The following is a 112,721-nucleotide window of genomic DNA, read 5'->3' as shown; positions in this document are numbered from 1 at the left end:
GAAGGCGCCAGGCTGGTCGTCAGCGACATCGACGAGAGCCTCGCCGGCAATACGGCGGCGGAGATCGTCAAGGCGGGCGGCGAGGCATTGGCGCTACGCCATGACGTCTCGAAGTCGGACGATTGGTCCGCCGTCATGGCGGGGGTCGAGCAAAGGTTCGGACGGCTCGACGTGCTGGTCAACAATGCCGGCATTGCCATCGCCAAGAACATCGAGGACACGTCGCTTGAAGAGTGGCGGCGCACCATGGCGGTCAATCTCGACGGCGTGTTCCTCGGCTGCCAGGAGGGAGTCAAGCTGATGAAGAAATCCGGCGGCGGATCGATCATCAATCTCTCCTCAATAGACGGCATCATCGGCGAGGCGGACCTAGCCGCCTACTGCGCCTCCAAGGGCGGCGTGCGCACCTTGACCAAGGCGGTCGCCGTGCATTGTGCCGAGCAGCGCTACGGCATCCGCTGCAATTCCATCCATCCCGGCTACATCTGGACGCCGCAGACCGAGAACTATCTGCGCGATCTCGGCACGCTCGATCAGGAGAAGGCGAAGGCGCTGTCGCGTCATCCGATCGGTTTCCTCGGCGAGCCGAACGACATCGCCTGGATGGTCCTTTACCTCGCTTCGGACGAATCGAAATTCGTCACCGGCTCCGAAATGGTCGTCGATGGAGGCTATCTTGCAGTGTGAAGACGGAGCACGTCAGCAATGACCAATCTCACCGGCCGCAGCGCCATCGTCACCGGCGGCTTTTCCGGCATGGGCTTTGCGATAGCAACGGCGCTCGCCAAGGCCGGCGCCAATGTCGCCGTCGGATCCTATGTCGCGCCGCCGCAGGCGGGCAGGGTGGACGCCGCTTATTATCCCGGCGCCGACGAGATCGAACGCGTGAAGTCGTCGCTTGCCGCGCATGGCACCAAGGTCCATGCCGCGCATCTCGACGTACGTGACAGTGACCTCACCAACCTCTTCTTCGCCGAAGCCCAGGCGGCCGTTGGTCCCGCCGACATCCTGGTCAACGCCGCCGGCACCACCGCCGAACAGCCGGTCTGCGGCCATTCCGACGAGCTCTGGGACAAGATCGTCGACACCAACCTCACCGGGGCGTTCCGTACGACCCGTGCGGTCCTGCCCGGCATGATCGAACGCGGCTGGGGCCGCATCGTCAATATCGGCTCGACGGCGGCTTCCGTCGGCTGGAAGGACAATCCAGCTTACTGCGCCTCCAAGGCCGGCCTGCTCGGCCTGACGCGCTGCGTGGCGCTCGAAGGCGCAGCGCACGGCGTCACCTGCGTCATGATCAGCCCGACCTGGGTCGAGACCGAGCTGATGCGCCGCAACGTCGCGCAAGTGGTCGAGCGCGAGGGCAAGGGCCGCAGCGCCGAGGAGCTGATGGACGAGTTCAGGAAGGGCAACCCCCAGGGGCGGATGATGCAGCCGGAAGAGATCGCGGCGCTCGCCGTCTTCCTCTGCTCGGACCTCGCCAAGGGGATCACCATGGAAAATATCCAGATCACCGGCGGAGCTTTATGGTGAAACCCGCGCCGGCAAGGAGAGCCTGCAACCGCTCGCTGCCGGCGATGCCTTCCAAAACGTCACGCCGCCTGCAGCTGAAGCCTTTTCAGCTTCGACACCATGGCCGCGCCGAGCATCTTTTCCGAATACTCGACGAGCAGCGCCCGCGCCTCCAGATGCGAAATGGCCTCGTCGGAATGGCCGCGCCGCAGCCAGAAGCCGTCGAGCATCGCCGCGAAGCCGCGCACGAAATGGTCGATCTCCTCTCTCGACCACAGCGGCGAAAGCGCCGAGCCGATATTCGACCGCAAGCGTTTGTAGAACAGCTCCTGCAGCCGAGCGTAACGCGGATTGTGCGCGGCTTCCGCATAGAACGACACCCAGGCATTGGCCATGCTGCGCTCGAACTTTTCTTCCGGAAAATTGCCGTCGACGATCGCCGTCAGGCGCTCCCATCGTGTTTCGGCCTGGCGCAGATTGATCACCACCGCGTCCATCAGGACGCGGTTGGCGTAGCGCACCATCTCGAACAGCACCTGGTCCTTGTCCTTGAAATAATAGGTCAGGATACCCTGCGACATGCCGGCCTCGTGGCAGATGCGGGTCGTCGTCAGGCCCTTCAGCCCGTCGCGCAGGAAGATGCGGTGCGCCGCCTCGATCAGCTCGACCCGCCTGATGTCCTCGATGCGGGTGCGTTGTTTCTTCGTCCTGGTCGCCATGGCTTTCGTATACCCGACGAAAATTTTGTACGCTCTAACAAATTTTTGTATTGTCATATGATTTTGGCAGGCCTACGCTGCGAAAGCAAGCAGATGCCTGACGGACGATCGATGACGTCGCACACAAAAACGATGCGGGCCGCGGTCCTAGGAAGCTACGGCGAGCCGCTCGAGATCACCAGTGTGCCGCGTCCCGTCGCCGGCCCCGGTCAGATATTGGTGCGGCTGCAGGCTTGCGGCGTCTGCCACACCGACGTGCATATCTGGCGCGGTGAGAGCGTTCCGCCGCACGCGCCTTCCCCCTTTGTCATGGGTCATGAGGGCATCGGTCGCGTCGAGGCGATCGGCGAGGGCGTCGGCGGCTGGTCGCTCGGCGATCGTGCCGGCGTGCCCTGGATCCACGACACCTGCCGCCGTTGCGACGAATGCCTGGATGGCCACGAGTCCTTTTGCCAGCACCATCGCGCGCATGGTCTGAACGTGCCCGGCGCCTTTGCCGAGTATGTCGTCTGCGACGCGAGCTTCGCGGTGGCGCTTCCCGAAACCATCGATCCGGTGACCACCGCGCCGGTGATGTGCGCCGGCATCACCGCTTACGGCGCTGTGAAACGGGCGGCGCTGAAAGCCGGCGAAAAATGCATCGTCTTCGGCTGCGGCGGCCTCGGCCTCTATGCCGTGCAGATCGCCAGCCGGCTCGGCGTCAGCGTGCTCGCCGTCGACCGCGACCCGGCGAAGCTGGAGATCGCCCGCCGCTACGGTGCGGCGGCAGCCGAAATCGCCGACTCGGGCTTGCCCTCGCGGCTGGCGGCGAAGGGCGAAAAATATCACGCCTGCATCAATTTCGCGCCGACCACCGCCACCTGGGACGCGATGGTCGCGGGCATCCGGCCGCGCGGCAGGATCATCGCCGCGGCCATGGTCTTCCAGCCGGTGCCGCTCGTCCAGGAATGGCTGACGGCCACCGGCGTCCTCATCACCGGCACCAGCGTCGGCACAAGGCAGGAGATGCGCGAGCTGGTCGCCATGCACGCGGATAAGCCGCTTGAGACGACGGTCGAAGTCATCGGGCTGGAAGACGTGTCGGCAGCACTTGTCGCTCTCGAACGAGCCCAGTCGAAAGGGAGGTACGTCATCAGCTTTGCGCGGTAACGGAATTTTCCGGCGGCCAGGGAGTGGCGCGGAAAGAGGCTAGCGGCAGCCTCGCCATTGAGGATGGAAATTCATCTCGAACCATAACAACCAGACAAGGGGAAACATCATGCCGAATACGATCAACAGAGTGAGATGTGCAGGAATTGGCCTGGCGCTGATGCTTGCCGCCAGCGCGCCGGTCGCCGCCGCCGATCTCGGCGCCAAGGACGAGCCGATCAAACTTGCGATGCTGGAATGGACCGGTGCGCATGTCTCCACCCACATCGCCGGACAGCTTCTCGAGAAGCTCGGTTACAAGGTCGAATACGTCACCGCCGGCAACTTCCCGCAGTTCTCCGGTCTCGCCGACGGCTCGCTCAGCGCCTCGGTGGAAGTGTGGATGAACAATGTCGGCGACATCTATCCGAAGACCCTGGCCGCCAAGCAGATCGAAGACATTGGCAAGCTCGATCTGAAGACGCGCGAAGGCTGGATCTACCCGAAATTCATGGAGACGGTCTGCCCCGGCCTGCCCGACTGGACGGCGCTCAACAAGCCGGACTGCGTCAAGGCGCTGTCGACGCCGGAAACCGCGCCCAATGCGCGCTTCCTTGACTACCCCGCCGACTGGGGTTCGCGCGCAGCAACGATCATCGCCGATAACAATATGCCCTACACGGCCGTGCCGTCCGGCTCCGAGGGCGCGCTGGTGGCCGAACTCGAGGCGGCAGAGGCCGCCAAGACGCCGCTGGTGATGATGTTCTGGGGGCCGCATTACGCGCTGGCCGAGAATGATGTAGGTTGGGTGACGATGCCGCCCTGCAAGGAGCAGACCAACGAGCACTGCATCACCCCGCCCGATGTCGACAAGATCGTCTGGTCGGGCTTCGGCGCCAAATGGCCGGCGGCCTACGCCTTCCTCAAGGCCTTCAAGATGGACGCCGGCGAGCAGGAGAAGATGATGCTTGCCGTCGACAAGAAGGGCGAGGACCTCGACGCCGTGGTCAAGGCTTGGATCGACAAGAACGAGGCGGTTTGGAAGCCCTGGGTCGACGGCGCCAAGGGCTGATCGACCCGATGCCTCGAAAAGGCTGAAAGGCAATCGATGCCCGGCTTCCGCGGAGCGCGGAGCCGGGCAAGCAAGTCGCATGGATGGCTCCGATGACCGCCGCCTCACGCCCGATAAAGCTTGCGTGCCGCAATGTCTGGAAGGTCTACGGCCGGCGTCCGGACTATTATTTCGACTCGCGCGGCTATGTCATCGACCCCGATGCGCTGGCCGAGCGTCTGCGTGCCGAAGCGCATCTGCCGGCCGTGGTCGATGCCAGCTTCGAGGTGGCAACCGGCGAGATTTTCGTCATCATGGGCCTTTCCGGCTCCGGCAAGTCCACCTTGGTCCGCTGCCTGTCGCGTCTGGTCGAGCCGAGCGCCGGCGAGATACTGCTCGACGGCAGGAACCTGCTCGCCGCCAGCGGTAAGGAACTCATCGAGCTGCGCCGTCACGCCATGGGCATGGTGTTCCAGAATTTCGGCCTGCTGCCGCATCTCACCGTCCTCGACAATGTCGCCTTCCCGCTGAAGATCCAGGGCAAGCCGGCGAAGGAGCGTGAGGCCCGCGCCCGCGAGATGATCGCGCTGGTCGGGCTCGAAGGCCGCGAGGCGTCCTTCCCGCACCAGCTCTCCGGCGGCCAGCAGCAGCGCGTCGGCATCGCCCGGTCGCTCGCGGTGGGCCCGGAGCTCTGGTTCCTCGACGAGCCGTTCTCGGCGCTCGATCCGCTGATCCGCAAGCAGATGCAGGACGAGTTCCTGCGGCTGCAGCGCATGCTGAAGAAGACTATCATCTTCATCACGCACGATATCGCCGAGGCCTTCCGCCTGGCCGACCGGCTGGCGATCATGCGGGCGGGCAAGATCGTGCAGATCGGCCGCCCCGCCGACATCGTGCTCAACCCGGCCGACGACTATGTCGCGCAGTTCACCGAGGACATGCCTCTGCTGCGCGTGATCACCGCCGGCGACATCGCCACGCCGGCCAATGGCGCGGCGCTGCCGGAGCGCAGCGTCGCCGCCGACACCAGCCTCGAAGCGTTGATCCCCCAGCTCGCCTCCGGTGTCGGCGGGTTCGCCGTTACCGGCGACGGCGACAACCCGCCGGCGGTGCTCAACGCCGGCGCGGTGCTTGCGGTGCTGGAGCGCGAACAGGCGAGGCGAAAAAGCTCATGACGGCGCCGGCCGCGATCGCACCATCCGCGCAAAGGTTCGCCATCGCGCCGGCCCTTGTTCCCTGGTGTGGTCTGGGCGTGCTGACGGCGCTTTGCCTGCTTCTGAAAACCGAGCTTCCCTGGTTGGTCAATTTCCCCAAGGAATGGACGCTGCCGCTGGCTTCCTACATCAACGCCGTAGCCGACGTGGTCGTCGCCGTCATCCAGCCGGGGTTCCGGGCGCTCTCCGCCTTGCTCGATGCGCCGATGCGCGGCGCGCGGCTGGCGCTCGCCTGGCTGCCCTGGCCGGCCGTGATGCTGGCGGTCGCCGCCCTTGCGTTGAAGTCGAGCGGCGAGCGGCTGGCGATCTTCGCGCTCGCCACGCTCGCCTATATCCTGCTCGCCGGCTACTGGCCGCAGAGCATGAACACGCTTGCGCTGGTGCTCCTGGCGGTGCCGATCTCGACCGTGCTCGGCTTCCTGCTTGGCGTTCTGGGTTACGCTCGCCCGCGCTGGCGTCCGGTGCTCAACGGCGCGCTCGACCTGATGCAGACGGTGCCGGCCTTCGCCTATCTCATCCCGCTGCTCTTGCTGTTCGGCTTCGGTCCTGTGGTCGGGCTGATTGCCTCGGCGATCTATGCGACGCCGCCGATGGTCCGCAACACCATGCTCGGCTTGGAGCGTGTGCCGGCGGCGATCAGTGAGGCCGGCTTGATGAGCGGGTGCACGCGCCGCCAGCAATTCTGGCAGGTAGAGGTGCCGACGGCGCTGCCGCAGCTTCTCGTCGGGTTCAACCAGACGACGATGGCGGCGCTGTCGATGGTGATTGTCGCCGCCATCATCGGCGGCTTCGAGGATATCGGCTGGGAAGTGCTGTCCTCGATGCGTAAGGCCGAGTTCGGCCAGAGCATCCTGTCCGGCCTGGTGATCGCACTGCTCGCCATCCTCATCGACCGCCTCACCATCGGCTTCGCCAAGGCGCCGGACACCGGACCGACGCGCGCCATGCGCTGGATGACGCCCCGCCGGCTGGCGCTGTCGCTGGCGATCGCGCTGGCTCTCGCCGTCGTCATCCGGCTGGCCGCGCCCGACGCAACGCTTCTGCCGGAAACCGGGCTTCGCGAGCAGATGGGCGCCGTAAACCAATGGCTTCTTGGTCTGGTGCGTGACTATGCCTGGTTCTTCAACGGCGTGCGCAACGCGGTGCTCTACTGCCTGCTTCTGCCGATGCGCGTCGGCATTTCCGGCTCGGCGACACCGGCAATGTGGGGTTTCTCGCTGCCGCCATCGGCGCTGGCCGTCTATGTCGTCCTGGTGCTGGCCTTGGCCGTTCTGGCTGCGCGCCGACTTGGCTGGCGCGCGGCGGTCGCCATCCTGGCCGCCGGCCTCGTTCTCTACACCGGCTTTCTCGACCTGCCCTGGCCCGTCTTCATCCTTGCCGTCGCCCTGCTTGCCGGCCAGGTGGGCGGGTCGCGGCTCGGCCTCTTCGCGGTTGCGGGCTTCGGGCTGATCCTGGTCAACGGCCTTTGGCCGCAGCTGGTGCAGTCGCTCTATCTCTGCACGCTGGCGGTTCTGCTTTGCCTTCTGGTCGGCGGCGCGCTAGGTGTGTGGGCCGCGCATAGTGAGCGGGTCTCCCGCGCACTGAAGCCGATCTGCGACGCGCTGCAGACCATGCCGCAATTCGTCTTCCTCATCCCGGCGCTGATGTTCTTCAAGGTCGGCGAGTTCACGGCGCTGATCGCCATCACGCTCTACGCCATCGTGCCGCCGATCCGTTATGTCGAGCATGGCTTGAGGCATGTGCGCGCCGACGTCGTCGAGGCGGTCGAGCAGATGGGCGCGACGCCGCTGCAGACGCTGCTGCAGGCCAAGCTGCCGCTCGCTTTGCCGGTCGTCATGCTCGGCCTCAACCAGACCATCATGGCGGCGCTGTCGATGCTGGCCATCGCCGCCCTTGTCGGCACGCGCGATCTTGGCCAGGCGGTCTATGTCGCGCTCGGCAAGGCCGATGCCGGCATGGGCCTGATCGCCGGTCTGTCGATCGCCTTCCTGGCGATCCTGGCCGACCGGTTGATCCAGGCAGCCGTCGCGCGCTCCGCGGCTGCCTCCCGCTGATCAGACCGGCGCCGGCACGCGGCCATGGGCAGGCCTCTCGTCCTCGGCCGGAACGGCTACCCTGCGGCGCCGGAAAGCCGGCAGCGGGGTCAGCCTGAACAGGCCGTAATAAACGATGAAGGACGCCATGAAGTAGGGGCCGAGCATCTCGACCTCGAAGAAGGAGCGGATCAGCATCAGTCCGATCGCGCCGGCAAGCACCACCGAATCGGCGCTCCAGTCGCCGAACACCACCTTCGACACATGGCCGTAGAAAGCGCGCAGGATGACAAGCGCCAGCAGGGTGACGCCGATGAAGCCGATTTCCACCAGCGTCTCGATATAGGTGTTGTGGAAGTGGAAGCCTGAGCGGGTCGAGATATAGAATTCCGCCCACAGCCGCTCCGGATCGGCAAAACCCTGCACCCAGTAGGCGGCGTAGCCATAGCCGAGCAGCGGATGCTGCTGCGCCGCCTCCCAGCCCTGCTCCCACAGATAGGTGCGGCCGGTGAGCGTCGAATCCTTGCCGAAGATGCCGAGCACGACATCCAGCAGGCCCAGGTTGAGCGCTGCCACGACGGACATCACCAGCGCGCCGGCGCCGATAACGAACAGCACGCGGCGATACCGCAGCGCCAGCACCTTGCTCATGGTGAGCAGCGACACGACGCCGATCACGGCAGGCAGCGAAGCCACGGAAGTGGCCGAATGGGCGATTGCCAGCATGTAGACCGACAAAAGCATGATCGGCGCGGTCCAGGCGAAGCCAAGCCAGTTGCGCCGATAGAAGACCAGGAAGGCAAGGCAAAGGAAGATGCCCAGCGAGGCGAAGAAGCCGACCTGGTTCTTGGAACCAAAGGCGCCGACGAAATTGACTGTGCCGTCCATGATGTCGAGCGCATAACCGCCGACTTTCATTGAATAGAGCAGAACGAGGAAGATACCGATCAGGGAGCCTACTACCAGCGTGCGCACGCTGATGGTGCGCGCCGCGACATAGGCGCAGACGATATGCGAGGAATATTGCACCGCCGCGCGCGCGCTGGTGCCCGCCGCCTGGGACCAGAACACCGAGAGGCAGACATAGACCGCAAGTGTGATGGGCAGCCAGGCGGTGGAAAGCCTCCAGGTGAAGCGCCGGTAGTCGACGAACAGCAGCGGCAGCCAGACGGCATAATAGGCGAGGATCAGGATCTGGCCGAAATTGGGCGAATAGGCGAAGGCGATCACGGAAACCACGACCGCGAAGGCGCCGTAGGTCTCGTTGCGATCGGGATCGATCAGAATGGATTTCGGAATCTTCATACCGGATTTTGTCCGTTGAGTCCTTCTTGAGTGAGTCGCGCTAAGCCACGGCTCGCGCGCGCTGCATCTGCCGCAGCAGGAAGCGCCGCACCGGCTCGTCAAAGACGCGCGTGGCGATGTCCGCGATGACGACGACCGAGGCTGCCATGACGATACCGAACCAGGGATGGTGCGCGAACGGATCGATCGAGAGAGCCTTGCCGGCTCCGGCGATGATCATCAGCATCGGCGTGTGAATGATGTAGATCGGGTAGGATATCCGCCCGAGCCAGCCATAGAAGCCGGACAGAAGCGGCGCGGTCGGCGCCACCGCGCCGGTCGCCACCATGATCGGAAAGACGATGGCGATTGCGGCAAGATCGTAGACGACGCGCGCGCCGCCGGCCGGTGCGACGGCGAAGACGGCAAGGGTGAGCAGGATCGCGCCTTCGACCCACAAGCCGCGCCGCAGGAAGCCGAGACTGCCTTGCCAGCGCGCCATGGAGCGGCAAAGCAGCACTCCGAGGAAGAACGAGAAGGTGACGCGCGGCAGCCCGCTGACGATGGTCTTGCCGGTCATGCCGAAATCCAGCGTGCCGGCGAAAACCGAGGCGACAACCAGCAGGACGAGGCTGACGACGACGATTCCCCTCAGCACGCGCCGCGACAAAAGGACGAACAGCGCGACATAGGCGATGTTGACGACGAGCTCGAAGAACAGCGACCACGAAGCGGGGTTGAGCGGGAAGATCGTGTGGTAGGCATCGCTGACCAGCGGGATGAAGAGCATGCCTGTCGTCAGCTGCAGGCCGATCTCGGACAGCGGCATGTATTCGGCCGGCATCAGCCTGTTCTTGACCAGCAGATAGAAGAAGCCGAGCAGCGTGCCGGCGAGATAAAGCGGATAAAGCCGGATCAGGCGGATGGCCACGAACGAGCCGAAGCCCATGCCGTTCTCGATCTTGCGGTCATAGGCATGCGCTATGACGAAGCCGCTCAGCAGGAAGAAAAGATCGACCGCGAGATAGCTCGACGGCAGCACCTTGCCGTCGGCCAGGAACGGCGAGAAGTGATAGAGCATGACGCTGATCGCCGCCACGCCGCGGATGGCGTCGAGGTTCAGATACACGTGACGCGGGGCTGCGGGCTGCATGTTATGCCTTCAAGCGGTCCAAAACAGATCGCCCGCCCGCGCTATGCGCGAACGAGCCTGACATGTTCCTCCCGCCTCCGTTCCTCGATTCGCCGCGGGCAAGCCCGGGCCGGCGACGCTACTGGCTGGCCGTCGGCGCGAGCTTCACCTTGATCACGTCGCCCGGCAGCACCGGCGTGTCTTCCTTGGCTTCGATCTCGCTCGTCTTGCCGTCGGCAACCCGCACCAGCGAATAGAGCAGGGCCGGTTCCTGACTTCCGGTGAGGGCGGCAGTCGTTGCCGGATCCGACGCCTGGGCGATCAAGCCCTTCTGCATGCCGACCCTCAAGGCTGCCTCGTTGAGGTTCGCCTCCGTTTGCTGCCGATCGGCAGTGAGGCTCGAACTCAGTGTGTTACGGGCATCGATGGCGTCCTGCTCTGCCTTGCTGATCGACTGCTTGGCGGTGAGGATAGCCGTCTCATAGTCCAGGATCTTGCCCTGCAGGTCGGTGACCGTCTGCTGCGAGGAAAGCAATCGCGCATTGGCAATCAGGCCTTTCTGCGCCAGCGGACCGATGCTGTTTGCCTGCTGCTCCGCCAGGTCGACCTGTTTCTGCTGGTTGGCGATCTTCTTTTGCAGCGATTCGATTTCCGACTGCAGAACACCCTTCAACTGGTCGAGCGCATCAAGCTTCAGCTTCAGCGACTTCTGGTCGGAAACCAGGATCGCTGTTTCGTCCGCGACGATGGTCGGCAATCTCGGATCCCCCTGGATTTCCTGAGGCACCTCGAAGGTCGTTTTCCCGGCCAGGTCGGCGTCGATGCGGGCTCGCTTGACCATCAGCCGCAAGCGCTGGTCGTCATAGATGTCATAGCTGCCCTTGGCGGTGATCAGATCCTTTTCCAGCTGAGGACCGTAGTCGGCACTGCGCCTTATGCCGCCGGCGATGCTGACTGCCTTGAGCACCGTCAGATCGGGCACGAAGGGAAACTGGCCGGGGTTCTGGACTTCGCCCGAAATGTAGAATGGCCGGAACTGCGCCATCTCGACCGAGGCTTCCGGTTTGTCGGGCAGCGCTAGCTTACGCTGCAGCGCAAGCCCGATCGACGAAGCGATCTCCGCCGTCGTCTTGCCGGCGGCCTGCATGTCGCCGACGAACGGCACCGAGAGCGTCCCGCCCGGACCGATCGAATACTGGCCGTTGATGGCCGACCAGTCGCGGAACGTGCCGTCGACCGTCTGCCATTCGGCGACGCGGATGTTGAGCTTGTCCAGGGGGCCGAGCTGGTAGTCGCCGGCGGCAGCCAGTTGCGGCATGGCAAGCGAGGCTACAAGCAAAGCGCCCGCGAAGCGGGCTGATATCCTTGGCATGAGACTGCAGGCGAAAGACAGTCCGAAGAGGTCTTTTGTCAAATGAACGTTTCCGATCCGCTTTGGCCCCATCCGCCCGAATGAGATCACTTGCCGGATGCCTGCCCCGGTTGCGGCGGGGCAGGCCGGTAGGTCAATAGCTGCCGCGCGACATCCACACGGCGGGAACTGTCTTGAAGATGATGCGAATGTCCTCGAACAACGACCAGTTCTCGACATAGTGGCGATCGAAGGCGACCCGCGTGTCATAGGATACGTCGTTGCGGCCGCTCACCTGCCACAGCCCGGTGAGACCCGGACGTGACTTGAGATAATAGACGGCAGCGCTGCCATAGATTTCCAGCTCGTCGCGCACGACGGGGCGCGGGCCGACAAGGCTCATGTCACCCTGCAAGATGTTGAGGATCTGCGGCAGCTCGTCGAGGCTGAGCTTGCGAAGCACCGCGCCGACGCGGGTGACGCGCGGATCGTTCTTCAGCTTGCGCGTCGCGATCCATTCGGCGTTGGCTTCCGGATTGGCCGCCAGATAGGCGGCAAGCACCCGCTCGCCGTCCGGCACCATGGTGCGGAACTTGAGGCAGGAGAAAATCCTGCCGCCCCGGCCGATTCGCTTGTGGCCGTAGAAGATCGGACCGTTGTCCGAAAGCTTGACCAGCAAGGCGACCATCAGGAAAAGCGGGCTGAGCAGAACCAGCCCGGACAGGGAACCGACGATATCGAAGCTGCGTTTGAGCAGACCGCCGATGGGGGGTGGAAAATCAACGCCGACCTGCGCAAAACCCGCATTAGCCGACTTGGCGACATCCCTCATGCAGAAGCTCCATACGTTGAACGGATGGTTTACGGCAAGATATCAAAAAAATGCTGCAGCGCAACACACAATTTCCCATCGCGATGAAATGTTCACGTCATGAATTGACCAAATATTAAACCCGGCTTGCCCAAATTTTCGCCTTTGTGGCGTGTTTGTGACAAGGTGAGGGAAAACCAGGAAAATGTAGTCTACCTTTTGGGCCTTTTTTGGACAGCGCGTTCTTTGCTGCAGAAGAAACGCGGTTGCATGCCGTCGGAAGCACTCGCAGCGGTAAGTTATGCAGATAAAATACTATTCAAAGGCGCGGGTTTTACTGAGGCGAAATGAGCGGCATTGAATAGCCGGTCAAGCCGCAGTGTGCGACGCAGCATGGCAGAGTCGATCTCGTAAAATCATTGGAAACCATACCTGCCGGGCCTTGCTCCGGTCAGCCCGCCTTAATAGAGTCGCAAATTGTTCCTGTCATAGTCTGCATGGGTAAGGAAGGCCGGAAGCAACCGGCCGGATTGGGCAGCCAGAAAGAGCTCTTTGGCGCAACGGGGAGTTACGCGGGTGGGTAAGTCGCAGCTTCTGCATGCTCGTCCCGGTTGAGAGGCCGGCGACCATGTCTCTGCCAAAATTCATCATAGGCATGATGTTCGCGCTGGCGATCGTCATCGGATGGTCTTATTTCGACGGCGCATCGCTGGGCATCATCGTCCTTCGTACCATCGTCTGTGCCGTCATTATCCAGTCGGGTTATTTCCTTCTGGTCTTTGCCATGATTGGCAGGGCCACGCCGACATCGGCCGGCAAGGTCCGCGAAGCCGACCGCGGAGCAATCCTGAACAAGGTCGCCGACGGCGAAAAGCTAAGCGCCAGACGCAGCCTCCACTGATCGTTCGATTGGGACTGGGACCAGTTCCGGCTCGGTCGATGGCGAGGCTTCGCGCTCAGCCTGCTCGCCCGACAGCATCCTGGCAAGCCGGCTGCCGGCTTTTGCCTTCAGCCGCCGATATTGTCCGACCTCGACGATGCGCCCGTTCTCGATGGCCACGACCCAATCGGCGAAGGCGATCATCGACGGCCGGTGCGCGATGGTCAAAATCGTCATCCGGCCGCGCAGCGCCTCGATCGATTGCGCGATCAGCGACTGGTTCTGCCAGTCGAGCGCGCTTGTCGCCTCGTCGAGGATGAGCAGCGACGGCTTGCGCAGCAGCGCCCGCGCCAGAGCGATGCGCTGCCGCTCGCCGCCGGAAAGCCGGATGCCGCGATCGCCCACCACCGTATCGAGGCGCGACGCCAGCCGTTCCACGAAATCGGCCGCATGGGCGTTGCGCAACGCCGCCCATAGCTCCTCGTCGCTGGCCTCAGGCGCGGCAAGACGAAGATTGGCGGCGATCGTGTCGTGCAGCAGGAAAACATCCTGCGGCACATAGGCGACCTGATCGCGCCATGCCCTGCGATTCTGCGCGGTGATCTCCACGCCGTCGGCCAGGAGTCGGCCGCTTGTGGGTTCGAGCAGGCCGAGCAGCATGTCGGCGATCGTGCTCTTGCCGGAACCGGAAGGGCCGATCAGCGCCGTCACCTTGCCGGCAGGCAGGCCGAAGCTGATATCGCTGACCACCGGTCTTGCGTCACCCTCGCCATAGGCGAACGATACCTCGCGGATGTTGAGGCCGGTCTCGAGCGACAGTCTCGCGCCTCGTTCGGCCACGCTTGGGGTCGGCTCGCGCTCGGCGTCGAAGCGGGCCTGAAGGGCCTGCATCGATGCATAGGCCGGCAGGTTGATCAGCACCTGTTGGGTTTGAAGCTGCATGTCCATGAAGCGCGGCGCGACCCGCATGAAGACCAGGAGCAGCACGACGATCTCGGCAAGCGACAGGTGGAAGCGGACCAGCGCGATATAGATGAAGAGGCTGAGCCCGATCACGCTCGCCATCTGGAACAGGGCGGTGCCGAGCGAAGAGTTACGGACGAACGCGATGTTGTCGGCCTTCATCCTGTCCAGCGTCGCGCCGAGCTCGGCAAAGTAGCTCGCCTCGACATTGAGGCTCTTGGCGACCTTGATGCCGCCGAGGAACTCGGAGACCGTGCGATACTGGTCCTGGCGGTTGCCGGTCAGCGTGCGGCCATAGGCGCTGGCGCGTGCCCGGAACGGCTGCAGCGCAACCAGCAGCACTAGGCCGATGAGGATGGCGAAGGACGTCATCACCCGCGAGATGAACAGCGAGACCACGAGATAACCGGTGAGAAGCAATGTGGCTTGCGTGAGCATCAGCAGCGAGAAGGCAGCCACCTGCACCCGGTCGACGTCGCCGTTCAGCGCGTGGTCGAGATCGGAGCTGCGGATACGGGTGAAAACGCCCCAGCGCGCCCGGCCGATGCTTTCGAACAGGTTCATGCGCACGCGGTTGACGAAATCGTAGAGCAGCCGCGCCATGTAGACCGACTTGAAGCGGTTGAACGTCGCCTGCAGCGCCACCAGCACGACAAGCATTGAGAGCACCGTCGCCAGCGACAGCGTTCCGCCGGGCACCAGCCAGTGCAAAGCTTCCGGCACTCGTACAGCGTAATCCTGATCGGCCTTGCCGATCAGGCGCAGCAGCGGCACGAGCAGCAGGATCGAGACGCCTTCCGTCAGGCTGCCCAGGATCAGGAAGATCAGCGCCGTCGCCGTGCGCCGCCCGCCGACATGCGCCATCATGGCGCCGAAGCTGGCGACATCCCGGAAAAGCGACAGGCGAAGTTTCGAGGACCAGCCCATGTCCCGGCTCACCTTATCCCGGACGCCAGGTCGGTTTCGATCGCGGCGACCGCTTCGTCGATCCGGTCGAGTCCGGCCGGCACTTCCAGCCGGCTTACGCCGACCCGCCCGGCGACCTGTGCGCACTGGCGCAGATGCAGGGCGGCGAAATCGCCTGGCAATGCCTGCCGGCCGAACCGCGTGACGTAGGAGAATTTGATGATCGCCGGCAGCGCGGCCGCGCCAGAGAGCGGGGAGATCGCCGCCATTGCGCCCCGCTCGAGCACATAGATGCGCGATACCGGCGCCGCCTGGGGCGTAAATCCGTCATGCAGCCGATGCTGCGCCTTGTCGATCTGCGGATGCACCTGCGGGCGCACCTCCGCCCGTTCGAGGCGAATGGCGCCGGCCGCGTCCGCCGCAAGCTTGAGCAGCGGGAACCCGGGCAGGATCATCGGCCGGTCCGGGTCGGACAAATCCAGCGCCACGACATCGTCGGTGAGGAGCCGATGGCCGGCGCGGATCATCGCCCCCGCCGTCGTCGATTTGCCGGCGCCCTTGTCGCCCATGAAGATCACGCTTTTGCCGTCGACTTCAATGGCGCTGGCATGCAGGACGAGCAGCCCTCGCTGATGCAGGGCGAGCGCCATCACCGGCCCGAGCAGCGGAAAGGCGAGCAGCGGATCGTCGGCCCCTGGCGCCGGATCGACGGCGATGCGGTTGGCGTCGCTGATCATGAACGTGCCGACCGCCTGCCAGTAAAGATACTGGCGCGTCGGCTCGAAACGGAAGGCAGTGGCGCGCTGGGATGCCCGGCTGGGAAAATCGACCGGCCCGACCGCGATCTCCAGATCCGGCGTCGCCGGAGCCGTCGGCTCCAGCTCCGGCAAGGCCACTTCGGAGCCGACCACCAGCCCGTAGGCCTTGTAGAAACGGCGGACACGCCCGCTCGCAGCCGCCATTTGCGGCTCGGGCCGCGCAAGGGAAGCGACCGGAAGGCTCATGCGGGGCTTCCCTCAACTTGCCGCAGCCACAGCGACAGCGAAACAGCACGCCAGACATGCTGGACGTCCGGCAGGGTCGCCCGCTCGGGCTGGCGCAGCATCCGGTCATAGACCGCCGCCACTGCAGGCAGGTTGACATAGGGCGCGATCCGCTCGCTGTCCGATGTAAGCAGCCTGTCCAGAAGCTCGCGGTGGTTGCCGAGCATGCCATTGACCAGGTTGGCGGTGAAATCGATCTTGTCGCGCCGCCATTGCACCGCCGGCGGCAGAACGCCCTGCATGGCCCGGCGCAGCACATGGCGGCCAAACCCGTCCTTGAGCTTTTCCTCGCCGGGCAGCGCCAGGCAGAATTCGACGAGCGGCTTGTCCCAGAACGGATAGCGCGGCTCGACGCCGAAATTGGCGGCGGCCTTGTCGAGCACTTCGAAAGCGTGCGGCACCAGCCCTGTCGACAGAAGCCAGCGATGCGTCAGCGCTTCGCTGGCGCTGACGGCGGCGGGCATGTAGCCGCTGCGATGAAAGCGCTCGGCAAGATCGGTCCGCCCGGCAAGGTCCGGATTGACCAGACCCGCCCAGGCGGCCCGTGGCGCCTGCGCCGGCCTGCGCCGCACCTTGCGGACAAGGCGTTTGGCCACCGACCTCATCCTGGCGATCCGCCAGGCCGGGCCATAGATGGTCAGGAACTTGAAATAGAGGGGAAGCATGCCATCGCCATAAGTGTTGGCCGCGCTGCGCAACTCGCGCCAAAGCTCCAGCCACCTGCCGGCATTGGCGAGCTCGTGAAGGTGTCCGTGGCCGTGCGAGACGACCTCGTCGCCGCCATGCCCGTCGAGAAGCACCTTGACGCCCTTTGCGCCCGCCGTCCGGTAAAGGTCGCGCGTCAAGGACAGGCCGGGCGCCAGGAACGTGCCTTCCTGTTCCTCCAGGATGCGCTCGAATTCGGCGAAGGGCGCGTAATTGCCGACGGCAATCAGCGTGGCGTCGAGCGGATTGCCGTCGAGCACCGCATCGATGAACGGCTTCTCGTCCATGGAGGAGCCCTTGTCGAACACCAGCGAGAAAGTCTTGAGCTTTGGGTTGCGTGTCGCCGCTGCCCTGAGGCTTGCGAGGCAGGTGATCGAGGATGAATCGAGGCCGCCGCTCAGCATGGCGCCGACAGCCGGCGTGCCACGCATCCGGTTCTCCGCCGATTGCGCAAACAGATGCCTGAATTCTTCGGCCGCGTCGGCGCGCGGCGGTCGCTGTGACGGCTCGATCTGCCAGTAGCGCCGCAGCGCAATCCCGTGGCCCGCCACCATCATGCTGTGTCGCGCCGGCAAGCGGAAGATTTCGGCGTAGGGCGTGGCCTGTAGATCATCCGGCAGGCCGGCGAGAAAACCGGAAATCTGATGCTCGCTGAGGCGTCTGCTGACGCCGTCCAGCGCCAGGATCGGCCCCATCTCCGAGGCGAAAGCAAAGCGCCTTCCGGTCGAATGATAGTAGAAGGGTTTGACGCCGAAATGGTCGCGCGCGCAAAACAACGCCTGGCGCTCGCGGTCCCATATCGCGAAGGCGAAGTCGCCTTGCAGGTAGGTCGGGCAGGCCTCGCCCCATTTCAGGTAGGCGCGCATGATAAGCATCGCATCGGCAATTGGCCGGTCGTGCAGGCCGAGCCGCGCCAGAAGCTCGTCGCGATTGTCCAGCCGGCAATCGGCGGTGATGGCGAGCTTGCCGCCGGCCATCGCCAGCGGACCGGGCCCGTCCTCGCCGGTCGTGTCGAGCCAGGCGTGGCCGAGCGCCACGCTGCCTTCCGTCCGCCATGAGCTGCCGTCGCGAGCACGATGGCGCATGCGCGAAAGCATCTGCTGGATATCGCCGGCCGCGGCGGGCCTGCCGTTGTCGATATGCATGATGCCGGCCACGCCGCTCATCGGTCACGACCCATGGTCGACAAGGTGAGTAAATCCGTTGATCGAGCCGCCAAGCACGATGTGGTTGCCGCTCATCAACCAGGCATGTGCCCTGAGCTCGCTGCCCGTCCCCTTTTCGATGCCGATGCTGATCTTCGAGGCGTTGCCCTGGCGCGCGAGCAGATATTGCCCGGCCAGCGCCTGGGTGAGGCAGCTTGCGCCAGGCACCAGCCGCGCGGCGGCGGCAACGCCCCAGGCGACGCGCCGCAGGTCGGCGATGCCGGCGTCGCGCCTTGCATCAAGCCGCGTGACCAGGCCGCGGACGCGGTTGTAGGAGGAAAACGTCAGCGCGAGCCGCACCACGCTCACCACCGCCAGGCAGCGCGCCAGAAACAGCATCTCCCGGCCGCTCAGCGAGCGGAGCCTAGACCAGTTCCTCACTGTGGAGCCTCGCAAGCCCTGCTTCAGTCAGCCCCTTCAGCAAGCCTTCGACGTCGGCCTTGCAGCGCTCGGCATCGACATTGTAGCGCGCAAGCACGGCGCCGCGGATATCGAGGACCGATCGCGGCTCCTGGATTTGCTCCCAGATGAAGGCGCCGACGCTGTTCAGGCTGTAATAGACATTGGATTTGAGGTGGAGCAGCGCCAATCCGGCGCCGAATTCACAAGCCACCGCCTCGCCGGTCGCGACCACGCGGTCATGGTCCGAAGGGTTCCAGTGCATGCTAAAACCTCGTTGCTGGCCCACCGCGCCCGTTGGACCTTGGCCAGGGATCGGTTGCCTGCGATCCTCGGCGGGAAGCCGGGGGACAAAAGCCCCCCGGCTCATCTAGTAGTGGTATCCGGAGCCCCAACTTAGACTCCCGGATGCCTGTTAGCTTAAGAGAAAGTCAGATCGCCGACCGGCGTGTGTGCGGGAAAGCCCACGTCGAGCGCCGTCGTGCCAGCGCCACCCTGCGTGATGGTTTCAATCGAACCATGAACCGTCAAGCTGGGGGTTTCGTACTCATGCTTCTCAACATTCTGTTCCATTTTAGTCTCCAATTAAGGACTGGAAGCGGCCGCAGAATGCCGCCAGCATATCGCTATGCTGCAATGCGATTGCTGCATGGCAGCATTCATGAGTCAAGCGTGCTTTACCAGGCATTAATCAATTCTTGGTTGCGCTTGCCTTCCCTGGTGATCAAGCCACAGGCACTGTCATCGTAACCCTCAACTGCCGGGAAATTCAACCGCGCGTCCTCGCCGGTTGGATAAGCGATTGATTCACATGGAATAATTTTTTGGACGACAAATGCGTTCCGCAAGGGTGAGGAATTTGCTGCAAAAAGTCACCGCGTTTCGGCTCGCAGCATCTTTGCCGGAGCGTGTCTTCAAAAGTGATTGAGTGTGTATGGCGTTTAACGCTTAAGTTGTGGATTTGAGCCGGGTTTGGCCGCCTCTTGGACGGTCGTGTCAATTTTCCCCGTGTTTTTCTTCGCAAGTGCGGTATAGATCGCTCGGGCGGCTTTTTTGCGGAGAGCGACATCGGGCATGGCAATGCAGGATGGCTCGTATGAAAGGCTGCGTGCTGCCGGCTGTGCCGATGAAGTCGCCTATGTGCAGGCCTGTCTGAGGCTGTTTTTCGCGCCCGGTGTCGACGCCGCCGACGGCCAGGCCGATATGCCCGCGCCGACAATCTCGGCGGCTCATGTCGCCGACATCGCAAGACTGAACAAGGTCGCCATATTCATGCTCAAGGCGCTCCCGCGTGCTCCTGCCGGCGCGGCGCTTCCTGGTTTGCCTGCCTGGCTCGACGGCTATCGGCGGCGCACCATGTCGATGAATGCCGCTTGCATTAGCGATTCGGTGGCCATCGATCGCGTGCTTCGCGACCGGCGGGTCGATTTCGTCTTCCTCAAGGGACCGCTCCAGCAGCACAGGCTCTATGGCGACCACTTCATGAAGCCTTCCGGCGATGTCGACATACTGGTTTCGCCGGCGAGCTTCGCCGAGGCGCGCGCGGCGTTGCGGACCATCGGCTACGAGGTTGCCGGCAAGTCGCGCTCGGTCTGGTGGGTGCGCTTCCTCGGCGAGCAGCATATGGTTCGCGAGGGCGGCACGAGAGCGTCGACGGTCGATCTCCATCATCGGCTGCAGCAGCCGGGTTCGCCGAGCCCGCGCGACATAGACGGCTTCCTGCGCCGCAAGCGCGAAGTCGAGGTGGCCGGCGCGGTCATGCCGATCATCTCGGCAGCCGACACCTTGCTTTTGTCGTCGATCAGCGTCGCCAAGGCCATTTTCAACCGCGAGCCTTGCGCCGGCTATGTCTGCGATGTTCGGGCCAGCGCCAGCCGGCTGAGTGAGGCCGAGCAACAGACGGTGCTCGATCATGCCGCCGAGCAGGGTCTTGCGGACACGCTGCTTCTGGGGCTGCGCGCCGCCGACGTGCTGCTTGGTGCCAGCGGCACGCTGCTGTCGGATCGCGCCGCCCGCATCCTGGCGCATATCGGCAACGCCGACCTCCTCCATATGGTGATCGCGCCCTGGCTCGCGTCGCTGCGCTGGCCGCAGCGCCGCCATGTTCTGTGGGAACTGTGCGGTCACGAGCCCGTCCGTTACCTGGCGGAGGCCGGCTGGGCGGCCTCCGCCGACCTCAGCCGGCGCATCTTCGAGCGGCCGGTCGCCGTCGCGCCGGCGCCGGACGGCACGATCAAGATCTCGGGCGGGACAGCCACTCATGCAAGCGAAAGGTAAACCCATGCCCGCGACGACGCCTGTGACGAGCCCGAAGGTTTGCGTCATCATTGCCGCACGCAATGCGGCGCGGACGATTCGCGTCGCCATCGCCTCGGCGCTGCGCGAGGCGGAAGTCGCCGAAGTCGTCGTGGTCGACGACGCTTCCACCGACAACACCCGCGATGTGGCTTTGGCCGCCGACGACGGCAGCGGCCGGCTTGCCGTCATCCGCCTCGACGTCAATCGCGGTCCTTCCTCCGCGCGCAACGTCGCCATCCAGGCCTCCAGCTCGCCCTTCATCAGCATCCTCGACGCCGACGATTTCTTCCTCGAAGGCCGCTTTCGCCGGCTTTTCGCCGCCGCCGACTGGGACTTCGCCGCCGACAACATCATGCTGATCCGCGACGACGCCGCGACCGACCTCGCCAGGGTCGCCGCGCCGCCTTTCGCCGCCGATCCGGAATTCCTCGATTTCGAGCGCTTCATCGACGGCAACATCTCGCGGCGCCGCGTCCTGCGCGGCGAGCTCGGCTTCCTCAAGCCGGTGATCAGCCGGGCTTTCCTCGAACGGCACGGGCTGGCTTACGATGAAAACCTGCGTCTTGGCGAAGACTACGAGCTCTATGCGCGCGCTGTCGCCCGCGGGGCTCGGTTCAAGATCATCAAGTCCTGCGGCTATGGCGCGATCGTGCGCGCCGATTCGCTGAGCGGCCGCCACAGGACGCAGGATCTGAAGCGCCTTGCCGATGCCGATCTGGCGTTGCTTCAGATCGACAACCTTCCCGAACGCTCGAAGGCGGCGTTGCGGCGCCACGAGCGTCATGTCCGAGACAAATACCGGCTGCGCAATTTCCTCGACGTGAAGGCCGAACGCGGCCTGGCGTCGGCCGCGGCTTACGCCTTCGCCAGCCAGGCGAATCTGATCCCGATCGTTCGCGGCGTCGCCACCGACAAGCTCGACGCGCTGTTCCGCCGCACCGGCATCGCCGCGAAGCAGCAAATGCCGCCGATGCGCTTCCTGATGGCGGCAAGCAGCGCCGCAAACGAATGATCCCGTATCGTCCCGGGAGCCGACGGCCCTCAAAAAATCCGCATTCGGAAAACTATGATGTTGCCTAGTCGCCGCGGGGGTGGCAGTCTATGTTGCAATGCAGCAATTTCGAAAGGCCGGCAAGATGGCTTCGATTTTTGGCTTCAGATCCCGGGATCCGGCTCGCGACCGGCAGACCGATCTCCAGCGTTTCGACCGGTTGGCGAAGCTGTTCGACCAGATCGCGGCCGAGATCGAGACGGAGAAAACGGGTCTGGAGAATCGTTACAGGTCGACGGCAGCCAACGCGGCCTTTCTGGTCGAGGCGATGGAGAATGGTTCGGCATCGGCCAGCAAGGGATCGGATGTCAGCGTGATGACCAACTCGATCCTGAACTGCGAGCGGCGCATTGCGGAACTGGCTCGCCAGAAGGGTCTGATGAAGGAACTGCGCCGTTCGCTCGACGCGATTGTCGAGGACGGTTCCGATCGGTCTGCCGGACAATCCGCGGCAAAAGGCTGACGGCGCCTTCAGGTGCCGCCATAGGTACGAGACACTAGAGGAGTTCAAGAGGGCGCAGGATCAGAATCGGCTCGCTCACGCGCGCCAAGGATGACTTTGGGTTGGGCGGACAACACAAAGGTGAGTTTGTTATGAACGCAGATCCCAGCAACACCTCCAACGAGGCGGCTTGCGCGTTGGCGCATATGCCACGGAATGGATTGAATAGCCTTCGGCTCGGTGTGTTCGGCGTCCTGTTTGCAATCGCGGCGACCCTGCATCCCGCCCATGCGCAAGGGACCCAACCAGAGCTGAAAAGCGCACCGTCCTTCGTCGACGATTTCTCCAATTTCAACCAGTCCCGCTGGTTCGTCTCGGACGGCTGGACCAATGGCGCCCATCAGAACTGCACCTGGTCGAAGGATCTCGTGCGGCTTTCCGATGGCGTGCTGTCGCTGAGCTTCGAAAAGCGCAAGCTGAAGGACCGCGAGTTCGCCTGCGCCGAGATCCAGACCAAGCAGCGCTACGGCTACGGCGTCTACGAGGCGCGGATGAAGACCGGCACCGGCTCCGGCCTCAACGCCGCCTTCTTCTCCTATATCGGCCCGCAGGACAAACAGCCCTGGGACGAGATCGACTTCGAGGTCCTCACCAAGGACCCGTCGAAAGTGCAGGTCAACAGCTACATCCAGGGCAAGCCGAAGAACGGCAAGCTGGTCGACGTCGAGGGTGGTGCCGACAAGGGCTTCAACGACTACGGCTTCGTCTGGGAGAAGGACCGGCTGCGCTGGTATGTCAACGGCAAGCTTGTCCACGAGGTGACCAACCCCGATGAATTGCCGACGCACTCGCAGAAAATCTTCTTCAGCCTCTGGGGCAGCGACAAGCTGACCAACTGGATGGGCGCCTTCGTCGATCCCGGCAGCAAGGTCACTATGGAGGTCAAGCGCGTCGCCTTCACCGCTCTAGGCCAGCCATGCCAGTTCCCGGAATCGCTGGCATGTAGCATAAGCAACAGCAACTAGGGGCATGATCCCGAGCCGAGGGACCGCGTTAGCGAAAAGTGGAAAACTGGTTTTTCGGGTAAGATCATGCCGAACCAGCCAGGCCGCGGGCCCTGGGGGACATCTGAACCGGCCGGGCCGCTTTGTGCCCGGCCTTTGACAGGAATAGAACCAAATGAATTTGACGGTGTTTGGGATTGGCTATGTCGGTCTCGTCCAGGCGGCGGTGCTTGCCGAGGTCGGCCACGAAGTGGTGTGCGTCGATGTCGACGAGAAGAAGGTGGAGCGCCTGAACCAGGGCTTGATCCCGATTTTCGAACCGGGCCTCGAAAGCCTCGTCAAGGAAAACCACGCAGCCGGTCGCATCCGCTTCACCACGGATGCGGCGGCGGCGGTCAGGCATGGCCAGATCCAGATGATAGCGGTCGGCACGCCGCCCGGCGAGGATGGCTCGGCCGATTTGAAATATGTGCTGGCCGTCGCCGAGACCATCGGTCGTGAGATGGAAAGCGCCAAGATTGTCGTCGGCAAGTCGACCGTACCGGTCGGCACTTGCGAAAAGGTGAAGGCCAGGATCGCCGAAACGCTGAAGAAGCGCGGCCGCGAGGACCTCGCCTTCGACGTCGCCTCGAATCCCGAATTCCTTAAGGAGGGCTCGGCGGTCGCCGATTGCATGAAGCCGGACCGCATCATTGTCGGCACCTCCAGCGAGGACACCGAGATGGTGATGCGCGAGCTCTACGCGCCGTTCAACCGCAACCACGAGAAGATGATCGTGATGGATGTGCGCAGCGCCGAATTCACCAAATACGCCGCCAACTGCATGCTGGCGACCAAGATCAGCTTCATGAACGAGATGGCCAATCTCGCCGAACAGTTGGGGGCCGACATCGAGGAGGTGCGCAAGGGCATCGGCTCCGATCCGCGCATCGGCTATCACTTCATCTATCCCGGCCTCGGCTATGGCGGCTCGTGCTTCCCGAAGGACGTGCGCGCGCTGATCAAGACCGCCGAGGGCGTCAAGTTCGACGCCAAGCTGCTGCGCGCCGTCGAGGAGCGCAACAATGCGCAAAAGTCGGTGCTGTTCGACAAGGTCAACCACTATTTCAAGGGGGCGCTCAGGGGCAAGACGTTCGCCGTCTGGGGGCTGGCCTTCAAGCCCAACACCGACGACATGCGCGAGGCGCCGTCACGCACGCTGATGGAAGCGCTCTGGGCGGCCGGAGCCAAGGTGCAGGCCTATGATCCCGAGGCGATGCAGGAGTGCCAGGCCATCTACGGCCTGCGCGACGATCTTCTGCTCTGCGGCACCAAGGAGGCGGCGCTGCGCGGCGCCGACGCGCTTTTGATCTGCACGGAATGGAAGAGCTTCCGCGCGCCGTCCTTCGACGCGCTCAAGGATGCGCTGAGGACGCCGGCCATCTTCGACGGCCGCAACCTCTACGATCCCAAGGTGATCGCGCGCTATGGCATCGAATATTTCTCGATCGGCAGGATGGCGGCATGACGGCTGATCGCCTCAAGGACAATGGCCGTCGCCATGGCTGCGGAACCGCGCCGGCGAACGCGGCATCGGCAACAGTATGAGGTCACCAATGGCTGCCAGGCAGAAACCGACGGTCACCGTCATCGTCCCCACCTTCAATCGCGAAAAATTCCTGCCCGAAGCCATCGACAGCCTGCTCCGGCAGACCGTGGCTCCGGACCAGATCCTGATCGTGGACGACGGCTCGACGGACGGCACTGGCACGGTGGCGAGCTCGTTTCCAGCGCCGGTGGAATATTACCGGAAGGAGAATGGCGGCAAGTCGACCGCGCTGAATTTCGCCCTGAAGCACTGCAAGGGGGATTTCGTCTGGATATTCGACGACGACGATGTCGCGCATCCGACGGCGCTTGAGCGGTTTCTCGCTGCGTTCGAGCGGGAGCCGGAAGCCGATTTCGCTTTCGGCGAATATGCGCGTTTCCAGCGGTCAGCTCAGATCGAAGAGCAGAACTACGAGATCGTCGCCTTCGGCCATGTCAGCCAGGATAATTTCTTCCCGTCCCATCTCGAATATTGCCACGTCCATCAGCCGGGTCTCCTGGTGCGCCGCGAATGCTATGAGGAGGTAGGAGGCTTCAACGAGACGCTGGTCCGGTCACAGGACTATGAGATGATGCTCAGGCTCGCGCGCCGGTTCAAGGGCGTCAGGGTCGACGGCCTCATGTTCTTCCAGCGCCAGCACGACATGGTTCGCGGCAGCACCAAGGTCGTCATTTCCTATGCCAATAGGATAAAGGCATGGGGCTCGTACGACCGGGCGATCATGGAAGAGATCTACAGGTCGGTCGATCTGCACGAGTATCTCGATCGCTCGGAACAGGCCTTGCCGAGGACGGCCGATCTCGAGATGCAGGCACTGCTGCAGCGTTCGAGCATCATGGCGAGGAAGGGGTTGTGGCATCACGCGGCCGAGGACATCCGTCGTTACGCCCTGCTTGCCGAACGGGCCGGAAAAACCTCGCTCAGCGACAAGGAGCGCGCCATCGTGCGGCGTACGTTCGAAGCCTACGACACGGGGCTGTCATCCGCCCCGGCCGACGAATTCGTCTCGGCGGTGAAGGCATGGAAGTCGGGACCGCTGAAGGCCGACATCGTCCGGGAATACATGCATTCATTCCCCCACTATCTGGCGCGGGACCTGAAGGCGGGAAAGGTGATCCCGGCATCGAAGTTGTTGCGGGAGTATTCGACATTGTCGTTCTCGGCCTTGGTCAGCCGCTTGTGCCAGGCAATGACGTCGAAGCTTCCATCGGCGCGTAGCGCAAGCTGACGAGCCCTGGGTTGCGCATGCTCGCCCGCCGGGCCGGATTAGGAGCCGAATGATGAAAGTGCTTTTTGCAAGCGGCAACGGATATATTCCCGAGTTCACCGGCGGCGTGCAGTCCAACACCCACCATCTGGTCGAACAGCTGATCGAGCACGGCCACCAGGCTTCGGTCCTCGCCTCGCTGTTCGGCGATGGCATGTTCGGCCTCAAGGCGCGCGCCAAGATGAAGCTGTTGCGGCAGCCCGCGGTGGTCGACAATTTTCCCGGCTATCCGGTGATGCGGGCCTGGTTCCCCTGGGAGGCTGCCGGCTTCGCCGTCGAGAAAGCCAAGCCTGACGTCGCCGTCGTGCAGTGCCACAAATCCGTCCCGCTCGGAAAGGCGCTTCTCGCCGAAGGGGTGCCGCTGGTCGTCTACCTTCACAACGTCGAATTCCACGAGCTCGCCGGCGATCCGCGCGACCTCAATTCGGCGCTCTACATCGCCAATTCGGAATTCACGGCGCGCACCTACAAGGAAAAGTTCGGCATCGATTCCATCGTGCTGCCGCCGACCATCAACGACGCGCTTTACTGCACCCATACGACCGGCGAATTCGTCACCATGATCAATCCCTATGAGGAGAAGGGTTTCGATCTTGCCGTTGAAATCGCGGCCGCGTGCCCGGAGATTCCGTTCCTGTTCGTGGAAAGCTGGAAGCTCGACGACGACCATCGCGCCCGCGTTGAGAAGACCCTCGCGCCGCTCGAGAACGTCAAGCTCGAAAACCGCACCAACGACATGAAGACGGTCTATGGCCGCACCAGGATCCTGCTTGCGCCGAGCAAGTGGGAGGAAGCCTGGGGCCGCGTCGCGTCCGAGGCGCATTGCAGCGGCATCCCGGTCGTCGGATCGCGGCGTGGCGGCTTGCCTGAAGCCATCGGTCCCGGTGGCGTGGTGCTCGACTATGACGCGCCGCTCGCCGACTGGACCGCGGCGGTGAGGCGCCTGTGGAACGATCGGCCCGAATACGACCGGCTTTCGGCCGCGGCTCTCGCCTTCTCCAAACGCCCGGAACTCGATCCCGCGCGGCAATTGGTGGTGTTCCTCCAGTTGCTCGAAAGAGCGGCCCGGGAGGGCGTTCGCCGCGCTGCCTAGCTTGCCGAGCCGGGACATGGAGCCGATTTGCTGCGGTGCACCTAAAATGTTGCGATGCAGCAATTCCTATATTAGTACTGGGTTACGCCGACAGGAGTCAAAGTCATGCCGCATGTGTCAGGCCTTGCCGACGTTTCCAGCCTGATCCGGGCGAGAACATCCTGCCGATGAGGATTTGTTTCGTCGTCGACAAATTTCCCACTCTGTCCGAGACTTTCGTGCTCGATCAGATTGCCGGATGCCTTGAAAGAGGGATCGGAGTCAGCGTCGTCTGCAACGAGATGGCCTTTGGCAAGGACAGCAATGTCGACGATGCACGTTGGCGCTCATTGCCTGGGCCGGTCGTTTCCTGGTGGGGCGGCCTCAGTCGCTACCGTTCGCTGCTGATGAAATGGTCGGGCAGGTTTTGGGACAAGCTCTCGACCGCTATCGACCTGGCCAACGCACGCAAGCTGCGAAACGTCGATGTTATCGTGGCGCATTTTGGCCATAACGGCCTGCGCGTCGCCCGCATCATGAAGCGGCGCCAGATTTCCGCGCCTTTGGTGACCATATTCCACGGCACCGATGTCGGCAGACCGATGCACGACAACACACTCGGCTACTACAGGCCGGTTTTCGAGAAAGGGGCTCTCCAGCTGCCTGTTAATGCGTTCTTCCGTCAGGCCCTGATCGATGCCGGCGCCGAGCCGACGCGGGTCGCGGTCCACCATATGGGCATTCGCCCCGGCGAGATCGAATATCGCTGGCGCTCCTGGCAGGGACGTACGCTGTCTTTCATCTCGGTATGCCGGCTGACCGAGAAGAAGGGGACCGAATATGCGCTTCGCGCGCTCGCCGGCCTGCCACATCGCGACTGGATCTATTCGGTGATCGGCGGCGGAGAATTGTTGGAGCAGTTGAAGCGCACCGCCATCGATCTCGGTATTGCCGACAGGGTGAGTTTCCTCGGACCGCGTCCGCACGGCGAGGTGAAGCAGCGCCTGCGTGACGCCGACGTCTTTCTGCTGCCAAGCGTCGCCGGCCGGGACGGCGATCTGGAAGGAATACCGGTTGCGCTCATGGAGGCGATGGCCGGCGGCCTGATCGCTGTGAGCACATATCATTCGGGGATTCCCGAGCTGATCGAGGATCACAAGACTGGCTTCCTCGTGCCCGAACGGGACGTCGCCGCGCTTGCCGTCAAGCTCGCCTGGATCGCCGAGAATCCTGACCTGTGCGAGCCGATAGCGCTTGCCGCCAGAAGCAAGGTCGAGGCGGATTTCAATGCCGATATCTTGAATGAACGCTTTGCGCGGATCGTCGCGCGGCTGGGGGAGACCGGATCCGTCACATGAATGCCAATCCGCCGCCCCCTCAATTTGGTCGCGTTGCCTTGCGCGGTGGGCTGGTCACGGCTGGCGCCCAAGGCTTCAAGATAGCGATCCAGTTCCTGTCGGTCGTCATCCTTGCCCGGCTGCTTGTTCCCGAGGATTTCGGCCTTGTGGCTTCCGTGGGACCGATCGTGGCCTTTGTCGGCCTGCTCCAGGATCTCGGCCTCCAGCAGGCGGTCATCCAGCGCAAGGAGATCGATCAACGGCAGCTCAACCAGGTCTTCTGGCTGAGCGCGGTTGTCGGCCTTTGCGCCGGCGCGGTCGTGGCTTGCATGGCCCCCGCCATTGCCGCCTTCTACGGCGACCAGCGAATGTGGGGAATAACACTTGCTTCCGCCGTGCCGCTGCTTTTTGGCAGTCTGGCCGCTGTGCCGCTTGCCTTGATGAACCGCCATCTGCAATTCGGCCAGCTCGCGCTCAACGACACAATCACCGCGGCCGTCGGGCTGCTCGTCACCGCAACCGCGGCCTATTGGGGGCTTGGCTATTGGTCGCTGGTTCTGGGGCCGGCTGTTTCAGCCGTCGTAGCGCTGGCTGCCGGCTGGTTGGTGACGCGCTGGACGCCGTCCTGGCCGAATCTGAAGATCGACGGCGACATATTCAGGTTCGGCGCCAACCTCACGGGCTTCAACCTTGTCAATTTTCTCTCCCGCAACCTCGACAACATCCTCATCGGAAAATATTCCGGCGCGGTCGAGCTGGGCTACTATGATCGTGCCTACAAGCTGTTGCTCTTTCCGCTGCAGAACATCAACCAGCCGCTGACGCGTATCATGGTGCCGCTGCTCAGCCGCATCCATGAAGACAAGCAGCGGTTTCGAGACATCTATGTCCGGACAAACTGGCTGCTGGCCGTCATCACCATGCCCGGCATTGCGACGCTGACACTGACTTCGGAGCAGGTGGTCAGGCTTCTCTTCGGCGAGCGTTGGATGGCTGTGGCGCCGATTTTCGCCTGGCTGGGCATCGCCGGCCTGATGCAGTCCGTATCGAGCACCACCGGGTGGATATTCATCTGCCAGGGCAAGACCAAGACGATGTTCCATTGGGGCATCTATTCGTCGCTGACGACCGTCGCCTCCTTCATCGTCGGCCTGCACTGGGGCGCCATCGGAGTCGCAGCTGCCTATGCGATCAGCGGCTATGTGCTACGTGTCCCGGTGCTTGCCGCCCTGATTCATCGTGTCGGCCCGGTGACCGCCGGCGATTTCCTGGGCATACAGGGGCTCTTCATCGTCTCGTCCCTGCTTGCCTGGCTCTCGTATTTGTCGCTGCCGGCGTTGCTGACCAGCCAGTCGGACCTGCTCACGATCCTTGTGGCGATTGCCCTAAATTACGGCTTCGCCCTGGTCCTCATGCTTGCTGTTCCGCAGTCGCGCAGGGCGTTGCTCGCCACTCTTGCCAACGTCGCCGGCAACATTGGGTGAGCGGCTACCTATCAAGGACGACAACGGCTCGGTTGCCGACATTGCCGACGCATGCTCATCCAGCACGGCCTCGAGACTTGCCCGGCGATAGTGGTCAAGGCCACCGATGAATCTGCCGAGTTTTTCGGCCGCTTCCGAGGGCGTCACGGTATCGATGTCGAGCAGAAGGTCGGCGACGCCGATATGCTTGGCGACTTCCTTGGTTTTGAATTCATAGGCGATCGGCAGCACCGGCGTGCCGACGCAAAGCGACATGATCATCATATGCATGCGCGTCGCGACGACGAAGTCGCAATCCTTCACCAGCGCCATCAGCTGGTCGGGCGTATGGAATTTGGCGTCGACATTGACGTGTTGGGCGACTTCCGGGTCGAGTTCGGCCACGATCGCCCGAGCAGTTTTGGCGTCGTCATGGGCATATTCCGGCACGCCCTGGCAGGTTGAAACGAAGGTCACCTTCTTGGCGTGGTCCCTGACAAGAATCGTGGCGATCTCGCGGATCGAATCGAGATAGCGGCGCATGCCATCCTCACCGTCGCTGACAAAGCTCCAGTGACGGACGGAAATAGCGACGCGGCCCGTCGGCGCCGGTGCGCTGCCGAGATGTTTCTTGATCCGGTCGGTATCAGCCAGGGCAAAGACGGAATCGGCGACCACATGGCATTTGCCCGGGTCCTTCACCAGATCCAGTATGTGGTTTCTGGATCGCTCGTCGCGCAGCAGGATGAGCGGAGCCCGATCGAAGATCGGACCTAGCTCCTGGCGATTGTAGCTTTTCTTGAACGGGCCGAGCGATTGCGTGAAGAAGATCGGGTCCTTGCCCAGGATTGCATCGATTCGGAATTGATTGAGCCGCTTTTCGAGATCGTAGTTCTCGACGAGATAGGTTCCGCCTGTCGTCACCACCAGGTCGGCGCTCGCATAGGCTTCAAGGCCGCGGCGGTCGTCCTGGCTGAAGAAAACGCTGCTGGCCGCGCCGCTTTGCGCGAAGCGATGCAAGGCGCGCCAGACTGCCCGGTTGTAGAGCGACTTGAGCCGGCCCTTTATCCCGCCGCCGCGCCGATCCTTGAACAGGGATTCCGACAAGAGCTTGTGAAATTCGAGGTCCGGGTAATCTTTCTTCGGGTAAAGCCTGGCCGCGACGTCTGGCTGACTGTCGAAAACCAGGAACCGCACATCGCTGCCGACGACTGATCTGAGAATATGGCGGATGGCCAAAAGGATCGCGGCATCGCCCGTGTTCAGACACACCGTGTTTTCGATCACGACTTTCATGGGGAAACCTCGTTTCGCGTCCGTGGCAAGGCCAGCGGCGGTTAAAACGGCATGTCTTGCCGAAGTGCTGCCACGCGATCCGCGTCGCGATCCTGGCGTGCTGAACCACGCCGGTAACCAACGTCGAACCCAGATCGACCCCAAGCAGCATTAAGAGTAGCGTATCATTTTTGCAGTGCAACAAAAAATGTGCGGGCGTCTGCTACGCCGCACCAAAATTGTTGCGATGCAGCAAAAGCTGTACTAGCATCCCCGATGGGTGGGCCGAACATCGGTCGAGTTTCATGCTGCATGTCTTGTACCTTGTGCATGACGTATCCGACCCGGCAGTGCGCCGCAGGGTCCAGATGCTCAAGGCAGGCGGCGCCAGGGTCACCCTGGCGGGCTTCCGCCGCACCACCAGTCCGGTCGCCGAGATCGAGGGTATCAAGCCTGTCGACCTTGGCGCGACGCGCGACGGCCGATTCGCGCAGCGCCTCGGGGCGGTCGCCAAGGCGGCCATGTCGATCGGCGCGAAGCTGGGCGACATGCCCAGGCCCGATCTCATCATCGCCCGCAACCTCGAAATGCTGGCGCTTGCCCGCCGCGCCAACGCAGCCCTCGGGGCGAACGTGCCCATCGTCTATGAATGCCTCGATATCCATCGCCTGGTGCTGCGCGACGATTTTGTCGGCCGGACATTGCGCGGCGCCGAGCGTCATCTCGCCCGCGACGTGAAGCTTCTGGTGACCAGCTCGCCGGCCTTCATCGCCAATTATTTCGAGCCCTTCGGACAGATCGGCGCGCCCGTCGAGCTGATCGAGAACAAATATTTCGAGGCGGCATCCGTTGTCGCGGCGCATTCGTTCGAGGACGACGGCCCGGCGACGCCGCCCTGGCGCATCGGCTGGTTCGGCGCGCTGCGCTGCCGCCGCTCACTGGAACTGCTGGCCGACTTCACCCGCCGGCAGGCGGGGCGTTTCGAGGTCGTGCTCAGAGGCCGTCCTGCACTGTCCGAGTTTCCGGATTTTCATGGCTTCGTCGAGGCCGAGCCCTGGCTTTCGTTCGAGGGGCCTTACCGCAATCCGGAGGATATGGCTGCGATCTACGGGCAAGTGCATTTTTCCTGGGCGATCGATTTCTTCGAAGCTGGCCAGAATTCCGAATGGCTGCTTCCCAACCGCCTTTATGAGGGCTGCCGCTTCGGCGCTGTGCCGATCTCGATGGCTGGCACCGAGACAGGCCGATTCCTCAAGGGGCAGGACATCGGCGTGCTTCTGTCCGAGGCGACGGCCGAAGGTCTTGAGGCGATGCTCGGCCGAATGGATCAGGACAGATACCGCGCCCTGAAGTCGCGGGTGTTGGCGCGCAATCCTCGGACCTGGAGCTACGACCGCAGCGACTGTGCGGCCTTCGTCGAAAAGCTGCGCGGCCTCACCGCCATGCCTTCGGCCTTTGCGGCGGCGGCATGATGGCAAAGGACGCGCAAAGACCGATGACGCACGCCACTCCATCGATCCTCATCGTCATTCCCTGCCTCAACGAGGCGGCCCATATCGGCGGCCTGCTCGACCAGTTGCGGGCTGCTGCGTCCCGGCTCGGCGGCCGCATCGTCGTCGCGGACGGCGGCAGCACCGACGGCACGCAGGCCATCGTCGAAAACATCGCGGCCGCGGATCCCCGGGTCGTCCTGCTCACCAATCCGAAGCGCCTGCAAAGCGCCGCCATCAATCTGGCGGTGGCGACCCTCGGTGAAGGCGTAGACTATCTCATCCGCATCGACGCGCATGGCGGTTATCCGGACGATTACTGCGACCGGCTGGTCGAGGAAGCCGTTGCCACCGGTGCCGATTCGGTCGTCGTCTCGATGCTGACCGCCGGCACCGGCGCGGTGCAGAAGGCGGTCGCGGCGGCGCAGAATTCCAAGCTCGGCACCGGCGGCTCGAAGCACCGGCACATGTCGGAGGGTGAATGGGTCGACCACGGACACCACGCGCTGGTGCGCGTCGCCGCCTTCAGCCATGTCGGCGGCTATGACGAGAGCTTCAGCCACAACGAGGACGCCGAGTTCGACTGCCGCCTGCGCCAGGCCGGCTACCGCATCTGGATGAGCGGCAGGACACAGATGGTCTATTATCCGCGCTCGACGCTGAAGAGCCTCTATTTCCAGTATCTCGGCTATGGCCGCGGTCGCGCCAGGAATGTGCTCAAGCACCGCATGGTGCCAAAGGTCCGGCAGATGATCCCGCTGTTGGTGGCGCCCGTGGTGCTGTTGGCCTTGTTCTCGTTCGTCCACTGGCTGGCGGCGGTGCCGTTCCTTTTGTGGGTGGCCGTCTGCCTCGGCTACGGCCTGGCGACAGCGGTGCGCCAGCGCAACGCCAGCATCGCGTTGGCCGGAGTTTCTGCCATGGTCATGCATTTCGGCTGGTCCGTCGGCTTCTGGCAGCAGCTTTTGACGGCGCGCTCGCAGCGCAAGGTGGCGTGATGGCCGGTCGCTCGATCGACATCTGCATCTGCACCTTCCGCCGGCCGGAACTGGCCGACACGCTGCGCTCTGTCGCCGCCCTGGAGAAGCCTGAAGGTTTGGAGGTCGGCATCGTTGTTGCCGACAACGACGATGAACCAAGCGCCCAGAAGCTGGTGAAGGCGCTGGCCGAGCAATTGAAGCTCCCGGTTCGCTATCGCCACGCGCCGGCGCGCAACATCTCGATTGCCCGCAACGCCTGCCTCGACGCCAGCGTGTCGGACTTCGTCGCCTTTATCGACGATGACGAGACGGCGTCGCCCCGCTGGCTGGTCGAGTTGATGGCGACGGCCGATGCCACCGGCGTCGCGGCAGTGCTTGGGCCGGTGCGGGCGCATTATCGCCAGGACGCGCCGGACTGGATGCAAAAGGGCGATTTCCACTCGACCTTGCCGGTCTGGGTGCGCGGCGAGATCCGCACGGGTTACACCTGCAATGTCCTGCTCAGAACGACCGACGCAAGCCTGCGCGGCCGGCGCTTCAGCCTGGCGCGCGGCCAGACCGGCGGCGAGGACACCGAGTTCTTCGATGCCATGGTCAAAGCCGGCGGCCGCATCGCCTTCGCGCCGCAAGCCTTCGTCGACGAGGTCGTGCCGCGCGCCAGGGCCGCGTTCGACTGGCTGCGCCGCCGCCGTTTCCGCTTCGGCCAGACGCACGGCCACCTGATCGGGCGCGGCGCCGGCGGCATCCGCCGCGCCGGCCAGGTCGGGCTGGCTTCGGCCAAGGCCGCTTACTGCTTCGGGATGGCGATTTTGACCGCGATCAGCCCGGTGCGACGGAACCGCAGCGTGCTGCGCGGCATTATGCACGTTGGTGTCGTCTCCGGTTTGGTCGGCGTCCGTGAAATCCGCCAGTACGGCCTCACTTCGCCAGAACAAGGGAACAAGCGTGCAGCCTGACGTAAGCTTCGTCATCGCCGCCTATAATGCGGAGGCCACTCTCGACCGCGCCATCTCCGGCGCGATCGCCCAGCTTGGCGTCACCGTCGAGGTCATCGTCGTCGATGACCAGTCGCAAGACGGTACGCTGGATGTGGCGCGCGCTTACCCGGGAGACATCGTCAAGGTGGTGGCGCTGCCGCAGAATCGCGGCCCGGGCGGCGCCAGGAATGCAGGCCTCGACCTTGCGCGCGGCCGCTGGGTGGCCGTGCTGGATTCCGACGACGCCGTTCTCCCTGGCCGAATGGCGGCGATGATCGCGCGGGCGGAAGCGGTCGGCGCCGAAATCGCCGTCGACAATGTCCAGGTCGTGCGCGAGGACGGCACGCCCGACGACACCATGTTCCCGGCCGGCTATCTGGAAACGCTCCGCGAAATCTCCCTGGCTGATTACATCGCCGGCAATCTGGTCTTCGAATCGCGCTTCAATCTCGGCTATCTCAAGCCGGTCTTCCAGCGCCGCTTCCTCAACGACAACAGGTTGCGTTACGACGAGAAACTGCGCATCGGCGAGGACTACATTCTGCTTGCAAGCGCATTGGCCAGCCGCGGCCGCTGTGTGGTCGAGCCAACCGTCGGTTATGTCTACCATATCCGCACCGGCTCGATCTCGCGGGTGCTCGAATTGCACCACGTCGAGGCGATGACGCGCGCCGACGCGGCCTTCGCGACGGCATATCCCATGGACAGCACCGCAAAGGCGGCCTTCGCCCGGCGTGGCCGCAGCCTGCGCAAGGCCGCGTCGTTCCTGTCCCTGGTCCAGCACATCAAGGCGCGCGCGCCGCTCAAGGCAATCGGCGCGGCGCTTAGAGATCCGGCCGCGATCGGGCATATGTCGATGCCGATCGCGGTCCGGCTGAGAAGGGTTGCGGCGCAGGTTCGCCGTAGGGGCGGGGAGATGAAGCATGCGGGCGATTTGATAGCCGGCGACAGGTAGAAATCTTTTTCTCTCAGAAGGAAGACCAGATGCAGAAAGTCAGGAAGGCAGTTATCCCGGTGGCGGGGCTCGGAACGCGGTTCCTGCCGGCAACCAAGTCCATGCCGAAGGAGATGCTTCCCGTCGTCGACAAGCCCGTCGTGCAATATGCCGTCGACGAGGCGTTCGAGGCCGGCATCGAGCACATCGTCTTCGTCACCGGCCGCAACAAGGCGGTTATCGAGGACTATTTCGACCTGCATCCTGAACTGATCGGCACGCTGGAGCAGACCGGCAAGAAGGCACAGCTCGAATCGCTGGAAAGCTTGCTGCCCGTGGCCGGCGCCACCTCCTTCATCCGCCAGCAGTCGCCGCAGGGCCTCGGCCATGCCGTCTGGTGTGCGCGCGACGTGATCGGCAACGAGCCTTTCGCGCTGCTGCTTCCCGACATGGTGTCCTTCGGCGCGCGCGGCTGCCTTGCCGAGACCGTCGATCTTTATCAGCGGACCGGCAGCAATGTGATCGCTGTCGAGCGCTGCGACCCGGCCGAAACCAGCAAATACGGCATTGTCGGCCGTGGCGACGAGGTCGGTTCCGGCTTCAAGGTCACTGAGATGGTCGAAAAGCCTGCGCCCGCCAAGGCGCCGTCGAATTTCTATATCAACGGCCGCTACGTTCTGCAGCCGGAGATCTTTGCCCTGCTCGGCAACCAGCAACGCGGCGCCGGCAACGAAATCCAGCTCACCGACGCCATGGTGCGCCTCGCCCAGAGTCAGCCCTTCTACGCCCAGCCTTTCGACGGCCGCATGTTCGACTGCGGCTCCAAGGAAGGCTTCATCGAGGCCACCATCGCCTTCGCCCTGGCGCGCGACGACATGAAAGGCCCTGTCTTCGACATGTTGCAGCAATTCGTCCGGTCGCATGAGCGCCGGGAAGTAGCCGCATAATGCCCATCTTTTGGGTGCATATGCGAACTCGCGATGGCGCGACAGCCACTCAGGCGCCCGGACCTTCAGGTCCGGCGCATCCTGGCAACAACGTTGCGCGGTCTTTTCTGGTCACGACGCCGATCTACCAAGGCCGATAGCGCCTGCAACCTGGAATTGGACCGAACATGAACTATGCCAACTTCCCTCTCGACAAGAGGATGCCGTTGCCCAGTGCCGATCCGGAAAAGGGTGAAGACTTCATCGATGTCGAGCGTCTGCTTGGCATGGCCGCCCGTCAGGCCAAGGTGGTGGCGATCTGCGCCGCCATCGGCCTGGTCCTGGGCGTGATCTATCTGCAAACCACGCCCAAGCAGTATATGTCCGTGGCGAGCGTCCTGATCGACGAGGGCGTGAACAAGGTCATGGACGACATCTCGGCTGCCAGCGCCACGCAGCAGACCGACGCGACGATCCTCAGCCAGATCGAGATCCTCAACTCGGCGCGGCTGGCGTCGGAGGTGGTCGACAAGTTGAAGCTCGACCAGAACCCGGACTTCATGAGCCCGCCCCAATCGGCTTTGGCCAAGGGCATCGGTTTCCTGCGCGGCATCGTCGCCTATTTCCGCGGCAACGCCGCCGATCAAATTCCCGGCATCGAGAATGTCGATGCGGCCACGCGTGAAGCGATGATCAAGACCGCGACCCACGACTACGCGGTTTATATGCTGCAGACAGGATTGTTGGCCGATCGTGTCAGCCGCTCCAATGTCATCAGCATCGGCTACCAGGCGACAAACCCGGCACTCGCCACGGCCATCACCAAGGCCTATGCGGACGCCTATCTCGCCGACCAGCTCAACGCCAGCTTCGACGCCACCGAGCGCGCGGCCGTATGGCTGCAGGGCCGGTTGAGCGAGTTGCGCGAAAGCTCGCAGGCCGCTTCGCTGGCGGTCGAGAAGTTCAGGGCCGAGCACGGCCTTTCCGCCAACAGCGACGGCCAGTTGCTGAGCGACAAGCAACTCGCCGACCTTAACGCCCAGCTTATCGTCGCGCAGGCCGATACGGCTCGCGCCAGCGCCCGCTACCAGCAGTACAAGGCGATCGTCGACAGCGGCTCGGAAAGCGCTTTCAATGATTCGGCCATAGCGGCTGACCAGCCGAGCAGCTCGGTCATCATCGGGCTCAAGACCCGTTATCTGGCCATTACCAAGCGCCTGCAGGACGTCGAGACCAATTTCGGCAAGGATCACCCGCAGGCGGTCGCGCTGGCCAAGGAAAAGGCCGATGTTGCGGCGCAGATCTTCGGGCAGCTGAAGCAGATCACCGAAAGCTACCGCAACGACTTCGAAGTGGCGCAGACGCGCGAACAGGCGTTGCGCGACAAGATTTCCACAGCCGCCGGCAAGAGCTCGATCGACAACCAGTCGCAGGTGAAGCTGAAGGAACTCGAACAGCAGGCGCAGGCGCTGACCACGCTCTACCAGACATTCCTCAGCCGCTATGAGGAAGCCTCGCAGCAGCAGTCCTTCCCGGTCGGCAAGGTCCGCATCATTTCCGACGCGACGATGCCGCTCGCGGCCTCGGGCCCTCGCACCATGCGTGTGCTGGCGCTGTCGCTGGTGCTCGGCCTGATGCTGGGCGCCGGCTTCGGCGGCCTCAACGAGTTCAACGAGCGCTTCTTCAGGACGGGCGAGGATATTCGCGATCGCGCTGGCCTCAAATTCCTCGGCTATCTGCCGACGATCGGCGGCGGCAGGGTCAAGGATTCCAAGGCCGACGACCTGCCGGCCGACGGCAAAGTGGCCAGCCTCTCCTCGGCCGAGCGGCGCGCGCGCATGCGCGTCAGCATCGATGCCCCGGCTTCAATGTTCGCCGAGACGCTGCGCAACGCGAAGATAGCCTTCGACGTCGTGATGGAGGACCGCGGCAGCCGGGTCATCGGCGTCATTTCGGTGCTGCCGGGCGAAGGCAAATCGACGGTGGCCGCGAACCTTGCCGGCCTGCTTGCCGCAAACGGCGCCAAGACCTTGCTCGTCGACGGCGACCTGCGCAATCCAGGCTTGAGCCGCAGCCTCGGCATGGAGGCCGAACAGGGCCTGATGGAAGCGGTGGTCAACGGCCAGACCTGGCAGTCTGTCGGCAAGGTCGACCGCCAGACCAAGCTCGCGATCATTCCAGCCGTGCTGCGTGGCCAGTTCTCGCACACCAGCGAACTCCTGGGCTCCGCCGGCATGCGGCGCTTCATCGAGAACGCCAAGGAGACGTTCGAGTACATCATCGTCGACCTGCCGCCGCTCGGCCCCGTGGTCGACGCCAAGGCCTTCGCGCCGCTGGTCGACGGCTTCGTGCTGGTCACCGAATGGGGCCGCACGCCGCGCAACATGGTGCGCTCGATGCTGGAATCGGAGCCCTATATCGCCAACAAGGTGATTGGGGCGGTGCTCAACAAGGTCGACCTGAAGAAGCTCGCGAGATACGGCTCGCTCGGCGGCTCGGAAAGGTTCTTCGACCGCTACTCGAGCTACTATCTGGAGAAGTCGGAAGCGCGCGCCAAGCAGGCTGCTTGAGGCGGAAACAAGATCGGGACTGTTCAGCCTGAAACGGCGAACCGCCTAATCCCGAGAGGACAGCAGCCGGCCGTATTTGCCGACGATCCTGAGCGCGGTCAGCCGCCCCGTCTGGAAGGCCCCGGTGTCGATGTCGAGCCGGCGGCCGTCGAGCGTCGGGACGTCGACGATCGTGTGCCCATGCACCACCCACCGGTCGAGTTGGTGTGCCGCCTCGAAGAACTCTTCGCGGATGTTGAGGAGGTCGCCCTCGTCCTGCGCCTCGAGCGCGATGCCGGGCCGGATGCCGGCATGCACGAAGACGAATTGGTCGGAGCAGACCATCACCGGCAGCGTGCGCAGGAAGTCGACATGGCTGGCGGGAATGGCCTCGCGTATGCGCGCGTCCGCCTGCGCGCTCGAACCGTATAGGCTTATCAGACGGTCGGGGTCGACGCCGTAGGAGAACAGGGTCTCGCGGCCGCCATAGCCGAGCCAGGTTTCACGCGAGAGATGACCGTCCAGATAGAGGAGCAGCGCGACTTCATGATTTCCCACCAGGCAGACGCGCTGGAAGCCCCTCGGCGGCGGCGCCATCAGATGGTCGACCACGCGCCGCGAATGCGGCCCGCGATCGATATAGTCGCCCAGCATGATGATGATCTTGCGGCCGCGGAACTGCTGCGCGTCGAGCTCGATTTTCTGTTCCAGCGCGCGCAATTCTTCATGACAGCCGTGCACGTCGCCGATCGCATAGACGATCGTGTCGCGCATATCCATGACAAGGCGCTCACGCGGCGCGGGTCGAGGACGTCTCGATCGTTGGAACAGGCTCACGGATTGAGGCTCGGGTATTTGCACTGATTTGCGCCTCGATATCATGCCGAATGCAAACAATTCCACACCGGCGCGATCGGCAGTCGCGTCAGGCGGCCTTCGATCGATGACGCAACAGGGTGTGGTGGGGCTGCAGTCGGATAAGGGGCTCGGCCGCGATCAAGAACACCTGCACGCCGGCCCAGCCGGAGCCAACAAGGGCCATTTTCGGGATGGGGCGGGATGCCGCCGGTCGCGCGTGCCGAAATGCCGTCGGGGACAGCCCAGACCCAGAAGCCATAGTGATGGAACATCACCATGGCGGCAGCCAGGAATCGCAGAGGGTCGACGCCGCCAAATGGCGTTTTGAGCTGAGCCATGCCGTTCTTTCGGTATGGCCCCCCAAAGCGAACTTTAAAGTCCACTGCTGCGCTGCACAACAAGCGATTGCAGGGCAGGACAAATTGGTGAATTCGTCGTTAACGCGGCCGTCTGGCGGGCTGCTACACTCCGATGCCGCGGCCCTTCAGCGCCGCGGCGATCTCGTCGAGGATCAAGGGGTCGTCGATGGTCGCCGGCATCGCCCATTCCTCCTTGTCGGCGATCTTCTGCATCGTGCCGCGCAGGATCTTGCCGGAGCGGGTCTTGGGCAGCCGCTTGATCGTCACCACCGTCTTGAAGGCGGCAACCGGTCCGATCCGCTCGCGCACCAGCCCCACGACCTCGCTTTCGATCGCGCCGCTGTCACGCGCCACCCCGGCATTGAGCACGACGAAGCCCAGCGGCACCTGGCCTTTCATGGCGTCGGCAATGCCGATGACAGCGCATTCGGCGACGTCGGGATGGGCCGCCAGCACCTCTTCCATGGCGCCTGTCGATAGACGGTGGCCAGCGACGTTGATGATGTCGTCGGTGCGCGCCATCACGTAGAGATAGCCGTCTTCGTCCATCATGCCGGCGTCAGCCGTCTTATAGTAGCCGGGGAATTCTTCGAGGTAGGCCTGGCGGAAGCGGCCATCGGCATTCCACAGCGTCGGCAGGCAGCCGGCGGGCAGCGGAAGCTTGACCACCACATTGCCGAGCGTGCCGCGTGGCACCTCGTGCCCGGCATCGTCGAGGATGCGGATGTCGTAGCCTGGCATCGGCACGCCGGGCGAACCGTATTTCACCGGCAACAGCCCGAGCCCCGCGGGGTTGATCGTCATCGGCGAGCCGGTCTCGGTCTGCCACCAATGGTCGATCACCGGCCGGTCGAGCTTCTGCTCGGCCCACTTGATCGTCTCGGGGTCGGCGCGCTCGCCGGCGAGGAACAGGGTGCGGAACTTCGACAAATCATATTTCGGCACGAACTCGCCTTTGGGGTCCTGACCCTTGATGGCGCGGAACGCGGTCGGCGCCGTGAACAGCGCCACCACGCCATGCTCGGAAATCACCCGCCAGTAGGTGCCGGCGTCCGGCGTGCCGATCGGCTTGCCCTCGAACAGCACGCTGGTGCAGCCATGCAGCAACGGCCCGTAGACGATGTAGGAATGGCCGACCACCCAGCCGACATCGGAAGCCGCCCAGAACACTTCGCCGGGCTTGACGCCGAACTCATTGTCCATGGTCCATTTCAGCGCGACCATATGACCGCCATTGTCGCGCACGATGCCCTTTGGCTGGCCGGTCGTGCCGGAGGTATAGATGATGTAGAGCGGGTCGGTGGCCAGCACCGGCACGCAGTCGACATTGGCGCCGGCGGCGCGCTCGCGGGCGACCGCATCGGCATAGTCGATATCGTAATTGTCCTTCATCTCGCAGCGCAGCTGCTCGCGCTGCAGGATGAGGCAGGCGTCGGGCTTGTGCTTCGACATCTCGATCGCCTTGTCGAGCAGCGGCTTGTAGGCGACGATGCGAGCTGGCTCCAGGCCGCAGGAAGCGCTGACGATCAGCTTTGGCTTGGCGTCGTCGATACGGGTGGCGAGCTCGTGCGAGGCGAAGCCCCCGAACACCACCGAATGCACGGCGCCAATGCGGGCGCTGGCCAGCATCGCAATCGCCGCTTCCGCCACCATCGGCATGTAGATGATGACGCGGTCGCCCTTGCCGACGCCGCGATGCCTCATCACCGAGGCCAGCGCGACCACCTCGCGCTTCAATTCAGTATAGGTGAATTTCCGGATCGTGCCGGTGATGGCGCTGTCATGGATCAGCGCTAGCTGGTCGGCGCGGCCGCCCGCGACATGGCGGTCGATGGCGTTGTAGCAGGTGTTGCAGGAGGCGCCGACGAACCAGCGGCCATAGACGCCTTCCGTCGGGTCGAAGACCTTTTCGGCCGGCTTATACCAGTCGATCGCCTTCGCCGCTTCGCCCCAGAACCCTACGGGGTCGCGTTTCCAGCCCTCATAGACTTCGTGATAGCGTGAGGCCATCCGCCTTCCTCTCAAGAAACGTTCTGCCGCCTGCCATAGACTAAGCCGCGCCTGGCGGCCATGTCTTCCTGCATTTTGGTCGACATCCCGACAAACGTCTCTGTTCGGTGCCTCCGGCGGAGGCGTCGCTGTCACTGTCCGTGATATAGGCCGGCTTAAAGCGGCAGTGCCGCCAGCATCAGCCCGACGCCGCCGGCGATCAGGATAGCAGCCGCAAGCGTCTTCCGGTGGCGCTCGAATGCCGTCGGAGCCCGTTCCCAATTGTAATGCATACAGATCACTCCCCAAAGCCCGGCGGACTCTTAGCTTACTTAAGGGAAGGATGGCAACCCCGGGCTGGGAAGGCGGCCCAGGCCAGGACGCGGCATCTCCAGACAATGGACAGCATCGCGCCCCCGCGCTAATTGCTCTCGATCGAAGGGAGCGGGCAGATGGCTGAAATCGGCTCTGAAATGGTGCTGCGCATGGCGGACGACGCATCCGTGCAGCATGTCGGCGATGGCGCCGTCGTGCTGTTGGCGCGCAGCGGCCAGCTCTACACCTGCAACGACACGACCGAGGCCTTTCTCGAAAAGGTCGATGGCGCGCGCAGCCTCGACCAGATCATCGACCTGTTGTCGGACGAATTCGAGGTCGACAAGGCAACGCTCGGCCAGGATATGGCCGAACTGGCCGCCGAGCTGGTGGCCGAAGGCATTCTCGCCGACACGGGCGTGTGATGACCGACGGACCTCTTCTGCGCATTCTGTTTCGTGCCCATTTGTGGCTCAGCGCCCGGCTGCTGCCGGTGCTGGTTGGCCGGCGCGATTTCGAAAGCGTGTTGAAGCTGGCGCCGCTGCAGTCGGCTGCGCCCTATCGTGACCTGCCCTGGACCTACATCGTTCAACGCGTCAACCGAACGGTGCGGCGGCCCTGGTTCATGCGCGACCGCAGATGTCTTCGCGAGGGTCTGCTCGGCTTCCGTTTTCTGCGAATGGCCGGTCTCGATCCGGAGCTGCGTTTCGGCGTCGATGCCAAATCGATGCACGAGCCCCGTCTGTCGGCGCATTGCTGGGTCTGCCTCGACGGCAAGCCGGTGGTCAGCGCCAGCCAGCCCGGCATGGTCGAAATCTATCGCCACCCGCCCAGCGTGAAGGCGTCCGCTGCTTGAGCGACCGGACAACCACGTTCCTCTACGACCTCAAGGGGCAGGTCATAAGCGTAACCGCCGCCCGCGCCGATCTCTGGCCGAGCTTCGACCTGATGCTCGGCGCCCTGCGCGTTGACGAGCCAGTCCAGCCCGGCTTTCGCGTCAACATTGTCGAAACGCGGCAATTGGCGGAGAATCCCCAGGGAAAACTGGCTTTCGACGGCGAAGTGCCCTTCGATGGCCATTGCAGGATGATCGACGCCGGAGACGTCTTTCACCTCGTCTTTCCAGGTCAGCAGACGGTGTCGATCCGCGATGAGGAGGGCTGCGCCGAAATCCGCGTTCATCCGGACAGCAAGATCAAATGGACGCTGCTGATGATGGTGCTGGATGCCGCGCTCGATGCCGGGGGGCAGCACATGCTGCACATGGCCGGCCTGACGCTGCCGGGCAGCGAGGCGCTCGTGCTGGTCCATGCGCCGAGCGGCACCGGCAAGTCGACGACGTCGCTGGCGCTCGCCTCGCGGGACTTCGGCCTCTGTTCCGACGACGTCATGATCCTCAGGGTGGCGCAGGACGGCGTCACGGCCTGGGGCATGCCGCGCAAAGTGAAGATCCATCGCAACACCGCGGCGATGCTGCCTTTCGTGTCGCCCTGCCTTGGCGAGACATGGGATGCGGAGGGCGAGCAGGCCGTGTCGCTCGATCGCCTTGGCGAGATCATCCGCGTCGAGGATGTGCGCGCCAGGCCGGTCGCGGCTCTTCTTCATCTTGCCCGCTCGACCGACGGCGAGACAAGGCTCGTGCCCATGCCGAGGACCGATGCCATGGTGGCTTTAGCCGCCGACAATGTGAGGACCGGCATGACCGGCCTTTTGCCGCTGCAGAAAAGGCGAATGGCGACGATCGCGGCGTTGGTCAAGACGGTGCCGACCTTCACGCTGGAAGTGGGCGCGAGGCCGGTCGAAGCGGCGCAGTTGATCCGCGCTGCGCTGCGTCAGGCCGGATAGGGCCGCGCCCGCGCCAGCCTCTGCACCCAGCGGAAGGCGTCCCGGCTGAGGCGCGAGCGCAGCTTCTCGCGCGAGTTGACACGCAGCAGCATGTTACCGGTGATCAGCCACTTCGCCAGTCGTATCGAAAGGTCCGGTTTGATGCGGTCGGCGAGCTCGATCGCGCGCGGCGCGCCGAAAAGGCGCCCGGTGACGTTGAGGACCGTCGCCAGCTCGAGCTCGATGCCGGTCATGCGCGCAGCCTCCAGCAGCCGCGCTTCCTCTTCCGGCGATCTCAGCGCTCGCACGCCTTGCAGCACGTCGACGCAGAGCTGCAGCCGGTGGAATTTGTGGCCGCCGGCGGCATGGACGATGGCGATGGTCAGAAGTGCGGCCGGCGTGTCGGTTTCGCCGCCGTCGATCGCCTGCAGCTCGCGGAAGCCGAGCGACAGACGTCGGCGCATGCCGGTGTCATGCACCAGGTTGCCGTGCAATTCGATCAGCAGGCTGGAATTCTCTTTTTCCAGCCATTTGAATTCCTGCAATTCATGCGACTCGGCCTCGCCGCTGCCGAGCACGAAGCCGCATTCGGCGATCGTCCTGTTGGCCGCCTCGATGCTGGTGGGGGCGACGAGGATGTCGATGTCGGTGAACGGCCGGTCGGCAAGCTGGCGGTAGAGCCTGCGCGCGAACACCGGCCCCTTGACGATCCGGGCCGGAATGCCTTTCGCCGCCAGCGCCTTCATGATGCGGTCGCCGTGATATTGCAGCAGCATAGACTGCCCGGTTGCCGTCGTCATCTGGTCGCGCAACTCGGTCAGCTTCTGCAGCAGCCTCGCGTCTTTCGGCAGATTGGCGTCGCCGCGTTCCCTGAACTTGCGCAGCACGATCGGCAGTACGCCGTGGAATTCGGCATTGGCCAGCTCAGCCAACAGGTCGCCTGTGGAAACGTCCTTGCCCCAATCGGCGGGCGCCTCGGGGTCCGCAAGCTTGATCAGCAGTTTTTCCTGGGCAGGCGAAAGCGCGGGCAGCATCGTTCAGGCATCAGCAGCAAGGTTCCTCACATGCTTGCCAGAAAAGCACCGGCGAAGCCAGCGAGGCCTACATCCCCCAGCGCAACGCCGCCGTGTGCACAGGGGCGTCCCACAATGCCGTCATATCATCGTCGAGCATGGTCAGCGTGATCGAGCATCCGGCCATGTCGAGCGATGTCACATACGAACCGACGAGCGAGCGGATCACCGTCACGCCCTGTCTCTCGAATATCCTGCGGGCGCTGTTGTACATCAAATAGAGCTCCATCGACGGCGTGCCGCCGAAGCCGTTGACGAACAGCAGCGCCGGCCCCTTGGCACGGTCGCCGAAATCGCCGGCGATCGCCGCGCAGACCTCCTCGGCGATGGCGTCGGCGCTCTTCAGCGCGTCGCGCCGCCGGCCGGGCTCGCCGTGGATGCCGACACCGAACTCCATCTCGCCGTCGCCGATCTCGAAGGTCGGCTTGCCGGCGGCGGGCACCGTGCCGCTGGTTAGCGCCACGCCCATGGAGCGCGTCGCAGCGTTGACCCGGTCCCCGAGCGCCTTGAGCTCGGGCAGCTCCAGGCCTTGCTCGGCCGCGGCGCCCACGATCTTTTCCACCACCAGCGTGCCGGCCACCCCGCGCCGCCCGGTCGTGTAGGACGAGTTCTCGACCGCGACGTCGTCATTGGTCACCACCTTGAGCACGCCGTCCGCCATCTCGGCCGCCATGTCGAAATTCATCACATCGCCTTCGTAGTTCTTGACGATGAACAGGCAGCCGGCGCCGGTGTCCGCGGCCTGCACGGCCGCGAGCATCTGGTCCGGCGTCGGCGAGGTGAAGACCTGGCCAGGGCAGGCGGCGTCCAGCATGCCGTGACCGACCAGCCCGCCATGCAGCGGCTCATGGCCCGAGCCACCGCCCGAGATCAGCGCCACCTTGCCGGGTTTCAGCTCCTTGCGGCGGATGAATTTGTGGTCGTCGCCAAGCACGAGGATATCGGCATGAGCCGCCGCAAAGCCATCGAGGCTTTCGGTCAGCACCGTCTCCACCGAATTGATGAATTTCTTCATGGCAGTCCTCCCATGCTCCCGCTTTAGCCGCTGCCCTTACCGGCGATGCTGGTTATTTTCTGGATGAATTCGTTGATCGCCCGGTCGAGCGCCGCATTCTGCTTGTCGTCGCCGAAATCCGGCACGATCAGCGAGACATGGCGTGTCTTGCGCGGCCCGGACGCCGCGGGCGCCTTGCCGGGATGCGCCTGATGATAGGCGGCCATGAACTGGTCGCGCTCTGCCTGGCTGAAATGGCAGACGGAAAAGATGGAGGGCAGATGCTTTGACGGGATCGGGATCGAATAGGCCGGGCTCGATATCTGCGTGACGAAGCTGCGGTGCTTGCCGAGAGCATCGGCCAGGCGCTGGCGCATGCCGGACGGGCGCTGGTCGATGACATGCGACAGGATCGTCTTGTAGGCGCGGATCGCCTCTTCCGATCCCGGCTCCGGTGTCTTGGCGAGCTCGGCCATGCGCCTATACCGCCGCGTCCGCGATGGCCGCCTTGGCCATCGCCAGTTGAGCAGGGGCGACCGAGAGGTCGCGCAAGCCGGCTTCAAGCAGCGCCGGGATGGTTGCAGGGTCGCCGCCGGCATCGCCGCAGAGGCTGACCGGAATTCCCTTCTCCAGTCCGAAGGCGGCAACTGCCGCGACCAGCCGCAGCACCGCCGGCTGGCGAACGGAATTGAGATGCGCTACGGCTGCGTTGTCCCGCGCGGCTGCCATCACATATTGCGTCAGGTCGTTGGAGCCGATCGAGAAGAAGGCGACATCGGCGAAATCCTCCGGCGCCAGCGCCACGGAAGGCACCTCGACCATGATGCCAAGCGGCGGCAGCTTGTGCGTTACGCCCCGCGCGGCAAGCGCGGCCCGTTCTTCCGCGAACAGCGCGGCGGCTTGGGCATACTCGTCAGGCGTGGCGATCATCGGGAACATCACCCTCAGATTGCCGTGGATGGCGGCGCGCAGCAATGCCCGGATCTGCACGCGGAAGATATCGAGCCGCGCCAGTGACAGCCTGATGCCGCGCAGGCCGAGAAACGGATTGGTCTCCTCGACGGTGAACCCCGGCACGGGCTTGTCGCCGCCGGCATCGACGGTGCGGATGGTCACCGGCTTGCCGCCGGCCCATTCCAGCACCTTGCAGTAGGCGTGGTATTGCGTCTCCTCGTCCGGCAACGTCTTGCCGAACAGGAATTCCGTCCGCATCAGGCCCACGCCGTCGCACGTCTCGACATCGATGCCTTCGACATCGGATGGATAGGCGATGTTGACCTGCACGCGCACCGCGGTACCGGCCTTGGTCACGGCCGGCGCCGTCAGGAATGTCTTCGCCGCGCCCAGGCGGTCGGCGAAAGCGGAGGCCGATTGCCGGAAGGCTTCGGTCTCGGCCGGCGACGGTGAGAAAATGATCGCGCCGTGTTCGGCATCGAGCAGCGCGTCGCCCATGGTCGGTGCGGCCGGGGCGCCGAGACCGACCACCATCGGCACGCCGCGCGAGCGCGCCAGCATGGCGACATGGCTGGCGGTGCTGCCAGACTTGAGGGCGATGCCGCCGCCTTCGCTCCAATCGGTCTCGAGGAAACGCGTCGGCGCGATATCTTCGCCATAGAGGATCGCGCCCGGTGGCGCCGCGACCTCGCCTTCCTCGTTCAGCGCCCGCAGCACCTGGTCGCGGATGTCGCGCAGATCGGCGGCTCGGGCGCGGAAATAGTCCTGGTCCGACGCTTCGTAGCCGGCGATCTCACTGTCGAGCGCCGTGCGCCATGCGGCGTCCGCCGGCTGCCCGGAGCCGATCGCCACCAGGGCCGGACCGCTCAGCGCGTCGTCCTCCAGCATGGCGATGTGGAATTCGAGGATGCCGGCGGCATCGCCATCGGCGGTTTCGATCAGCGCCGCCAGCCGGCCGACGGCCTTGCCGATTGCGCTCATCAGTGCGGCTTGTTCTTCCTCGGTGCTCGCCTTGGCCTTGTAGCTGGCCGGAGGCTGGTCGAGGTCGAACAACGGGCCTTCGGCATAACCGGGAGAGGCGGGGATACCCTCAACCCGCATGGCCCGCGTTCCTTGCCGGCCTGGTGACATTCAGATCGGTCTCAGGCGGACCGGGCATGATCCGCATCCTCGTCGAAGTCACGCTGCACCAGGTCGACCAATGCCGCGACCGCTTTACTTGCGCCGTCGCCCTTGGCGCGGATGTGAAGCAGCGTCCCCTTGGGCGCCTTGGCCGCCATCACCTTGACGATGCTCTTGGCGTCGAACCAGGGGCCGTTCGCCGCGACCGCCACCTCCACCTCGGCCGCGAACGTCTTGGCGAGCTTGGTGAACTTCACCGAAGGGCGCGCATGCAGCCCCACCGCGTGGGTGATCAGGACCGTTGCTTCGGCGGATGCTGACATTCAGTCGGTTCCCGTTCGTTCACGACGGCGACAATTCATGCGCCGTCGCCACCACTTCCTTGAGCGAGGCGCCGCCGGAGGATTCGGTGGCCGCCATCACCGCGCCCTCGACGATCGGCGCGTTGCAGACGATGATCTTGTGCGAGCGCGGCTCGCCGATCATCTCGACCGCCATCTCCGAGTTGGTCTCGGCACCGCCGAGATCGACCAGGATGGCGACGCCCGCTTCCGACCAGGCCTTGTCGATCGCGCCCATGATCGCCTCGACGCTGGTGCCGAGCCCGCCATGGCCGTTTCCGCCGCACCATGCAAGCGGCACTTCGTCGCCCACCATCTGACGCACCATGTCGGCCGTGCCCTCGGCAACCAGGGGCGAATGCGACACGATGACGATACCGACATTGCTCATCAATTGCCCTCTATCGCTTCCGCGACCGCGCGCACCAGAAGCGCGGTCGAGCGCGCTCCGGCGTCCATGTGCCCGATCGAGCGCTCTCCCAGGAAGGAAGCCCGCCCGCGCAGGGCCTTCATCGGCACCGTGGCCTCGGCCGCCTTGTCCGCGGCGTCGGCGATTTGGCCAGCCGTCTTGCCTTGCGCCAGCGCCTCATACACCGGCTGCAGCACGTCGAGCATGGTTTTTTGCCCCGGCTGCGATTTGCCGCGCGCTGCCACCGCGTCGATCGCCCTGCCCAAGGCAGCCGTCAGTCCGTCTCGATCGGGTGCCGCTGGCAGGTCTTTGCCGAGCGCCATGAACAACGTGCCGAACAGCGGTCCGGAGGCGCCGCCCACGGTCATCACCAGCTTGGTGCCGACCGCTTTCAGCGCCTCGGGCAGCGGCTTCGCCGCGAAGGCGTCGGCTTCTGCGCGCACCGCCTCGAAGCCGCGCTTCATGTTCAGCCCATGGTCACCGTCGCCGACCGCCTGGTCGAGCGCGGTCAGTTCCTCGGCATGCGCCGCGATCGTATCGGCCGCCGCCGCGATCAGTCTGGAGAAATCGGCCGCGGCCATCGTCTATCCTTCAAGCCGGGGCGAACAGCGCCGCCACGGCAGCAAAAACTTCGGCGACCGCGAAGGCGCCGGGATCCGCGACGTCGAGCTGCCTGCCGATATAGGCGGAACGGCCGGCCTTTGCCTTCTGCATCGCGGCGGTCGCCTCGGCGCCTTGCCGCGCCGCCTTGGCGGCCGCTTCCAGCCCGCTCGCGTCAAGGGCTTTCAGCGCCGGCTCGAGCGCATCGACCATGGTGCGGTCGCCGATCCTTGCGCCGCCATAGAAGGTCATCCGGTCCAGCCCCGCGAGCAAGGCCTTGCCGACCGACGCGCCGGCGCCGAGCGCCTGCGATGCGGCGGTGAAGAAGATCGACAACAGCACGCCGCTGGAACCGCCCATCGAGGTGCCAAGCGTATCGCCAATCGTGGCGGCGGTTGCCGCCTTGTCGGCAAGCGGCAGCGTATCGATGCGCTCGAGAATGCTGCGCGCGCCGGTCGCCACCGTCGAGCCGGTGTCGCCGTCGCCTGCCTTGGCGTCGAGGGCGTTGAGCGGCTCTTCGAGCGAGATCAGCTTCTGGCAGACGGCTTTGATCAGCCGTTCCGCGGCCGCATCGCGGCTGGCGGGCTTTGTGGCTGTGCCGGTGGCAGGCTTGGTCATCGCCACCACGACCGGTGCGCGAACCGGCCTTGCCGGCAGCCAGGCATGCGGCCCGACGGGCGCCAGCAACGCTTTCTCGCGTTCCGCATCCAGCTTGATCAGCGACAGCGAGAAGCCGTTCATGTTGAGCGCCGTCATCAAGTGCCCTGGCCCGATCGTCAGCGCCACCGCCTTTGCCAGCGACGAAGACAGCACGGCATTCGCGATCAGCGCCATTTCGAGCGGCGGCACCGATCCGAGATTGTTGATCAGCAGAGCGTAGCGGCTGTGCGGATCGAGCCGCGCCGCGAGGCGCTCCGCCATGATGGCGACCAGCTTGCTGGCGGCCTCCAGGGCGATGCGCTCGACGCCGGGCTCGCCATGGATGCCGAGGCCGAGCTCGCCATCGTCAGCGCCGAAGCGCTCCTCATGCGCCTGCCCCGGGATCGAGCAGGAGGAGAGCGAGATGCCGAGCGAAACGATATCCTTGGCCGCCACGCGGGCCGCCGCGGCAACCGACGCCAAGTCATGGCCGGATTCCGACAGGTGCCCGGCGATCTTGTGCACGAACAGCGTGCCGGCGACGCCGCGCGGCTGCGCGATGTCCGGCAGGGCAATGTCGTCGGCTACGATTACCATCTCGACCGCGAGCCCTTCGGCGCGCGCTTTCTCCGCCGCCAGTCCGAAATTGAGCCGGTCGCCGGTGTAGTTCTTCACGATCAGCAGGCAGCCGGCGGGGCCGGTCGTGGCGCGGATCGCCGCCAGCACCGCCTCGACGCTCGGCGAGGCAAAAATCTCGCCGGAGACGGCCGCCGTCAGCATGCCGGCGCCGACGAAGCCCGCATGCGAGGGTTCATGCCCGGCGCCGCCGCCCGAAACCACGGCCACCTTCGTCTTGTCCCAGTCGGCGCGCAGCACGACCTTGACCTCGGGATAGCCGTCGAGGCGGGCCAGCGTGCCCGACCCCGCCGTGGCGAGGAAACCGTCAAGCGCTTCGGTGACGATCGTGTCCTTGCGGTTGAAAAAGTGCTTCATGGATTTCGTCCAGTCCGTATCTGCGGTCGTCAATCAGTGTGCGAATATATTGGGACGTCGCGGCTACATCAGCCTTTGCCCGTCCGATCCGAAATAGAGCGGCGCGATGTAGCGAATCGTCACCTTGTCCCCCTTGGCTAAAGGCGTGTCGGGATCGGTCAGCGTCACCAGCTTCTTCGCTCCCACCGTCACGTGCAGGTGGTTCTGGTCGCCGAGATGCTCGACCCAGTCGACGACGCCGTCGGCATGGCCGTTCGCCGCCTTCTCGATCGCCAGATGCTCGGTGCGGGCGCCGATCGTCGCCGTGCCTGTCGGCGCACCGCCATCGGGCAGCAATCCGGCCGGCAGGAGGTTGATCGCCGGCTGACCGAGGCGGGCCGCGACATGAAGGTTTGCCGGCTCGGAATAGATCGCGCGCGGCGTGCCGATCTGCACCAGCACGCCATCGGCGAGGATGCCGATGCGGTCGGCCATGGTCATCGCCTCGATCTGGTCGTGCGTGACATACAGCATGGTAGCGCCGAGCTCGGACTGGATGCGCTTCAGCTCGAGCCTCAGATCGGCGCGCAGCTTGGCGTCGAGCGAGGACAGCGGCTCGTCCATCAGGTAGATCGCGGGCTTGCGCACCAGCGCGCGGCCGATGGCGACGCGCTGCATCTCGCCGCCCGACAGTTTTGTCGAACGGTTGTCGAGCTTGTGGTCGATGCGCACCATGCGCGCCACGTCTTCGACGCGGCGGCGCACGGCTTCCTCCGGAAAGCGCCGCGCCGGCGAGCGCAGCGGAAAGGCGAGGTTGTCGAACACCGAAAGATGCGGATAGAGCGAATATTGCTGGAAGACGAAGGCGGTGTCGCGTTCGGCCGGCGACAACGTCGTCGCGTCATGGCCGCCGACATGGATCGTGCCGCTGTCCGGCCGCTCCAGCCCGGCGATCAGCCTGAGCGTCGTCGTCTTGCCGGCGCCGGTCGGCCCAAGCAGCACGACGAATTCGCCGTCCTTGATCGCGAGGTCGAGATTGTTGATCGCGACGGTGTCGCCAAAACGCTTGGTCACGCCCTGGATACGGACATCAGCCATGGCGCGCCTCCGCTGCCTGATCATGCATGGCGGTCCTGACCGCGCGTCCGGAACCCTTTTCGAACAGCGACAGCCGCGCGCTGCTCAGCGTCAGCCCGACCTGCTCGCCGGGGCTGAGATGGATGCCGGCCGGCACCCGCGCCTTGATGATGCCGTCGGCCGTCTCGACGGCGACGATCTGCGTGGTGCCGAGATATTCGGTGCCATAGATCGCGCCGCGCAGCTTCGAGCCGTCGTCGAAGCGGATATGCTCGGGCCGGATCCCGAGCGCCATGTCGGCGGGCGCGACGTCCTCGCGCACTTCCGGCACCGCAACCTTGGCGCCCTGAACGACGATCTCCTTCGCGCCCTTGGCGAGGCCGCCACCGAATTTCAGGAAATTCATCGGCGGCGAGCCGATGAAATCGGCGACAAACATGGTCGCGGGCCGGTCGTAGATCTCGCGCGGCGTGCCGAACTGTTCGATGACGCCGTGGTTCATCACCGCTATTTTGTCGGCCATCGACATCGCTTCCATTTGGTCATGCGTGACATAGACGGTCGTCGCGTGGATGCGGTTGTGCAGCTCGCGCAGCTCATGCACCATCAGATCGCGGAACTCGGTGTCGAGGGTCCCCAGCGGCTCGTCCATGAGAAAACATTTCGGCCGCCGCACGATGGCGCGGCCGAGCGCGACGCGCTGGCGGTCGCCGCCGGCAAGACCGGAGACGGATTTGTCGAGCAGGTGATCGATGCGCAGCAGCTTCGCGGTCTCCTCGACTCTGGCGCGGATCTCGGCCGAAGGCATGCCCTGCGCCAGCAGCGGGAAGCCGATATTCTTGCGCACGTTCATATGCGGATAGAGCGCGAAGAGCTGGAAGACGAAGGCGATGTCGCGCTCGCGCGCCCGGCGCATGGTGACATCCTCGCCGCCGAGCAGGATCTTGCCACCGGTCGGCAGCTCGAGGCCGGCGATCATGCGCAGCGTCGTCGTCTTGCCGCAGCCCGACGGGCCGAGCATGACGAAGAACTCGCCATCCTCGACGACGAAATTGGAATCCTGCACCGCGACGAATGCGCCGAAGGCTTTCCTCAGGTTCTGAACGCGGATCTCGGCCATCGTTATTCCGGGAATTTCGAGACGATGATGAACATGACCGTGCCGGCAAGCATGGTGATGAAGGAATAGGTGTAGAGCGGCAGCGCGAAGGGCTGGAACAGCATCAGGAAGCCGATGGCGATGATCGTCGTCGCGATGTTCTCCATCAGCCCGCGCCTTGCCCAGCGCGGCCAAGAGGAGCGCTTGGAGACAACAGTGCGGCTCATGCGTTCCTCCCTTCCTTCTCCCCGTTCGAGGGGAGAGATGGTTGCCACGTGGTTCCCCCACTCCGTCGCTGCTTCGCAGCGCCACCTCTCCCCCCTCCGGAGGGAGAGGAAAGGAGCCAGGCTGAATGAAGGTCGCGCCCTTCCTCTCCCCCGTCGATCGGGGGAGAGGTGTCGAGCGAAGCTCGACGGAGTGGGGGTCGACTTATTCCCACACTAGTCATTTGCGCACCGCGCCGAAGGTGATGCCGCGCAAGAGCTGCTTGCGGAGCAGGATGGTGAAGACGAGGATCGGCACCAGGAAGATGGTTGTGCCCGCCGCCACCGCCGGCCAGTCCTGGCCGCCTTCGCCGATGATGGTCGGAATGAAGGGCGGCGCGGTCTGCGCAGTGCCGGAGGTCAGCAGAGCGGCGAACGCATATTCGTTCCAGGCGAAGATCAGGCAGAAGATCGCGGTCGCCGCGATGCCGGTCGTGGCCTGCGGCAGCACGGTGCGCCAGAAGGCCTGAAGCCGCGTGTAGCCGTCGATCATCGCGGCCTCTTCATATTCGCGCGGGATCTCGTCGATGAAGCCCTTGAGCAGCCAGACCGCCAGCGAGACGTTGACCGCTGTGTAGAGCAGGATCATGCCGAGCGCGGTGTCGGACAGGCCGAGCTCGCGGTACATCAGGTAGATCGGGATCGCCACCGCGATCGGCGGCATGAAGCGCGTCGACAGGATGAAGAACAGAAGATCGTCGGCCAGCGGCACCTTGAAGCGCGAGAAACCATAGGCCGAGAGCGTGCCCAAAAATACCGCGCAGAAGGTCGAGCCGAAGGCGATGATCAGCGAGTTGACGAAGCGCGGCACGAAGTTCGACGGCCCGGCGATGACCATGTTGCGCTTGCGCACCGTCGCGTCGCAGAGCCCGGTCGCCGGCCCCAGCGAATTGATGTATTCCGGCGTTTGCCTGGTGCGCGTCGTGAACAGGTTGCAATAGCCTTCCAGGCTCGGCTGGAAGACGATCTTCGGCGGATAGGCGATCGAATCCGGCGGTGTCTTGAAGCTGGTGGCGAAGATCCACAGCAGCGGCACGATCGAGATCAGCGCATAGGCGACGATGATCACGCCGGCGATCCGCTTCGAGTTTGCCGAAGGTGCTACGACGGAATGGGCGGTGGTCAGGCTCATCTCTGCTTCACCTTGTTGAGCGCCTTGACGTAGATGTTGGCGAGGCCGAACACCGCGACGAACAGGATGATGGCGAAGGCCGAGGAATAGCCGGTGCGCCAGCTTTCGAAGGCTTGCCGCTTCAGGGTGATCGAGGCGACTTCAGTGGTCGAGCCGGGTCCGCCGCCGGTGAGCAGGTTGACCATGTCGAACATCTTGAAGTTCTCGATGCCGCGGAACAGCACGGCGAGCATAATGAAGGGCAGCGCCATCGGCAGCGTGATCGACCAGAACTGCCGCCAGTTCGAGGCGCGGTCGACCTCGGCCGCCTCATAGATATATTCGGGGATGGAACGCAGGCCGGCGAGGCAGATCAGCATGACGTAAGGCGTCCACATCCAGGTGTCGACGATGATGATCGCCCACGGCGCCAGCTCGACGTTGGACAGCATCTGCACATTCGTCGGCGGAATGCCGGTGACGAAGGAGATGACATAGGAGAAGAGCCCGATCTGCGGCTCGTAGAGGAAGCGCCAGAAATTGCCGACCACTGCCGGTGACAGCATCATCGGCACCAGGATGATCGTGGTCCAGAAGGCATGGCCGCGGAACTTGCGGTCGATCAGCCAGGCGAGCGTGAAGCCGATCACCGTCTGCAGCAGGATCGTCCAGAACACGAAATGCGCCGTCGTCTGCATGGCGATCCAGATGTCCTGGTCGCCGAGGATGCGCTGGTAATTGGCGAGCCCGAGGTTCTTCACCACTTCGTTGGGGCGGTTGGCGCGATAGTTGGTGAACGACAGATAGATCGCCCAGAACAGCGGGAAGATGTTGATGGCAAGCAACAGAAGGATCGTCGGCGAGATGAACAGCCAGGCGAGGCCCTTGTCGCTGATGCCCCGGATCCTCTTGGCCAACGGCTCCGGGGTCGCCCGGGCAACGTTGTCCGCAGTCCGATTGAGCATGGTTAGTCCTGCTTCGGTCACGTCAAGTCTCGACAATGGAATTTATCTGAACTGCGTCCCGTGCCAAGGGCGGCACGGGACGCGCGGGTCACGGCTCGGGAGGAGCCTTACATCTTGCCGTCGTCCTGGAAGGTCTGCGTCCAGTCCTTGACCAGGCTGTCGAGCGCTTCCTGCGCGGTACCCTTGTCGGCCACCACATAGTCATGAACGCGCTTCTGCATCGCCTGCAAAAGCGTGGCGTAGCTCGGCTCGGCCCAGAAATCCTTCACGATCGCCATCGATTCCAGGAAGGTCGAAGCGTAGGGCTGGCTGGAGGGGAACTTGGGGTCGTTCACCACCGCATTCAGACAGGAGTAGCCGCCCAGCGTCCACCATTTGGCCTGCACGTCCTTGTTGGCGAACCACTTGATGTATTTCAGCGCCGATTCCTGCTTGTCGGAATAGGAGACCACAGAAATGCCCTGGCCGCCGAGCTGGGCGAAATGCCCCTTCGGACCGGCGGGGTTGGCGAAGAAGCCGATCTTGTCGCCGCCTACTTTCTCGTCCTTGTAGAGACCGGGCCAAGTGAAGGCGAAGTTCATATGCAGGGCAACCTGGCCCGATTTGAAGGCGTCGGCGGATTCGCCCATGTAGACGTTCGACGACCCGGGAGGCGTGCAGCAATCATATAGCTTCTTGTAGAGTTCGAGCCCCTTGGCCGCGTCCGCCGAATTGACGAAGCCCTGCATTTCATAGGGCTTCTTTGGATTCTGATAGTCGAAGCCATAGTCGTAGAGGACGTTGGTGACGCCCATGGTGATGCCTTCCGAGCCGCGCTCGGTGTAGATCGAGGCGCCATAGACCGTCTTGCCGTCGATCTGCCGCTTCTGGAAGAATTCGGCGATCTGCATCAACTGGTCATAGGTCTTGGGCGGCCCAAGTTCCCAGCCATACTTCTCCTTGAATTCCTTCTGCAGCTCGGGCCGTGAGAACCAGTCCTTGCGATAGGTCCAGCCGACGACGTCGCCCATGGCCGGCAGCGCCCAGTAGTTCGGCGTGTTCTTCGGCCATTCGGAGTAGCCGACCACGGTCGCCGGCACGAAGTCGTCCATGCTGATATGCTCCTTGTCGAAGAAGTCGTTCAGCTTGACGTAATGGCCGTTCTCGGCGGCGCCGCCGATCCATTGGCTGTCGCCGATGATGAGATCGCACAGCTTGCCGTGCGAATTGAGCTCGTTGAGGAAGCGGTCGGCGTAATTGGTCCACGGCACGAACTCGAACTTCATGCCGATGCCGGTTTGCTTGGTGAAGTCCTTGGACAATTCCACGAGCGCGTTGGCCGGATCCCAGGCCGCCCAGCACAGCGTCAGGTCTTCCGCATGCGCGACATTCGAGACGGCTGTCGACGCAAAGATCGCCGAGGCCAGTCCCAACGCCAGTTTCAAGGTCGATTTCATGCCTTACCTCCCATTTGCGAAACGCGTCCGGATGACGGTTTCAAGAGCCCTCAACCCTCGCTCCTCCGAGGGCCTAAACAAGGCGCGCGCTGTGCGCGCCATGGCGCGTGCTGCGCAGCCGATGTTTAGTAATTTGTTTAGTGATGCTCTTTTTACTAAACAACGCAAGTGAATTCGTTGCTGCGTCGCAGCATGGCGAAATGGGTCATTGAAATCGTTGGGAAATGATCGACGGACCTGTGTCCCGCAGCCGTCAGTTGATCGGTTTGGCGGGGCCCGGGCTTGCCATCACCGGCCGGATCGCCGGCGCCGGCGGCAGCAGCGCGCGTATGTCGGCGAAGGGGAAGGTCGGCTCGAAGCGGAAGGCTTCCGCCAGCGCGCCGGAGGCGCCGTTGCACTGGCCGGCGCGAAACTCGTTCTGGAGGTGCGCCCTGTGCACATAGTGCTCCGCACCCTGCGATTGGTGCGCGCGGATCGCTTCAGCCTTGATGTCCCAGTGCTGCGAGATCTCGACATAATGCGTCGGTGAAAAACCGGTGCCGCCGAGCGTATCGGCATGCAGCACAGGCACGGCGAAGGACGCCGCGATGCGCATGCCGTCGGACAGGGCGCGATGGTCGCCATGATAGTCGTAAGGCGCATGGGTGATCGCGAGGTCGGGCTTCACCTCGCCGATCAACGCCTTCAGCGCCGCAATGAACGCGGCGTCGGCGATGAGCGCGCCGTCGGGAAAGTCGAGGAAGCGCGGTTCGACGCCGAGCAGCCCTGCCGCCTTGGCCGCTTCCTCGCGCCGCAAGCGGGCGAGCGCCGCCGGGTCGCCCGTACCGCCTTTGGCACCATCGGTGGCTATGGCGAAAGTCAGCTCTGCGCCTTGCGCGGCATAGGCGGCCAGCGTACCGAACATGAATATCTCGATGTCGTCGGGATGTGCCCCCAGCGCCAGTATCTTCACGTCTTCTCTCCCGGAAATGGTATGCCGAACGGAATCCTGCTCGCCCTGATCGCCTATGCAAGCTATTCGTTCAGCGACGCCGTCATCAAGAGCCTGGGTGGGCAGTTCACCGTCTTCGAGATCGGCTTCTTCTCGACCTTGTTTGCCGCCTGTTTCCTGTTCTTCACCAAGCCGAGCGACGAACGCTGGCGCGACTTCTGGCGCACCAGAAGGCCATGGGCGGTGCAGGCGCGCGCCTTGGCCGGCATCGCCTCGGGCGTGCTGAGCGTCTTTGCCTTCACCACCATTCCGCTGGCGGAAGTCTACGCGCTGATCTTCCTTGCGCCGTTGCTCGTCACCATCCTGTCGACGGTCATCCTGAAGGAAAGGGTCGGTCCCTGGCGGTGGCTCGCCGTGGTCGCCGGCTTTGTCGGCGTCATGCTGGTGGTGCGGCCGGGTTTCCGCGAATTGCATCTCGGCCATCTCGCCGCCTTCGCCAATGCCTTCCTCGCCGCCACAAGCGTCATCCTGATGCGCTCGCTCGCCCAGCAGGAAAGGCGCACGACGATCCTCGGCGCCCTGGTCGGTTACGGCCTTGTCTTCAACGGCGTCGGCGCGGCCGCCACGTCGTTCTCGCTCCCCAATTTCGGGCAACTGGTCTGGCTTATGATGGCGGGCCTCTTCACCGCCGGCGGGCAGCTGCTGCAATTGCTTGCGGTCAAATACGCGCCCGCCAATCGCATCGCGCCGACGCATTATTCGCAGATCGTCTGGGCGGTCATCCTCGGCGCGCTGTTCTTCCAGGAATATCCCGACTGGCTGTCGCTGGTTGGCCTGGCGGTGGTTGGCGCATCCGGCCTGCTGACCATGGTGCGCGAGGAGGTCAGGCTCGGCACCGTGCGCTGGAACCCGTTTTCACGCACCAGACTTTGACCGGCTGACCTGACACGTTGCGCGGCGACCGTGACCGCTGATATGCGGGCGACATGACGACGAAACCCCTGCCGGAACTCCCGGTCACAGCCGCGCTGCCGGCACTCGGCGAAGCGCTCGCGCGGCGCGGCAGCGCCGTGCTGGTGGCGCCGCCAGGCGCCGGCAAGACGACGCTGGTGCCGCTGGCGCTGCTCGACGCGCCATGGCTCGGCGAGGGCCAGATCGTGCTGCTCGAGCCGCGCCGGCTCGCCGCCCGCGCTGCCGCCCGCCGCATGGCTGAACTGCTCGGCGAAGAACCCGGCGGCACGGTGGGCTACGCCATGCGCATGGAGAACCGGACCTCGGCGCGGACAAGAATCCTGGTCGTCACCGAAGGCGTGCTCTCGCGCATGATCCTCGACGATCCGGAGCTGCCGGTCGTCTCCGCGGTGATCTTCGACGAATTCCATGAACGCTCGCTCGACGGCGATTTCGGCCTGGCGCTGGCGCTCGACGTGCAGGGCGCGCTGCGTCCCGACCTGCGGCTGCTGGTCATGTCGGCGACGCTCGACGGCGCGCGGGTCGCAAAGCTTTTGTCTGGCGCGCCGGTGATCGAAAGCGAGGGCCGGGCCTTTCCGGTCGAGATCCGCTACGACGAGCGGCCGGCCGGCACGGCGATCGAGGATGTCATGGCCAGGGCGGTGCGCGCGGCCCTGGCCGGCGAGCAGGGCAGCGTGCTCGCCTTCCTGCCCGGTCAGCGCGAGATCGAGCGCACCGCCGAGCGGCTCGCGGGCAATGTCGCGGCCGACACCGACATCGTTCCGCTCTACGGCCAACTCGACAACCGGGCGCAGGACCAGGCGATAAGGCCGGCGCCGGCCGGCCGCCGCAAGGTGGTGCTGGCGACCTCGATCGCCGAGACATCGATCACCATCGACGGCGTGCGCGTCGTCATCGATTCCGGCCTTTCGCGGCTGCCGCGCTACGAGCCGGCGAGCGGCCTGACCAGGCTCGAGACGGTGCGCGTCAGCAGGGCCTCGGCCGATCAGCGCGCCGGCCGCGCCGGGCGCACGCAAGCCGGCGTGGCCGTGCGCCTGTGGCGCGCCGAGCAGACGGCGTCGCTGCCCGCCTTCACGCCGCCGGAAATCCTCGAAGCCGATCTCTCCGGCCTGCTGCTCGACTGCGCCGCCTTCGGTGTCGCCGATCCGTCGAGCCTCTCCTTCCTCGATCCGCCGCCGGCGCCGGCGCTCAACGAGGCAAGGGTTCTGCTCAAGGCGCTGCACGCCATCGATGAGGCAGGGCGGCTGACGGAAGCGGGCGCCGCCATGCGCAAGCTGGCGCTGCCGGTGCGGCTGGCGCATATGGTGGCCGAAGCCGCGAAGGCCGGCCATGCGCTCGAAGCGGCGACGCTTGCCGTGCTTTTGACCGAGCGTGGGCTGGGCGGCGACAGCGCCGACCTGGAGCGGCGTCTGATCCGGTTTCGCGGCGAGAAATCGCCCCGCGCGAATGCCGCCAGGCAGCTCGCCGAGCGTTTGGCCAGACAGGCCGGTGGCGGGCAGGGCGGCGAGGCGGCCAGCGCCGGCTCGCTCCTGATCCATGCCTGGCCGGATCGCGTTGCAAGGGCGCGCGGCGAGCGCGGCCGCTTCGTGCTCGCCAACGGCTCGGGCGCCATGGTCGATGCCGCCGATCCGCTCGCCAATGAGACCTGGCTTGTCGTCGCCGACCTGCAGGGCAAGGCGCAGAACGCCCGCATCACCGCCGCCGCGCCGGTTGGCGAAGCCGATATCCGCGCCGTTCTTGCCGATCGCATCGAGACGAAGCGCGAGACGAGCTTCGACCGCGAGCGCCGCGCCGTGCGCGTGCGCGAGACCGCCAGGCTCGGCGCCATCACGCTTTCCGAACGCATGTTGCCGGCGCCGTCCGGCGCCGAAGCCGACCGCGCCATTCTCGACGCCGTGAGAGAGCACGGCCTGCCGCTGCTCGATTGGGGTAAGGAGGCCGAAACCCTACGGCAGCGGCTCGGCTGGCTCAATCGCGGCCTCGGCGCACCCTGGCCCGACGTTTCGGACGAAGCGCTTGTCGACGGCCTCGAAGACTGGCTCCTGCCATTTCTCGGCGGTGACGCCTCCCTCGCGGCCATCAAGCCGGCGATCTTGTCCTCGGCGCTGATGGCGCTTGTTCCGCATGACCTGCAGCGCAAGGTCGACGCGCTGGCGCCGACCCATTTCGACGCACCGTCCGGCAGCCATGTTCCGATCCGCTATGACGGCGAATGGCCGGTGCTGGCGATCCGGGTACAGGAGCTGTTCGGCCTCGACCGGCATCCTTCCATCGCCAACGGCACTGTGCCGCTGACGCTGGAGCTCCTGTCGCCGGCGCACCGGCCGATCCAGACGACGCGCGACTTACCAGGCTTCTGGCGCGGCTCCTGGGCGGATGTGCGCACCGACATGCGCGGCCGCTACCCAAAGCATGTCTGGCCGGAAAACCCGCTGCTCGCCGCCGCCACCAGCCGCGCCAAGCCGCGCGGAACGTGACGATGCTCTATCGCTTCCACTCCTGCGGCTGTAATCCTTGGCCATGATCAACATCCTGCGCGCGCCCGATACCCAGCAAAGCCAGCGGCTGCGGCTCAACACGCTGGTCCGCCTGCGCTGGCTGGCCATCGTCGGCCAGAGCGTCGCCGTGCTCGTCGTTGCTTATGGCTTGAACTTCCCGTTGCCGGTGTCGATGTGCTTTGCGCTGATCGCCTGCTCGGCCTGGATGAACCTGTGGCTCACCTTCCGCTATCCGGCGGCGCATCGGCTCACCCCGCTTTCGGCCTTCGCGATCCTCACCTTCGACGGCGTCCAGCTCACCGGCCTGCTCTACATGACCGGCGGCCTGACCAATCCGTTTTGCGTGCTACTGTCCGTGCCGGTTGTCATCTCGGCCGCCTCGCTGCCACTGCGCATGACCGCGGTGCTTGGCGCGCTGGTCATGTTGGCGGCAACCCTTCTGGTGTTCTTTCACCTGCCGCTGCCCTGGTACGAAGGAGCGCCGCTGCCGATGCCCTTCATCTATGTCGCCGGCATGTGGATGGCTGTGTTTGCCTCGATAGCCTTCACCGCCATCTACGCCTTCCGTGTCGCCGCCGAGGCACGCCTGCTCGCCAACGCTTTGGCCGCCACCGAGCTGGTGCTGCAGCGCGAGCAGCATCTTTCGGCGCTGGACGGGCTTGCCGCCGCCGCAGCGCATGAGCTCGGCACGCCGCTGGCCACCATAACCGTCGTCGCCAAGGAGATGGAAAAGGCGCTCGGCAAGGACCCGAAATATGGCGAGGACGTCAAGCTCCTGCGCTCGCAGAGCGAGCGTTGCCGCGAGATCCTGAAGCGGCTGACCAGCCTATCCTCGGAAGGCGAAGCGCATCTGTCGCGCATGCCACTCACCTCGCTGATCGAGGAGGTGACGGCGCCGCACCGCGATTTCGGCATTTCGATCCGGCTGCGGCCCGGCGAGCGCATCGGCCCCGAGCCCGTCGGCCAGCGCAATCCGGGCGTCATCTACGGGCTCGGCAATCTGGTCGAGAACGCCGTCGATTTCGCCCGCAAGTCGGTCACCGTCAGCTGGAGCTGGGACAATGAGGCAGTCACCTTCTCCATCATCGATGACGGGCCGGGGTTTCCGGCCGAGATCATCGACCGCATCGGCGAGCCCTATATGTCGACGCGCCAGGGCACCGAGGCAGGCGGGGGCCTGGGGCTCGGGTTGTTCATCGCCAAGACCTTGCTGGAGCGTTCCGGCGCCACCATCGATTTCCGCAATTCGAGCGGGCTCGGCGAAGGCGCGGTGGTGCAGATATCCTGGCCGCGCGGCGTCTTCCTCAACCAGGATCAGGCTTCGGCCACCATGTTCGACAATGCGTAACCTTGGTTGGATGGTGCGCAAACCTTGCAATTACCGCATGGCAGATCTGTTGCCGGCTCTAAAAATTGGACATTGCTCTTGCGGGACTGTATCTGCGTAAAAGTGAAGCATGTCGCCAAAAAAGTGTCTGGAAAAGCGGCATGCCCCGAAAAACATGGACTTCGAGCGCCTCCGCCGGAATTCGTTTCGACGGGTGCGCTTTTAGTCAATAGGGTGCCGATAAGATGAGCGGAGACGAAACGGCTGGCGTTATGGTCGAGGGCGAGGACACCTCGCTGCTCATCGTCGAGGACGACAAGCCCTTCCTCACCCGGCTTGCCCGGGCCATGGAGACCAGGGGCTTCGTGGTCGAGACGGCGGAAAGCGTGGAAGAGGCGGTCGCCAAGGCGCGCGCCCATCCGCCGGCCTATGCGGTGGTCGACATGCGTCTCGGCGACGGCAACGGCCTCGATGTTGTCGCGGCCATCCGCGAAAAGCGCGACGACGCCCGCGCCATCATCCTCACCGGCTATGGCAACATCGCCACCGCGGTGACGGCGGTGAAGCTAGGCGCCATCGACTACCTCTCCAAGCCCGCCGATGCCGATGACGTCTTCGCCGCGCTCACCCGCACCTCCGGCGAACGCGCCGCGCCGCCGGAAAACCCGATGTCGGCCGACCGTGTGCGTTGGGAGCACATTCAGCGCGTCTACGAAATGTGCGACCGCAACGTTTCCGAGACGGCGCGCCGCCTCAACATGCACCGCCGGACCTTGCAGCGGATACTGGCCAAACGCGCTCCGCGCTAGCACGGGCACTCCCGCAGCAATCCTTTTGCGAGACCGAACCGCTTCGCCCAATCACGGCCGCGTCTATCGGCGGAGTACTGAATCGGCAGGCTGAGCCGTTGTTATCGGATCGGCGTGACGATGCACGATCTTCCAAAGCCCATCTTCCGGGCGAAAGACGCTCGTCACGCGTAACGCCAGAGGCGCGACGTCGCTCCGACCGCCAACCTTGGACCTGAGCCGTTCTACTTCGACGAGGTATGCAAGCTCCGGCGTGACACACTTCGCTATGTTCTCGAAGCCAGTGGCGTCGCTGTCCCTGTAATGTGATGCCGCTCGCTCCATCGTCTCCGCGACCAGCTTCCATCCACGCGCGAAAGGGCCAAAGGGATTGCCCAGTGTTACATCGTCACGTCGGGAGTAAAGCATCTTCGCAGGAGCGCAGTTTCCTTTCATGAACTCATCCAGAGCCTGATGGTATTTTTCAACTGTCTGATCGAAGTCATTGGCGTTGAGGGACACGGCATCCTCCCTGTCGGTTTATTGCTGATCGGACTTGGCAAGCCCCGCAGGTCTGCATTTTGTGTGTCCGCAGCGATAAGGCATTTTCCCTGACGGGGCGCAGCTTGCCCAGTATACCACGGCGTGAGACAAGTTTTGCGGCAGCGTTCCACCGGTCTGGTCGACCTGCCTCGCCAGCGACGCTTGAGCATCATCCGGCAACAGGATTGCGGCCGGCGGGCCATGTGACGGAGGGACCATGCAAGACGAGCGCCCGAAATCGATCCTGCGCGAGTTCCTCGACGGCGAGGCCGCCGGCGGCATCATCCTGATGGTGGCTGCAGCCCTCGCGCTGATCGTCGCCAACTCGCCTTTGGCCGCGACTTATTTCGCCGTCCTCCACGCCTATCTCGGGCCGCTCAGCGTCTCGCACTGGATCAATGACGGGCTGATGGCGGTGTTCTTCCTGCTGGTCGGGCTCGAGATCAAGCGCGAGATGCTCGACGGGCAGCTCTCGACCTGGCCGCGCCGCGTGTTGCCCGGCATCGCCGCCGCCGGCGGCATGGCGGTGCCGGCGCTGGTCTATGTCCTGATCAACCGTGACAATCAGGCAGCGCTCTCCGGCTGGGCAATCCCCACCGCCACCGACATCGCCTTCGCGCTCGGCGTGCTTTCGCTGCTCGGCAGCCGCGTGCCGGCCTCGCTGAAGGTCTTCCTCACCGCTCTGGCCATCATCGACGATCTCGGTGCCGTCATCATCATCGCGCTGTTCTACACCAGCGGCCTGTCGCTCGCTTATCTGGCCGCCGCCTTTGCGGTTATCGCTCTGCTCGTCGTGCTCAACCGCATGCGGGCCATGAAGCTCTGGCCGTATCTCCTGCTTGGCGTCGTCCTGTGGGTGCTGGTGCTGAAGTCGGGTGTGCATGCCACACTGGCCGGCGTCGCGCTGGCGCTCACCATCCCGCTGGAGCGCTCTCCGGGCAGCAGCCACGAAACAGAACACTCGCCGCTGCACCGGCTGGAGCACGGTCTGCACAAGCTCGTGCCCTTTCTCGTCATTCCGATCTTCGGCTTTGCCAATGCCGGCGTCTCGCTCGGCGGACTGAGCTTCGCGGCGCTTGTCGAGCCGCTGACGCTGGGCGTCGCCGCCGGGCTTGTTCTAGGCAAGCTGGTCGGCGTTTTCGGCTCCTCGGCGCTGGCCATCCGCTTCGGCCTTGCCGACCTGCCGGTCAATGCCGGCTGGCTGCATATGCTGGGCATTTCGCTGCTCTGCGGCATCGGCTTCACCATGAGCCTGTTCATCGGCCTGCTCGCCTTCGCCAGCGATCCGGCGCTCCAGGACGCGGTGAAGGTCGGCATTCTTGCAGGCTCGCTGGTTGCCGCGCTGCTGGGCGCCGCCGTGCTGCTGACGGCGCCGGCGGTCGACGGGGATGAGGACGTGGACTAGACCTCCGGCGGCAGGCCGAACGCCGCAAACAGGCTGGGGCCGAGCGGCGGGACATAGATCGTCAGCGAGGCGATCTTGCCGTTGGCGGCTTCGATGACATGCAGCGAATGCGGCCGCCATGTGGAATCCTGGCGGCCGAGCGCGTAGACGCCCACGGCTGGCTGGGCGTTGGCGCCTATGCCCACCGCGCGATAGGCGGCAAAATTTCCCCAGACGGTTCCCAGGAAAGCGCCGATCGCCTGATGTCCATGGTACCATTCCCGCCAGGGCGGCATGTGGTAGACGGCGTCCTCGCGCAGCAGCTCGACGAGTCCGTCGAGATTGTCGGCCTGCCAGGCCTGCATATAGCGTTCGAGCAGCAGGCTGTCGTCCGAACTGGGCTCTGATCGCCGTGGCGGACTGCCTTGCGTGTAGTGCCCGCCAAGCGTCGTGCGGGCCCGCTGCAGGGCGCTGTTGATCGAGGCCGTGGTTCCGCCGAGCAATTGCGCGGTCTCGATGGCGGACCATCCGAGCACATCGCAAAGAAGCAAGGCCGCGCGCTGCCTGGGCGGCAACAGCTGGATCGCCGCGACGAAGGCGAGCCGCACGGCCTCGCGGACCTCGTAGCGCGCTTCCGGACCGGGCCTGTCGTCGGCAATGTCCGGCAGTTCCGCATCCGGATATGGATCCAGCCAGGCCAGCTCCGCGGTCGGGCCGCCGGTTGCCTCACCGTCGGAGGCCGGTCGTCCGGGCTGTTCGAGAATGCGCCGCGCCGACGACCTTGCCTTGATCGCGTTGAGGCAGCTCTTGGTGGCGATCGCGTAGAACCAGCCGCGCGCCGAGCCGCGTCCATCGAATTGCGACCGCGCGCGCCAGGCCTTGAGGAAGGTCTCCTGGACGAGATCCTCCGCCTCGCTGAGCGAGCCCATCATCCGGTAGCAATGCAGCTTGAGCGCGCGGCGGTGGGCGACGCTCAGGCGCTCGAAGGCCAGCCGGTCGAGGACCGGCTGGCCCGGCCGGCCCAGAGGCTCGATAGGGCCGTCGGCGTTAGTCATGGGAAGCCCGGGCGCTGAATCCGGCCGCCATCCTGCGCCCCTCATGCCGCCGCCGCAAGGCCGCTGCCGCTCACGGCGAAGGAGGTGCCCTGCGGCTTGCCCGTCGCGAGCTGGATCACCGCCTGTGCGACATCGGCCGGCGTCTGCATGTCGCTCAAGCTGGCCAGGAAGTCGGCCGGGCGAATGCCCATATAGGCGGCGATGCTGTCGATGCCGCGATCGCCAACCCCGGTGCCCGGCATGATGCGGGCCGGCGAAAGCGCCATGAAACGCAGGCCGAGGCCGAGCTTGTCGGATTCCTTCTGGCAGTGGCCGGCCAGAAATATCTGCATGCGCTTGGCGCCGGCATAGCCGCCTGAATTCGGCGGGCCGCCGCTGATGGCGGCGCCGCTGGCTATCAGCACCACCCGGCTGCCCGCCTTGAGTCGACCCTTGAGGGCTTCGCGGCAGAACAGGAACGACGCTTTGACGTCCATCTCCCAATTCGCCGAGAAGACTTCCCAGCTCTGCTCCTGGATCGGCGCGGCAGCGGCGAGCGCCCCCGCGCAGACCACCAGCACGTCGGGTGCCAGCGCATCGAAGACCGCCTGCGGCGCGGCTTCCGCCGTCGCGTCCGTGCTGAGGGTTTTCAGGCCCGGGCGCTCCCAGGCAAGCTGCTTCAGGTCGGCGGCGCCGCGGGCCACCGCAAGCACGGTCGCTCCCGCGCCAAGCGCGGCTTCCACGATCGCGCGGCCGACACCCCGGCTGCCTCCAACGACGACGACACTCTGATTTTGCAACGGTTTCATGTGATCACCTCTTCCAGGCCGCCGGCCATCCGGACGCGCCTGTAGGTGAAGACAATCGAGATCGGCGGAAATCATCGGTGCGAGACGAAAATTCTTGTCGGCCGCACGCAAGGGGTCAGTTTGCGCCCTGGCCCGACCCCGGACGTCGATGGCAAGACGCCGGCATCCAACCCTCGGGAGGAGACTATTCGCTCTCGCCGTCCAGCGCCGGCACCGCGACGCCGGCAAGCTCAGCTGCCAAGAGCCGCGCGGCGCCCGCTCGCGCGATCCGCAGCATCAGCGCCTTGCGCGTGGCAGCCGCCATGCGGTGCTCCGGCGCATCGCGCAGGATCTCCGCGCCATAGCCGTCAGAAAGGATGAAGCCGCATTCCTCGGGAAAGATGTCCTGTGGAACCCCCGGATGGGTGGCGAAGAAGAAGCGGTCGGAGTGCAGCCGGTAGTCCGGCCATTTGCGGTCGACGCGAAAATCCTCGATCGAGGATTTGATCTCGATGATCCAGATGTCACCCTGCCTGGTCAGCGCGACGAGATCGGCGCGCCGGCCGGTGGCCAAAGACAGCTCCGGCAACACATGCGCGCCCATTTCGCTGAGCAGCCGCTGCACGCCTCGCCGCACCAGCATGGCGCGCTCCGATTGGCGGCCGTCGATCAGCGGGTTGAGGGGAATCGGGGAAACGATGGGCATGGCAGGCACCATGCCAGATTTTGTTCACGGTTTGAACCCCTGCCAAGGCGGCGATTGTATGCTTCACATCGCCGCCTTGGCGGCGGTTCTGCATTTGACAGACCAAGCCGTGCGCGCGGATGGATAGGGATCCTTACCAGCGGTACACTCCAACGGCAGGCGCTAGGTGAGATCAGCTCTTGCTAATCATATGCCTCAGCCGCAATTTCGCCGTGAAAGGAATTCCTCCATGACCCGTGATCAGATGCTCGCCCACCTCCGCTCCGCCGACACCGTCGCGCGCGAGGCGGCGGCGCATGGGCATCATCCGTTCGGCAGCGTGCTGGTCGGGCCGGACGATCAGCTGCTGATGCGGCAGGGCAATCTCGACACGGTGCGTCATGCCGAGACCGAATTGGCCCGCCGCGCGGCCGCGGCCTACGAGCCGGAGTTCCTGTGGCAATGCACGCTGGTCACGACCGGCGAGCCCTGCGCGATGTGCGCCGGCACGATGTATTGGGCGAATATCGGGCGGCTGGTCTACGGCTTCGAGGAGACCGATCTCCTGGCGCTCACCGGCGATCACGAGCAGAATCCGACGATGAACCTCGCTTCCCGCACCGTATTCGCTTCCGGCCAGAAGAAGATCGAGGTCTTCGGTCCGTTTCCCGAAATCGCGGACGAGTTGCTCGCCCCGCACCGCGATTTCTGGAAGCGCTGACGCGGTCTCAGAAGCGGGTGCTACCCGCCTCGTTGAATCGGTAGACCAGCGAAAACGAAAGGGTCTGCACGGTCGGTCTGAAGGCAATGGCGCTGTCCGGCGCGCCGGTTGCGGTGACATACATGCCGGCGCTTTTGCGGCCGTAGTCGGCAAAGCGGTATTCGGTCTTCATGAACCAGCCTGGTGAAGAAATCCCCGTGAAGTCGAGCGTGTTTTCGACGCCGCCGCCCACGAACCAGCCATCATAATGTTGCCCGGCAACGCTCAATGGGACGAGCGGCGTCGGGTCGAGACCGGACCCCGTGAACTCGGCGTGGCTGTAGCCGCCATTGGCGTAGATCAGCACGTCCGGTGCCGCCAGCACGCCCAAACGAAACCCGGCGGCAAGGTTGAGCCTGTCGTTCGTGGTGCCGGAATATTGCTCGAAGGGGGCGCGGATCGAGCCTCGAATGTCGCCGAACTGAACGTCGGCAAAGGCGCCGGCCACCCAATTGGGGGTGAATTGCCAGTCGTAGCCTCCGCCGACGGTGCCAAAGCCGCCGCTCCCCGTGGTGCGTTCGGAGGGACCGGGGGCGGGGAAGCCTCCGAAATCGGTGTACTGATCGGCGCTCCACCATCCGAACCCGCCGCCGGCCGAAAGATAGAACCCGCTCCAGTCCCGGGTCGGCGCTTGCCCCGCGCCGTTCATGTCGGCCGCCGTCGCCATCGGCGGCAGCATGCTTGCGATCACGATACCGACCGCGCCCAAAAGTCTCATGCAAGAGCCCTCGATGTTTATCCTGTCCCTGCAGCCATCGTCGATTTCGCGCCCATTGTCTTGGACGTACGGGCCCCAGCGTTGGACGGGCGGGCCCGCCGCGAGATCGACCAGAAATGTTGCGCCAGCGCAACGAACGGCAGCTCAAATGATCGTCGATTGGACTGGCAGGCTCCGAGATTGGACGGTGGGGCTTACGCCGCCTCTTTGGCCGCTCCCGAAATACGAAGGCTGTGATAGGCTGCGGCCGATCAAACAGTTTCCGCCAATGCAGAAGATCGATTTTTCGTCCGACAGCCTGCCAGCGCATCTGAGCGACAAGGATCGCTTTCGCCTCTGGCGCGACATGTGGATGGAGCAGCTCGGCGACGCCGAGATCAGGCATGCCGAGGACAAGCGTTTCGCGACGGCGACGAAGATGCGCTTCCTCGGCGACCTTCGCGTCGGCCTGTTCGAGACCACGACCGAGTATTATGTGCGCACGCGCCGGCATGTCGCCAATGACCGCGACGATATCTTCGTGGGATTCTATCGCAGCCCCAGGCCGCAGGTCTGGTCGGTCGCCGATTGCGATCTGTCGCTGCAGCGCGGCAACGGCATCGCCTACAATGTCGCCCAACCCTGCCGCAGTTTCACGGAGGGCGTCACGTCCTGGGTCTTGGCCTCCATCCCCCGCGCATCGTTGCTGAGACAGGCGCCGCATGCCGACGACCGGCCGGTGACGCGGCTCGACCCGGCGAACCCGGCTGTCCGGCATCTGGAACGCACGATCGACTTTCTGCTTCAGTCCGAGGAGGTGGATGCAGACCCGGCGCTCTCGCGACAGGCCGGGTCAGCCTTGGGCGATCTGATCGCACTGGCTTTGGGGGCCAGGGGCGATGCTGCGGAGATCGCGGTAGGTCGCGGCCTGCGCGCGGCGCGGCTGCGCGAGGCTCTGGCGGTGATCGAGGCGCGTTTCGCCGACCCGGCGCTGTCAACCGAGACGCTGGCGCGCGCGGTGGGGCTTTCGCGCCGCTATCTCAATACCCTTCTGCTCGAAAGCGGGCGCACCTTTGCCGAGCGCGTCCTGGAACTGCGGCTGCAAAAGGCATGCGCCATGCTGTCGGATGTCCGCAACGACGCCACCAAGGTCAGCGACATCGCTTTAGCCGCCGGGTTCAACGATGTGTCCTATTTCAACCGGCGGTTCCGGGGCCGGTTCGGCGCCTCGCCCACGCAATATCGCGGCGGGTAGTTCCTGTCAGGCAGGCACCTGATCCGCCGCGCCCGCCATGTCGTCCAGGATCGGGCAGTCCGGCCGGTCGTCGCCGTGGCAGGCGTGGATCAGCTTCTGCAGCGTCGAGCGCATCGACTGCAATTCGCGCACCTTCTCCTCGATCGCCCTGACATGGGCGGCGGCGATCTCGCGCACGTCGTGGCTGGCGCGGTCGCGGTCCTGATAGAGCGCCATCAGCTGCCTGCAATCGTCGATTGAGAAGCCGAGATTGCGCGCGCGGCGCAGAAAGGCGAGCCGGTGGACGTCGTCGCCGGAGTAGTCGCGATAGCCGTTCTCGGCTCGCGCCGGACGGATCAGGCCGATCTCCTCGTAGTAGCGAATGGTCTTGGCCGGCAGGCCGGAACGCTCGGCGGCATCTCCGACATTCATGGCGTTCTCCCTAATGTCCGGCAGCCTTCCAGCTGCCCTATTGATTTTGCTTCACAATCCTGTGAGGCCTGTTGCGGAAATGCCGCAGTTCGGCATCTACCGGCACGTAAAGCCTTGCATATAGGCAGTGCGCGCTTGGCAAGCAAAAGAAATGCCAGCATGAATGATGGCAAGAAGGCGGCCGACTCGTGCCGCTGATACAGAGACAGGGCGTCGGACCTTTTCATGCGCTTGAAGTCACTTGCAATCCTCGCCGCTCTTGCGCTGTCGACCGCGGTCAGCGGCTGCAGCACCATCGGCGGGCAGTTGTTCACCAACAACTATGGCGCGATGACCGACGCCGGCTATCAGCTGCCGCGCATCCCGATCGAGAAGGTTCCCGCGAGATTCCACCGCCAGGAAGTGCGGTATGATTCTTCTGAGAAGCCCGGCACCATCATCGTCGATACCCAGAACAAGTTCCTCTACTTCATCGAGGGCGACGGCATGGCGATGCGCTACGGCATCGGCGTCGGCCGCGAGGGTTTCGAGTGGCACGGCACCGCCCATATCGCGCTGAAGCGCGAGTGGCCGACCTGGACGCCGCCCTCGCAGATGATCAAGCGCCAGCCCGAGCTCGCCAAGTTCGCCGGCGGCATGGAGCCGGGCCTGAAGAACCCGCTCGGCGCGCGCGCCATGTATCTCTTCAACAAGGGCGGCGACATGGGTTACCGCCTGCATGGCAGCCCGGAATGGTTCTCGATCGGCAAGGCGATGTCGTCGGGCTGCATCCGGCTGATGAACCAGGACATTATCGACCTCTACGACCGCACGTCGGTCGGCGCCAAAGTCATCGTGATGTAAGGACCATGATCCCGAAAAGTGGAAGCCGGTTTTCGGAAAAGATCATGGTCAACTAGAAAGTTTCGCAGGCGGACCGTCTAGGCAACAACAAGACGTCCAAGAACAGAAAACCGGGCTGTTGGGGCCCGGTTTTTTGTTTTTGGAATTGGGAAGAGTTCTCTCCGCCGAGTTGCCCGGCGGTGTGGAAATGTCAGGCGACTTGCTCGACCTGCTGCACCTCCGGCACGAAGTGGCGAAGCAGGTTCTGGATGCCGTGCTTCAAAGTCGCCGTCGACGACGGGCAGCCGGCGCAGGCGCCCTTCATGTGCAGGAACACCGTGCCATTCTCGAAACCGCGGAAGGTGATGTCGCCGCCGTCCTGGGCAACCGCGGGGCGCACTCGCGTGTCGAGCAGTTCCTTGATGGTCAGCACCAGTTCTTCATCGGCCTTGTCGTAGAACTCGCCGGTCTCGCCGGCTTCGCGCGCCGGGGCGGTCGAGGCCATGACCGGCGCACCGGACATGAAGTGTTCCATGATCGCGCCAAGGATGGCCGGCTTCAAATGCTGCCAGTCGGGGCCGTCCTTGGTGACGGTGACGAAATCATAGCCGAAGAAGACGCCCGTGACGCCCGGGATCTCGAACAGCCGGCCGGCCAGCGGCGAGGCTTCTGCCGCGGCTTCGGCGTTGCGGAAATCGGCGGTGCCTTCGCGCAGCACTTCCTTGCCCGGAAGAAACTTCAACGTCGCCGGGTTCGGCGTCGATTCGGTCTGGATGAACATGGGTCTCTCCAGGCCCTTCTCGGGCCGATAGTTTGGAATAATTCTAAATAGGCTCTATCGGCTCGACATTCAAGCGAAACACGTCGCCCCAACGGCTGGCTGGCGGAATGTTTTTCGAACCCTCATTCACTTGAGAGTGCTGAGATTCAGGTCAGGCCGTTCGCAGGCCGGCCTCACCTGAATATCGGCACATCTCAGGCGAGGCTGTCGATTTCCTCGTCCGACAGGTTTTGCGGCACGACCGTCACCGGAATGGGGAAGGCCGCGGCCCGCCCGGCAACCGCGCTGACCAGCGGCCCCGGGCCTTCCTTGCCGGCGCCGGCCGCCAGCACCAGGATGGCGATGTCCTGGTCTTCCTCGATCAGCTTGTGGATTTCTTCGGTCGGCTTGCCCTCGCGCACCACCAGTTCCGGTTCGATGCCGACGCTCTGGCGCACCTTGTTGGCGTAGCCGTCTAGCGCCGCGCGCGCCGTCGCGTTTGCTTCCTCGCGCATGATCTTTTCCACGCCCAGCCAGTGCTGGAAGTCGTCCGGCTCGATGACATAGAGCAGCACCAGGACGCCGCTGGTGTGCTGCGCCCGCTTCGAGGCGTAGGCGACGGCGCGCTCGCATTCGGGCGTGTCGTCGATAATCGCCAGGAATTTGCGGCGATGGCCGACTTCGCGGCTGAGGCGTTTGGAGACCATGTCTATCTGCTCGGTATCAATTCGGCCGCAATCTGCCACCGCCACGGACCGGCGGCAAGCCGCCGGCCGGCGTGGCAATGGTCCCAGAGCAATTCCAGGAAAAGTGTGTAGCGGTTTTCCGTCCGGAATTACGTCGAAACAACTACTTGTCGATCAGTCCTGCAGCAGGCCGATGATGTCTCGCACCGTCTTCATCGTGCCCTCGGCGATTGCGCGGGCCCGGTTGCCGCCGTCCTTGAGCACGGCGTCGACATAGGCGCGATCGCCCTCGATGCGGCGCATCTCGGAAGCGATCGGCGCCAGCTTCTCCACGGCAAGATCGGCAAGCGCCGGCTTGAATACGGAAAACTGCTGGCCGCCATATTCTCTCAGCACGTCTTCCTTCGAGATTTCCGCGAGGCCGGCATAGATGCCAACAAGGTTCTCCGCCTCGGGCCGGCTTGCAAGTCCGTCCAGCTCGCTCGGCAAGGCCTCCGGATCGGTCTTGGCCTTGCGGATCTTCTTCGAGATGGTGTCGGCGTCGTCGGTCAGGTTGATGCGCGACAGGTCGGACGGGTCCGACTTCGACATTTTCTTGGAGCCGTCGCGCAGGCTCATGATGCGCGCGGCCGGACCGCCGATGACCGGTTCGGTGATCGGGAAATAGCCGTTCACGGTCTCCTCGCCGACCTGCATTTCGACGCCGACGCCAAGGGCGGCGATCTTTTCGGAGAAGTCGTTGTTGAATTTCTGCGCGATGTCGCGGGTAAGTTCCAGATGCTGCTTCTGGTCCTCGCCCACCGGCACATGGGTGGCGCGGTAGAGCAGGATGTCGGCGGCCATCAGGCTCGGATAGGCGAGCAGGCCAAGCGAGGCGTTCTCGCGGTCCTTGCCGGCTTTGTCCTTGAACTGCGTCATCCGGTACATCCAGCCGATGCGCGCCACGCAATTGAAGATCCAGGCAAGTTCGGCATGCTGGATGACCCGCGACTGGTTGAAGACGATGTGCTTCTTCGGATCGATGCCGGAGGCGAGGAACGCCGCGGTGATCGAGCGGGTCTGGTCGCCGAGGTCCTGGTGGACGAGCTGCGCCGTCAGCGAATGCAGGTCGACGACGCAATAGATGCAGTCGGACTGTTCCTGGAGGGCGACGAATTTCTTGATGGCGCCGAGATAGTTGCCGAGATGCAGGTTGCCGGTCGGCTGGACGCCCGAAAAGACGAGTGGCTTGAAGGCAGTCATGATGTCCTCATGGCTTGTGGAGGGCCGTTTCGCGCGCGGCGAAAGTCTTTCGACGGCGGGCTTATGAACGAAGGTCGCGACGGGATCAAGACTGGTGTTGTTGCAAGCCTGCTCGGCTTATTCGTCCAGGCCAGTATTTGATTCCCGCGGCACGCTCTTGGCCTCGCCCCGCTTCACATTTCTGCGGATCATGCCGAAATCGGCGCCGCCGGTGCCGAAGGCGGCGATGAAGTAGAGCGCCGCACCGCCGCCGACCAGCGCGAACAGCGTCGTCGCCTTCACCACCAGCGGCGAGCCGGGCCCGAGCCGCGCGGCGAAGTAGTGCTCGGCGAAGTAAAGCGCGATCGCCATGATCACGGCGGACAGCACCAGCCTTGGAATTCGCTTCAAGAGCGGGATGTCGCGGCCCCAATGTCCCCGCCGGATCAGCATGGCGAGCAGCATCAGCGCATTGACCCAGCCGGCGACGGCCGAGGCCACCGCGATGCCCGGCGCGCCCATCGACGGAAACAGGCTGAGCGCCGTGGCGACGTTCACGCCGACCGAAATGGCCGCGAAGATCATCGGCGTGCGCGTGTCCTCGCGCGCGAAATAGCCGGGCGTGAAGGCCTTGATCAGCACGAAGGCGGGCAGGCCGAGGCCGAAGATCGCCAGGATGGAGGCGACGATCGGCGTCGAGTGGTTGGCGGCGAAGGCGCCGCGCTCATAGACCAGCCGCACGATCGGTTCCGACATCACCCAGAGCGCCGCCGCCGCCGGCAGCGTCATGAACAGGGTGAACTCGACCGAGCGGTTCTGAAGGTTCGCCGCCTCGACAAGGTTGCCCGATTTCAGCGCCCGCGACAGTTCCGGCAACAGCACGATGGCGACCGCCACGCCGACGACGCCAAGCGGCAATTGATAGATGCGATCGGCATAGGCGAGCGACGACACGGCGCTGTTCTGTGCCGAGGCGATCGCCGTGCCGATCAGCTGGTTGATCTGGGTGATGCCGCCGGTGATCGCCGCCGGCAGCGCCAGGATCAGCAGCCGCTTGACGTTCGGCGTCATCTTCGGACGGCGAAAGCCGATCGAGATGCCGGCATTGCGCACCGCGATCCAGACGATGGCGAGCTGCACGATGCCCGCCGCCAGCACGCCCCAGGAGAGGCCGAAGCCGACATCATGCGCGTCCAGCCCATGATACCAGGCATAACCCAGCACGCCGATCAGGATGATGTTGAGGAAGGCGGGCGCGATCGCCGCCGCGAAATAGCGGCGCAGCGAGTTCAGCATGCCGGCCATCATGGCGCCGAGCGACATGCAGATGAGGTAGGGGAACATGATCGTCGCCAGCGTGACGGTCGTCTCGAACTTGCCCGGAATGTCGGCGAAGCCCGGCGCCACCAGGTAGCGCACGATCAGCGGCATCGCTAGTTCCATGGCGATGGTGAGCGCAAGCAGCGCCGAAAACAGCACGCCGAACACTTCCTCCGAGAAACGCTTGGCGCCTTCATTGCCATGCTGCTCGATCTCCTTGGCGAAGAGCGGCACGAAAGCGGCGTTGAAGGCGCCCTCGGCGAACAGCCGCCGGAAGGTGTTGGGGAACTGGAAGGCGGCGTTGAAGGCGTCGGCGACCGGACCGGTGCCGAGTGCTGCCGCCATCAGCATCTCGCGGCCGAACCCCAGCGCGCGGCTCATCAGCGTGCCGGAAGCGACGGTGGCGAATTTCTTGACCAAGCTCATGCTGGAGACGACTGCCAGGGAAATTGCGTCAAATGGATGGTCACTCGGCCGCCGCCTTGGCCTTGCCGTTGCGTTCGGACGAATTGCCTTCCAGCGTATCGATCAGCCGCTTGTGGATGGTGGCCGTGCGCGTCGGGCTGTCGATCTTCTGTCCGGTCAGGTCGGTGACGTAGAATGTGTCGATGACCTTTTCGCCGAAGGTCGTGATATGCGCCGAGGCGATGTCGAGCGACAGGTCGGACAGCGTGCCGGTGATCTCGGAGAGCAGGCCAGGCCGGTCCAGCCCCTCGACCTCTATCACCGAAAAACGATTCGACAGCGTGTTGCGGATCTCGGCGCGCGGCGGGATGCGGAACGCCTTGGCGCCGCGCTTCGGCTTGGTGCGCTTCTCGATCATCTCGGGCAGCCAGCTCTTGCCGGAAAGCACGTCCTCGATCAGCCGGCCGACGCGCTCGGCGCGGCGCTGCTCGTCCTCGTCGAGGTCGAACTCCCGGGAGATCAGGATGGTGTCCAGCGCCCGTCCGTCGGAAGTGGTGAAGATCTGCGCGTCCACGATGTTGCCACCGGCCGCGGCACATGCCCCCGCGATGATCGAAAGCAGGCGCGGATGGTCCGGCGCCAGCACAGTGATCTCGGTCACCGCCTCAAATTCATGCGTCTTGACCATGGTCGCGAGCTTCTTGCCCGCCGCATCCGCCTCACGGATGAATTCGGCGTGGCGCAGCTGGTCGTTGAGGTCGACCGTCAGCAGGTAGTTTTCATAGTGCTGCGCGACATAGCGCTTGCGCTCCTTGGCCGGCCAGGCCGCGAGCGCCTCGGCCAGCCGTTCGCGCGCGGCCGCGGTGCGTTGCGCACGCGACACTTCCGAGAAGCCGCCGGTCAGCAGCAACTCGGTCTCGTAATAGAGCGTGCGCAGCAGCTGCCCTTTCCAGCCGTTCCACACACCCGGCCCGACGCCGCGTATGTCGCAGACGGTGAGGATCAAAAGCAGCTTCAGCCGCTCGACCGACTGCACGATCGAGGCGAAATCCTCGATCGTCTTGCGGTCGTTGAGGTCGCGCGTCTGCGCCGTCATCGACATCACGAGATGGTTCTCGACCAGCCAGGCGACCGTCTCGGTATCGGCCGCCGACAGACCCATATGCGGACAGATGCGCCGCGCGATCCTGGCGCCGGCCTCCGAATGGTCTTCCGGCCGGCCCTTGGCGATGTCGTGCAGCAGCACCGCGACATAAAGCGCCTCGCGGCTCTTCTTCAGCCCCGGCATCAGCGAATGCGCCAGCGGGTGAATCTTCTCGCCATCGCCGCGCTCGATCTCGGCCAGCACGCCGATGCAGCGGATCAGGTGCTCGTCCACCGTGTAGTGGTGGTACATCGAGAACTGCATCATGGCGACGATCTTGCCGAAATCGGGGATCAGCCTGCCGAGCAGCCCGGCCTCGTTCATGCGCCTGAGATTGAGCTCGGCGTTGCGGTCCGAGGTCAATATGTCGAGGAACAGCCGGTTGGCCTCCTCATCGCGCCGGAGCGACTTGTTGACCAGGCCGAGCGAGCGGGTAAGCAGCTTCAGCGCGTCGGGATGGAACTCCAGCCCATGCTTGTCGGCGAACCAGAACAACCTCAGCAGGTTGACCGGGTCGCGCTCGAACACGCCGTCGTCGGCGACGTTGATGCGGTGGTTGTCGACGATGAAATCGGAGGTGCCGGCAAGCTTGCGCTTGCGCCGCTGGAAGGTGAGGAAGATGCGGTTGAAGCCCGGCACATGCTTGGCCTGCTCTTCCTCGAGCGCCGCGCAGAAGATGCGGGTGAGGTCGCCGACATCCTTGGCGACGAGGAAATAGTGCTTCATGAAGCGCTCGACCGCCGACAGGCCGGGATGCGTGGTGTAGCCCAGACGTTCGGCGATCTCGCGCTGGATGTCGAAATGCAGTCGCTCCTCCGCCTTGCCGGTCAGGAAATGCATGTGGCAGCGCACCGCCCACAGGAAATCCTCCGCCTTCTGGAACTCGCGATATTCGGCTTCGGTGAAGACGCCTTTCTCGACCAGCTCCTCGCCGGTGCGCACGCGGTAGAAATATTTGCCGATCCAGAACAGCGTCTGCAGGTCGCGCAACCCGCCCTTGCCGTCCTTGACGTTGGGCTCGACCAGATAGCGGCTTTCGCCCGCCTTGGCATGGCGCTCGTCGCGCTCGGCGAGCTTGGCCTGCACATATTCCGGTCCGGTCGTGCGCACCACCTCATGGTCGAAACGGGTGAGCAGCTCATCATAGAGCTTGCGCTCGCCCCACAGGAAACGCGCCTCGAGGATCGAGGTGCGGATCGTGATATCGCTGCGCGAGAGTCTCAGGCAGTCCTCGATGTTGCGGGTGGCGTGGCCGACCTTGAGCCCCAGGTCCCACAGCATGTAGAGCATGTACTCCACGATCTGCTCGCCCCATGGCGTCTGCTTGTAGGGCAGCAGGAACAGGAGATCGATATCGGAGCCCGGCGCCAGCGTGCCGCGGCCGTAGCCGCCGACCGCCACGACCGCCATGCGCTCGGCCACCGAACGGTTCTTGACCCGGTAGACATGGGTGGCGGCGAAATCATAGAGCGCCCGGATCAGCTCATCCATCAGATGCGAGAGCCGCTCGGCGCAGGCATTGCCGCCGCCATCCTCCTTGAGCATGGCCTCGGCGATCTTGCGCCCCTCCGCCAGCCTGGCTTTGAGCAATTGGAGGACAGCAGTACGAACCGCCGGTCCCGAACCGTCGCCGGCGCTTGCCGACGTCAGCGCGGTCAGGTCGCGGCGCAAGGTGTCGCCATCGATGATTTCGTTGAGTTTCAAGGAGATCTTTGCCATTCGGCGGCGTCTATAGCGCGTTTTCGCGGCGCTGTGTATGGGGCCGGCGGATGCGCTTCCCGCCATGGGCGAACGGCACGATCACCCACTGCCGCAACCGGCATAAATCCGCAATTTGCAGCGATAGCCGCCGAATCTCGCGGCGGACCTTGTCGTACACGGATGCCCTCGGCTTTTGGCGGACCTCCCCGAGGGCATGCTGCTCCTGGCGATTCTGCTTGAGCAGGCTTGGGAATCTGACCCTTTCCCGCCCGAGGAATTGCTCCTGCGCGCAAAGCGCAGGCCATAGTTGGTAGACGATCTTGCCGGGCGAGGTCTCGAGCTCAGGGTTGAACAGCACATGGTCGACGGGGAAGCGAATTTCCTGCGTCGCCTCCAGAAGGGCGCCGGCGGCCTTTCTTGACACGATGTAGCCGGCGCTGCCCAAATGGACGCCGTATAGCCTGCTTGCCGAGAAGCCATGGCCGGCAGAAACCTGGTTTAGTCCGACGACTGTTCTGTGGAAGAACGTCTCGAGCTTGACGATATCGGTGTCTGCCGGAATCCATCTCCGGTCCCCCAGCAGCTGGCCCGTTTTCTCCGAAAGCACCACGTCGTCCTCGAAGATCGCGACATAGGCGTCGTCGCCGGCCGCGATGGCGGACCAGCAGGTCCTGTGGCTTAACAGGCACGCGATCTCGCCATCCGTCAGCCGTGTCCCCGAGACCGGCCGCTTGCGCACCGGCATCGAAGCCAGGTCCGGCCGGGCCAGCGCGTCCACCGCGGCGACACGCTCGAAAGTCATGCCGGCTCGCTCGAATTCGGCTGTCACATGCGCCAGCCTGTCGGTGGAGCGGTCGAGATTTATGACGAGGCATTTCATCGGGTGCGGTTCGCTGAGCTCAAAATGGCGGCGTGCATAGCATGGCGGCCGTCTTTGGCGCGCGCTAATTCCGGCAAGAATGCCTCCAGTCTGCCGTGGCGCGGCGCAACAGGCAAAAAATCGCGGGTCCGCCCCTTGACCTTCCAGTTGCTGGAAGGACTACCTCCGCCACAATTCGAGAATTCCGAGGCATTGCCGATGACCCATTCCGACCACAACCATCATCACTCGCATGGCGGGTCCTGCTGCTCCGCGAAAACTGCAGCGACCACGGCCGAAGCCGTGATTCGCGATCCTGTCTGCGGCATGACGGTCGATCCGGCGGCCGGCAAGCCGACGGCCGAGCATGGCGGACGAACCTTTCATTTCTGCAGCGAGCGCTGCCGCAACAAATTCGTTGCCGAGCCGGAGAGCTACCTGACGGCTATCGATCCTGTCTGCGGCATGAGCGTCGACCGCGCCAGCGCCCGGCACTTTCTGCGCCATGATGGTCAGGGCTTCTATTTCTGCTCCGCCGCTTGCCAAGGCAAGTTCGAGGCGGAGCCGGCAAAATATCTTGCCGGCCGGCCCGAGCCGCAGCCGATGCCGAAGGGAACGCAATACACCTGCCCGATGCACCCCGAAATCATCCGCGACAAGCCCGGCTCCTGCCCGATCTGCGGCATGGCGCTGGAGCCGATGGGCGTGCCGACGGGCGACGAAGGCCCGAATCCCGAGCTGGTCGATTTCACGCGCCGGTTCTGGGTCAGCGCGGCGCTTTCAGTGCCCCTCCTGATCTTCGCCATGGCGCCGATGCTGGGCCTCAGCTTCGAAAGTCTCATCGACGGCCGGACGAAAACGTGGGTAGAGCTGGCGCTGGCGAGCCCGGTGGTGCTTTGGGCGGCGTTTCCGTTCTTCCATCGCGGCTGGGAGTCGGTTGTCAACCGCAGCCCCAATATGTGGACGCTGATTTCGCTGGGCGTCGGCGCCGCCTATCTCTACAGCGTGGTCGCCGCCCTGTTTCCAGACATCTTCCCGCATCAGTTCCGCGGCCATGACGGCGCCGTGCCGGTCTATTTCGAGGCTGCTGCCGTGATCGTCGCGCTCGTCTTCCTCGGCCAGGTGCTGGAGCTCAGAGCCCGCGAGCGCACCGGCTCGGCCATTCGCGCGCTCCTCGACCTTGCCCCGAAGACGGCGCGTCTGATCGGCGCCGACGGTTCCGAGAAGGATGTGCCGCTCGACAGCGTCCAGACCGGCGACCGGCTGCGCATCCGTCCGGGCGACGCGGTTCCCGTCGACGGCATTGTGCTTGAAGGTCGCTCGGCGATCGACGAATCGATGATTACGGGCGAACCGCTGCCGGTCGAGAAGACGGAAGGCTCCGCGCTTACCGGCGGCACGCTGAACAAGAACGGCTCGCTGGTCATGCGCGCCGAGAAGGTCGGCGCCGAGACCACGCTGTCGCGCATCGTCGAGATGGTCGCCAAGGCGCAGCGGTCGCGCGCGCCGATCCAGGGGCTGGCCGACCGCGTGTCCTTCTATTTCGTTCCGGCCGTGGTGCTGGTCGCCATCATCGCTTTCATCGCCTGGGCGCTCCTCGGACCGGAGCCGAGCCTGATCTTCGCCATCGTCTCGGCTGTATCGGTGCTGATCATCGCCTGTCCCTGCGCGCTTGGCCTGGCGACGCCGATGTCGATCATGACGGCGACCGGACGCGGCGCGCATGCCGGCGTGCTGATCAAGGAAGCGGCGGCGCTGGAGCGTTTTGCCTCGGTCGACACGCTGATCGTCGACAAGACCGGCACGCTGACCGAAGGCAAGCCGCGGCTCACCGACGTCGTCGCGGCCGGAGATATCGGCGAGAACGAGCTGCTGGGCCTTGCCGCCGCGCTCGAAAAGGGCTCGGAACATCCTCTGGCCGAGGCGATCGTCGAGGGCGCCGTCGCGCGCGGCCTGACGCTGGCCGAAGCCGTCGATTTCGAAGCTGTCACCGGCAAGGGCGTCTCGGGCACGGTTTCGGGCAGGAAGGTCGCGCTCGGCAATGCGGCGATGATGGCGGACCTCGGCGTCGAAACGCCGGCGGCCAATGCCGAGGCGATGCAGGCCGAAGGCAAGACGGCCATGTTTGTGGCCGTCGACGGCGGCTTCGCCGGCATCGTTGCCGTGGCCGATCCCATAAAGGCGACGACGGCCGAGGCGATCAAGGCCCTGCATGACAAGGGTCTGAGGATCATCATGGCAACCGGCGACAACGAGCGCACGGCAAAAGCGATCGCCGGCAAGCTCGGCATCGACGAGGTTCGCGCCGGCCTGTTGCCGAATGAGAAGGGCGCGCTGGTCGAGCAACTGCGCGCGAACGGCGCTGGCGTTGCCATGGCCGGCGACGGCGTCAACGATGCGCCCGCGCTGGCTGGCGCCGATGTCGGTATCGCCATGGGCACCGGCGCCGATGTCGCGGTCGAGAGCGCCGGCATCACGCTGGTCAAGGGCGACCTCAACGGCATCGTCAGGGCGCGCACGCTGGCCCAGGCGACGATCCGCAACATCCGCCAGAACCTGTTCTTCGCCTTTCTCTACAATGTGCTCGGCGTGCCGGTCGCGGCCGGCTTGCTCTATCCGCTCACCGGCACGCTTCTGTCGCCGATGCTGGCGGCGGCGGCGATGAGCCTGTCGTCGGTGTCGGTCATTACCAACGCTTTGCGGCTGAGGACGTTGAAACTCTGAACGAATCCCCCAGATACGAACCTCAACCACAAGGAGACCTTGAATGACCCTGGCCAAGAAAATCGTGCTGCTGCTGATGGCGGCGGGAATGCTGCTTGCCGTCTTCCTCGAAAGCGTTCCGGCCTCGTCGGAGGAGATGAAGCACGACATGTCCAAGATGGCGATGGGCGCCCAGAACCCGGCCACGGCGGGCTATGAGGCGGCGATGAAGAAGATGCACAAGGACATGATGATCAAATACACCGGCAATGCCGATGTCGATTTCGTCCGCGGCATGATCCCGCATCATCAGGGCGCCATCGACATGGCCAAGGTGGTGATCGCCAACGGCAAGGATCCGGAAATCCGCAAGCTCGCCGAAGGCGTGGTCCAGGCGCAGGAAGCCGAGATCAAGGAAATGAAAGACTGGCTCGCCAAGCACCCGGCGAAGTAGCCGCTCCTGGAAATCCAGGCGGCCAGCGGCTTCGCTCTGGATTTCCGGTTTTGGCTGTGCTGCGATCCGGCCCAACGCGGAGAAAGCCATGCCGTCAACAGTCAGAACCCTCAAGCTGCCGTCCGGCGAAACCGTTCCGGTGCTGGGCCAGGGCACGTGGAAGATGGGGGAGGACCGCCGCCGCCGCGCCGATGAGGTGGCGGCGCTGAAGCTCGGGCTCGACCTCGGCATCACGCTGATCGACACCGCCGAAATGTACGCCGGCGGCGGCGCCGAGGAGGTGGTGGCGGAGGCGATCGCCGGGCGCCGTAACGAGACCTTCCTGGTCTCCAAGGTGCTGCCGTCGAACGCCTCGCGCGCCGGCGTGAAGCGCGCCTGCGAGGCCAGCCTGAAGCGGCTTTCCACCGACCGGATCGATCTATATCTGCTGCATTGGCCAGGCAGCGTGCCGCTGTCCGAAACCGTCGAGGCCTTCGAAACCTTGAAGAGGGAAGGCAAGATCCGCCACTGGGGCGTCAGCAATTTCGACACGGACGAGATGGAAGACCTTGTCGGCCTGCCGTCCGGCGGCAACGTCCAGACCAATCAGGTGCTCTACAACCTGTCGCGGCGAGGCCCGGAATTCGATCTGGCCCCATGGTGTGCGGAGCGCGGCATCCCGCTGATGGCCTATTCGCCGGTGGAGCAGGGCGCGCTGGCGCGCAATGCGCGGCTGGAGGCCGTCGCCGCCCGGCACGACGCCACCGCCGCGCAGATCGCGCTCGCCTGGGTGATGGCGCAGCCGGGCGTCATCGCCATTCCGAAGGCCGGACGCCAGGAGCATGTCCGCCAGAATGCCGCCGCGCTCGACATCAAGCTGACGCCCGAGGATTTCGCCGATCTCGACCGCGCTTTCCCGTCGCCGACGCGCAAGCGCGGGCTGGAAATGATCTAGCCGAAAACCTCGATCCGGATTTGCGACTGAACCGGGAGCAGGCATTGGAACGAATTTCAGCCGGACCCCATCACACGGGCTATAAAATCGGCGACTTGACCGTCACGTCGCTGCGCGACGGTTATGTCGACATGCCCGTCCGGCGACTGCGCCAGCCGGGAGACAAGCCCTTCGGCGACGATCTCCCCTCGCAGGTGCCGCTCTTCGACGGCGCGCTCAGATTGTCGGTCAATGCCTTTGCCATCGACGACGGCGAAGAAATCACGCTGATCGATACGGGCTCCTCGAACGCCTGGCATCCGACAATGGGGTTCCTGCCCCAGGCACTGAGTGAGGCGAGGATCGCCGTCGATCGGATACGCACGGTTGCCTTTACCCACACGCATCTCGACCATATCCACGGGCTTATCCTTGCCGATGGTCGCGCCGGTTTCCCGCAGCTTTCCCGCCTGCTTGTGCCCCGAGCCGAGCTCGACATGTTCCGGTCGGTGGCGAGGCTGGGCCGCTTCCATGATCAGTCGGAACCTTTGGACCCTGGACAGCGCCCGAGCGCGAATATCGAGGCCGTCGCCGCTTCCGGCCACGAAATCGGGCACACATGCTTTCGTGTCACGAGCGGCGGCGAAACATTACTGGTCTGGGGCGACCTCGTGCATGTGCCGTCGCTTCAGTTCGAGCGGCCGGACATCACATGGGAGTTCGACGCCGACCAGGAACGGGCGCGGGCAACCCGGCTACGCATCTTGGCGCTTGCCGCCGACAACGCCTGGTGCATTGCCGGAGCGCATCTCGATTCACCCGGCGTCGGCCGGATTTCCCGAACCGAAACGGGTTTTCGCTTCGAGCCCTTGTAGCGACCGGCCCTAGATATTGGCCGCCAGCCCAAGCCGCATCCGCAGTCGCCGCAAGGCCCTTGAAAACACCTCGAGGTCGTTGGCGGCGCGGGCAAGCGTGAGGGCGCCCTGGATGCCGGCGACGGCTTCCTCGGCCAGCTCGCCGGCCTCGCCCGGTGGGTGCCCGGATCGCGCCAGCGCATCGGCGAGATGCGTGACCCAGCGGCCGAAATAGTCCCTTATCTGGCCCGCGAAGAGATCGCGCGACTCATCCAGCGCGAAGGCGCCGATAAGGCAAACCCGACGCCCGGAGCGGAAATAGCTGTCCGTCGCCTCGAGCATCTGATCGATCCCGGCCAACGGATCGGCGCTGTCGCGCAACGGCGCAAAGACATTGTCCTCGAACCAGCCGTCGATATGGGCAATGACGGCTCTCGCCATCTCTTCCTTGCCGCCGGGAAAGAAGTGGTAGAGGCTTCCTTTACCCAGCCCCGTCGCTTCGCCGATCAGGGCCAGGCTGGCGCCCTCATACCCATGCTCGCGGAAAACCTCGGCAACGATCCCCAGCAACTGGTCGCGATCCGGAGCGATGCGCCGCACCGGCTTAGAGCCCGAGTTCGGAAAGGCCGGGATGGTCGTCCGGCCGGCGGCCGAGCGGCCAATGATATTTCCGCTCGCTCTCCGTGATCGGCAGGTCGTTGATGCTCGCCACACGCCGGCGCATCAGCCCGGCTTCGTCGAACTCCCAGTTCTCGTTGCCGTAGGAGCGGAACCAGTGGCCGCTGTCGTCGCGCCATTCATAGGCGAAGCGCACCGCGATGCGGTTGTCGTTCCAGGTCCAGACCTCCTTGATGAGCCGGTAGTCCAGCTCGCGCGCCCATTTGCGCTGTAGGAAGCCGACAATCTCGCCGCGGCCTGAAATGAATTCGGCCCGGTTCCGCCAGGCGCTGTTTTCGGTATAGGCGAGCGAAACCCGTTCCGGGTCGCGGCTGTTCCAGGCATCCTCCGCAAGGCGCGCCTTTTGCGCCGCCGTTTCGGCCGTGAAGGGCGGCAATGGCGGACGGCTCATGAGACCTCCTGTCGGTTTCGATTGTCGACCGACATTGTACCGAACGGTACAATAAGTCAAGCAACACAGTCGCTATTGATTGGTGCCAGACCCCTCAGCCGGCAGGGCGCTTCCAGCGCCTCGCACTGCGTCACGACATCGCTAGGTATTTGCTCTTCGTATCATAGAAATCAATTCGTCGACTCGCTTCCTCAAGTCCAGGATATCGAAATTCGCCGGTTTCTCGCAAACCAGTTTGGCGACTTTAACCTTGTCCACTTTCTCCACGATTGAAGAAGGGCGACCGACTGCAACAAAATTGCGGTGGCTCCTTCTGCTCGGAGACAGGCGGTGGAAGAAAAGAGCGTGATCGAATGGCCCCCCGGCCGCTGGGCGCCCATACACTTGTGGATAAATATTTTTAACGGCCTCCTGGAGCTCCAAGTGGTCAATGTAATTCTCTATTTCGCGGCCCTTTGTAACCCAGCAAATGGCGGGGCCAGCGTCTAACTCTTTTTTGAGACGCTTTTTGGTCTCGTTAATGGTGGCTTGCCGGTTAGATTTGTCACTGTCAATTACCACAGCTAAATGCTGATTTAGCGAACGAAGTGCTATAAATTCGTCGATATCTTCCGAGCCGGCACTTAGATGACTAAGTAATCGGCCGCCGTAAAACATAATGGAGTAGTGAATTCCCTCAATAAATCTGGGTTCTCTTGCCGATATCCAGTGACGCACATATACCCGGTCAGACGGACCCTCAACCCAAATAACTGCGTTAGACTGGACAATATCCGACGCTTTATATCCGAGGTCAACACAGATATTATGGCGCTCGTTTCGAAGGATCGACTCGCGAACGCTCGTCTGATCGCCGTCGTTTGATACATGAAATATGGCTGCGCCAGGAGTGTCTATGAAACTGGCAGAGTGCGTGGCAATAAAATACTGATTACTGGTAAATTCCTTTAAGTAAGAGATTAGCTTTCTCTGCAAAACAGGGTGAAGGTGTATCTCGGGTTCCTCAATACAAACAATTTGGTTTTCAGTGATCGTGCAAAAGGCCGCAATCATTATAACTTCGTGGATACCCATGCCAAGCGATGAGATCGGCAGTACTTTGCCGTCCATATGAACAAGTATGTGCTCGCGGTTGTGGGGTATCTCGATTGTTGCATTCTGCTTTCCAGTAACATTTTGCAAGAATGAGTTAACTCTGTCGAAAAGAACTCGTTCGTGCCTCATATCGTGGTCGGGGCTTTGTATCTCCGCTAGCCTATCAATCAATCCAACGCCGCTGAAGTCATCAAACTTTGACCCACTCTTTCCAATTTGCCGTAGCGCCGGGATCAGCTTCACAGCTGGCAAGGAAACATTTTGGGCGCGAATCAAAGTCCTTAGTGATTCCGGAATCCAATGTTGCTCAAGCCCTCCTCGGCCTTGATCTGTGAGATAGTTCCAAAACTGAGCCCATTTTTCGCTGTTCGCCACCGCCAACCATTCACGAGTATCGGGTTTAAAATCCAAACCCCAAGGCTCGTTTGGATTGTCTTGTCGACGCAACCATACAAAATTATTGGTCGATAATTTAGAAGCGATCGCGTCGATGATCGACTTGGAATTTTCTCTCTTATACGCATCTTTTATCGCTTGGAGTGCAGAGGCGACGAAATCGTCCTTTTGCACGCCGATGGATACCGAGAGCTCGCCCGTCGTTTTTCCCCGGTGTTGCTCTAGTGGTGTTTGCGCCCGCATTTTGCGCCCGGACGTGTCAAAAGGCATGTAGTCCGATATGAAATTCAGTACGGTTGATTTTCCTGAGTTATTAGCGCCGATGAAGAAGTTAAAGTCCTTAAAAGGACCCATCCTTTGAATGTCCTTGCCGATTCCACGGTAAAATTGAAGGCTGAGGCCTTTCAAAAAAATCGACATCTAAGGTGCTCGCAGAACGAATCGTAACCGTGAGTATCACTCTGAAATAAGTATAACACGCTAGGATTATTCTTTTGCGCTAAGTGCTCGCCAAATTCTTTAGCAGATAGAGCGCCTCCAGCGCCTCCCTTGGCGTCATCTCGTCGGGATTGATTGCGCCGAGCGCCTCGCCCAGCGCATCGCTTTTCGCCGGTTTCGGGGCTTCGCGTTTCACCGCCACTGAAAACAGCGGCAGGTCGTCGACCAGCCGGTTGGTCTTGCCCGAAACCTCGCCCTCTTCCAACTGATGCAGGACTTCCTTGGCGCGGGCGACGACCGCCTCGGGCAGGCCAGCCAGCCGCGCCACCTGCACGCCGTAGGAGCGGTCGGCGGCACCTTTGCCGACCTCGTGCAGGAAGACGACATCGCCTTCCCATTCCTTGACCCGCATGGTGACGTTATGGAGCCGGGGGAGCTTGCCCGTCAGCGCGGTCATTTCGTGGAAATGCGTGGCGAAAATCGCGCGGCACCGATTCTTTTCGTGCAGATATTCGACCGCCGCCCAGGCGATCGACAACCCGTCGAAAGTCGCTGTGCCGCGGCCGATCTCGTCCAGGATCACCAGCGCCCGCTCGCCCGCCTGGTTGAGGATCGCCGCCGTCTCGACCATCTCGACCATGAAGGTCGAGCGGCCGCGCGCCAGGTCGTCCGAGGCGCCGACACGCGAGAACAGCCGGTCGACGACGCCAATATGGGCGCTTTGCGCCGGCACGAAGGAGCCGGTCTGGGCAAGGATGGCGATCAGTGCGTTTTGCCTGAGGAATGTCGATTTACCGCCCATATTGGGACCGGTGAGCAGCCAGATCGCGCCGGCCTTGGCGCCGCCCTCGGGCGAGAGGTCGCAATCATTGGCGACGAACGGTCCTTCGCCGGAGCGCCTGAGCGCCTGTTCGACCACCGGGTGGCGCCCGCCGGTAATTTCGAAGGCGAGGCCGGAATCGACCAGCGGCCGGCACCATCCCTCGCTTTCGGACAAGAGCGCCAACGCCGCCGACACGTCCAGAGTGGCAAGCGCTTCCGCCCCGGCGCGGATCCGTTCGGCCTCGCCCACCACTTCCGCCGTCAGCCGGTCGAAGGCGGCGAGCTCGATGCTCAGCGCCCGGTCGGCGGCGTTGGCGATCTTCGATTCCAGCTCCGCCAGCTCGGTCGTGGTGAAGCGCATGGCGTTGGCCATGGTCTGGCGATGGATGAAGCGCGCCTTGGCGGCGTCGCTGCCGGTCATGATCGAATGGTGGTTGGCGGTCACTTCGATGTAATAGCCGAGCACATTGTTGTGCCGGATCTTCAGCGAGCGGATGCCGGTCTCCTCGATCAGCGAGCGCTCCAGCCCGGCGATTACTTTGCGCGATTCGTCGCGCAGCGCCCGCATCTCGTCGAGCTCGGCGTGATAGCCGGTGCGCACAAAGCTGCCGTCGCGCTTGATCAGCGGCAGTTCGTCGTCGAGCGCTTCGCTGAGGTGGCGGGCGAGCGCCTCGGGCAGGGCTCTGATCGCAGCCAGCGCCGCGGCGAGCTCGGCGGGAAGGGCGACCGCGGCGAACAATTCGGCGATCGCGCCCGCCGCTTCGAAGCCGGCGCGCAGCGCGCCCAGATCGCGCGGGCCGCCGCGGTTGAGCGCCAGCCGCGACAGCGCCCTCGGCATATCGGCGACGCTTTTCAGGCTGGCCCGCAAGCCTTGGCAAAGCCGCGTCTCGGAGCGGAAGAACGAGACCGAATCCAGTCGTGCCCCGATCGCCCCCGGGTCGGTCAGCGGCGCCATCAGCCGGTCGGCGAGCAGTCGCGCCCCGCCGCCGGTCACGGTGCGGTCGATCGCCTTGAACAGCGAGCCGTCCCGGCTGCCGGAGAGCGTGCGCAGCAGTTCGAGATTGGCGCGCGTCGCCGGGTCGATGAACAGCGTCGAGCCCTGCTCCTCGCGCTCGGGGCGGGACAAAGGCGGGCGTTCCGCCTTCTGCGTCTTTTCGACATAAGCGATGGCGCCCGAGATCGCCGACAGTTCGGAGCGCGAGAAGGTGCCGAAACTGTCTGGTGTCGCGACCTCGAAGAAGCGCGCGATGCGGCTTGTGGCGGAAGCCGAGTCGAACAGCGAAGGCGGCTGAGGGTTGGCGACCCGGCCGAGCACATCGAAGACCGGCCTGAGCTCCGGATCGTGGAAAACCGGTTCGGCGACGATCAATTCGCGCGGGTCGACGCGGGAGATGTCGGCAAGCAGCCGCTCGGCGCTCGTCTCGGCAACGCGGAAGGCGCCGGTCGAAATGTCGATCCAGGCCAGGGCAAACCCGGCCTGGCTGGCCGCGCCGCCCTTCACGCGGCCGAGCGCCATCAGGAAACTTGATTCCGAGGGCGCAAGCAGCTTGTCCTCGGTGATGGTGCCGGGCGTGACCAGCCGCACCACGTCGCGGCGCACCACTGATTTTGAGCCGCGTTTCTTGGCTTCGGCCGGGTCCTCGATCTGCTCGCAGACGGCGACGCGAAAACCCTGCGCGATCAGCTTTTGCAGATAGTCGTCCGCCGCATGCACCGGCACGCCGCACATCGGGATGTCGTGCCCCTGGTGCTTGCCGCGCTTGGTCAGAACGATGCCGAGGGCCTGGCTCGCCTTCTCCGCGTCGTCGAAGAACAGCTCGTAGAAATCGCCCATGCGGTAAAACAAAAGCGAGTCAGGGTTCGCCGCTTTGATCTCGATATATTGCTCCATCATCGGCGTGACGCCGCCGGTGGCGGGCGCAGGCGTCGTCGTCTCCTGGGCGTCGTTGTCTGTCGGCATGTGCATGTTCATGCCCGGACGCTAGCAGAAGTGGCAGCCCGGTTTAATGCCGGCGGCGCGAAAAGCAGGGGAAGACCGGCGGCGGCCGTCATCAGCAGGACAGGGTGCGGAAGGCATGTTGCCTCATGCCGTCGGCCGACATATGGATCGCCGGTAGGAGAAGGGCGGGGCGATGAAGAAGGACGGGCACGAGACGTTCGAGGAAATGGTCGGCCCCGCCGGCTCGCCGCTCGGCCGTGTTCGGCTTCTTGCCACCAACCGGGCCAACCGTACCAGAACCAAAATCAAGGCGTGGACGCGGATACGGTTGCCCTTCATCCTTCCGGCGCGCGGGCCGCTTTCAGGCCTCGATGGCAGCATCGACATGCCTCTCCACATTTTCAGTCGCGATCCGTTGATCCTCTATGTACCTGTCGGCGGCAGGCGCCCGCTCTACGCGCTCGCCGCCTTCTGCCGACCCCTTGCGCCACGGCGCGCTACCTTCCTCCTGATGCCGAACTGGACGCTGGAACGGCCTGCCGTCATTGAGCAGATGCGTAAGGATCTCGCCTGGTTCGCCAGAGTTTGCCCCAAACACGAGCTGATCTTCCTCTGCAACACAGAAGAGGAGCGACGCCTGATTACAGGCGTTGGCGGCAAAGCGATCTTCTCCAACCACAATCTGATGATTTCGGAAGGCGTCTTCCGGCCGCTGCCGAACGTGCCGGTCGAGTACGATGCCGTTTACAACGGCCGCATCTCGCACACCAAGCGGCACTATCTCGCTTTCGAGATCGAAAGACTGGTCCATGTGACGTCCTCGATCGGCGAATTGCCGCCGGCCGGCGACCGCGCCTTCATCCGCCGCCTGCAGGCGCAATCGCCGCTTCACAGCATCGCCAATCCGCTCGTTGATGGCCTGCCCGGCAGGTTGACCTCCGCCGAGGTCAACCATGTCTACAACCAGGCTGCGGTCGGCCTGTGCCTGTCCGCCGTCGAAGGGGCGATGTATTCCAGCATGGAGTATCTGCTGGCTGGCTTACCGATCGTCTCGACACCGAGCATCGGCGGCCGCGACGTCTATTTCGATCCGGACTATTGCATGATCGTCGAGCCGGAGCCGGCCGCGATCCGCCGCGCGGTCGAGCGGCTTCGCGACCGCGCCATACCGCGGGAGGAGATCCGCGGCCGCACGCTTGAAAGGGTAAAGGCGGAACGGTTGGAACTGATGGCATATCTCTCGGCGCTTAAGCAACGCCTGGGAAGCGATGATCCGCCCTTCTCCGAATGGCCGTTCGCCGGCACCTCTGGGCTGACACGCTGGGCCCCGGTGCGCGAGCACCTGCGAGACATTGCCGCGATCTCATCGGGCAAGATTTGACTGTCGCCGGCAGCACCTACGGACACTGTCACTTGACCGCTTGGCGGTTTACAGCGGCGGAGTATGGGCTTAAGCGATAATTCAAAAGAATGCGCTCGCCTCAAGAGCGCGAATTGGTGAGGAAAACGTCAGGCATCATGGCTAGGAAAACCGAAAGCAGCGGCCCCTCCGTCAGTCCCGAGGAGGCGCTGGAATTCCACGCCATGGGGCGGCCCGGCAAGCTGGAGATCGTCGCCACCAAGCCGATGGCGACGCAACGCGATCTGAGCCTCGCCTATTCGCCGGGCGTCGCCGTCCCTGTGCGCGCCATCGCCGAGGACCCGAGCCGCGCCTTCGACTATACGACGCGCGGCAACATGGTCGCGGTCATCTCCAACGGCACCGCCATCCTAGGTCTCGGCAATCTCGGCGCGCTGGCCTCCAAGCCGGTGATGGAAGGCAAGTCCGTGCTGTTCAAGCGCTTCGCCGATGTCGATTCGATCGACCTCGAAGTGGCGACGGAGGACGCCGACGAGTTCGTCAATTGCGTGCGCTTCCTCGGCCCGTCCTTCGGCGGCATCAATCTCGAGGACATCAAGGCGCCGGAGTGCTTCATCATCGAGCAGCGGCTGCGCGAATTGATGGACATTCCCGTCTTCCATGACGACCAGCACGGCACGGCGATCATCTCGGCCGCCGGGCTGATCAACGCGCTGGAGATCACCGGCCGCGACATGAAGACCACGAAGATGGTCTGCAACGGCGCGGGCGCGGCCGGCATCGCCTGTATCGAACTGATGAAGGCGATGGGCTTTTCGCCGGAAAACATCATCCTGTGCGACACCAAGGGCGTGGTCTTCCAAGGCCGCACCGAAGGCATGAATCAGTGGAAGTCTGCGCATGCGGTCAAGACCGAGGCGCGCAGCCTCGCCGAGGCGCTTGACGGCGCCGACGTCTTCCTCGGCCTTTCCGCCAAGGGCACGCTGACGCCTGCCATGGTGCAGTCGATGGCGAAGAACCCGATCATCTTCGCCATGGCCAATCCCGACCCCGAGATCACGCCCGAGGAAGTCGGCGAAATTCGCACCGACGCCATCATGGCGACCGGCCGCTCGGACTACCCCAATCAGGTCAACAATGTGCTGGGCTTCCCCTACATCTTCCGCGGCGCGCTGGATGTCCGGGCCACCACCATCAATGACGAGATGAAGATCGCGGCGGCACGCGCGCTGGCCGAGCTGGCGCGCCAGGACGTGCCGGACGATGTCGCCGCCGCCTATCAGGGCAACCGGCCGAAATTCGGCCCCAACTACATCATCCCCGTGCCGTTCGACCCACGCCTGATCTCGGCGATCCCGCTGGCCGTGGCGAAGGCGGCGATGGAGTCCGGCGTCGCCCGCAAGCCGATCCTCGACCTCGACCGGTACGCGCAGGAGCTGTCGGCCCGCCGCGACCCGATCGCCTCGACCCTGCAGCGCATCTACGACCGCGTGCGCCGCCAGCCCAAGCGCATCGTCTTCGCCGAAGGCGAGGAGGAGCAGGTGATGCGCGCCGCGGTCTCCTATGTGAACCAGAAGCTCGGCACGGCGATCCTGCTCGGTCGTGACGACATCATCAAGGACAACGCCCGCAATGCCGGCATCGATCTCAACAAGCCGGGCCTCGAAATCATCAACGCCAGGCTGTCGCGCCGCAACGGCATCTACACCGATTATCTCTACGAGCGCATGCAGCGGAAAGGCTTCCTGTTCCGCGATTGCCAGCGGCTGATCAACAACGACCGCAACCATTTCGCCGCCTGCATGGTGGCGCTGGGCGATGCCGACGGTATCGTCACCGGCGTCACCCGCAACTATTCCACCGCGCTCGACGATGTACGCCGCATCATCGACGCCAAGCCAGGCCACCGCGTCATCGGCGTGTCGATCGTGCTCGCGCGGGGTCGCACCGTGCTTGTCGCCGACACCGCCGTGCACGACATGCCGAATGCCGAGCAGATCGCCGACATCGCGGAGGAGGCCGCGGGTTTTGCCCGCCGCATGGGCTACGAGCCGAGGATTGCCATGCTCGCCTACTCCACCTTCGGCCATCCGCAGGGCGAGCGTTCCGAGCGCGTGCAGGAGGCGGTGCGTATCCTCGACAAGCGCCGCGTCGATTTCGAGTATGACGGCGAGATGGCGGCCGACGTGGCGCTGAACCCGCGCGCCATGGCGCAATATCCGTTCATCCGCCTGACCGGTCCGGCCAATGTGCTGATCATGCCGGCATTCCACTCGGCCTCGATTTCGACCAAGATGCTGCAGGAGCTCGGCGGCTCGACCGTCATCGGCCCGCTGCTGGTGGGCTTGAACAAGCCAGTGCAGATCGTGTCGTTGAACGCCAAGGACAGCGATATCGTCAACATGGCGGCGATCGCGGCCTATACGGCGGGGAATTGAACCGGTAGCAGTTCGACCGTTTCTTTGCTTGAGCCAAAGCAAAAGGCCCGCGGCAGCGCCGCGGGCCTTTCTGTTTGATCCCGAGGATCGATCAGAAGTTGCGCTGGAAGCGGACGATACCGCCGATGCTGTCTTTCTTGTCAGCCTTGGTGAAGTTACCGTAGATGGTCTTTTCGCCGAAGCGGCCGAAGTGATCCCAGTCGACTTCGGTCGTGATCGTGAAGCCCGGGACGATGGTGTAGGCGACGTTCGCGGCGAGGGCGATGTTCTTGTCGTCGTCAGCTGAAGCCTGGACGTTGAACGCCGTCTTCTCGTTGAACTTGTAGGTGCCGCCACCCCACACAGCCCAGTTCCCGCCCCACGGCTTGTACTGAGTACGGCCGCTCGGGGCAAAGTCGTCGCTGTTGTGGGTGGTGCCGTAGCCGCCCATGACGAACAGGGTCAGTTCCTTGCTGACGTTGACGTCCAGGCGAACCTTGCCGGTCACTTCCTCGTAGTTGCTGTCATAAGCGACGACGCCGGTGATGGCACCCCAGTCGCCCTTGTACTTCAGGCCGCCGACGACATGCGGAACATAGCTGTCGATCGTGTTGACGCCGGTGCCTTCTTCGAGCGAGACGACGCCGGTGATGCCGTTGCCTGCGTCGAAATTATACTGAACGACGTTGGTGTCCTTGATGCCATACGGGATGATGGTGTCCTGGATGACCGCGCCGGCGTAGCCGATGAACTGGTCATAGGCCGTTTCATCCTTACCGACGCGCAAGCCGCCGAGCTGGATCCAGGCGAAGTTGAGGGTGACGCCTTTGTTGATGGCCTGCCAGTCAGAGCCGCTAATTTCATAGTCGCCGGACTTGTTGCCGAACTGGAAGCGGGTCTCGGTGAAGGTCTTCAACGTGCCGAGCTCGGTTTCCTGGCCGGTATAGGTGCGCAGTGTGAAGCGCATGTTCTTGTAGTAGGTGTCGTGGCTGTCACCGTCCATGTGGTCCGGGACGTTGTTGACGCCATCCAGCGTGCCGGAATCGCCGACGCCCATGTCGTAGCGCAGGTAGCCACCGATGCGCAGGCAGGTCTCGGTGCCGGGGATGTAGAAGTAGCCGGCGCCGTAGACGTCGCAGATCTTCACGTATTCGGCCGGTTCCGGCTCGGCTACGGTGACCGCGTCGGCGGCGCGGGCGCCCGAAACTGCGATCAGGGCCGCAGCTGAGCCGAGAAGAAGGCTCTTGATGTTCATTTTCTTGAATCTCCAGTCAAAGGTTCAAGACAGGCCTGACATGCCGTTCGGCTTTGCCACCCCCGTCCCCATCGTGAAAAAGTACGCGCACCGGCGCCGCTTCTTCGCCTTGGACATGACCCAAATGGTGGCTGCGCACAACAGAGATTGTGTCTGGAAAGCGGCTTTTTGCATCTTATGAAAGTCTTGTTGCCCAAATATCACGTCACATATCTGCAAAAAATGGGACATTCTGAACGTAGAGTACAATCGAAACGCTAGAAAACCTTCAGAATGTGCCAAATGTGCCGATTATTACAGTCTTATGACAGGTGATTTGCCGAATAAATTTCTAAAACCGCGGACAAATATGGAAAAGATCGAATCCGCGAGACAGTGTCAGCACACGGTGCCGGCGGCGCGGACCACGTCCGCGACCATGTCGTCCCTCAACATTTCGATAGGAACGCGGCCACTAAGCTCGGGCGCGGGGCGGGTCAGCCAGAACCAGGCGAGCCTCGGATTGGCGATCGCCGACAGCACGTCGCTGATCCCCAGAACCGGCCTACCGTCGACGAACTGGGCGAGTGGAAAGACATGTTTGCGGCCACCCTTGCGCAACGCGACGACCTCGCCGCGCCTCTGCCAGCGATGCAGTGTCGAGCGCGGGATGCGCAGCTTCTCTTCCAGATAGGTCGAGCCGGCGACCTCGCCGGCCCAATCCTCAAGCAGCATCGATTGAAGATCGGCCGCGCGTTCTGCGATATTCTGAAGCCTTCCCGTCTCCATCGGCACGCGCTCGGAAGCCTGGTCGGGCACCGTCGGACTTCCGCCTGCGGTTCTCTCCGGCACCGAGCGGAAGAACTCGGACACGAGCGCGGTCCAATCGCCCTTGAAAGAATCGACCGCATGGCGCTGCGCCGGCGGCAGGAAGGGAAGGGCGGCCGCCAAGCTGCCGGCGAGCGCGCTGGCTGAAACCAGGGCCTGTGCGTCCAGCAGGACACCTTGCTGCATCAATGTCTGCTGCACGGCCTCGGTCACGATGCCTGCCAAGGTCTCTTGCGAAATCCCCTCGGGCGGGGTCTGAAGTCTGGTCATGCGTTCGTCTTGTGGCCCGCGCTCCTCCCCCGGGCGCCGGCGGTTGCTGAAATTCTATCGCGGAAAGCACGGATTGCGGCGGCAACGGACGCCGCGGCCCGGCAGGTTGCTGGCTTGCATCTTCACACCCCTGGTTTGGCATGCCGAAATGTCAGTCGCGGAACGCCCTATCTTTGCGTGTAGGAGCGCTGTGTGACAGGGGCGCGACAGCCGGCGTTCTTCCTTCTCCCTGTGGGGTCGGAAGGATGGGCGAGGCCAGTGACTCGCCCCAGGCGGTGACTCGGCGTGCAGCGCCGAAACGGGGACTCCAGCTTGGTGCTTACCCCTCACCCGGATTGCCATCCGATTTGTAAGGACAAATCGGGCAATCCGACCTCTCCCACAAGGATGAGAGGTAAGAGACCTAAAGCAGTCCGGCTTGCTCGGCCTCGCGGCGCAGATTCTGGCGCGGGCGCGGGCCGATCTGCTGGATCACCAAACCGGCCGCCAGCGAGCCGAGGTCGCCGCACTCCTTGAGGCTGCGTCCGGTCGTGTAGCCGTAAAGGAAGCCGGCGGCGTAAAGATCGCCGGCGCCGGTCGTGTCGACCAGTTCCTTGATCTTCGTCGCCTGGATGGTGACGGTCTCGTCGCCACGAACGATGACCGAGCCTTTTTCGGAACGGGTGACAGCGGCTATTTTGCAATCCTTGCGGATGGCGGCGAGCGCCTCTTCGAAGGAGGCGGTCTGGTAGAGCGATTTGATCTCGTGGCTGTTGGCAAAGACGATATCGACGGTGCCTGAGCGCATCAGCTCGAGGAATTCGTCGCGGTAGCGGTCGACGCAAAAGGAATCCGACAGCGTCATCGACACCTCGCGGCCGGCCGCATGCGCCAGCTTTGCCGTTTGGCGGATGGCCTCCTTGGCGCGCGGCGGATCCCACAGATAACCCTCGAAATAGGTCACCCTGGCGCCGGACGCCTTGTCGGCCTCGACATCCTCGGGGCCAAGCTCGACGCAGGCGCCGAGATAGGTGTTCATCGAACGCTCGCCGTCTGGCGTGACGAAGATCATCGAGCGCGCCGTGGGCGGCTGGCCTGTAAGCGGCCTGGTGTCGAAGGCCACGCCCTGGGCCTGAATGTCGTGCGTATAGATCTCGCCCAGCGCATCGTTGGAAACCTTGCCGAAGAAGGCAGCCCGTCCGCCGAGACTGGCGACACCGGCCGCCGTGTTGCCGGCGCTGCCGCCTGAAGCCTCGATCGCCGGCCCCATGCGGCTGTAGAGCAGTTCGGCGCGCCTGGCGTCGATAAGGTTCATCGCGCCCTTGATGATGCCGTTGGTCTCGAGAAAAGCCTCGTCGCATTGCGCGATGATGTCGACAATGGCATTGCCGATGCAAAGCACGTCATATTCCGGCATCAAGATCTCCGCCAAGAACCCACCCGGCTATCTGGCATGCCGGCCGGGCGCGGGTCTAGCGAGTTGCCGCTGCTTTGCCTACCCCGAAAATCGCCATCGCCTTCCGCGGTACCGGCCTCGGCGCCGATTGTTCGCCGGCTGCGGCAGCGTTCGCGTCGAACTGGCCCACAACAGTCGCGACCCTGACAGCTAAGGTTTCATCTTGGTGGAAACAATTCCGCGGCAGCGCGGGCTAGAAGCCGACCGACGGCAACAGGCTGAAGGGTGCGAACCACGAATGTCCGGAAAGACCGAAATGTCCGCCGACCTTGCGCTTCTAGGCGTCCTGGCGGTGCTGTGGGGCGCTTCCTACACCTTTATCAAGATCGGCGTCGAGACGATCCCGCCTGTCACCTTCATCGCCGCCCGGACCCTGATCGCCGGGGCCATTCTGCTCACCGTCATTCGCTGGCGCGGCCTTGCCATGCCTGCCGACGCGGCAATGTGGCGTCGGTTCGCTTTCCAGGCCTGCCTCAACAGCGTCGTGCCCTTCACCCTGATCGCCGCCGCCGAGCGTTCGGTCGATGCCGGCCTCGCCACCATTCTCAACTCGACGTCGCCGATCTTCACCTTCCTGCTGACGGCGTTGATCACGCGCCATGAGCCCGTCACGGCGCGCAAGCTCGCCGGTGTCGGGGCCGGCATCGTCGGCATCTGTCTCATCATCGGCACGGAAGCGCTTGGCGGGCTTGGCCGTCAAATCTCGGCGCAGCTTGCGATCGTCATCGCGACGGTCTCCTATGCCGGCGCGGCGATCTTCGGCCGCGGCTTCAAGGGCCTCGATCCGATGATACCGGCCGCGGGCTCGATGCTTTGCGGCGCGGTGATGCTCGTGCCGCTCAGCCTGATCATCGACCGGCCATGGACGCTTGCGCCGTCGACGGCTTCGATCCTGGCCCTGCTCGGGCTGTCGGTCTTTTCGACGGCGCTGGCCTTCGTCATCTATTTTCGCCTCATCCACACGCTGGGCTCGGTCGGCACCACCTCGCAGGCCTATCTGCGCGTGCCGATCGGCGTCGGCATCGGCGCCGTCTTCCTGGGTGAAAGCCTGGGGCCGGCCGCATGGGTCGGCATGGGTTTCGTCGTCGCCGGCGTTGCGGCAATGACCATTCCCGCCAGGCGGGCAGGAGCGATCCCGGGAAAAGCGTGAACGGTCGGGCGACGATCTCGCCTTGCAGTTGCGCCGCTCTCCCTCGCCGCCTATCTCGGGGGCGTCGTTTCTCGATGAGGGGTCTGCACCCGCCGTGATCCTAGATGCTGCCCGCGCCGCCGCCAGTCGGCTGTTCTCGCCCGAATTCCGTTCCGTCTTCCTCAAGACGCTGGGGCTGACGCTGCTTGCTCTGCTGGCGCTGTGGGTCGGCCTCGAAAGCCTGCTCGAATGGCTGGCCTGGCCGTGGCTGCAGACGTTGCTGCCGGGCCTGCCATCCTGGGCCGGGTGGCTCAGCGCCATCATTGCCGGCATCGTGCTGGCGGTGGGGATGGCTTTGCTCATCGCCCCGGTCACGGCGATCGTCGCCGGTCTGTTCCTCGACGATGTCGCCGAGGTGGTCGAGCGTACCGACTATCCCAACGATCCGCCCGGCCGTGCCGTGCCGGCGCTGCATTCGCTTGTGCTGGCCATCAAATTCTTCGGCGTGGTGGTCCTCGGCAACATCGTGGCGCTGCTCTTGCTTCTGGTCCCGGGCATCAACATCGCCGCCTTCTTCATCGTCAACGGCTATCTGCTCGGCCGCGAATTCTTCGAATTCGCGGCCATGCGTTTTCGCCCAGAAGCCGAGGCCAAGGCGCTGCGCCGCGAAAATACCGGGACCGTGTTCCTGGCCGGGCTGGTCATCGCCCTGTTCCTCGCCGTGCCGCTGCTCAACCTGCTGACGCCGCTCTTCGCGGCGGCCATGATGGTGCATCTGCACAAGGCGGTTTCGGCGCGGGAGGCGGTTCGCCCCTAGAGCGTTTCACCGCCTCTCTGTTTTGTCGCGGTTTCCAGGTGGGAAATTGCTCTAGTCGGCGCCGTCGCCGCCGAACAGCGCCTGCAGCTTGCCGAACGGCATCGCCGCCCGGGTGAAGCCGAAAGTGCCGTCCTGCTGGATTTCGCGCGCCGCCGTTTCCAGCATGCCATAGGCGAAATTGGTCAACCACGGGCCGAGCGAGATGCGTTTGACGCCGGCCATGGCGAGGTCGGCGACGGTGAAGCCCGGCCGGGCCATCACATTGACCGGCCGGCTCACCGACGAGCAGATCGTGCGCACCGTTTCGACGTCGCTGATGCCAGGCGCATAAAGCACGTCGGCGCCGGCCTCCTCGAAGGCCTGCAGCCGCTTGATGGTGTCGTCGAGGTCGGTCTTGCCCCAGAGGAAATTCTCGGCCCGCGCGGTGAAGACGAAATCGTGCTTGAGCGCCCTGGCCGCCTCGACGGCGGCCGCGACGCGTTCGGTCGCCAGCGAGAAATCGTAGATCGGGTTGGCGGGGTCGCCAGTGTGGTCCTCGATCGAGCAGCCGGCGAGCCCGGCGGCCTCCGCCGCGAAGACGGTTTCGGCGGCCTGCTCGGGGCTGTCTCCCTTGCCGCGTTCGAGATCGGCCGAAACCGGCAGGTCGGTCGCCGCGGTCACCTCGCGGCAATGGTGGATCATGGCCTCGAAGGTCACGGCGCCGTCCCGCAGGCCGCGCGAGAAGGCGAAGCCGGCGCTGGTGGTGGCCAGCGCCTTGAAGCCGAACGAAGCCAGAAGCTTGGTCGTGCCTACGTCCCAGGGGTTGGGCATGACGAAGGTGGAGGCATGCAGATCGCGAAAAATCTTGCCCTTATCCATGGCGAGTCCTCAATCATGAGCGGGGTCGTGCGAGGAATTTATCGCGGTCGTTCGACCCGGGCAAACGAATGCGGCTGGCTCAGAAGCGTTTGGCGTTTTCTGCTGACAATTTCTCGAATGCGTCGGAATTCCGAACGTATCGCGATCTGGTCTTGTCCCAGTGATAGGTGACGGAAATGTCGTGCGAGACTGCCTTGGGCGCCGGCCCCTCGCAGCTTTCACCGCTGGGCGTGGTGGCGTCGGTCACGGTCACCTTGATCGCCGCATAGGGTTTTTCACCGCCGCGTGTCTGGAAGGATAGGTCCTGCGTGCGTTTGTAGGCGCAGACATTCTCGTCGAATGTGTTGATCTGGTCGATCGGTTCGAAGCGATCGTTGCGGACCAGGATCAGGATCGTGCCGACATAGCCCTGGTTGGAATTGAAATGCGTGCTCATGGTGATGACGGCGTCGTCGCCAACACCGACCGCGAGTTTGCCGGGATCGCGAAAATAAGTGCTCTGGTCGGTTCCGACATTGACGGCGTCGAGCAGTTTCGGCTTGCCGGTGAGGTCGTAGAGCGCCAGCACCGCGAAACCTTCGGAGCTGTCTTGCGCCTGGCCGAGGTCGAAAAGCATCGTCAGCCGGTCCTTGCCGCCGGCCTTGATGGCCAGCACCGCCGCATTCGGCAGATCGATGGCTTCGGGCGGCGATCCGCCTTCGTTGCCGCCCAGGATGTCACGCATCTCGATCGGCGCGCCGCCCTTGTAGAAACCGTCAGCGCCTGCCTGGAGGTCAGGCACGATCATTTTGGCGAGGTCGAAATAGGTAACGTCCTGATGTCCGGGGACGGCGCTGCTCAGTTCCGGAAAGCTGACGGCCTGGGCGTGTGCGGCCGTCCAAATACAAGGCAGCAGCAGGCATGCGAGCATGAGGCGGGATAGAATGGAAATCATCGAAAACACCCCCTGGGCCGCACGCTAGCACGGAGTCCGCAAGCGCGCAGCCAGGGCACCATCAGCGGATCGGCACCAGCTTCGCCAGTTCCCGCATGTCGTCGAACAGAATGCCGCCGGCGGCTGCCAGGCCATCGCGGTCGGTGAGTGGATCGGCGTGGTAGGAGAACACCCGCATGCCGGCGGCGATGCCCGCTTGCGTTCCCGCGACGCTGTCCTCGATGACGATGCAACCGGCGGGCGGGAAGCCCATCGTCTTGGCCGCATGCAGGAACAGGTCCGGGAACGGCTTGCCGCGCCCGACCATGGTCGAGGAAAACATCGCATGCTCGAACAGCGGCAACAGGCCGGTTTGACCGAGCGTGATGTGCATCTTCGACACTCGCGCCGAGGAAGCGACGCAATAGGCGATGCCGGCGGCGCGGACGGCCTCGACGAACTCGCGCACATAGGGAATTGCCTCGACGCCGTGCGAAAAGAGATCGGGCAGGCCGGCATTCCAGCGCTCGACGAAGTCGGCGCCGAGCCGGACCGCTGTCGTCTCCTCGATCTCTTTCTGCACCGAGGCCATGCTGCGGCCGGAGAAGTTCTTGCGGCAATATTCGAAGTTCGCCGAAAAGCCGGCGGCGCTCAGCCATTCGGCGAGGCGCCGATTGGCAAGGTTTTCCGTATCGACCAAAACCCCGTCGCAGTCGAAGATGACCAGTTTTGGGACTTGCATTAGGCGGTGCCGGTGGACCCGAAACCGCCTGCGCCGCGCGTGGTACCGCCGGCCAGCGCGCGCTCCTCGATCCTAACCTGGGTCACGGCGGCAAAGACGATCTGGGCGATGCGCATGCCGCGCGTCACCGCGAAATCCTCGTCGCCGAGATTGATGAGCAGCACCTTCACCTCGCCGCGATAGTCGCTGTCGACGGTGCCGGGCGAGTTGAGGACCGTGAGGCCATGCTTGAAGGCAAGGCCCGAGCGCGGCCGCACCTGGCCTTCCATGCCTTCCGGGATTTCCAGGACAAGCCCGGTCGGCACCAGCGCGCGTTTCCCCGGCAGGATAAGCAGCGGCCGGTCTTCCGGCACCGCGGCCCGCAAATCCATGCCGGCCGCGCCGGTGCTCTCATAGGCCGGCAGAGGCAAGCCCTCGCCATGCGGGAGCCTGACGAAACCGACGGTGGGGCCGATAACGGACGAAGGGTGGACAGCCGTGCGCATGAGCCCATTCCTATCGGAGCGAATGCCGATTCGGTCAACTCGACCGTGACGCTATCCAAGGCTTTCTTTGAGGCGTCACGATGACTTCGCTTTCCAGCGAGGACGTGTGGACAAGGTTGTTGCGCTGGTGGAATGCTCACTTGGCGATTGGCGAGAACACCCATCACGTCGTCATCCGCGCAGCGGAGCGCAGACCGAGGATGACGAAGTTGAGAGGCCTTGACTGCCTAGCGCAGTTCCACCGGCACCACGGTCGTCTCCTTGATCTCCTCCATGACGAAGGAAGCCGAGACGTCCGACAGCGCCACCTTGGCGATCAGCCGCTGGTAGAGCCGGTCATAGGCCTTCACGTCGGCGACGCGGGCTCTCAGCACATAGTCGAGGTCGCCCGACATTCGATAGACGCCGGTGATCTCGGCAAAGCCGGTCACCGCCGCGCGGAATTTCTGCAGCCAGTCCGGGTCGTGGTTGGAGGTGCGGATCAGGATGAAGACGGAGAGGCCGAGCCCCAGTCTGTCGGCATCGACCAGCGCCACCCGGCCGGTGATGACGCCGTCCTCCTCCAACCGCTTGACGCGTCGCCAGCAGGCATTGCGCGAAAGCGCTACCCGCTCCGAAAGCTGGTCGACCGAAAGCGTTCCGTCGCGCTGCAACTCGGCCAGCAATCTTCGATCAATCTCATCAATATCGGCAGCCATATTGGGATGATTGTCCCATCAAACAGCCAAAAGCAAGGACAATTTGGGACCGATGAACCAAAGCCGTGTGGCAAGATACTCACCATCGGGGCTTATCCCGGCAGGAGGGATCACCATGACGACACGGCTTACGGCACTGTTCACCGCTCACCCGGAGAAGGTCGGCGAGACCTATTTCGGCCACATGGCCTTTGCCGCCTGGTTCTGCTCGCGTCTGTCGATGGCGGCGGGCGCCGCGCTCGTTCACGCTTTCTTGCCGTTTCTGTTCGAAACTACGGCCAGCCGAATCGTTCGCGAGCTCTATGAGCGCACGCACAACCGAGGCTCGCACGCGGTCAAGGAGCCGGCGGCTCTGATGGATCGCGCCTGATAGATGGTGGAAAGCGATGTGCCGGTGGGCGGCCTATCTCGGTGAAGCGGTCTTCCTCGAAGACATCATCACCGCGCCCTGCCATTCGCTGATCGCCCAGAGCCACTGCGCCCAGGAAGCCAAGTCGCCGACCAATGGCGACGGTTTTGGTCTCGCCTGGTATGGCGACCGGCCGGAGCCCGGCCTTTACCGAGACATCCTGCCGGCCTGGTCGGATCCCAACCTGAAAAGCCTCTGCCGGCAGATCAAATCGGGCCTGTTCCTCGCTCACGTCCGTGCCTCGACAGGCGGCGCCACCAGCCGCATGAACTGCCACCCCTTCGTCTCCGGCCGCTGGTCGTTCATGCATAACGGCCAGATCGGCGGCTTCGAAAAGATCCGTCGCGCGCTGGAGAATTCGCTCTCCGACGAGGTCTTCGACCAACGCGAGGGCACGACCGATTCCGAACTCTTCTTTCTCCTGATGATCGATCAGGGGCTGGCGACGGACCCGCAAGGCGCGGTGTCGCGGGCAACCGGCCGCGTCGTCGAAGCCTCGCACCGCGCCGGCATCGAGCCGGCTCTGAAACTGACGGCCGCGTTTTCCGATGGCGAGGCGCTGTACGCCGTGCGCTATGCCACCGACGACCATGCGCCGACGCTCTATACCGGCGCCTTCGCCAGGCGCGCCGGCCATTGCGTCGTCTCCGAACCCTTCGACCGCGATGGCGGTGACTGGCAGGCGATCCCGCCATCGAGCTTCGTCACCATGACGAGGGGCGGCACCAGCATCCGGCCGTTCGCGCCGGCGGCCGCTCGGCTTGCGCTCGCAGGCTGAACCGCAATTTCGATCAAGCATCACCGACTTCCCAGTGATCAACTCGGCTTGAAGCCGTCGCGCGATCCTCCATCTTCGTACGCGAGCGGCGGCAGCCGGAGCACTCGTCATGGACCTCGCCTTCTCTTCGATCGCGGAAATCGCTGCCGCGATCGCGGCGCGCAAAATATCGGCTATCGAGGCGCTCGACGCGCATCTGACGCGGATCGACCGGCACAATGAGGCACTGAACGCCGTCATCATACTCGACCGGGAGGTAGCGCGTGAACGTGCCCGGCAAGCCGATGCAGCGCAGGCACGCGGCGACGTGCCTGGATCGCTGCATGGTGTGCCCTTCACGCTGAAGGATACGCATGAGACGGCGGGCATGAGGACGACCGCTGGTTTTCCCCCTTTCGCCGACTATGTCGCCAATCAGGACAGTCCGGTGGTCGCAAGGCTAAAAGCAGCCGGCGGCATTCTGATCGGCAAGACGAATGTCGCCACCATGCTGGGCGACTGGCAATCGGACAACCCGCTGTTCGGGCGCACAGGCAATCCGTGGGATCTGTCGCGCACCGCGGGCGGCTCCAGCGGCGGCGCGGCGGCAGCCGTCGCGTCGGGCATGACGCCGTTCGAGGTCGGCACCGACATGCAGGATTCGATCCGCTTGCCTGCCGCCTTTTGCGGCGTCTATGGCCTGAAGCCAACCGAACATCGTGTGTCGCTGGCCGGCGCCTTCCCCGATCCGGGCGGCATTGCGCGCAGCGTCCGGCTGATGTCATGTGTTGGCCCGCTTGCCCGCGACATCGAGGATCTGGCGCTGATCCATAGGATCATTGCCGGGCCGGACAGGGCGGACACCGATCTGCCGCCCGTGCCGGTTGGGCCGACGCCGGAACTCGAACTCAAGTCGTTGCGCATCGCCTTTGCCGGGTCTTTCCCGGGCTTCCCGGTCGCCGCCGAGATCGGTGCCGCCGTCGAAAGCCTGGCCGCGCGGCTCGCCTCAGCCGGAGCGATCGTGGAGGAGGCAAAATTGCCGAAGCTTGATCTGCATGACGACCTCGCCGAGGGCGGCAAGCTGATCGGCATGATGTTCGAGGCCGCGCAGCCGGAACCGCCGGAGCGGCCGACGCCGGTGTCGCGCTGGTTCGCGGCGCTGGCTCGCCGCGATCGCTCGATCCTCGCCTGGGAGCGCTTCTTCGAGACCTGCGATGCCTTGCTCTGTCCCGTCGCCATGGCGACGGCCTTCCCGCATTGCAAGCCCGGCAGTCCGCTTGCGGTCAACGGCAAGGACGAAAGCTATTGGATGCTACCGGCCCATGGCGCGGTCTTTAACTACTCCGGCCATCCGGCGCTGGCATTCCCTTGCGGACACGACGGCAGCGGCTTGCCCATTGGCTTGCAGCTCGTCGGCCGGCATTGGTCGGAAACGCGGCTGCTCGGCATCGCACGGGCGATCGCGCCGTTCACAGGCGGGTTTCGCCAGCCTCCTGGCTACTGATGGAAACGCGAGAGAGCGTAAGGCGCGAGCAACGCGTCGCGCTCGCCTCCGAGAATTTCGCGGGTGGCAAACAGTCCGACGGCCGGCGCCAGCGTGATGCCCGAATGCATGACGGCGATGTAGAGGCCGCCGATGCCGTCGGCTCGGCTGATGATCGGAAAGCCGTCGGCCGGCATTGGACGGTAGCCGACGGTGTGGAAATCGAGCTCCAGCCCGTCCGCGCCATGCAAGGCTGCCTTGGTGACCGCGAACAATTCCCGCGCGGTGGCTTCCGCGTTTTCGCCCGGATCCCCGCCGGCGAAATCCGAGCCGGCGATGATGCGGCCCTCGGCCGTCTGGCGCATATGCAGTCTCTCGGCATGCACCAAACCGTTGAGCAGCTTGTTGTAGGGGCGCGAATGCACGATGAGGCCCGGCGGCGTGTCGAGCGGCAGCTTGATGTCGGCTGTCGCGGCTATGGCCGGCGCGCCCGTGCCCGCCGCAACGGCCACCTCGTCGGCTTCGATGGTTCCGCCCGAAACGGCCACACCCGTCACCTTGCCGCCCGAGAGGGTCAGCCTGTCCACCGTGCCAATCATCACCCGTGCGCCAAGCCGTTCGGCGTCCGTCAGAAGCGCCTTGGCAGTTGCCACCGGCTCGGCGACGCCTTCCTCTGCGAGGTAGACGGCGAAATGGGGAGGCTCGACAAGGTTGGGTTCGATCTCTCCCGCCCGCTTGGCATCAACGCGCTCGATGCCATAACCCCATGACGAGTGTTCGGCCGCATAGGCTTCGAGCCTGTCCGGCGGCAGGTCGAAGCACAGGCCGCCGCACCAGGCCAGCGGCAGTTCGGGCACGTCCTTCGCCAGCCTTTTCCATTCGGCCATGGCCCGTATGCGCAGCCGGAAATAGACCTCGGGGTTGCCCCAACTCGCGTTGATCCAGGCGAAGGAATTGGGTGTGGCGACACCGCCGGCGCCGCTTTCGGAAACGACCGTCACCCGCGCTCCCGCCTTCGCCAGATGCCAGGCGATCGAAGCGCCGATGATGCCGGCGCCAATGACGGTGACGTGCTTCGCCACTCTGTTCTCCATCCTCTTCCTGGTGAGATTCTCCAACTGCCATTTGCCGAGGCTTTTGCCAACGCAAACTTTCTGCGCTTGACATCAATACGTACGTACGTATTATATCGCCATGGCTAGACAATCACTCCGCGAAAACCTTCTCCAGGCCGGCTTTCAGACCATCTGGAATTCCGGCTACTCCGCCGCCGGCGTCCGCGACATTGTTGCGGCGGCAGGAGCCCGGCCGGGCTCGTTCACCAACCATTTTGCCTCCAAGGAAGACTTTGCCGGCGAGGTGCTGGAACGCTACTTCGCCTATGTCAGCGGCCTGGTGGAGAATGCGCTGGCGCGCGACGGCACGCCGCCCCTCGGCAGGCTCCGCCGCTATCTCGACGTCATCACCTCGAAGCTCGAGGCGCACGAATGGGCGCGCGGCTGCATGATCGGCAATCTCAGCCTGGAAACGGCCGTGCACAGCGAGCCGCTTCGGCTCAGGCTGGTCGATATCTTCGAGCGCTGGCGCCGGCCCTTCGCGGCCTGCATCGCCGAAGGCCAGACGGCGGGCGAGATCACAAAAGCTTTCGATGCCGAGGATCTTGCCGATTTCCTCCTGTCGTCCTGGCAGGGCGCCATGCTGCGCATGAAGGTCGAGCGCAGCCCGGAGCCGCTCGAACGGTTCAAGAAGATCATCTTCAGCACTGTGTTTGGGAAGGAGACAGCGTGATGAGTTCGACGACCCGTGGACAAGAGGCCGCCCTGCGGCGTTTGCAAGTGGATGTGCTGGACTCCAGCATGTCGTATCTGGAGGCCGGCACATCCGGCCCGACCGTGCTGTTCCTGCACGGCAATCCGACCTCCTCCTACATCTGGCGCAACATCATTCCGCATGTCGCGCCGTTCGGCCGCTGCATTGCGCCCGACCTGATCGGCTATGGGCAGTCGGGCAAGCCGGACATCGACTATCGCTTCTTCGATCAGGTCCGCTATCTCGACGCCTTCATCGATGCGGTCGACATCAACGAGCTGGTGATCGTGGCGCAGGATTGGGGCACGGCCCTGGCCTTCCATTTCGCCGCGCGGCGGCCGCGGCGTGTTCTCGGCCTCGCCTTCATGGAATTCATCCGGCCCTTCGAGCGCTGGGAGGATTTCCACCAGCGTCCGCAGGCGCGCGAACTGTTCAAGGCGCTGCGCACGCCGGGCGCCGGCGAAAAACTGGTGCTGGAGGAGAACGTCTTCGTCGAAAAGATCCTGCCTGCTTCCATCTTGCGCAAGATGAGCGAGGAGGAGATGGACGCTTACCGGGCGCCCTTCCCGACGCCGCAGTCGCGCAAGCCGGCGCTGCGCCTGCCGCGGGAACTGCCGATCGAGAACCAGCCGGCCGATGTCGCCGCGATCAGCGCGCACGATCACCGCGCGCTGCGGCTCTCCTCCTATCCGAAGCTGCTGTTCGCCGGCGATCCAGGCGCGCTGATTTCAGCACAGGCGGCCAAGGAATTCGCGGCCGGTCTGAAGAACTGCCGCTTCATCGATCTGGGGCCTGGCGCCCATTACCTGCAGGAAGACCATCCCGACACGATCGGTAAAGCCATTGCCGAGTGGCTGCCGGAGATCGCCCGGGCGGAAAGTACGGCCGAACTGGCTTGAGCCGGAGCAGCGGGCAAGGCCCCATGTCGACAGGCCGGCGCTGCGCTGGTAGAAGCGCCGCCTGTCACACGGAACGCCTTAAAAGAAATGCCCGAAACGATACCTGAAGAGGTTGCGCGCCGCCGCACCTTCGCGATCATCGCCCACCCCGACGCCGGCAAGACCACGCTCACCGAAAAGCTGCTTTTGTTCGGTGGCGCCATTCAGCTTGCCGGCGAGGTCAAGGCCAAGAAGGACCGCATCCAGACTCGGTCCGACTGGATGAAGATCGAACGCGAGCGCGGCATCTCGGTCGTCACCTCGGTGATGACCTTCGAATATGACGACAACGTCTTCAACCTGCTCGACACGCCCGGCCACGAGGATTTCGCCGACGACACCTATCGCACGCTGTCGGCGGTGGATTCGGCCGTCATGGTCATCGACGCCGCCAAGGGCATCGAGCCGCGCACGCTGAAGCTGTTCGAGGTCTGCCGGCTGCGCGACATCCCGATCATCACCTTCGTCAATAAGATGGACCGCGAGAGCCGCGATCCGTTCGAGATCCTCGACGAGATCGAGCAGAAGCTGGCGCTGGACACCGCTCCCGTCACCTGGCCGATCGGCCGCGGCAAGACCTTCTCGGGCACCTACCACCTGGCGCAGAACGCGGTGCGCCGCAGCGACGACGAGAAGGAGCGCACGCCCGTCAACGGTCCGGATTCCAACCGCGTCGCCGGGCTTTTGCCGGAGAACGAGCGCAACGACTTCATCGAGGAACTGGAGCTCGCGCGCGAGGCCTGCCGTCCGCTCGATGTTGACGCCTTCCGCGAGGGCCATCTGACGCCCGTCTACTTTGGCTCGGCGCTGCGCAACTACGGCGTTCGCGACCTGATTGAGGCGCTCGGCGCCTATGGCCCGCCGCCGCGCGCCCAGGAAGCCGACGAACGTCTGGTCGAGGCGACGGAGGAGAAGATGACCTCCTTCGTCTTCAAGATCCAGGCCAATATGGACCCCAACCATCGCGACCGCATCGCTTTCGTCCGCGTCTGCTCGGGCAAGCTGGAGCGCGGCATGAAGGCCAAGCTGGTGCGCACCGGCAAGCCGATGAGCCTGTCGGCACCGCAATTCTTCTTCGCCCGCACCCGCGTCACCGCCGACGAGGCCTTTGCCGGCGACGTCGTCGGCATCCCCAACCACGGCACGTTGCGCATCGGCGATACGCTGACCGAGGGCGAGGAGATTCTGTTCCGGGGCGTGCCGAACTTCGCGCCCGAAATCCTGCGTCGCGTGCGCCTCGGCGACGCCATGAAGGCCAAGAAGTTGAAGGAAGCTCTGCACCAGATGGCCGAGGAGGGCGTGGTGCAGCTCTTCTCGCCCGAAGACGGCTCGCCGGCCATCGTCGGCGTCGTCGGTGCCCTGCAGCTCGACGTGCTGAAGGAGCGGCTCAATATCGAATACACGCTGCCGGTGGATTTCGAGATGTCGCGCTTCTCCGTCTGCCGCTGGATTTCGGCCGACGACAAGGCGGAGGTGCAGCGTTTCATCGAATCGCATCGCGGCGACATTGCCCGCGACCTCGACAACGATCCGGTCTTCCTTGCCCAGCACGCCTTCTCGCTGAACTACGAGGCCGAGCGCTGGAAAGCAATCCGCTTCACCGCGGTCAAGGACTACCAGGTCCGCGACAAGGCGGCGTGAAGCGCGGCTTTCCTTCTCCCCGTTTCACGGGGAGAAGGTGCCCGAAGGGCGGATGAGGGGCGGCGCCGGCGTTGAAGGCTTCACTCAACCTCGGGCCGCCGCTTCCAACTTGTCGATCTCGATCTTGCCCATCTTCATCATGGCGTCCATGACACGTCCGGCCTTGGCCCGGTCGGGATCTTGAAGCAACCGCGGCAGCTGCTCCGGCACCACCTGCCAGGAAACGCCGAACTTGTCCTTCAGCCACCCGCAAGGCCCCGGCTCGCCGCCGCCTTCGGTAAGCCTGGTCCAGAAATGATCGACCTCAGCTTGCGTCTTGCAGTCGATCGACAGCGAGATCGCTTCGGTGAACTTGTACTGCGGTCCGCCGTTGAGGGCTTGGAACTGCACCCCGTCGAGCTCGAACGAAGCCACTAGCACTTGATCTTCCTGGGGATGGCCCTTGGGCCAGCGCGTGACGCTCAGCACCTTCGAATTCTTGAAGATGGAGATGTAGTGATTCATGGCCTCCTCGGCCTGGTTGTCGAACCACAGGAAGGTGGTGATCTTCTGCATGTCGTGCTCCTCGGTTGCTTCCTGGTTACATTGGAACGGCTGACCCCGAGAATGGTGCCATCTCTTGCCGTCTGCCCAAGGACGGCCTGCATGCACCCGATCCGACAGTGGCAATCGAATTTCGTGCAGAATCTGGCGCAGTGCAAAATGGTGGTCATGCCGGATCATGGCCGCTATAACCGCTGCCGACCAAAATTTGAGCGCCGCCCGCCGCGCATCGGCGCGGCCAGCCAGCAAGGACAATTCAATGCCCGCCTATCGTTCCCGCACCACCACCCATGGCCGCAACATGGCCGGCGCCCGCGGCCTGTGGCGCGCCACCGGCATGAAGGACAGCGATTTCGGCAAGCCGATCATCGCCGTGGTCAACTCCTTCACCCAGTTCGTGCCGGGCCATGTCCATCTTAAGGACCTCGGCCAGCTCGTCGCGCGCGAGATCGAGAAGGCCGGCGGTGTCGCCAAGGAGTTCAACACCATCGCCGTCGATGACGGTATCGCCATGGGCCACGACGGCATGCTCTATTCGCTGCCGTCGCGCGAGCTGATCGCCGATTCCGTCGAATACATGGTCAACGCGCATTGCGCCGACGCCATGGTCTGCATCTCCAACTGCGACAAGATCACCCCCGGCATGCTGATGGCCTCGCTTCGCCTCAACATCCCGACCGTCTTCGTCTCCGGCGGCCCGATGGAAGCCGGCAAGGTGGTGCTGGCCGGCAAGGCGCAGGCGCTCGACCTGGTCGACGCCATGGTCGCGGCCGCCGACGACAAGATTTCCGATGAGGACGTCAAGGTCATCGAGCGCTCGGCCTGCCCGACCTGCGGCTCCTGCTCAGGCATGTTCACCGCCAATTCGATGAACTGCCTGACCGAGGCGCTCGGC

General features: G+C 64.2%; 103 protein-coding genes (2 of these 103 only partly in view). 48 read left to right on the top strand and 55 right to left on the bottom strand.

The annotated features are described in order from the left end of the window. Positions 1–687 carry the 3' portion of a glucose 1-dehydrogenase gene (locus DPM35_RS16060; RefSeq protein ID WP_112128233.1) on the top strand. It extends 84 nt beyond the left edge of the window, so the window shows 687 of its 771 coding nt (coding positions 85–771); its start codon lies beyond the left edge, outside the window; the stop codon is at positions 685–687. A gap of 18 nt (positions 688–705) precedes the next feature. After that, positions 706–1,533, top strand: coding sequence for an SDR family NAD(P)-dependent oxidoreductase (locus tag DPM35_RS16055; protein WP_112128232.1), 828 nt, complete (start codon positions 706–708; stop codon positions 1,531–1,533). Between the two features lie 59 nt (positions 1,534–1,592). Here DPM35_RS16055 and betI read toward each other — a convergent pair whose 3' ends face one another. Continuing rightward, positions 1,593–2,231 carry a transcriptional regulator BetI gene (gene betI, locus DPM35_RS16050; protein ID WP_181592041.1) on the bottom strand — a complete coding sequence of 213 codons (639 nt, stop codon included), beginning with the start codon at positions 2,229–2,231 and terminating at the stop codon, positions 1,593–1,595. Between the two features lie 111 nt (positions 2,232–2,342). On the opposite strand from betI, the gene DPM35_RS16045 reads away from it, so the two are divergent. The 4 genes from DPM35_RS16045 to DPM35_RS16030 all read left to right on the top strand — a co-directional run bounded on the left by DPM35_RS16045 (position 2,343) and on the right by DPM35_RS16030 (position 7,678). Beyond that, a complete protein-coding gene (locus tag DPM35_RS16045; protein WP_181592040.1) occupies positions 2,343–3,380 on the top strand; it encodes an alcohol dehydrogenase catalytic domain-containing protein in 1,038 nt (345 codons plus the stop codon). Between the two features lie 109 nt (positions 3,381–3,489). Continuing rightward, positions 3,490–4,431: an ABC transporter substrate-binding protein gene (locus DPM35_RS16040; protein WP_112128229.1), complete on the top strand. Its 942-nt coding sequence runs from the start codon at positions 3,490–3,492 to the stop codon at positions 4,429–4,431. Between the two features lie 92 nt (positions 4,432–4,523). Then, positions 4,524–5,585, top strand: a complete 1,062-nt coding sequence (locus DPM35_RS16035; protein WP_112128506.1) for a quaternary amine ABC transporter ATP-binding protein — start codon at positions 4,524–4,526, stop codon at positions 5,583–5,585. Next, on the top strand, positions 5,582–7,678 hold the full coding sequence (locus DPM35_RS16030) for an ABC transporter permease (RefSeq protein ID WP_112128228.1): 2,097 nt from the start codon (positions 5,582–5,584) through the stop codon (positions 7,676–7,678). The genes DPM35_RS16035 and DPM35_RS16030 overlap by 4 nt, the downstream gene beginning before the upstream one ends. Here the strand turns inward: DPM35_RS16030 and DPM35_RS16025 are convergent, their stop codons facing one another. From DPM35_RS16025 to DPM35_RS16010, 4 genes are all read right to left on the bottom strand, one after another. Then, entirely contained in the window at positions 7,679–8,962 is a 1,284-nt protein-coding gene (locus DPM35_RS16025) for an O-antigen ligase family protein (RefSeq protein ID WP_112128227.1), read from the bottom strand. A 40-nt stretch (positions 8,963–9,002) separates the two neighbouring features. Then, a complete protein-coding gene (locus DPM35_RS16020; RefSeq protein WP_112128226.1) occupies positions 9,003–10,094 on the bottom strand; it encodes an acyltransferase family protein in 1,092 nt (363 codons plus the stop codon). A gap of 118 nt (positions 10,095–10,212) precedes the next feature. Continuing rightward, positions 10,213–11,445, bottom strand: coding sequence for a polysaccharide biosynthesis/export family protein (locus tag DPM35_RS16015; protein WP_112128505.1), 1,233 nt, complete (start codon positions 11,443–11,445; stop codon positions 10,213–10,215). A gap of 133 nt (positions 11,446–11,578) precedes the next feature. After that, positions 11,579–12,256, bottom strand: a complete 678-nt coding sequence (locus tag DPM35_RS16010; protein ID WP_042645112.1) for a sugar transferase — start codon at positions 12,254–12,256, stop codon at positions 11,579–11,581. Between the two features lie 607 nt (positions 12,257–12,863). Here DPM35_RS16010 and DPM35_RS16005 point away from each other — a divergent pair. Beyond that, positions 12,864–13,136 carry an exopolysaccharide production repressor exox gene (locus DPM35_RS16005; RefSeq protein ID WP_112128504.1) on the top strand — a complete coding sequence of 91 codons (273 nt, stop codon included), beginning with the start codon at positions 12,864–12,866 and terminating at the stop codon, positions 13,134–13,136. Here DPM35_RS16005 and DPM35_RS16000 read toward each other — a convergent pair. The 6 genes from DPM35_RS16000 to DPM35_RS15975 form a co-directional block, all read right to left on the bottom strand. Then, positions 13,110–15,005, bottom strand: coding sequence for an ABC transporter ATP-binding protein (locus DPM35_RS16000; RefSeq protein WP_112128503.1), 1,896 nt, complete (start codon positions 15,003–15,005; stop codon positions 13,110–13,112). The genes DPM35_RS16005 and DPM35_RS16000 overlap by 27 nt on opposite strands. A gap of 8 nt (positions 15,006–15,013) precedes the next feature. Continuing rightward, complete coding sequence (locus tag DPM35_RS15995) at positions 15,014–15,988, bottom strand: serine kinase (protein WP_112128225.1); 975 nt, start codon at positions 15,986–15,988, stop codon at positions 15,014–15,016. Next, on the bottom strand, positions 15,985–17,898 hold the full coding sequence (locus DPM35_RS15990) for a lasso peptide isopeptide bond-forming cyclase (RefSeq protein ID WP_112128224.1): 1,914 nt from the start codon (positions 17,896–17,898) through the stop codon (positions 15,985–15,987). The genes DPM35_RS15995 and DPM35_RS15990 overlap by 4 nt, the downstream gene beginning before the upstream one ends. 3 nt (positions 17,899–17,901) lie before the next feature. Beyond that, on the bottom strand, positions 17,902–18,276 hold the full coding sequence (locus DPM35_RS15985) for a lasso peptide biosynthesis B2 protein (RefSeq protein WP_112128223.1): 375 nt from the start codon (positions 18,274–18,276) through the stop codon (positions 17,902–17,904). A 25-nt stretch (positions 18,277–18,301) separates the two neighbouring features. After that, the gene (locus DPM35_RS15980; RefSeq protein WP_095817672.1) at positions 18,302–18,601 is read right to left on the bottom strand and encodes a PqqD family protein; all 300 of its coding nucleotides are present in this window, start codon (positions 18,599–18,601) and stop codon (positions 18,302–18,304) included. Positions 18,602–18,756: 155 nt separating this feature from the next. Beyond that, the gene (locus DPM35_RS15975) at positions 18,757–18,909 is read right to left on the bottom strand and encodes a lasso RiPP family leader peptide-containing protein (protein WP_112128222.1); all 153 of its coding nucleotides are present in this window, start codon (positions 18,907–18,909) and stop codon (positions 18,757–18,759) included. 501 nt (positions 18,910–19,410) lie between these two features. Here DPM35_RS15975 and DPM35_RS15970 point away from each other — a divergent pair. The 9 genes from DPM35_RS15970 (at position 19,411) to DPM35_RS15930 (ending at position 29,879) form a co-directional block, all read left to right on the top strand. Further along, on the top strand, positions 19,411–20,613 hold the full coding sequence (locus tag DPM35_RS15970) for a nucleotidyltransferase family protein (protein WP_112128221.1): 1,203 nt from the start codon (positions 19,411–19,413) through the stop codon (positions 20,611–20,613). 4 nt (positions 20,614–20,617) lie between these two features. Continuing rightward, positions 20,618–21,646: a glycosyltransferase family 2 protein gene (locus DPM35_RS15965; RefSeq protein ID WP_112128220.1), complete on the top strand. Its 1,029-nt coding sequence runs from the start codon at positions 20,618–20,620 to the stop codon at positions 21,644–21,646. 124 nt (positions 21,647–21,770) lie between these two features. Beyond that, on the top strand, positions 21,771–22,148 hold the full coding sequence (locus DPM35_RS15960; protein WP_112128502.1) for a hypothetical protein: 378 nt from the start codon (positions 21,771–21,773) through the stop codon (positions 22,146–22,148). Between the two features lie 131 nt (positions 22,149–22,279). Further along, positions 22,280–23,152: an endo-1,3-1,4-beta-glycanase ExoK gene (exoK, locus tag DPM35_RS15955; RefSeq protein ID WP_112128219.1), complete on the top strand. Its 873-nt coding sequence runs from the start codon at positions 22,280–22,282 to the stop codon at positions 23,150–23,152. Between the two features lie 154 nt (positions 23,153–23,306). Then, complete coding sequence (locus DPM35_RS15950) at positions 23,307–24,638, top strand: UDP-glucose dehydrogenase family protein (RefSeq protein ID WP_112128218.1); 1,332 nt, start codon at positions 23,307–23,309, stop codon at positions 24,636–24,638. An 88-nt stretch (positions 24,639–24,726) separates the two neighbouring features. Continuing rightward, positions 24,727–25,947 (top strand): glycosyltransferase family 2 protein, encoded by a 1,221-nt coding sequence (locus tag DPM35_RS15945; protein WP_181592039.1) that lies wholly within the window; start codon positions 24,727–24,729, stop codon positions 25,945–25,947. Between the two features lie 52 nt (positions 25,948–25,999). Beyond that, positions 26,000–27,079 carry a glycosyltransferase gene (locus tag DPM35_RS15940; RefSeq protein WP_112128501.1) on the top strand — a complete coding sequence of 360 codons (1,080 nt, stop codon included), beginning with the start codon at positions 26,000–26,002 and terminating at the stop codon, positions 27,077–27,079. A 167-nt stretch (positions 27,080–27,246) separates the two neighbouring features. Beyond that, positions 27,247–28,416: a glycosyltransferase gene (locus DPM35_RS15935; RefSeq protein ID WP_112128216.1), complete on the top strand. Its 1,170-nt coding sequence runs from the start codon at positions 27,247–27,249 to the stop codon at positions 28,414–28,416. After that, positions 28,413–29,879 carry a lipopolysaccharide biosynthesis protein gene (locus DPM35_RS15930; protein ID WP_112128215.1) on the top strand — a complete coding sequence of 489 codons (1,467 nt, stop codon included), beginning with the start codon at positions 28,413–28,415 and terminating at the stop codon, positions 29,877–29,879. The genes DPM35_RS15935 and DPM35_RS15930 overlap by 4 nt, the downstream gene beginning before the upstream one ends. Here DPM35_RS15930 and DPM35_RS15925 read toward each other — a convergent pair. Beyond that, positions 29,781–31,154, bottom strand: a complete 1,374-nt coding sequence (locus DPM35_RS15925; RefSeq protein WP_112128214.1) for a polysaccharide pyruvyl transferase family protein — start codon at positions 31,152–31,154, stop codon at positions 29,781–29,783. The genes DPM35_RS15930 and DPM35_RS15925 overlap by 99 nt on opposite strands. Before the next feature lie 284 nt (positions 31,155–31,438). On the opposite strand from DPM35_RS15925, the gene DPM35_RS15920 reads away from it, so the two are divergent. The 6 genes from DPM35_RS15920 to DPM35_RS15895 all read left to right on the top strand — a co-directional run bounded on the left by DPM35_RS15920 (position 31,439) and on the right by DPM35_RS15895 (position 39,007). After that, positions 31,439–32,605, top strand: a complete 1,167-nt coding sequence (locus DPM35_RS15920; protein ID WP_112128213.1) for a glycosyltransferase — start codon at positions 31,439–31,441, stop codon at positions 32,603–32,605. 23 nt (positions 32,606–32,628) lie between these two features. Then, a complete protein-coding gene (locus DPM35_RS15915) occupies positions 32,629–33,618 on the top strand; it encodes a glycosyltransferase family 2 protein (RefSeq protein ID WP_112128500.1) in 990 nt (329 codons plus the stop codon). Further along, positions 33,618–34,556, top strand: coding sequence for a glycosyltransferase family 2 protein (locus DPM35_RS15910; RefSeq protein WP_112128212.1), 939 nt, complete (start codon positions 33,618–33,620; stop codon positions 34,554–34,556). Before DPM35_RS15915 ends, DPM35_RS15910 begins: the two co-directional genes overlap by 1 nt. Next, positions 34,546–35,532, top strand: a complete 987-nt coding sequence (locus tag DPM35_RS15905; RefSeq protein ID WP_112128211.1) for a glycosyltransferase family 2 protein — start codon at positions 34,546–34,548, stop codon at positions 35,530–35,532. Before DPM35_RS15910 ends, DPM35_RS15905 begins: the two co-directional genes overlap by 11 nt. A 29-nt stretch (positions 35,533–35,561) precedes the next feature. Then, positions 35,562–36,458: a UTP--glucose-1-phosphate uridylyltransferase GalU gene (gene galU / locus DPM35_RS15900; RefSeq protein WP_112128210.1), complete on the top strand. Its 897-nt coding sequence runs from the start codon at positions 35,562–35,564 to the stop codon at positions 36,456–36,458. Positions 36,459–36,625: 167 nt separating this feature from the next. After that, positions 36,626–39,007, top strand: a complete 2,382-nt coding sequence (locus DPM35_RS15895) for a polysaccharide biosynthesis tyrosine autokinase (protein ID WP_112128209.1) — start codon at positions 36,626–36,628, stop codon at positions 39,005–39,007. Between the two features lie 45 nt (positions 39,008–39,052). On the opposite strand, the gene DPM35_RS15890 is transcribed toward DPM35_RS15895, so the two are convergent. Both DPM35_RS15890 and DPM35_RS15880 read right to left on the bottom strand, forming a co-directional pair. After that, the gene (locus tag DPM35_RS15890) at positions 39,053–39,766 is read right to left on the bottom strand and encodes a metallophosphoesterase family protein (RefSeq protein WP_245431554.1); all 714 of its coding nucleotides are present in this window, start codon (positions 39,764–39,766) and stop codon (positions 39,053–39,055) included. A gap of 539 nt (positions 39,767–40,305) precedes the next feature. After that, entirely contained in the window at positions 40,306–42,213 is a 1,908-nt protein-coding gene (locus DPM35_RS15880) for a propionyl-CoA synthetase (RefSeq protein WP_112128207.1), read from the bottom strand. 431 nt (positions 42,214–42,644) lie between these two features. On the opposite strand from DPM35_RS15880, the gene DPM35_RS15875 reads away from it, so the two are divergent. From DPM35_RS15875 to DPM35_RS15865, 3 genes are read left to right on the top strand one after another with little or no spacing between them, the layout of a single operon-like run. Then, complete coding sequence (locus DPM35_RS15875; RefSeq protein ID WP_112128499.1) at positions 42,645–42,932, top strand: PqqD family protein; 288 nt, start codon at positions 42,645–42,647, stop codon at positions 42,930–42,932. Beyond that, complete coding sequence (locus DPM35_RS15870) at positions 42,932–43,363, top strand: lasso peptide biosynthesis B2 protein (RefSeq protein WP_112128206.1); 432 nt, start codon at positions 42,932–42,934, stop codon at positions 43,361–43,363. Before DPM35_RS15875 ends, DPM35_RS15870 begins: the two co-directional genes overlap by 1 nt. Continuing rightward, positions 43,360–44,352 (top strand): serine kinase, encoded by a 993-nt coding sequence (locus tag DPM35_RS15865; protein WP_112128205.1) that lies wholly within the window; start codon positions 43,360–43,362, stop codon positions 44,350–44,352. The genes DPM35_RS15870 and DPM35_RS15865 overlap by 4 nt, the downstream gene beginning before the upstream one ends. On the opposite strand, the gene DPM35_RS15860 is transcribed toward DPM35_RS15865, so the two are convergent. From DPM35_RS15860 to DPM35_RS15790, 15 genes are all read right to left on the bottom strand, one after another. Next, on the bottom strand, positions 44,340–45,365 hold the full coding sequence (locus tag DPM35_RS15860) for a nucleotidyltransferase family protein (protein WP_112128204.1): 1,026 nt from the start codon (positions 45,363–45,365) through the stop codon (positions 44,340–44,342). The genes DPM35_RS15865 and DPM35_RS15860 overlap by 13 nt on opposite strands. 67 nt (positions 45,366–45,432) lie before the next feature. Next, complete coding sequence (gene dhaK, locus DPM35_RS15855; RefSeq protein ID WP_112128203.1) at positions 45,433–46,419, bottom strand: dihydroxyacetone kinase subunit DhaK; 987 nt, start codon at positions 46,417–46,419, stop codon at positions 45,433–45,435. A 23-nt stretch (positions 46,420–46,442) separates the two neighbouring features. Next, positions 46,443–46,874: a hypothetical protein gene (locus DPM35_RS15850; RefSeq protein WP_112128202.1), complete on the bottom strand. Its 432-nt coding sequence runs from the start codon at positions 46,872–46,874 to the stop codon at positions 46,443–46,445. 4 nt (positions 46,875–46,878) lie between these two features. Beyond that, complete coding sequence (gene ptsP, locus DPM35_RS15845) at positions 46,879–48,453, bottom strand: phosphoenolpyruvate--protein phosphotransferase (protein ID WP_112128201.1); 1,575 nt, start codon at positions 48,451–48,453, stop codon at positions 46,879–46,881. A 41-nt stretch (positions 48,454–48,494) separates the two neighbouring features. Next, complete coding sequence (locus DPM35_RS15840; protein ID WP_095817696.1) at positions 48,495–48,797, bottom strand: HPr family phosphocarrier protein; 303 nt, start codon at positions 48,795–48,797, stop codon at positions 48,495–48,497. A gap of 19 nt (positions 48,798–48,816) precedes the next feature. Continuing rightward, on the bottom strand, positions 48,817–49,206 hold the full coding sequence (dhaM, locus tag DPM35_RS15835) for a dihydroxyacetone kinase phosphoryl donor subunit DhaM (protein WP_095817697.1): 390 nt from the start codon (positions 49,204–49,206) through the stop codon (positions 48,817–48,819). Then, a complete protein-coding gene (dhaL, locus tag DPM35_RS15830) occupies positions 49,206–49,805 on the bottom strand; it encodes a dihydroxyacetone kinase subunit DhaL (protein ID WP_112128200.1) in 600 nt (199 codons plus the stop codon). The genes dhaM and dhaL overlap by 1 nt, the downstream gene beginning before the upstream one ends. Before the next feature lie 10 nt (positions 49,806–49,815). After that, positions 49,816–51,456: a dihydroxyacetone kinase subunit DhaK gene (locus DPM35_RS15825; RefSeq protein ID WP_112128199.1), complete on the bottom strand. Its 1,641-nt coding sequence runs from the start codon at positions 51,454–51,456 to the stop codon at positions 49,816–49,818. 63 nt (positions 51,457–51,519) lie between these two features. Continuing rightward, complete coding sequence (locus tag DPM35_RS15820) at positions 51,520–52,533, bottom strand: ABC transporter ATP-binding protein (protein ID WP_112128198.1); 1,014 nt, start codon at positions 52,531–52,533, stop codon at positions 51,520–51,522. Further along, complete coding sequence (locus DPM35_RS15815; protein ID WP_112128197.1) at positions 52,526–53,632, bottom strand: ABC transporter ATP-binding protein; 1,107 nt, start codon at positions 53,630–53,632, stop codon at positions 52,526–52,528. The genes DPM35_RS15820 and DPM35_RS15815 overlap by 8 nt, the downstream gene beginning before the upstream one ends. Before the next feature lie 2 nt (positions 53,633–53,634). Beyond that, on the bottom strand, positions 53,635–53,838 hold the full coding sequence (locus DPM35_RS15810) for a hypothetical protein (RefSeq protein WP_112128196.1): 204 nt from the start codon (positions 53,836–53,838) through the stop codon (positions 53,635–53,637). A 217-nt stretch (positions 53,839–54,055) separates the two neighbouring features. Further along, on the bottom strand, positions 54,056–55,006 hold the full coding sequence (locus DPM35_RS15805) for a carbohydrate ABC transporter permease (protein WP_112128195.1): 951 nt from the start codon (positions 55,004–55,006) through the stop codon (positions 54,056–54,058). Then, complete coding sequence (locus DPM35_RS15800; RefSeq protein WP_112128194.1) at positions 55,003–55,950, bottom strand: carbohydrate ABC transporter permease; 948 nt, start codon at positions 55,948–55,950, stop codon at positions 55,003–55,005. Before DPM35_RS15800 ends, DPM35_RS15805 begins: the two co-directional genes overlap by 4 nt. 107 nt (positions 55,951–56,057) lie before the next feature. Beyond that, positions 56,058–57,386: an ABC transporter substrate-binding protein gene (locus tag DPM35_RS15795; protein WP_112128193.1), complete on the bottom strand. Its 1,329-nt coding sequence runs from the start codon at positions 57,384–57,386 to the stop codon at positions 56,058–56,060. A 253-nt stretch (positions 57,387–57,639) separates the two neighbouring features. Continuing rightward, positions 57,640–58,338 (bottom strand): PIG-L deacetylase family protein, encoded by a 699-nt coding sequence (locus tag DPM35_RS15790; RefSeq protein WP_112128192.1) that lies wholly within the window; start codon positions 58,336–58,338, stop codon positions 57,640–57,642. 21 nt (positions 58,339–58,359) lie between these two features. Here DPM35_RS15790 and DPM35_RS15785 point away from each other — a divergent pair, with 21 nt between their 5' ends. The 4 genes from DPM35_RS15785 (at position 58,360) to DPM35_RS15770 (ending at position 63,923) form a co-directional block, all read left to right on the top strand. Next, on the top strand, positions 58,360–59,250 hold the full coding sequence (locus DPM35_RS15785) for a DMT family transporter (protein ID WP_112128191.1): 891 nt from the start codon (positions 58,360–58,362) through the stop codon (positions 59,248–59,250). Between the two features lie 53 nt (positions 59,251–59,303). Next, positions 59,304–61,766, top strand: a complete 2,463-nt coding sequence (hrpB, locus tag DPM35_RS15780; protein WP_112128190.1) for an ATP-dependent helicase HrpB — start codon at positions 59,304–59,306, stop codon at positions 61,764–61,766. A 43-nt stretch (positions 61,767–61,809) separates the two neighbouring features. Further along, positions 61,810–63,135 carry an ActS/PrrB/RegB family redox-sensitive histidine kinase gene (locus DPM35_RS15775; RefSeq protein ID WP_181592049.1) on the top strand — a complete coding sequence of 442 codons (1,326 nt, stop codon included), beginning with the start codon at positions 61,810–61,812 and terminating at the stop codon, positions 63,133–63,135. Positions 63,136–63,359: 224 nt separating this feature from the next. Then, positions 63,360–63,923: an ActR/PrrA/RegA family redox response regulator transcription factor gene (locus DPM35_RS15770; protein WP_112128188.1), complete on the top strand. Its 564-nt coding sequence runs from the start codon at positions 63,360–63,362 to the stop codon at positions 63,921–63,923. 63 nt (positions 63,924–63,986) lie between these two features. Here the strand turns inward: DPM35_RS15770 and DPM35_RS15765 are convergent, their stop codons facing one another. After that, complete coding sequence (locus DPM35_RS15765) at positions 63,987–64,424, bottom strand: YybH family protein (RefSeq protein ID WP_245431553.1); 438 nt, start codon at positions 64,422–64,424, stop codon at positions 63,987–63,989. A gap of 238 nt (positions 64,425–64,662) precedes the next feature. Here DPM35_RS15765 and nhaA point away from each other — a divergent pair, with 238 nt between their 5' ends. Then, positions 64,663–65,850, top strand: coding sequence for a Na+/H+ antiporter NhaA (gene nhaA / locus DPM35_RS15760; protein WP_112128187.1), 1,188 nt, complete (start codon positions 64,663–64,665; stop codon positions 65,848–65,850). Here the strand turns inward: nhaA and DPM35_RS15755 are convergent. The 3 genes from DPM35_RS15755 to DPM35_RS15745 all read right to left on the bottom strand — a co-directional run bounded on the left by DPM35_RS15755 (position 65,847) and on the right by DPM35_RS15745 (position 68,357). After that, positions 65,847–66,884, bottom strand: coding sequence for an RNA polymerase subunit sigma-70 (locus DPM35_RS15755; protein ID WP_112128186.1), 1,038 nt, complete (start codon positions 66,882–66,884; stop codon positions 65,847–65,849). The two genes, nhaA and DPM35_RS15755, sit on opposite strands and share 4 nt — an antisense overlap. A 41-nt stretch (positions 66,885–66,925) precedes the next feature. Beyond that, entirely contained in the window at positions 66,926–67,672 is a 747-nt protein-coding gene (locus DPM35_RS15750) for an SDR family oxidoreductase (RefSeq protein WP_112128185.1), read from the bottom strand. 184 nt (positions 67,673–67,856) lie between these two features. After that, positions 67,857–68,357 carry an MmcB family DNA repair protein gene (locus DPM35_RS15745; protein ID WP_167512027.1) on the bottom strand — a complete coding sequence of 167 codons (501 nt, stop codon included), beginning with the start codon at positions 68,355–68,357 and terminating at the stop codon, positions 67,857–67,859. A gap of 229 nt (positions 68,358–68,586) precedes the next feature. Between DPM35_RS15745 and DPM35_RS15740 the strand changes: the two genes are divergently transcribed. Then, on the top strand, positions 68,587–69,057 hold the full coding sequence (locus DPM35_RS15740; protein WP_112128183.1) for a nucleoside deaminase: 471 nt from the start codon (positions 68,587–68,589) through the stop codon (positions 69,055–69,057). A gap of 7 nt (positions 69,058–69,064) precedes the next feature. Here DPM35_RS15740 and DPM35_RS15735 read toward each other — a convergent pair whose 3' ends face one another. Beyond that, positions 69,065–69,775 (bottom strand): outer membrane protein, encoded by a 711-nt coding sequence (locus tag DPM35_RS15735; RefSeq protein WP_112128182.1) that lies wholly within the window; start codon positions 69,773–69,775, stop codon positions 69,065–69,067. A gap of 307 nt (positions 69,776–70,082) precedes the next feature. On the opposite strand from DPM35_RS15735, the gene DPM35_RS15730 reads away from it, so the two are divergent. Next, positions 70,083–71,048 (top strand): helix-turn-helix domain-containing protein, encoded by a 966-nt coding sequence (locus tag DPM35_RS15730; protein ID WP_181592038.1) that lies wholly within the window; start codon positions 70,083–70,085, stop codon positions 71,046–71,048. A 6-nt stretch (positions 71,049–71,054) separates the two neighbouring features. On the opposite strand, the gene cueR is transcribed toward DPM35_RS15730, so the two are convergent. Beyond that, positions 71,055–71,459 carry a Cu(I)-responsive transcriptional regulator gene (gene cueR / locus DPM35_RS15725; protein WP_112128180.1) on the bottom strand — a complete coding sequence of 135 codons (405 nt, stop codon included), beginning with the start codon at positions 71,457–71,459 and terminating at the stop codon, positions 71,055–71,057. Between the two features lie 225 nt (positions 71,460–71,684). Here cueR and DPM35_RS15720 point away from each other — a divergent pair, with 225 nt between their 5' ends. Continuing rightward, a complete protein-coding gene (locus tag DPM35_RS15720; RefSeq protein ID WP_112128179.1) occupies positions 71,685–72,302 on the top strand; it encodes a L,D-transpeptidase in 618 nt (205 codons plus the stop codon). A gap of 190 nt (positions 72,303–72,492) precedes the next feature. On the opposite strand, the gene DPM35_RS15715 is transcribed toward DPM35_RS15720, so the two are convergent. The 6 genes from DPM35_RS15715 to DPM35_RS15690 form a co-directional block, all read right to left on the bottom strand. Then, a complete protein-coding gene (locus tag DPM35_RS15715; RefSeq protein WP_112128178.1) occupies positions 72,493–73,062 on the bottom strand; it encodes a NifU family protein in 570 nt (189 codons plus the stop codon). Positions 73,063–73,256: 194 nt separating this feature from the next. Further along, complete coding sequence (locus tag DPM35_RS15710) at positions 73,257–73,748, bottom strand: universal stress protein (protein WP_112128177.1); 492 nt, start codon at positions 73,746–73,748, stop codon at positions 73,257–73,259. Between the two features lie 153 nt (positions 73,749–73,901). Continuing rightward, on the bottom strand, positions 73,902–74,969 hold the full coding sequence (gene trpS, locus DPM35_RS15705) for a tryptophan--tRNA ligase (RefSeq protein ID WP_112128176.1): 1,068 nt from the start codon (positions 74,967–74,969) through the stop codon (positions 73,902–73,904). 117 nt (positions 74,970–75,086) lie between these two features. Further along, positions 75,087–76,694, bottom strand: a complete 1,608-nt coding sequence (gene murJ / locus DPM35_RS15700; protein ID WP_112128175.1) for a murein biosynthesis integral membrane protein MurJ — start codon at positions 76,692–76,694, stop codon at positions 75,087–75,089. Between the two features lie 40 nt (positions 76,695–76,734). After that, complete coding sequence (locus tag DPM35_RS15695; protein WP_112128174.1) at positions 76,735–79,536, bottom strand: [protein-PII] uridylyltransferase; 2,802 nt, start codon at positions 79,534–79,536, stop codon at positions 76,735–76,737. 10 nt (positions 79,537–79,546) lie between these two features. Beyond that, entirely contained in the window at positions 79,547–80,398 is an 852-nt protein-coding gene (locus DPM35_RS15690) for a glycosyltransferase family 25 protein (RefSeq protein ID WP_112128173.1), read from the bottom strand. 198 nt (positions 80,399–80,596) lie between these two features. On the opposite strand from DPM35_RS15690, the gene DPM35_RS15685 reads away from it, so the two are divergent. The 4 genes from DPM35_RS15685 (at position 80,597) to DPM35_RS15670 (ending at position 85,322) form a co-directional block, all read left to right on the top strand. Further along, on the top strand, positions 80,597–83,101 hold the full coding sequence (locus DPM35_RS15685; protein ID WP_112128172.1) for a heavy metal translocating P-type ATPase: 2,505 nt from the start codon (positions 80,597–80,599) through the stop codon (positions 83,099–83,101). Between the two features lie 43 nt (positions 83,102–83,144). Further along, the gene (gene copM / locus DPM35_RS15680) at positions 83,145–83,534 is read left to right on the top strand and encodes a CopM family metallochaperone (RefSeq protein WP_112128171.1); all 390 of its coding nucleotides are present in this window, start codon (positions 83,145–83,147) and stop codon (positions 83,532–83,534) included. Between the two features lie 88 nt (positions 83,535–83,622). Beyond that, positions 83,623–84,468 (top strand): aldo/keto reductase, encoded by an 846-nt coding sequence (locus DPM35_RS15675; RefSeq protein ID WP_112128170.1) that lies wholly within the window; start codon positions 83,623–83,625, stop codon positions 84,466–84,468. 95 nt (positions 84,469–84,563) lie between these two features. Next, a complete protein-coding gene (locus tag DPM35_RS15670; RefSeq protein ID WP_245431551.1) occupies positions 84,564–85,322 on the top strand; it encodes an MBL fold metallo-hydrolase in 759 nt (252 codons plus the stop codon). A gap of 9 nt (positions 85,323–85,331) precedes the next feature. Here the strand turns inward: DPM35_RS15670 and DPM35_RS15665 are convergent, their stop codons facing one another. From DPM35_RS15665 to mutS, 4 genes are all read right to left on the bottom strand, one after another. Continuing rightward, complete coding sequence (locus DPM35_RS15665) at positions 85,332–85,901, bottom strand: TetR/AcrR family transcriptional regulator (RefSeq protein WP_112128168.1); 570 nt, start codon at positions 85,899–85,901, stop codon at positions 85,332–85,334. 4 nt (positions 85,902–85,905) lie between these two features. After that, the gene (locus DPM35_RS15660) at positions 85,906–86,370 is read right to left on the bottom strand and encodes a nuclear transport factor 2 family protein (protein WP_112128167.1); all 465 of its coding nucleotides are present in this window, start codon (positions 86,368–86,370) and stop codon (positions 85,906–85,908) included. A gap of 141 nt (positions 86,371–86,511) precedes the next feature. Next, positions 86,512–88,281 carry an ATP-dependent nuclease gene (locus DPM35_RS15655; protein ID WP_112128166.1) on the bottom strand — a complete coding sequence of 590 codons (1,770 nt, stop codon included), beginning with the start codon at positions 88,279–88,281 and terminating at the stop codon, positions 86,512–86,514. Between the two features lie 79 nt (positions 88,282–88,360). Then, on the bottom strand, positions 88,361–91,093 hold the full coding sequence (gene mutS / locus DPM35_RS15650) for a DNA mismatch repair protein MutS (protein WP_112128165.1): 2,733 nt from the start codon (positions 91,091–91,093) through the stop codon (positions 88,361–88,363). Between the two features lie 160 nt (positions 91,094–91,253). Between mutS and DPM35_RS15645 the strand changes: the two genes are divergently transcribed. Together DPM35_RS15645 and DPM35_RS15640 are read left to right on the top strand one after the other, a co-directional pair. Continuing rightward, positions 91,254–92,441, top strand: a complete 1,188-nt coding sequence (locus DPM35_RS15645; protein ID WP_112128164.1) for a glycosyltransferase — start codon at positions 91,254–91,256, stop codon at positions 92,439–92,441. A gap of 137 nt (positions 92,442–92,578) precedes the next feature. After that, complete coding sequence (locus DPM35_RS15640; protein ID WP_112128163.1) at positions 92,579–94,858, top strand: NADP-dependent malic enzyme; 2,280 nt, start codon at positions 92,579–92,581, stop codon at positions 94,856–94,858. A 91-nt stretch (positions 94,859–94,949) separates the two neighbouring features. Here DPM35_RS15640 and DPM35_RS15635 read toward each other — a convergent pair whose 3' ends face one another. The 3 genes from DPM35_RS15635 to DPM35_RS15620 form a co-directional block, all read right to left on the bottom strand. Next, complete coding sequence (locus DPM35_RS15635) at positions 94,950–96,092, bottom strand: porin (RefSeq protein ID WP_112128162.1); 1,143 nt, start codon at positions 96,090–96,092, stop codon at positions 94,950–94,952. Positions 96,093–96,470: 378 nt separating this feature from the next. After that, positions 96,471–97,169 carry an antitoxin Xre/MbcA/ParS-like domain-containing protein gene (locus DPM35_RS15625; protein WP_181592037.1) on the bottom strand — a complete coding sequence of 233 codons (699 nt, stop codon included), beginning with the start codon at positions 97,167–97,169 and terminating at the stop codon, positions 96,471–96,473. 403 nt (positions 97,170–97,572) lie between these two features. Continuing rightward, positions 97,573–98,565: an adenosine kinase gene (locus DPM35_RS15620; RefSeq protein ID WP_112128496.1), complete on the bottom strand. Its 993-nt coding sequence runs from the start codon at positions 98,563–98,565 to the stop codon at positions 97,573–97,575. Positions 98,566–98,860: 295 nt separating this feature from the next. Between DPM35_RS15620 and DPM35_RS15615 the strand changes: the two genes are divergently transcribed. Continuing rightward, positions 98,861–99,754 (top strand): EamA family transporter, encoded by an 894-nt coding sequence (locus DPM35_RS15615; RefSeq protein WP_181592036.1) that lies wholly within the window; start codon positions 98,861–98,863, stop codon positions 99,752–99,754. A 94-nt stretch (positions 99,755–99,848) separates the two neighbouring features. Further along, on the top strand, positions 99,849–100,550 hold the full coding sequence (locus DPM35_RS15610; protein WP_112128159.1) for a sulfate transporter family protein: 702 nt from the start codon (positions 99,849–99,851) through the stop codon (positions 100,548–100,550). Between the two features lie 51 nt (positions 100,551–100,601). Here DPM35_RS15610 and DPM35_RS15605 read toward each other — a convergent pair whose 3' ends face one another. From DPM35_RS15605 to DPM35_RS15585, 5 genes are all read right to left on the bottom strand, one after another. Beyond that, entirely contained in the window at positions 100,602–101,408 is an 807-nt protein-coding gene (locus DPM35_RS15605) for an isocitrate lyase/PEP mutase family protein (protein ID WP_112128158.1), read from the bottom strand. A gap of 79 nt (positions 101,409–101,487) precedes the next feature. Continuing rightward, complete coding sequence (locus tag DPM35_RS15600) at positions 101,488–102,195, bottom strand: hypothetical protein (RefSeq protein WP_245431550.1); 708 nt, start codon at positions 102,193–102,195, stop codon at positions 101,488–101,490. Between the two features lie 208 nt (positions 102,196–102,403). Next, on the bottom strand, positions 102,404–103,063 hold the full coding sequence (locus tag DPM35_RS15595) for an HAD family hydrolase (RefSeq protein WP_112128156.1): 660 nt from the start codon (positions 103,061–103,063) through the stop codon (positions 102,404–102,406). Beyond that, positions 103,063–103,548, bottom strand: a complete 486-nt coding sequence (gene dut / locus DPM35_RS15590) for a dUTP diphosphatase (protein WP_112128155.1) — start codon at positions 103,546–103,548, stop codon at positions 103,063–103,065. Before dut ends, DPM35_RS15595 begins: the two co-directional genes overlap by 1 nt. A gap of 227 nt (positions 103,549–103,775) precedes the next feature. Beyond that, positions 103,776–104,246, bottom strand: coding sequence for an Lrp/AsnC family transcriptional regulator (locus DPM35_RS15585; protein WP_112128154.1), 471 nt, complete (start codon positions 104,244–104,246; stop codon positions 103,776–103,778). 115 nt (positions 104,247–104,361) lie between these two features. On the opposite strand from DPM35_RS15585, the gene DPM35_RS15580 reads away from it, so the two are divergent. From DPM35_RS15580 to DPM35_RS15570, 3 genes are all read left to right on the top strand, one after another. Continuing rightward, positions 104,362–104,616: a DUF6356 family protein gene (locus DPM35_RS15580; RefSeq protein ID WP_112128153.1), complete on the top strand. Its 255-nt coding sequence runs from the start codon at positions 104,362–104,364 to the stop codon at positions 104,614–104,616. Between the two features lie 16 nt (positions 104,617–104,632). Further along, positions 104,633–105,433: a class II glutamine amidotransferase gene (locus DPM35_RS15575; protein ID WP_112128152.1), complete on the top strand. Its 801-nt coding sequence runs from the start codon at positions 104,633–104,635 to the stop codon at positions 105,431–105,433. 109 nt (positions 105,434–105,542) lie between these two features. Next, positions 105,543–106,916, top strand: a complete 1,374-nt coding sequence (locus DPM35_RS15570) for an amidase (RefSeq protein WP_112128151.1) — start codon at positions 105,543–105,545, stop codon at positions 106,914–106,916. Here the strand turns inward: DPM35_RS15570 and DPM35_RS15565 are convergent. Next, the gene (locus DPM35_RS15565) at positions 106,910–107,977 is read right to left on the bottom strand and encodes an NAD(P)/FAD-dependent oxidoreductase (protein ID WP_245431549.1); all 1,068 of its coding nucleotides are present in this window, start codon (positions 107,975–107,977) and stop codon (positions 106,910–106,912) included. The genes DPM35_RS15570 and DPM35_RS15565 overlap by 7 nt on opposite strands. A gap of 112 nt (positions 107,978–108,089) precedes the next feature. Here DPM35_RS15565 and DPM35_RS15560 point away from each other — a divergent pair, with 112 nt between their 5' ends. The 3 genes from DPM35_RS15560 (at position 108,090) to DPM35_RS15550 (ending at position 111,283) form a co-directional block, all read left to right on the top strand. Then, positions 108,090–108,683, top strand: coding sequence for a TetR/AcrR family transcriptional regulator (locus tag DPM35_RS15560; RefSeq protein ID WP_112128149.1), 594 nt, complete (start codon positions 108,090–108,092; stop codon positions 108,681–108,683). Next, positions 108,683–109,603 (top strand): haloalkane dehalogenase, encoded by a 921-nt coding sequence (locus tag DPM35_RS15555; protein ID WP_112128148.1) that lies wholly within the window; start codon positions 108,683–108,685, stop codon positions 109,601–109,603. Before DPM35_RS15560 ends, DPM35_RS15555 begins: the two co-directional genes overlap by 1 nt. 87 nt (positions 109,604–109,690) lie before the next feature. Next, positions 109,691–111,283 (top strand): peptide chain release factor 3, encoded by a 1,593-nt coding sequence (locus DPM35_RS15550; protein ID WP_112128147.1) that lies wholly within the window; start codon positions 109,691–109,693, stop codon positions 111,281–111,283. Positions 111,284–111,367: 84 nt separating this feature from the next. On the opposite strand, the gene DPM35_RS15545 is transcribed toward DPM35_RS15550, so the two are convergent. Then, on the bottom strand, positions 111,368–111,838 hold the full coding sequence (locus DPM35_RS15545; RefSeq protein ID WP_112128146.1) for a VOC family protein: 471 nt from the start codon (positions 111,836–111,838) through the stop codon (positions 111,368–111,370). 247 nt (positions 111,839–112,085) lie between these two features. Here DPM35_RS15545 and ilvD point away from each other — a divergent pair, with 247 nt between their 5' ends. After that, positions 112,086–112,721: the 5' portion of a dihydroxy-acid dehydratase gene (gene ilvD / locus DPM35_RS15540; protein WP_112128495.1), read on the top strand. It continues 1,209 nt past the right edge of the window; 636 of the gene's 1,845 nt are visible here — the first part of the coding sequence; it begins with the start codon at positions 112,086–112,088; its stop codon lies off the right edge, out of view.

Source organism: Mesorhizobium atlanticum (assembly GCF_003289965.1).
Classification (GTDB): Bacteria; Pseudomonadota; Alphaproteobacteria; order Rhizobiales; family Rhizobiaceae; genus Mesorhizobium; species Mesorhizobium atlanticum.
This window is presented reverse-complemented; position numbering and strand designations above follow the sequence as displayed.

What these genes read in the sequence shown, in the direction of transcription:
- DPM35_RS15935 (WP_112128216.1), top strand. Translation starts at nt 27,247, where the DNA reads ATGAGGATTTGTTTCGTCGTCGACAAATTTCCCACTCTGTCCGAGACT.
- DPM35_RS15940 (WP_112128501.1), top strand. Translation starts at nt 26,000, where the DNA reads ATGAAAGTGCTTTTTGCAAGCGGCAACGGATATATTCCCGAGTTCACC.
- DPM35_RS15910 (WP_112128212.1), top strand. Translation starts at nt 33,618, where the DNA reads ATGGCCGGTCGCTCGATCGACATCTGCATCTGCACCTTCCGCCGGCCG.
- DPM35_RS15950 (WP_112128218.1), top strand. Translation starts at nt 23,307, where the DNA reads ATGAATTTGACGGTGTTTGGGATTGGCTATGTCGGTCTCGTCCAGGCG.
- DPM35_RS15715 (WP_112128178.1), bottom strand. Translation starts at nt 73,062, where the DNA reads ATGTTCATCCAGACCGAATCGACGCCGAACCCGGCGACGTTGAAGTTT.
- DPM35_RS15920 (WP_112128213.1), top strand. Translation starts at nt 31,439, where the DNA reads ATGCTGCATGTCTTGTACCTTGTGCATGACGTATCCGACCCGGCAGTG.
- DPM35_RS16030 (WP_112128228.1), top strand. Translation starts at nt 5,582, where the DNA reads ATGACGGCGCCGGCCGCGATCGCACCATCCGCGCAAAGGTTCGCCATC.
- DPM35_RS15775 (WP_181592049.1), top strand. Translation starts at nt 61,810, where the DNA reads ATGATCAACATCCTGCGCGCGCCCGATACCCAGCAAAGCCAGCGGCTG.
- mutS (WP_112128165.1), bottom strand. Translation starts at nt 91,093, where the DNA reads ATGAACATGCACATGCCGACAGACAACGACGCCCAGGAGACGACGACG.
- DPM35_RS15620 (WP_112128496.1), bottom strand. Translation starts at nt 98,565, where the DNA reads ATGCCGGAATATGACGTGCTTTGCATCGGCAATGCCATTGTCGACATC.
- DPM35_RS16040 (WP_112128229.1), top strand. Translation starts at nt 3,490, where the DNA reads ATGCCGAATACGATCAACAGAGTGAGATGTGCAGGAATTGGCCTGGCG.
- DPM35_RS15915 (WP_112128500.1), top strand. Translation starts at nt 32,629, where the DNA reads ATGACGCACGCCACTCCATCGATCCTCATCGTCATTCCCTGCCTCAAC.
- DPM35_RS15825 (WP_112128199.1), bottom strand. Translation starts at nt 51,456, where the DNA reads ATGAAGCACTTTTTCAACCGCAAGGACACGATCGTCACCGAAGCGCTT.
- DPM35_RS15550 (WP_112128147.1), top strand. Translation starts at nt 109,691, where the DNA reads ATGCCCGAAACGATACCTGAAGAGGTTGCGCGCCGCCGCACCTTCGCG.
- DPM35_RS15875 (WP_112128499.1), top strand. Translation starts at nt 42,645, where the DNA reads ATGGCTGAAATCGGCTCTGAAATGGTGCTGCGCATGGCGGACGACGCA.
- DPM35_RS15975 (WP_112128222.1), bottom strand. Translation starts at nt 18,909, where the DNA reads ATGGAACAGAATGTTGAGAAGCATGAGTACGAAACCCCCAGCTTGACG.
- DPM35_RS15820 (WP_112128198.1), bottom strand. Translation starts at nt 52,533, where the DNA reads ATGGCTGATGTCCGTATCCAGGGCGTGACCAAGCGTTTTGGCGACACC.
- DPM35_RS15635 (WP_112128162.1), bottom strand. Translation starts at nt 96,092, where the DNA reads ATGAACATCAAGAGCCTTCTTCTCGGCTCAGCTGCGGCCCTGATCGCA.
- DPM35_RS15575 (WP_112128152.1), top strand. Translation starts at nt 104,633, where the DNA reads ATGTGCCGGTGGGCGGCCTATCTCGGTGAAGCGGTCTTCCTCGAAGAC.
- copM (WP_112128171.1), top strand. Translation starts at nt 83,145, where the DNA reads ATGACCCTGGCCAAGAAAATCGTGCTGCTGCTGATGGCGGCGGGAATG.
- DPM35_RS15985 (WP_112128223.1), bottom strand. Translation starts at nt 18,276, where the DNA reads ATGCTGTTTCTGGCGCGCTGCCTGGCGGTGGTGAGCGTGGTGCGGCTC.
- DPM35_RS15595 (WP_112128156.1), bottom strand. Translation starts at nt 103,063, where the DNA reads ATGCAAGTCCCAAAACTGGTCATCTTCGACTGCGACGGGGTTTTGGTC.
- DPM35_RS16035 (WP_112128506.1), top strand. Translation starts at nt 4,524, where the DNA reads ATGACCGCCGCCTCACGCCCGATAAAGCTTGCGTGCCGCAATGTCTGG.
- DPM35_RS16020 (WP_112128226.1), bottom strand. Translation starts at nt 10,094, where the DNA reads ATGCAGCCCGCAGCCCCGCGTCACGTGTATCTGAACCTCGACGCCATC.
- DPM35_RS15815 (WP_112128197.1), bottom strand. Translation starts at nt 53,632, where the DNA reads ATGGCCGAGATCCGCGTTCAGAACCTGAGGAAAGCCTTCGGCGCATTC.
- DPM35_RS15580 (WP_112128153.1), top strand. Translation starts at nt 104,362, where the DNA reads ATGACGACACGGCTTACGGCACTGTTCACCGCTCACCCGGAGAAGGTC.
- DPM35_RS15710 (WP_112128177.1), bottom strand. Translation starts at nt 73,748, where the DNA reads ATGGTCTCCAAACGCCTCAGCCGCGAAGTCGGCCATCGCCGCAAATTC.
- dut (WP_112128155.1), bottom strand. Translation starts at nt 103,548, where the DNA reads ATGCGCACGGCTGTCCACCCTTCGTCCGTTATCGGCCCCACCGTCGGT.
- DPM35_RS15545 (WP_112128146.1), bottom strand. Translation starts at nt 111,838, where the DNA reads ATGCAGAAGATCACCACCTTCCTGTGGTTCGACAACCAGGCCGAGGAG.
- DPM35_RS15850 (WP_112128202.1), bottom strand. Translation starts at nt 46,874, where the DNA reads ATGGCCGAGCTCGCCAAGACACCGGAGCCGGGATCGGAAGAGGCGATC.
- DPM35_RS15810 (WP_112128196.1), bottom strand. Translation starts at nt 53,838, where the DNA reads ATGAGCCGCACTGTTGTCTCCAAGCGCTCCTCTTGGCCGCGCTGGGCA.
- DPM35_RS15735 (WP_112128182.1), bottom strand. Translation starts at nt 69,775, where the DNA reads ATGCTGCCGCCGATGGCGACGGCGGCCGACATGAACGGCGCGGGGCAA.
- exoK (WP_112128219.1), top strand. Translation starts at nt 22,280, where the DNA reads ATGAACGCAGATCCCAGCAACACCTCCAACGAGGCGGCTTGCGCGTTG.
- DPM35_RS15685 (WP_112128172.1), top strand. Translation starts at nt 80,597, where the DNA reads ATGACCCATTCCGACCACAACCATCATCACTCGCATGGCGGGTCCTGC.
- DPM35_RS15770 (WP_112128188.1), top strand. Translation starts at nt 63,360, where the DNA reads ATGAGCGGAGACGAAACGGCTGGCGTTATGGTCGAGGGCGAGGACACC.
- DPM35_RS15690 (WP_112128173.1), bottom strand. Translation starts at nt 80,398, where the DNA reads ATGAAATGCCTCGTCATAAATCTCGACCGCTCCACCGACAGGCTGGCG.
- DPM35_RS15745 (WP_167512027.1), bottom strand. Translation starts at nt 68,357, where the DNA reads ATGCCCATCGTTTCCCCGATTCCCCTCAACCCGCTGATCGACGGCCGC.
- DPM35_RS15895 (WP_112128209.1), top strand. Translation starts at nt 36,626, where the DNA reads ATGAACTATGCCAACTTCCCTCTCGACAAGAGGATGCCGTTGCCCAGT.
- DPM35_RS16000 (WP_112128503.1), bottom strand. Translation starts at nt 15,005, where the DNA reads ATGGGCTGGTCCTCGAAACTTCGCCTGTCGCTTTTCCGGGATGTCGCC.
- hrpB (WP_112128190.1), top strand. Translation starts at nt 59,304, where the DNA reads ATGACGACGAAACCCCTGCCGGAACTCCCGGTCACAGCCGCGCTGCCG.
- ptsP (WP_112128201.1), bottom strand. Translation starts at nt 48,453, where the DNA reads ATGCGGGTTGAGGGTATCCCCGCCTCTCCCGGTTATGCCGAAGGCCCG.
- DPM35_RS16010 (WP_042645112.1), bottom strand. Translation starts at nt 12,256, where the DNA reads ATGAGGGATGTCGCCAAGTCGGCTAATGCGGGTTTTGCGCAGGTCGGC.
- betI (WP_181592041.1), bottom strand. Translation starts at nt 2,231, where the DNA reads ATGGCGACCAGGACGAAGAAACAACGCACCCGCATCGAGGACATCAGG.
- DPM35_RS16015 (WP_112128505.1), bottom strand. Translation starts at nt 11,445, where the DNA reads ATGCCAAGGATATCAGCCCGCTTCGCGGGCGCTTTGCTTGTAGCCTCG.
- DPM35_RS15980 (WP_095817672.1), bottom strand. Translation starts at nt 18,601, where the DNA reads ATGCACTGGAACCCTTCGGACCATGACCGCGTGGTCGCGACCGGCGAG.
- DPM35_RS15840 (WP_095817696.1), bottom strand. Translation starts at nt 48,797, where the DNA reads ATGTCAGCATCCGCCGAAGCAACGGTCCTGATCACCCACGCGGTGGGG.
- DPM35_RS15605 (WP_112128158.1), bottom strand. Translation starts at nt 101,408, where the DNA reads ATGGATAAGGGCAAGATTTTTCGCGATCTGCATGCCTCCACCTTCGTC.
- dhaM (WP_095817697.1), bottom strand. Translation starts at nt 49,206, where the DNA reads ATGAGCAATGTCGGTATCGTCATCGTGTCGCATTCGCCCCTGGTTGCC.
- DPM35_RS15755 (WP_112128186.1), bottom strand. Translation starts at nt 66,884, where the DNA reads ATGACTAACGCCGACGGCCCTATCGAGCCTCTGGGCCGGCCGGGCCAG.
- DPM35_RS15570 (WP_112128151.1), top strand. Translation starts at nt 105,543, where the DNA reads ATGGACCTCGCCTTCTCTTCGATCGCGGAAATCGCTGCCGCGATCGCG.
- DPM35_RS15555 (WP_112128148.1), top strand. Translation starts at nt 108,683, where the DNA reads ATGAGTTCGACGACCCGTGGACAAGAGGCCGCCCTGCGGCGTTTGCAA.
- nhaA (WP_112128187.1), top strand. Translation starts at nt 64,663, where the DNA reads ATGCAAGACGAGCGCCCGAAATCGATCCTGCGCGAGTTCCTCGACGGC.
- DPM35_RS16055 (WP_112128232.1), top strand. Translation starts at nt 706, where the DNA reads ATGACCAATCTCACCGGCCGCAGCGCCATCGTCACCGGCGGCTTTTCC.
- DPM35_RS15615 (WP_181592036.1), top strand. Translation starts at nt 98,861, where the DNA reads ATGTCCGCCGACCTTGCGCTTCTAGGCGTCCTGGCGGTGCTGTGGGGC.
- DPM35_RS15750 (WP_112128185.1), bottom strand. Translation starts at nt 67,672, where the DNA reads ATGAAACCGTTGCAAAATCAGAGTGTCGTCGTCGTTGGAGGCAGCCGG.
- DPM35_RS15995 (WP_112128225.1), bottom strand. Translation starts at nt 15,988, where the DNA reads ATGAGCCTTCCGGTCGCTTCCCTTGCGCGGCCCGAGCCGCAAATGGCG.
- murJ (WP_112128175.1), bottom strand. Translation starts at nt 76,694, where the DNA reads ATGAGCTTGGTCAAGAAATTCGCCACCGTCGCTTCCGGCACGCTGATG.
- DPM35_RS15805 (WP_112128195.1), bottom strand. Translation starts at nt 55,006, where the DNA reads ATGAGCCTGACCACCGCCCATTCCGTCGTAGCACCTTCGGCAAACTCG.
- DPM35_RS16045 (WP_181592040.1), top strand. Translation starts at nt 2,343, where the DNA reads ATGACGTCGCACACAAAAACGATGCGGGCCGCGGTCCTAGGAAGCTAC.
- DPM35_RS15870 (WP_112128206.1), top strand. Translation starts at nt 42,932, where the DNA reads ATGACCGACGGACCTCTTCTGCGCATTCTGTTTCGTGCCCATTTGTGG.
- DPM35_RS15720 (WP_112128179.1), top strand. Translation starts at nt 71,685, where the DNA reads ATGCGCTTGAAGTCACTTGCAATCCTCGCCGCTCTTGCGCTGTCGACC.
- DPM35_RS15965 (WP_112128220.1), top strand. Translation starts at nt 20,618, where the DNA reads ATGCCCGCGACGACGCCTGTGACGAGCCCGAAGGTTTGCGTCATCATT.
- DPM35_RS15990 (WP_112128224.1), bottom strand. Translation starts at nt 17,898, where the DNA reads ATGAGCGGCGTGGCCGGCATCATGCATATCGACAACGGCAGGCCCGCC.
- dhaL (WP_112128200.1), bottom strand. Translation starts at nt 49,805, where the DNA reads ATGGCCGCGGCCGATTTCTCCAGACTGATCGCGGCGGCGGCCGATACG.
- DPM35_RS15695 (WP_112128174.1), bottom strand. Translation starts at nt 79,536, where the DNA reads ATGGCAAAGATCTCCTTGAAACTCAACGAAATCATCGATGGCGACACC.
- DPM35_RS15740 (WP_112128183.1), top strand. Translation starts at nt 68,587, where the DNA reads ATGACCCGTGATCAGATGCTCGCCCACCTCCGCTCCGCCGACACCGTC.
- DPM35_RS15675 (WP_112128170.1), top strand. Translation starts at nt 83,623, where the DNA reads ATGCCGTCAACAGTCAGAACCCTCAAGCTGCCGTCCGGCGAAACCGTT.
- dhaK (WP_112128203.1), bottom strand. Translation starts at nt 46,419, where the DNA reads ATGAAGAAATTCATCAATTCGGTGGAGACGGTGCTGACCGAAAGCCTC.
- DPM35_RS15860 (WP_112128204.1), bottom strand. Translation starts at nt 45,365, where the DNA reads ATGCTGCCCGCGCTTTCGCCTGCCCAGGAAAAACTGCTGATCAAGCTT.
- DPM35_RS15970 (WP_112128221.1), top strand. Translation starts at nt 19,411, where the DNA reads ATGGCAATGCAGGATGGCTCGTATGAAAGGCTGCGTGCTGCCGGCTGT.
- galU (WP_112128210.1), top strand. Translation starts at nt 35,562, where the DNA reads ATGCAGAAAGTCAGGAAGGCAGTTATCCCGGTGGCGGGGCTCGGAACG.
- DPM35_RS15585 (WP_112128154.1), bottom strand. Translation starts at nt 104,246, where the DNA reads ATGGCTGCCGATATTGATGAGATTGATCGAAGATTGCTGGCCGAGTTG.
- DPM35_RS15800 (WP_112128194.1), bottom strand. Translation starts at nt 55,950, where the DNA reads ATGCTCAATCGGACTGCGGACAACGTTGCCCGGGCGACCCCGGAGCCG.
- DPM35_RS15925 (WP_112128214.1), bottom strand. Translation starts at nt 31,154, where the DNA reads ATGAAAGTCGTGATCGAAAACACGGTGTGTCTGAACACGGGCGATGCC.
- DPM35_RS15625 (WP_181592037.1), bottom strand. Translation starts at nt 97,169, where the DNA reads ATGACCAGACTTCAGACCCCGCCCGAGGGGATTTCGCAAGAGACCTTG.
- trpS (WP_112128176.1), bottom strand. Translation starts at nt 74,969, where the DNA reads ATGACTGCCTTCAAGCCACTCGTCTTTTCGGGCGTCCAGCCGACCGGC.
- DPM35_RS15930 (WP_112128215.1), top strand. Translation starts at nt 28,413, where the DNA reads ATGAATGCCAATCCGCCGCCCCCTCAATTTGGTCGCGTTGCCTTGCGC.
- DPM35_RS15890 (WP_245431554.1), bottom strand. Translation starts at nt 39,766, where the DNA reads ATGGATATGCGCGACACGATCGTCTATGCGATCGGCGACGTGCACGGC.
- DPM35_RS15880 (WP_112128207.1), bottom strand. Translation starts at nt 42,213, where the DNA reads ATGGCCTCACGCTATCACGAAGTCTATGAGGGCTGGAAACGCGACCCC.
- DPM35_RS15660 (WP_112128167.1), bottom strand. Translation starts at nt 86,370, where the DNA reads ATGAGCCGTCCGCCATTGCCGCCCTTCACGGCCGAAACGGCGGCGCAA.
- DPM35_RS15645 (WP_112128164.1), top strand. Translation starts at nt 91,254, where the DNA reads ATGAAGAAGGACGGGCACGAGACGTTCGAGGAAATGGTCGGCCCCGCC.
- DPM35_RS15785 (WP_112128191.1), top strand. Translation starts at nt 58,360, where the DNA reads ATGCCGAACGGAATCCTGCTCGCCCTGATCGCCTATGCAAGCTATTCG.
- DPM35_RS15600 (WP_245431550.1), bottom strand. Translation starts at nt 102,195, where the DNA reads ATGATCGTGCCTGACCTCCAGGCAGGCGCTGACGGTTTCTACAAGGGC.
- DPM35_RS15560 (WP_112128149.1), top strand. Translation starts at nt 108,090, where the DNA reads ATGGCTAGACAATCACTCCGCGAAAACCTTCTCCAGGCCGGCTTTCAG.
- DPM35_RS15730 (WP_181592038.1), top strand. Translation starts at nt 70,083, where the DNA reads ATGCAGAAGATCGATTTTTCGTCCGACAGCCTGCCAGCGCATCTGAGC.
- DPM35_RS15655 (WP_112128166.1), bottom strand. Translation starts at nt 88,281, where the DNA reads ATGTCGATTTTTTTGAAAGGCCTCAGCCTTCAATTTTACCGTGGAATC.
- DPM35_RS16005 (WP_112128504.1), top strand. Translation starts at nt 12,864, where the DNA reads ATGTCTCTGCCAAAATTCATCATAGGCATGATGTTCGCGCTGGCGATC.
- cueR (WP_112128180.1), bottom strand. Translation starts at nt 71,459, where the DNA reads ATGAATGTCGGAGATGCCGCCGAGCGTTCCGGCCTGCCGGCCAAGACC.
- DPM35_RS15945 (WP_181592039.1), top strand. Translation starts at nt 24,727, where the DNA reads ATGGCTGCCAGGCAGAAACCGACGGTCACCGTCATCGTCCCCACCTTC.
- DPM35_RS15640 (WP_112128163.1), top strand. Translation starts at nt 92,579, where the DNA reads ATGGCTAGGAAAACCGAAAGCAGCGGCCCCTCCGTCAGTCCCGAGGAG.
- DPM35_RS15960 (WP_112128502.1), top strand. Translation starts at nt 21,771, where the DNA reads ATGGCTTCGATTTTTGGCTTCAGATCCCGGGATCCGGCTCGCGACCGG.
- DPM35_RS15795 (WP_112128193.1), bottom strand. Translation starts at nt 57,386, where the DNA reads ATGAAATCGACCTTGAAACTGGCGTTGGGACTGGCCTCGGCGATCTTT.
- DPM35_RS16025 (WP_112128227.1), bottom strand. Translation starts at nt 8,962, where the DNA reads ATGAAGATTCCGAAATCCATTCTGATCGATCCCGATCGCAACGAGACC.